This is a genomic window from Chromobacterium sphagni (genome assembly GCF_001855575.1).
In the GTDB taxonomy this organism is placed as follows: Bacteria; Pseudomonadota; Gammaproteobacteria; order Burkholderiales; family Chromobacteriaceae; genus Chromobacterium; species Chromobacterium sphagni.
Window position 1 is genome coordinate 1,390,843 of record NZ_MKCS01000001.1, and the last position, 110,895, is coordinate 1,501,737.

Consider the following 110,895-nt stretch of genomic DNA (forward strand, 5'->3'; position numbering starts at 1 on the left):
GGCGGGTGGCCAGGCCTATCGCCAGATAGGCGTCGTCGTCCAGCAGCGGCACGTAGCGCACCGCGGGAAGCTGCACGCACTCCAGCGGCGAGGGCAGGATGGCGATGCCGACGCCGGCCGCGGCCAGGCCGATCTGGGTGATGGCCTCTCCCGCCTCCTGCACCACGTTCAATTCCAGCCCGTTTTGCCGCGCCAGTTGGCGGATCACGTCGCGCAGCCCGGCGCCGGAGTCTCGCGGATAGCCGATCAGATTCTCGCCGGCCAGGCGGTTCAGATAGATGCCCGCGGCAGCTGCCAGCGGGTGCCGGTGCGGCACCACCGCCAGCAGCCGGTCGCGGTGCAGCTCGGCGACCCGGATCAGGGTGCCGGGCGCGGGGCCGTTGAAGCGGACGAAGCCCAGATCCAGCTGGCGGTTTTCCAGCGCGTCGAATTGGGCGGCGGTGAACAGCTCGCGCAGCGTCAGCTTGACGTCGGGAAAGGACTGGCGGTATTGCTGCAGGCTGTGATGCAGGATGGGCGTGAGCGGCAGCGAGGAGGTGAAGCCTATTCGCAGCTCGCCGATTTCGCCTTCCGCCGCGCGGCGGACGGCGTTGACGGCACTGGCGCTGTCGGCCAGGATCTGCCGCGCGCGCGGCAACAGCTGCTGGCCGGCGGCGGTCAGCTCGACCTTGCGCTGGTGGCGGCGGAACAGCGCTACGCCCAGTTCGGCCTCCAGCGCCTGGATCTGCTGGCTCAGCGGCGGCTGGCCGATGTGCAGTCGCCTGGCGGCGCGGGTGAAGTGCAGCTCTTCGGCGACGGCGACGAAATAACGCAGATGGCGCAGTTCCATATTGATATTTATAAAGTATGAATTGATACTGAAATATATATTGGACTGCGGGTATGGCCAAGCCTAAGCTGATGGTGTTGTCCTGACCGAGATTGTTGCCGTGCCCGTCCATGCCCCTTCCGCCGCCATTCCCCTCCAAGCCGCTGCCGCCCCGCCCGCAGGCAAGCTGCATGCCGGCACCCCGGCGTTCCGCTCCACCGCGCTGGCGATGTTCGCCGGCGGCTTCTGCACTTTCGCCATGCTGTACTGCACCCAGCCGCTGATGCCGCTGTTCGCCCATGACTTCGGCCTGACTCCGGCGGCGGCCAGCGGCGTGGTGTCGGTGTCCACCGGCACGCTGGCGCTGGCGCTGATTCCCGCCAGCCTGCTGGCCGACCGCTTCGGCCGCCGCGGCCTGATGAACAGCGCGCTGGCCTTGGCGGCCTTGCTGATGCTGCTCTCGGCGTTTGCCGACAGCTTCAGCCGCTTCCTGCTGCTGCGCGCCCTGTTCGGCGTGGCGCTGGCCGGCCTGCCGGCGGTGGCGATGGCTTATCTGAGCGAGGAGGTGGACGGCAGGTCGCTGGGACAGTCGATGGGCCTTTATGTCGCCGGCAATGCGCTGGGCGGCATGTGCGGCCGTTTTCTGGCCTCGGTGTTGGCCGACCACGTCGGCTGGCGCGGCGCGGTGCTGGCGCTGGCGGCGTTGGGAGGGTTGGGCGCCTGGCTGTTCTGGCGCACTTTGCCGCCGTCGCGCCATTTTCAGCCGCGCCGGCATGATTTCGGCCGCATGGGCAGCGAGTTGCGCGGTTTGTTGCGCGACGCCGGCCTGCCCTGGCTGTTCCTGTCGGCCTTTTTGCTGATGGGGTGTTTTGTCAGCCTGTACAACTACCTGGGTTTTCGTCTGCTGGCTGCGCCGTTCAACCTTAGCCAGAGCATGCTGGCGCTGGTGTTTTCGCTGTATATGGTGGGCATCTGGTCGTCGGCCTGGGTTGGCCAACTGGCGGACAAGCTGGGGCGGCGCAATGTGCTGTGGCTGATGGTGCTGCTGATGCTGGCGGGCCTGGCGCTGACGCTCAGCGATTCGCTGTGGCTGCTGGCGCCGGGCATCGCTTTGTTCACCTTCGGCTTTTTCGCCGGCCATTCGGTGGCCAGCAGCTGGGTGGGCTTGCGCGCGCGGCAGGGCAGGGCGCTGGCTTCGGCCTTGTATCTCACCGCCTATTATCTGGGGTCCAGCCTGTTCGGCTCGCTGTCCGGCCTGATGTGGGGGCGCGGCGGCTGGCATGGGGTGGCGACGGTGCTGGCGGCAGGGTTGGCGCTGATGATGGCCATCAGCCTGGGCTTGCGCCGGCTGCGGCCCTTGCCGCAAGCCTAGCGTCCGCAAACGAAAATGCCCCGCGTTGCGGGGCATTTTTCCATGGTGTTGCCGGCGTCAGCGGATGATGCCGCCGCCCAGGCAGATGTCGCCGTGGTACAGCACGGCGGACTGGCCGGGTGTGACCGCCCATTGCTTCTCGCCGAAGGTGAGGGTGGCCTGTCCGTCGACGATGGGAGACAGGCTGCAGGCGGCATCGGCCATCCGGTAGCGGTTCTTGGCGCTATAGGCGCCGGCTTGCGGCGCGTCGGGCAGCGTCCAGCTCAGGTCCGCCATCGCCAGCGTGGGCTTGAGCAGCAGCGGGTGGTCGTGGCCCTGCACCACGATCAGCTGGTTGGCCGGGATGTCCTTGCCGGCGACGAACCACGGCTCGCCGTTGCCGTCCTTGCTGCCGCCTATGGTCAGGCCCTTGCGCTGGCCCAGCGTGTAGTACATCAGGCCGATGTGTTCGCCGACCACCTTGCCGTCCGGCGTCACCATCTTGCCGGGGGAGGTGGGCAGATAGCGCTGCAGGAATTCGCGGAACGGCCGCTCGCCGATGAAGCAGATGCCGGTGGAGTCCTTCTTGGCAGCGGTGGGCAGGCCGGCCTCTTCCGCCAGCTTGCGCACCTCGGTCTTGCGGATGTCGCCCAGCGGGAAGATGGCTTTCGCCAATTGATGCTGACGCAGCCGGTACAGGAAGTAGCTCTGGTCCTTGGTGTGGTCCACCGCCTTCATCAGGTAGTGGACGCCGTCCTGCTCCATCTTGCGCGCGTAGTGGCCGGTGGCGATGCAGTCGGCGCCCAGCTCCAGCGCGTAGTCGAGGAAGGCCTTGAACTTGATCTCGGCGTTGCACAGCACGTCCGGGTTGGGCGTGCGGCCGGCCGAGTATTCCTTCAGGAAGTACGAGAACACGCGGTCCTTGTACTCCTTGGCGAAATTGACCACTTCCATGTCGATGCCGACGATGTCGGCCACGCTCATCGCGTCCAGCGCGTCCTGCTTGATCGAACAGTATTCGCTGTCGTTGTCGTCTTCCCAGTTCTGCATGAACACGCCTATCACTTCATGCCCCTGCTGCTTGAGCAGCCAGGCGGTGACCGACGAATCCACGCCGCCGGACATGCCGACGACAATACGTTTCTTACCCGTCACGGGGAGTTTCCTTCCTTGCTTTGCTGGGCGGCCGCGGCCAGCCCGGATACGGCCGGCGGCTCATATCCCTTCATCCAAACTGAAAGGGGAACCACCACGGGCGGTTCCCCGAAATCCTTGAACCAGGTGTCCACCGCCCAGTCCTGGCCGGCGGCGATATCGTGCAGCACCCCGGTGTAGTGCAGATCCAGGATCCACGGCGCCCGCCATGCAGGTGGCGCCGCATGGTGGAATTTCAACCAGCCTTGCTTATCCAGATAGGAGAGAAAGGCGCTGACGTTGCTGCTGTGGTCTACGCAGTCCATCCGTCCTTCGGCCGGGCCGTCATGGATGTTGCCGCCCTTGTCCTGCCAGATGGGAGTTTCGCGCGCGGCGATGCGGTACAGCGCGGTGACCGCGTCGCTGACGGCGTCGCGCTCGCTGGCGGCGGAGTCGGCCCGCGTCAGGCGGGCGGCCAGCCAGTCGCGGGCTTCATCGGAAATTTCGAAATAGGTCTGCCTGGAACAACGGTAATGATAACAGATGTTTAGCCCGTCGGCGTGGCCGGAGCCGGGGAGCAGGCACAGCAGGATCAACAGCAGCGGCGTCAGGCGTGGCGGCATAGGCGGGCATCCGGTGGGTGGATCAGCGCAGGTCGCGTATCAGTTCTAGCGGATATATTATGCCACTGAGATGATCGGCCAGGCATTGCAGCGCCACCGGGCTGCGCAGCCTGTGGCGCTGCGCCGAAATGTCCTCGAAGCTGAGCCAGTGCACCGCGACGATGCCGGCGTCCAGGCGGGCGGGCTGGGGAGGCGCCGCGGCGCTGCCGTGGAAGGCGAAGCGCAGGTAGGTGATGTCGCTGTCCGGGCGGTCGGCCAGGTAGATGCCGGTCAGCCCCTGGGGAGTGAAATGCCAGCCGCTTTCCTCGCGGGTCTCGCGCACCACCGCCTGCAGCAGGGTTTCGCCGTGTTCCAGATGGCCGGCCGGCTGGTTCAGCCGCAGGCCGTCCGCCGTATCCTCCTCCACCATCAGGAAACGGCCATTTTGCTCGATGATGGCGGCGACCGTGGTGTTGGGCCTCCATTCTCTCTGCAAGTTATTGACAATCATTCTTGTTTGTCTCTATGATGATGATAACTATTCTTGATTGTAAGCCGGAGGGGGCTAACATGTACGTTTGCCTGTGCAATGCCGTGACCGACAGCCAGATCCGCCAGGCCGTCCATGCCGGCGCCAGCCGCATGTGCGACTTGCGCCGCGAACTGGGAGTCGCTTCTGATTGCGGCAAGTGCGCGTGCATGGCCAACCAGGTTCGCAAGGACGCGCAAGCCGAATTGATGGTCTGCTCGGTGGCGCGAACCGCCGCCTGACCGCTGTTTCCTCCTCTGACCAGGCTGGCCTCTGCGCCAGCTAATCCCATTGCCGTCTTGAGCCTTTCCCCCGCTGTGCCATAATGTCTGGATAAATTCATGGGAGGATATGGCATGCAAGGCGACAAGAAGGTCATCAAATACCTGAACCAGATTCTCAAGAACGAGCTGACCGCGATCAACCAGTACTTCCTGCATGCGCGCATGTACAAGAACTGGGGACTGAAGAAGCTCAATGAGCACGAATACGAAGAGTCCATCGATGAAATGAAGCACGCCGACAAGCTGATCGAGCGCGTGCTGTTCCTGGAGGGGCTGCCCAATCTGCAGGACCTGGGCAAGCTGCACATCGGCGAAAATCCGCACGAGATGCTGCAGTGCGACCTGAAGCTGGAGCTGGAGGCGCTGCCGTTGCTGCGCGAGGCCATCGCCTACTGTGAAACCGCCAAGGATTACGTGACGCGCGATCTGCTGGAGGACATCCTGGAAAGCGAAGAGGAGCATGTGGACTGGCTGGAGACCCAGCTTGACCTGATCGAACGTGTCGGCATCCAGAACTATCTGCAAAGCCAGATAGAAGACGCTTCCTGATCCCGCTTGAATTGGATGCGCAATGAAAAAGGGCTGTCTCGCGACAGCCCTTTTTGCGTCCGGGCACTGCCCGGATTACTTTTTCGCCGCCGGCTTGGCGGCCGGTGCGGCAAGCGGGGCGGAGGCGCCGGCCGGGGCCGGTTCTTCGCTTTCCTCCCACGGCAACGCCACTTTTTTCTTGTGGATGGTCAGGCCCTTGGCGTTGTAGTTCAGCTCGGTGGATATCTGACCGTTGTCCTCGACGATGTAGTCTTCGGACTTCCACTGCGCCAGCTGGCTGTCCAGGAGACTCTTGGCCAGGTCGTCCACCTCCTGCATATTGGGCTGGTCCTCCGCGGTGTGGTCCACGGTGAACAGGTTGCGCGCCTGGGTCAGCACCAAGCCTTCCAGCGTCTGGCGCGGCAGGCTGAGCTTGGCCTCGGCCTCGATGCGCTTGGCCAGCAGGGTGATGTCGCCCAGGTCGGCCGGCGTGAAGCCGTTGATGCCCAGACTGCCTTGCAGCGTGGCTTCGCCGCTGGGCATTTTCAGGTAGAACTCGTTGATCAGCAGCTTGGGGTTGTTCTCCAAGAGCGGAATCGCGTTCTTCTTGATGGTGTCGACGTACTGTTTGCGCAATACCGCCGGATCCACCCCCTCGAACGGGATCTGGCTGATCGCCCGGTCCAGCTTGACCAGCGTCGGGCCGTGCAGGTGATTGGCCGACACGTCCAGCCGCATCGGGCCGTAGCGGTTTTCGTTGAAGCTCAGTTCGGCGAAGTTCACCTTGCCGCGGGTGTTGACGAAGTCGTCCTGCTCGCTGGTGACGATCTGGTAGCTGAAGTTCTTCAACACCACCGACGACGGTTTGAACTCGCCGGACGGATTGACGAACTCGCCCACCCGCACCCGGGTCATCAGGTAGATCAGCTCGTTCAGCTTGATGCTGTACGGCACGCTTTCACGCGAGCTGAGCTGGATATTGCCTATGGTCAGTTCGCTGGTGCCCAGTTTGATGTCAGTGTTGCCGGGGCGCATGTCGGAGACGTAACGCACGCCCTCGAACGACACATTGCCCTTGCTGGCGGCTTCCAGCAGGAAACCCGGCGACAGCGCTTCGGTCTTGTATTCGCGGTAGCCGTGGGCGTAGTCGACCTTCAGGTCGAAGCCCTTCCATTTCATCTTGACGCCGGACAGCGCCTCTTCGTAGTCGAAGGACGGGATGTTGACGTCCAGCAGGCCGCCGCCGCCGAAACCGATGTGGTTGACGATGGTGATCGGGTCCTTGTCGCCGAAGAAGGTCTTCAGCGTCTTGCGGGTGGCGTCGCTCATCGCGAACTCGGTCTTCACCAGCGCGCGCCCCGGACGGAAGCTGAAGCCGGAGAGCCCGGGCAGCGGACCATGCTGGATGTGGTTGGTGAACTTGATGGTGGCGTTCAGCAACGGCTTCATATTGTCTGGCAGCATGTTTTCATACGGGCCGGACAGATGGCGGTTGAACACCAGCTCGGTGGTCTCGGTGGAGGAGAACCAGCCGCGTTCGTAACTGTGTGATTTGACCTTGAACAGGGGCAGGCTGGCCAGCATCCGGTGCTGTTCCTGCAGGGTGTCCTCGGCTTTGACCCCGGCCCAGTAGCTGGAGGCCGCATACAGGACGAACAGGCCACCGACGGTGGCGCCGGCAATGATCAGTCGACGTTTTGGCAACACTAGTATTTTTTCTGCACTAGGGTGAAATGATGCTCTATGGTACACCAATGCATGGCGGCATGGGCTGTCAAAGCGCCGCGCCGCCGAATTTGGCGCTGAGCGGGCCTTGCTATAGAATAGAGTTTTACATCTAAGTTACCGGACGCAGATAGATACATGAACTGGCTCAACGGTCTTCTCGATCTCCCTTGGTGGGGCAATATCGTCGCCGCCTTGCTGCTGACCCACGTCACCATCGCGTCGGTCACCATTTTCCTGCACCGCCATCAGGCTCACCGCGCGCTGGACCTGCACGCGGCTCCCAGCCATTTCTTCCGCTTCTGGCTGTGGCTGACCACCGGCATGGTCACCAAGCAGTGGGCTGCCATCCACCGCAAGCACCATGCCCGCTGCGAGACGGAGGAAGATCCGCACAGTCCGCAGGTGCTGGGCATCAAAAAGGTATTGTGGGAGGGCGCGGAGCTGTACCGCGGCGCCTGCAAGGACCAGTCGATCATGGACAAATTCGGCCATGGCACGCCTGACGACTGGCTGGAGCGCAATCTTTACAGCCGCCACAACGCCAAGGGCATCGTGCTGATGCTGATCATCGATCTGGCGCTGTTCGGACCGATAGGCCTGTCGATCTGGGCGGTGCAGATGGTGTGGATTCCGTTCTGGGCGGCCGGCGTGATCAACGGCATCGGCCACTTCTGGGGCTACCGCAATTTCGAGAACGAAGACGCCTCCACCAATATCGTCCCATGGGGCATCCTGGTGGGAGGCGAAGAGCTGCACAACAACCATCATACCTTCGGCACCTCGGCCAAGCTGTCGTATAAATGGTACGAATTCGACATAGGCTGGATGTACATCCGCATCCTGGAAATGCTGGGCCTGGCGACGGTGCGCAAAGTCGCGCCGCAACTGGCTAGGGATCCGTCCCGCCCGCAGCTGGACCTGGAACACCTGCAGGCGATCGTCGCCAACCGCTACGCGATCGCCGCGCGTTACGCCCGCGAGCTGCGGGAAGAGTATTACGCCGAGCTGGGCAAGCTCAGCCTGCCGGAGCTGCCCAGCACCATGCTGGGACGCAAGATGAAAGTGTGGCTGAAGCAGGATGCCAAAGACACGCCCGAGGTCGAGCGCATGCAACTGGCGCAGTTGCTCGAGCAAAGCCAGGTGCTGGCCACCATCTACAATATGCGCCAGGAGCTGACCTGTCTTTGGGAGCGCTCCAATCTTAGCCGCGAGCAATTGTTGAAGGAATTGCAGGACTGGTGCGCCCGCGCCGAGGCCTCCGGCATCGCCGCGCTGCAGCGCTTCTCTTTGAGCCTGCGCCAGACCGCGCTGGCCTGAGCGGTTTTTTCCGCCGCGTCAAACCCGCATCGAACGATGCGGGTTTTTTCATGGCCGCACGGGTATTAGAGCTTTTTTCTATATTCAAATTTCAAATAAAATTTGATTTTAAAATAGCTGTAAGAAATATAATGAGCACCTGATGCTTACCGTAGCGAGGTGGTCGATGAGTGCATTGCAACTGGCGGAAACACAGGCCGATTTGCCCTATATCCATGGTTTCTCGGCTGCCGAACAGGCGCGGCTGGTGCGCCAGGCGCGCTTTTCCGAGGCGATGGTGTACCGGGATGTCGATTTTTCCGGCGTGGAGAGGCTGCTGGAGGTGGGGTGTGGCGTCGGCGCGCAGACCGAAATCCTGCTGCGCCGTTATCCGGAGCTGAACATCACCGGGATAGATTTCAGCCAGCATCAACTGGCGGTGGCGGGCCAGCGCCTGCAGGGCAGTCCTTATCATGATCGGGTCCGTCTGCAGCATATGGACGCCGAGGACCTGGATTTCGCGCCGGCCAGCTTCGACGCCGCTTTCCTATGCTGGATACTGGAGCATGTGCACGCGCCGGAGCGGGTGCTGGCCGAGGTGCGGCGGGTGCTCAAGCCCGGCGCGCGGCTGTATGCCACCGAGGCGATGAACGCCTCTTTCTTCCTGGCGCCGTATTCGCCCAATCTGCAGCAGTACTGGATGGCCTTCAATGACCACCAGCTATCGGTGGGTGGCGACCCCTTTGTCGGCGCCAAGCTGGGCAACATCCTGCAAAGGCTGGGTTTCCGCCAAGTGGAGACGCAGGTGAAGATCTGGCATCTGGACAGTCGAGAGCCGCATCGCCGCCAACTGGTGCTGGATTACTGGACCGAACTGCTGCTGTCGGCGGCGGACCAGTTGATCGAGGCGGGCAGTGTGGACAGCCAGCTGGTGGAGACGATGACGCGCGAATTGCGCCAGTTGCGCAGCGATCCGGAGCTGGTGTTCTTCTACAGCTTCATGCAGGCCAGTGCTGTGGTATGAGGCGATAGCGGCAGATGGCCCGCTGGCGCGCGGGAGGTCTGCCTGGTTTCAAGCTAGAAATTTTTTTGCTTTTTATATAACAAAAAATTACTTATAGTAATTTTATAATATCCAGGAGTTTTGACATGAAAGACGATTCCGTCCTGTCGCTGATAGGCAATACGCCATTGGTCCGCGTCACCCATCTGGATACCGGGCCGTGCGAGTTGTACCTGAAGCTGGAAAGCCATAATCCGGGTGGCTCGATCAAGGACCGCATCGCGCTGGCGATGATCGAAGCTGCCGAGCGCGATGGCAAGCTGGGACCCGGCGGCGCCATCATCGAGGCCACCGCCGGCAATACCGGTCTGGGCCTGGCGCTGGTGGCCGCGCAGAAGGGCTATCCGCTGATCCTGGTGGTGCCGGACAAGATGAGCCGCGAGAAGATCCTGCACCTGCAGGCGCTGGGCGCCCAGGTGGTGCTGACCCGCTCCGATGTGGGCAAGGGCCACCCTGAGTATTACCAGGACCTGGCGGCGCGCATTGCCGGCGAAACCCCGGGCGCCTATTACATTGACCAGTTCAACAACCCGGCCAATCCGCTGGCGCATGAAACCACCACCGGGCCGGAAATCTGGCGGCAGATGAACCAGGAGGTGGATGCCGTAGTGGTGGGCGTCGGCTCTAGCGGCACGCTGACCGGGCTGACCCGCTATTTCCGCCGGCATTCGCCGCATACCGAATTCGTGCTGGCCGATCCGGTGGGCTCGGTGCTGGCCGACTATGTCGAAACCGGCAGCTTCGGCCAGGCCGGCAGCTGGCTGATAGAGGGCATAGGCGAGGACTTCATCCCGCCGTTGACCGACCTGTCGCTGGTGAAGCGGGCCTACCGCATCAGCGACCAGGAAAGCTTCGATACCGCGCAGGAGCTGTTGCGGCGCGAAGGCATCCTGGCCGGGTCCTCGTCTGGCGCGCTGTTGGCCGCCGCATTGCGCTACTGCCGCGCCCAGACCGAGCCCAAGCGGGTGGTGACGCTGGTGTGTGACAGCGGCAACAAGTATCTGTCCAAGATGTACAACCGCGACTGGCTGGTGGACCAGGGGATGCTGCGCCTGCCCCAGGTCGGCGGCCTGACCGACCTGATCGTGCGCCGCCATCAGGACGGCAGCACGGTGTCTTGCCATCCCGACGAAGCGCTATCGGTTGCCTATCAGCGGATGCGGCTGCATGACGTGTCGCAGCTGCCGGTGCTGAAGGACGACAAGGTGGTCGGTATTCTGGACGAGTGGGACTTGCTGCTGTCGGTGCACGGCGAGCCGGAAAACTTTCGGCAGAACGTGGAAAGCGCGATGAGCAGCCAGGTGCGGACGCTGACGCCGCAAGCCTCGCTGCAGGATCTGCTGCAAGTGTTCAATGATGGCCACATCGCGTTGCTGGTTGACCAGGGCCGCTACCTGGGCCTGATCACCCAGGCTGATCTATTGGCCTTCTGGCGCCGCCAGCCGCGCGCCGCCTAACTTCCCGGGCCCGGCGTATCCGGCTGCCGGGCCGCACCCTTTGATTCGATAGGACTGAACATGACCGATTTCCACACCCTTGCCGTGACCGCTGGCGCCCATGAAGATGCGTTCGGCGCGGTGATGCCGCCGATCTACGCCACCTCCACCTACCGCCAGCACGCGCCGGGCGAGCATACAGGCTACGAATACTCGCGTTCGCAAAATCCGACGCGCGAAGCGCTGGAGCGGGCGGTGGCCGAGCTGGAGGGCGGCGCGCGCGGCTACGCCTTCGGCTCCGGACTGGCGGCCATCTCCACCGTGCTGGAGCTGCTGCCGGCCGGCAGCCACCTGATCGCGGTCAACGACCTGTACGGCGGCACTTACCGGCTGTTCGAGAAGGTGCGCAAAATCAGCGCCAATCTGGAAGTGACTTATGTCGCATCCGACGACAGCGCGGCGCTGCAGGCCGCCATCCGCCCCAATACCCGGATGGTCTGGGTGGAGACGCCGTCCAATCCGCTCAACCAATTGGTGGATTTGCGGCTGGTGGCCGATATCGCCCGCCAGCATCGCCTGATCAGCGTGGTCGACAATACCTTCGCCTCGCCGGTCAACCAGCGGCCGCTGGATTTCGGCTTCGACATCGTGGTCCATTCCGCCACCAAATACCTGAACGGCCATTCCGACGTGGTGGCCGGCGTGGCGGTGGTCAGCCGCGACAAACCCGAGCTGGCCGAACAACTGGCCTTCCTGCACAACGCCGTCGGCGCCATTCTGGACGCCTTCGCCAGCTTCCTGGTGCTGCGCGGCTTGCGCACGCTGGCGTTGCGCATCGACCAGCACAACCGCAACGGCCTGGCGATCGCGCGCTGGCTGGAGCGGCAACCCCAGGTGGAGAAAGTGCTGTATCCGGGGCTGGAGAGCCATCCGCAGCACCAACTGGCGCGCCGGCAAATGCAAGGCTTCGGCGGGGTGGTGTCGTTCTACCTGAAAGGCGATGCGGCCAATACCCGCGCTTTCCTGGCCAAGCTCAAACTGTTCACGCTGGCCGAAAGCCTGGGAGGGGTGGAGAGCCTGGTGTGCCTGCCGTCGGCGATGACCCATGCGTCGATTCCGGCCGAGCGCCGCGCCGCATTGGGCATCCATGACAACCTGATCCGCCTGTCGGTGGGAGTGGAGGGCGAGGCGGCGCTGATCGCCGACCTGGCACAGGCCTGGTAGGACAGGCGCGGCGCTTTGCAGTTAGAATCGTCCATCATGCCCAACCTCGACAGGAGAACGATATGAGCATTTACCGTCACAAGCAGGGCGCCCGTCTGGCCGAAGCCGTGGTCAGCAATGGCCTGATCTTCCTCGCCGGCCAGGTGCCTGAAAACACCGACGCCGATGCCCGCGGCCAGACGGAAAACGTGCTGGGGCAGATCGACGCGCTGCTGAAGGAGCTGGATTCGGACAAGAGCAAGATAGTCGACGTTACCATCTTCCTGTCCAGCCTGGCGGATTACGATGCGATGAACGCCGCTTGGGACGCCTGGGTGCCGGCCGGCCATGTGCCCGCCCGCGCCACAGTGGAGGCCAAGCTGGCCAATCCGGCCTGGAAGGTGGAGATCAAGCTGGTGGCCGCGCGCTGATTCGCCTGTTGGTCCGCAAAGGCCCGTTGCCGCAAGGCAGCGGGCTTTTTTCATGGCGGCGGCAGACGGTATTGCCGGTCTTTATGCTGTCGTCGAGCTGGAGGCCTCCTTGGGTGGTTGCCGACGCTGCCTGGCATTGGGGTTGATCTTCAACCATAGGCGGGACGGCGCGGCGCGGACAAGCGGGCACTGGTCTTCAGGGCAGAAACGGTTTGATTTTTGGCTTTGATTTATGCAGGAGAATATATTTAATTCATTGATTTTAAAGATAAAAATTAAATGGATAGACCTGGTTGGCATTGTTGCTTTGCTGAATAGCCGCCGCTATGACTAGCAATGCATGCTCTGGACATAATCCGGCGGCATGCCGTCATGCACTGCAACCGCATCTCAACCCAGGAGAGTCGAAACATGCAGTCAAATTCCGTAATCATCGCAGTGTTGCTTAGTCTGGCCACGCTGGCTGGAGGCCCGGCGACGGCCCAAGCCGTTCCATCCGCGGCGGCGCAACAAGTCGCCGCCCAAGAGCGCGATGCCGCCGCTGCCGCCAGCCGGGGGCTGGCACAATTCGCGCGGCAGACTCTGCAGGACTTCGGCGGCCGGCTGCCGGAAGGCTTCCCGCTGGACGTGGCGAGAGCGGGCGATCTGGCCGCTGCGCGCGTTGGTCCCGGTTTTCCGCTATACAGCGTCGATCCGCAAAAGCTGCTGACCGGCGGCGACATCAGCCAGTTGATGGCGCCTACCGGCAGCTGGCGTTTTGTCATCTACCTGCAGCAGCGGCCGCTTGGCTTGGTGACCGTTGAGCGGGTGGCCGGACGTTGGGAGGCGGTGGCTTATGGCGCGGCCGGATTGGCCAAGAGTCTGGAATCGCTGCAGGCCGCGTACGGTAACGCCGCGCGCAGCAATACCCGCTTTGTCAGGGTGTACCAGGCGCAGGCCGACTTCCTGGAAGTGACGCCGGCCGGCGGCGGCAAGCCCCGCTTCGCCGCGCTGAATCCGGCTTATCAACCGCTGCAGCGCCAGGCCGCCGGCGCAGGCGCCAATGGTCTGCTGGATAGCGCCGATTTCATCGAATCCCTGCGCGCCACGGTGCGCAGCAACCTTTCCAATGTCCGCTGAACCGGGAGAAAGCCATGATGAACAAGGCAATCGGCAAGATCGCGCTGGCGGCGGCGCTGCTGGCGGGCAGCGCTGTGGCGCTGGCGGACAGCAAAGTGCTGAATGTGCCGCTGACGGTGCAGGAGCATAGCCAATGGTGCTGGGCGGGCTCCAGCAAGGGGGTGCTGGGCCTGTATAAACAGACGCCCAGCCAATGCGCGATCGCCAATTGGGCATTCGGCATCAACTACGCCTGCGGCAACAGCAACTTCAACTGGAACAGCGACGCCAACAGCCCCAACAATATGTATGGCGGCGGCGGCAGCCTGCAGGACATTCTCACCCATTGGGGGGTGTCGAACTTCTCCGTCAACGACTACCTGACCTGGGCGCATGTGGTGCAGGACATCCAGGCCAACCGGCCATTCGTGATGCGCTATGGCTGGACCAGCGGCGGCGGGCATTTCATCGTCGGACGCGGCTATCAGACGGGCAGCGGCGGCAATTACATCTATATGATGAATCCGTGGCCGGGCGAGGGCATGACCTATGCCAGCTACAGCAGCGTGGTGTCGGCCAGCGACCATGACTGGACCGACACCCTGCGGATGAATGTAAGCCCTTGAAGCATCGGGAACTGAATAAAGTAAAACGGCAGGCCGCAAGCCTGTCGTTTTACTTTAACGCCGCCGGTATTGTCAGAATTTGCCGGCGAAGCGCAGCGCTTCGGCTGGCGGCTTGCCTGTCAGGAAGTCTTCCACCGCCCGCACCAGTTGCCCGGCTAGTCCGTCTTGCTGGGCATTCACCGGAATCACGTCCAGGCTGCGGGTCCAGGTCAGCTGGCGTTTGGCCAGCTGACGGGTGGCTGCGGTGCCGCGTTCGATGAATTCCTGGCGGTCGTACAGGCCGTCCTGATGCTCCCAGGCCTGGCGGTAGCCGACGCAGCGCATCGATGGCAGGTCCAGCGTCAACTCGGGGTAGGCGGCGCGCAAATGGCTGACCTCATCCAGGAAGCCCTGCTCCAGCATGATTTCGAAGCGTTGGCCGATGCGCTGGTGCAGCCAGCCGCGTTCTTGCGGCACCAATGCCAGCGACAAGCGGCGGAAGCTGGCGCCGGCCTCCTTGCCCTGAGCGAGCAGCTCGGACATCGGCCGTCCGCTCAGCAGGCACACTTCCAGCGCGCGGTGGATGCGCTGGGCGTCGTTGGGGTTGAGTCGCGCGGCGGTGGTCGGGTCCAGTCGGGCCAGACGGGCATGCAGCGCCGGCCAGCCAAGCCTAGCGGCGTCTGCGTCCAACTCCGCCCGCAACGCGGGATCGGCTTGCGGCAGATCCGACAGGCCTTCCAGCAGCGCCTTGTAGTACAGCATGGTGCCGCCCACCAGCAGCGGGATGTTGCCGCGGGTGGTGATTTCGGCTATCAGGCGATTGGCGTCGGCGTGGAACTGGGCCGCCGAATAGCTCTGCAGCGGGCTGATGATGTCTATCAGATGGTGCGGGCAGGCCGCCATCTCGGCGGCGCTGGGTTTGGCGCTGCCGATGTCCATGCCGCGGTAGACCAGCGCCGAGTCGACGCTGACGATCTCCAGCGGGAAGTGGCGGGCCATCTCCAGTGCCAGGCCGGTCTTGCCGGAGGCGGTGGGGCCCATCAACAGGATGGCTTGTGGGGTGTCGCTCATGGAAATACTCGCTGCAATCAGGGGGTGATTGTCGCATAGCCGGCGCGGGCATGCGCAAAAGGCTTGACCTCGCCGCCCAGCTGTTTACGATGGGAGTATCCATCCGGAGAGCATCCAATGAAAATCGAAGCCGCCAGCGAGAGTCATCTGCCAGCATATCGCCGTTATTTCCAGGCCTGCCGCGCAGAGGGACTGGAATACTATCGGGAGCTGGACGGCGATGCCGGGGAATGGCTGCGGCAGTTGCTGCGGCACGCGGAGCGCGAGTCGCTGCCGGAAGGGTGGGTGCCGTATCAGACCTGGTTCCTGGTGACCGGCGAAGGCGAGATCGCCGGCGCGGCCCGTTTGCGGCAGGGCGAGACGGATGTGATACAGGACGAAATCGGCCATATCGGCTTTGAAGTGTTGCCGCCGTGGCGCGGCAATGGCTATGGCCGGGTGCTGCTGCAATATGTGCAGGCATTGGGCCTTTGTCCGGCTTGCGGTACCTGGGTGGTGGTGTGCGACGCCGCCAGCCCGGCGTCCATTCGCACCATAGAGTCCTGCGGCGGCCAGCGGCTGGAGGACATGCCGCAGAAGGATGGCAGGGTGCTCAGGCGTTTCAGTCTGACTTCGCTGGCCGGAATGCTGGATTAGTTTCCCGCGCGGCGAAAAACGTGTAGAATCCGAGGCTTCCCGCGCTAAGCCCCCGTAATTCTCCGGCATCCCGGTTTAATGTCCACCATTACCGATTTAAAATATCTGAAGATCGTGCTGGAAACAGCCTTGTTGACGGCCCAGGAACCCTTGTCGGTTTTCCAGTTGAAAAAGCTGTTCACCGAGGACGTCAAGGCGGCGCTGATCAATGATATTCTGGACGATATCCAGGGTGATTGGCGCGGACGCGGGATAGAGCTGGTCAAGCTGGCTTCCGGCTGGCGCTTTCGCGCACGGGCCGAGTTCACGCCTTATCTCAACCGGCTCAATCCGGAAAAGCCGCCGCGTTATTCGCGGGCGGTAATGGAAACCCTGGCTATCATCGCCTACAAACAACCTGTGACCCGTGGCGACATCGAGGCGATACGCGGCGTATCTGTCTCCACCAACGTGATGCAGGCCCTGCTGGAGCGGGGCTGGATCGAAGTCATCGGTCACAAGGATGTACCGGGCCGTCCCGGCCTGTACGCCACTACGCGCAAGTTTTTGGACGATCTGAGCTTTGTCTCGCTCAACGACCTGCCGCCATTGGCGGAACTGGGCAGCCTGGTGATGCCGGACACCCAATTGCAAGACGACCGCCCCGATGCGGGCGCAGACGATCTCCCCCTCGACGATGAGGCGGACAATTTAGAGCCTGTCGCAGAATAAGTTTTTCTGCCAGTTGCTCCCACGGAAAGAGCAAACACATGTCTACAAAAGGACAACGTACCCACGCGCGCCAGCCGGCTGCTCGTGCCAAAGGTGGTGAAACCGCACAACCGCGTCAGAACGCCGGCCGCAGCCAGGCTCAGGGCCAGCAGCGCCAGGGCAAGCCCGGCGCCGGCTCCCAGCCCCGCTTCCCGCAGCAGGCCGGCAGCGGTCAGCAGCAGAACCGCCGCAACGGCCCGCCCCGCCAGCAGCGCGATGCTAATGGTAATCCGGTGGTGCCGTCGCAGAACGGCGTGCCGCTGTTCAAGCTGAGCCGCCGCGAACAGGAGCAGCAGGCGCTGGCCGCCGCCCGCACCAAGCCGGTGTACACCCGCGACAGCAATGGCGATGTCAATGGCAATGTGGCGTTTGATCACGAACGCCGTTTCGGCAACAAGAACGCCGCCACGCCTGTCGACGGCAATGCCCCCAAGGCGCGCGGCCCCAGGCCGGAAGGCGAGGGCCGCGGTCGTCCGCAGCCGGTGCAGAAGGCCAAGAAGCTGCGTCTGCGCAGCCCTAGCCAGGACATCAAGAGCAAGTCGCAGAAGCTGAAGGAAGTGCGCGTCGATCTGAACGAGATCGAGCCGATTCGCTTGCAGAAGGCGCTGTCCTCGTCCGGCGTCGGTTCGCGTCGCGAAATGGAAGAATGGATCGAGGCCGGCCTGGTTACCGTCAACGGCAAGAAGGCCAGCCTGGGCGACAAGGTCGGCCCGCACGACCGCGTGATGGTCAAGGGCGATGCGATCAAACTGAAATGGCCTGACCGCCTGCCGCGCGTGATCATGTACCACAAGGAAGAGGGCGAGATCGTCACCCGCGACGATCCGGAAGGCCGCGTCACGGTATTCGACCGCCTGCCACAAGCCAAGTCCAGCCGCTGGGTGGCCATCGGCCGCCTGGACGTCAACACCTCCGGCCTGCTGTTGATCACCACCAGCGGCGAGCTGGCCAACCGCATGATGCACCCCAGCTTCGAAGTGGAGCGCGAGTACTCGGTGCGGGTGATGGGCGAATTGACCCCGGAAATCTCGAAGGAGATGGTCAAGGGCGTGGAGCTGGAAGACGGCCCGGCGCGCTTCGACCGCATTTTCCAGACCGGCGGCCAGGAAGAGTCGGCCAACCAGTGGTACAACGTGGTGATCAAGGAAGGCCGCAATCGCGAAGTGCGCCGCATGTTCGAGCATTTCGGTCTGACCGTCAGCCGGCTGATGCGCGTGCGTTTCGGCAATATCGGCCTGCCGCCGCGGCTGAAGCGCGGCCAGTTCTACGAGCTGAATCCGGCCGAAGTGGCCGCGGTGATGAAATGGTCCAATCTGACCGTCACCGGCGGCAAGAAGGCTCCGACCCAGCGCAAGGCCTCGGCGCGCAAGCCGCGGACGCCGCGTCCGGAGTAAGGCCGGCCGTCCTCGAGGATGGCTTGTCCGCTGAAGCATGGGTGATCGCCGGTTGGCGGTTGCCCGTTTTGTTTTTGGGTGGAGACGCGTGGAAGAATTCGATCAGAACGAAACCGGCCTGCCGTTGCCGCTGGAGCCGCGCAGGCTGCGCGCCGCTATCGTCATCATCGAGGGCGGACGGCTGCTGCTGATGCACAGGATCAAGCAGGGCAAGGATTATTACGTGCTGCCCGGCGGCAACATCAAGAAGAACGAAACCCCGGCGATAGCCTGCGTGCGCGAAACGCGCGAGGAGACTGGGCTAAATGTCTGGCTGGGCGACAAGCTGTGCGTGCTGGAAAGCCATAACCGCACCGAGCATGTGTTTGTGGCGCGGGAGCACCGCGGCATGCTGCGCCTGGGCGGGCCGGAGTTGGCGAAGCTGTCGCCGGACAATCATTACGAACTGGCCTGGCTGGATGCCGACGCGCTGAGGAGGGTCAAGCTGCGGCCCAAGTCGCTGCTGCCGTATTGCCTGGCGTTGCTGGAAGGCGGCGACGGCTCCACGCCTCAGGCATAATGAAGCGGGCGCCGGGCGCGGCGACAGTCAATCAGCAGGACGGGAAGAATCATGAGCAAGGCGTTCACCAAGGAAGAAGACCAGGCGGAAGACGAGCTGCCATCCGAGCAGCGGCTGCCGGCATCGAGCAAGAACTACATCACGCCCGGCGGCTGGCAGCGCCTGAAGGACGAGCTGTACCATCTGGTCAACCGCGAGCGACCGGAGATGGTGCAGGTGGTCAACTGGGCGGCCAGCAACGGCGACCGCTCGGAAAACGGCGATTACCTGTACGGCAAGCGCCGGCTGCGGGAGATAGACCGCCGCATCCGCTTCCTGACCAAGCGGCTGGAGATCGCCGAGGTGGTGGACCCGGAAACCCGCGAGGAGACCGACCAGATCTTCTTCTCCGCCACGGTGCTGATCCGGCGCGGCGACGGCAATGAACAGCGGTTGGCGATCGTCGGCGTCGACGAGATCGATCTGCCGCGCGGCCATATCAGCTGGATCTCGCCGATCGCGCGCGCCTTGCTGAAAGCGCGCGAGGGCGACAGCGTGCTGTTCCGCGGTCCGGATGGCGACGAGGATATCGAAGTGCTGGAGGTGAGCTACCGCAAGGTGGAGTGAGCGTCTGGCGCGCCGGTGGCGCGGATGGCAAGAGAAACGGCCCTGTCGTCATCGACCGGGCCGTTTGCTTTACATCGGCATCTGCCGTTCAGGGCAGAATGTGCTCGGACAGCTTGCCGTTGATCAGAAACCAGTCGCGGGTGGCCTTGTCGCCGCAGTCGCCGAAGGCGGTCTGCAACAGGCGCTGTTGCTCGCGGTGCAGGCTTTCCTCCAGCTGCAGGCCTTCCTCGCTCAGGCTGAGCTGCTTGACGCGCTTGTCGTGCGGGGCGGCCTGGCTGCATATCAGCTCCATTTCCAGCAGCTGGCGCAGCGGGATGTTGATCGCCTGCTTGGTCACGCCGAGAAAGGCCAGCAAGTCCTTGACCGACAGCTTGGGATAGCGGGCGACGAAGAACAGGATGCGATGATGGACCCGCGCCAGGCCGCGCTTGGCCAGCATCTCGTCCGGCTTGTTGGTCAGCGCCTTGTAGGCGTAGAAAAAAATTTCCACCGCGGCCCTGGTGTCCAGGCTGGTTTCGGCCTCCTTCATCACTGCGGTCGTGCTCATGATGTTCCCTGTTGGTTGATCTGCTCTGCCTAGCATAAGCGTAATTCTGCCGGCGCGCGGATTTGTCTGGCTACGGAGAATGGCGGATATTCATCGGTATCCGTTTGCTTCTTGTCGGCAAGTTGTTCATGCTCAATCCACGCGGTGGATCGTTGGTCTTGATCTTGTCGGCATGGTGGCGCCGCGCTCAGTCCAGTATCCTGGCAGTAGGGGAATATTTCAATGACATTCTCATGCCCCCGCCGGCCGGCGGGGGCGCAGTGTTGCGGCCGGGGCGCGGCCTATCCGGCCAGGCCGCGTTTTTGCAGCATCGGACCCGCGCTGGGGGCGTGGCCGCAGAAGGCCTGAAAGGTCAGTTGAGGATCGCGCGCGTTGCCGACGCTGAAGATGTGGCGATGCAGGCCGTCGGCCAATCCAGCGTCAAAGGCGTCGCCCTTGGCCTCGAAGACCGCGAACGCCTCGGCCTCCAGCACCTCGGCCCACATGTAGACGTAATAACCCGCCGCGTAGCCGCCGTTGAACAAGTGATTGAAGTGCGGCAGGCGGTGGGCCAGCCCGGCTTCCGGCGGCAGGCCGTAGCGGCGGCAGATTCCGTCTTCGAAGGCGGCGACGTCGTCCACGCCTTCGCCGGCCTGATGCAGCGCCAGGTCCAGCAGCGCGGAGATGGTGTAGCGCACGGTGGCGTAGCCTTGCTGGAAATTCTGCGCCGCCAGGATCTTGGCCACCAGCGCCGCTGGGATCGCCTCGCCGCTTTCGATGTGGCGAGCATGTCGCGCCAGCACCTCGGGCACCAGCGCCCAGTTCTCCAGCAGCTGCGACGGCAGCTCGACGAAATCGCGCAGCACCTGGGTGCCGGACAGGCGCTGGTAGCGCACATTGGACAGCAGGTGGTGCAGGCCGTGGCCGAACTCGTGGAACAGGGTGCGCACGTCGTCGAAGCTAAGCAGCGTCGGGCTGGCCTTGGCGAAGTTGGTGTTGTTGACGGCGATGGGCAGCGAGACGCCGCCATTGCGGCCCTGGGCGCGGTAGACGCTGGCCCAGGCGCCGCCCGACTTGCCGGGGCGGGCGAAGTTGTCGCTGAGGAAAACGCCGACCAGCTCGCCATGCCGGTACACCTCCCAGCCCTTCACGTCGGGGTGGTAGCGCGGCAGGTCGTCGCGGGCGACGAAGCTGAGGCCGAACAGCCGGCCGGCGACGTCGAACATCGCAGCCTGCATGTTTTCCAGGCTGAAATAGGGCTTCACTTCGGCGTCGTCCAGCGCGTAATGCTCCAGCCGCACCTTCTCCGCCAGATGGCGCCAGTCCCAGGGCTGGATGTCTTCGTTCAGCCCCAGCTTGCGCGCCACCGCCTGCAATTGCAGTTTTTCCCGCGCCAGCAGGGCCTTGGCCGGCTCCCACGCTTGTTCCAGCAGGCGGTGGACGGCTTCGGGCGTGCCGGCCATGCGGTCGGTCAGCGCGTAATCAGCGTAGTTGGCGTAGCCCAGCAGCCGGGCTTGTTGCTGGCGCAAAGCCATGATGCGGGTGATCAGCGGGCGATTGTCGCGCTGCGCCTGTTCGCCGCGTCCCACCCAGGCGCGCCAGGCGGATTCGCGCAGGTCGGCGCGGCTGGAGTGGGCGAGGAAGGTGGTGACGGACGAACGCGCCAGCGTGACCGCGTGGCCGTCCAGGCCGCGCTCGCGCGCGGTTTGCGCCGCGGCGGCGCGCAGGGAGGCCGGCAGACCGGCGAGATCGTCCTCGTTGTGCAAACGCAGTACGAATTCGGACTCGTCGGCCAGCACGTTCTGGCCGAATTGCGCGGACAGTCGGGCCAGTTCCGCGCTGGTGTCGGCGAACTCGCGGCGCGCCTCGCCCTGAAGACAGGAGCCGGCCATCACGAAGTCGCGGTGCAGCCGCTGCAGCAGCCGGCGCTGCTCTTCGTTCAATTCCAGCTGCGGCGCTTGCCGCAGCACCGCGTCCAGCCGGGCGAACAGTTTCTCATCCAGATAGATGGCGCCGTGGTGGGCGGCCAGCTGCGGCGCCAGTTCGCGCTCGGCGGCTTGCAGTTCGGCGTCGGAGTGCGAGCTGCGCAGATTGTGGAATACCAGCGATACGCGCTTGAGCGGCAGCGCGGCGGCGTCCAGCGCCTCCACGGTGTTGGCAAAGCTGGCGGGCTCCGCTTGATTGGCGATGGCGGCGACGGCGGCGCGATGTTCGGCCATCAACTGCCGCAAAGACGGAGCGAAGTGTTCGGCGCGGATGGCATCGAACGGCGGCAGTTGGTGCGGGGTGTCCCAGTTTTGCAGCAGCGGATTGCTCATGATGGTTGCTCTGTGGTGAGAGGTGATGGTTGCGCGGAGGGGGCCGCCGCCGGCGGCCTATCGCTTCGTCAAGGCATGGGCGGCGGAAAACATCGCAATTACTGGGACTGGCTGGCGTTCCAGGGCTGGTACTGGATGTCGCCGGGCGTCACCTTGAATTGCTTGCTGATGTGGGCGACGATCGGGTCCCATTGCGCGCGCTGGCTGGTTGGGTAACGGATGCCGAAGGTCATGAACTGGTCGTCCACCAGATAGGTCTTTTGGTAGAAAATCTTGTCGCCCTCGGTGCCGGAAATCACGAACCAGTCTTTCTTGATGGTTTTGAAGGCGATTTTGCGGGGCTGGCCGGATTCGGATGATTGCTTCAAGTCGTCGTGGAATTCGCTTTGTAGCGTGTCTTCGGTGACGTTGTTGATGCCGGATGCGGTCATGACGGTTTGTCCATCCGGCGAAGTGAAGGTCATGCCGTCGCCGTTATCGGATCCTTCGCCCGCGATCAACAAACCCTTGGGAAAGGGCAGGGAGAAGGGAAAACGGCCGTTTTCATAGGTTTCGTAGCGGACCGGGGCAGCCTGTTTGGCTGCGACATGGTCTTGAGGCGCGGCCTGGTGCGTGGGGTGCTGCGATTTCCAGAATAGCGCGCCGATGGCGACGAGGGCAATGGTCGGGAGTAGCCACTTGATGGCATCGCCGATTTTTATTGTCATGCTTGCAGGGTCACGATTAGTTTAATGGAATGGCAATTTTATCCGTTCCGGGGCGCGGCAGGTATGGACCATTCGGGCGCGGTTGATTGCCGCGCGTGGGAAAAGCAAGCGGGCGGGGGAAGATCCGCCCGGCTGGCAGCGGTCTTACACCAGGCCGCGTTTCTTCAGCATCGCCGCGGCTTGGGGATCGCGGCCGCGGAAGGCGCGGAAGGCGGCGCGCTGCTCGCGGGCGTCGCCGGCGCCGTAGATGTAGCGGTGCAGCTTTTCCGCCAATTCCGGATCGAACGGATCGTCCGCCTCTTCAAAGGCGGCGAACGCTTCCGCCTCCAACACTTCCGCCCACATGTAGACGTAGTAGCCGGCGGCGTAGGCGTCGTCGGAGAAGATGTGGCCGAAATGCGGCGGGCGATGGTTCATGCCGGCTTCCATCGGGATGCCCAGCCGTTCGCGCTCGGCGGCTTCGAAGGCGGCGATGTCTATGCCATCCTGGTCGGCCCGCTGGTGCAGCGCCAAGTCTATCAGCGTGGACGCGGCGTAGCGCACGGTTTCGAAACCCTGGTTGAAGTGGCGGGCCGCCTTGATTTTGGCGACCAGCTCGGCCGCGATAGGCGCGCCGGTTTCGGCGTGGCGGGCATGCTTTTCCAGGACTTCAGGCACCAGCGCCCAGTTTTCCATCAACTGCGATGGTAGCTCGACGTAGTCCCATGGGCTGTTGGGGCCGGACAGCAGCCGGTAGTGGACGTTGGACAGCAGGCCGTGCAGGCCGTGGCCGAATTCGTGGAACAGCGTGCGCACGTCGTCGGCGCTGAGCAGGGTGGCGCCCTGGCTCGCCTTGGCGAAGTTGTTGTTGTTGCTGATGATGGGCAGTACTTTGCCGCCGTTGTCGGACTGCGGACGGTAAACGCTCATCCAGGCGCCGCTGCGCTTGCTCGGCCGCGCGTAGTTGTCGCCGATGAACAGGCCGATCAATTCGCCGTTCCGGCTGACTTCCCACAACCGGGCGTCCGGATGGTAGAGCTTGGCGTCATGCTTTTCCTGGAAGCTCAGGCCGAACAGGCGGCCGGCGACGTCGAACATCGCGGCGGTCATATTGTCTAGGCTGAAGTAGGGTTTGATCTCGGCGTCATTCAGCGCATAGCGGGCGATGCGCACTTTCTCCGCCAGGTAGAACCAGTCCCAGGGTTGGAGGTCGGCCGGCTCGCCCAGGCGGACCGCCTCTTCCCGCAGCATGGTTTTTTCCGACTGGAAACGCGCTTTGGCCGGTTCCCACACCTGGGACAGCAGATCGTGGACCGCTTGCGGCGTACCGGCCATGCGGTTGGCGATGGCGTAGTCGGCGAAGTTGGCGTAGCCCAGCAACTGGGCCTGCTCCACGCGCAGCGCCAGTATCTGTTTCGCCAATGGGCGGTTGTCGCGTTCGGCATGTTCGCCGCGGCTGGTCCAGGCGCGCCAGGCCTGTTCGCGCAGATCGCGGCGGGCGGAGTAGGTGAGGAAGGGTACGATGGACGAGCGCGACAGCGTGATGGCGTAGCCCGCCAGTTGGCGCGCCTTGGCGGCACCGCGGGCGGCATCGAGCAGGAAGGGCGGCAGGCCGGCAAGATCGTCCTCAGCCAGTTGCAGCGCGTATTCGGCTTCGTCGGCCAGCGTGTTCTGGCTGAAGGCGGTGGTCAGCTCCGCCAGTCGCGATACCACTTGGGCGTAACGCTGGCGCGCTTCGCCTTGCAGCTTGGCGCCGGCGCGCACGAAGGTGCGATGGATCAGGTCCAGCAGCCGGCTTTGCTCTTCGCTGAGGTCCAGCTGGCCGCGCTGCTGATGCACGGCGTCCAGCCGGGCGAAGAAGCCCTCGTGCATGTAGATGGCGCTATCGTGTTCCGCCAGGCGCGGCGCCATGTTGCGCTCCACCTCCTGCAGTTCCGGCGAGGTGTGCGAGCTGGTCAGATTGTCCAGCAGCAGCCTGGCGCGTTCCAGCCGCTCGCCGCAGCGGTCGAATGCCGCCGCGGTGTTGGCGAAGCTGGGCGCGCCGGCCAAGGCGGCCAGCGCGTCGATTTCGGCCAGGTGTCCGGCGAACAGGACTTCAAAAGCCGGCTCGAAGTGCTCGGCGCGGATCAGGTCGAACGGAGGCAGCTGGTGCGGGGTGGACCAGTCGTGCAGCAAGGGATTGGCGTTCATGGCGCTTGTCTTTGTCGTGGGTGGTGACGGTGATACAGCCCATGACTTTAGCATTGCTTGCGATGCGGACAAACAAAAAAATCCAGTCAGGATGGCGCCTGGATCAGATGTTCTGTCCGATGAGCCACAGCACGCCTGATGGATCCGACAGCTTGAAGTCGCGGGCGGGGACGAAGGCTTTCTGCTTCACGCTGCTCAGTGGGTTCATTTCATTTCCTTGCCATGTGCCGGGTTGAAAAAATCCCGCAGCAGCGGAGCTGGTGCGGGACGGTCTGTCGCGGCTGGCGGGCCTTTTATTGCAGCTTGGGCTCGTCTTCCAGCATGACGACGCCCGGCAGGCCGGAACGGAACACCGCCTGTTGCAGGGTGTCGATCGCCTTCTTGCGGAAGAACTGCTTGCGGGTCACCAGCAGCACCCGCCGCTGCGGCGTCGGCTGGCTGAACGGCACCACCGACAGCAGCGCCTCGTCGCCGGGGCCGACCGAAGTGGCCGGCATCACGGTGACGCCCATGCCGCTGGCCACCATATGGCGTATGGTGTTGAGCGAACTGCCCTGCAAGGTGTTGGCCAGGCTGTTGCCGAAGTGCTGGCGGCCGGACAGCTCGCTGCAGGCCTGCAGCACCTGGTCGCGGAAGCAGTTGCCCTGGGTGAGCAGCAGCACGCTTTCCTCCGCCAACTGGCAGGCATTGACCTGCGGCTGCTTTTCCCAGGGGTGGCCCTTGGGCGTGGCGACGACGAAGGGCTCGTCGTACAAGGGCCAGGCCTCAATGCCGGTTTCCTCGAAAGGATCGGCGACGATGATAGCGTCGACCTCGCCGCGCTTGAGCATTTCCGCCAGCCGCGAGGTGTAGTTCTCCTCCAGGATCAGCGGCATGTCGGGCGCCAGGATGCGCAACGCCGGAATCAGCTTGGGCAGCAGATAGGGGCTGATGGTGAAGATCACCCCCAGCTTCAGCGGCCCGGCCAGTTCGTTCTGGTGTTCGCCGGCCAGCCGCTTGACCGCTTCGGCCTCTTCCAGCACCCGTTGCGACTGCTCGATGATGCGTTCGCCGATTTCGGTGACCGCCACTTCCTGGCCGCCGCGTTCAAACAGCGTGATGCCCAGCTCGTCTTCCAGCTTCTTGATGGCGATCGACAGCGTCGGCTGGCTGACGAAGCAACTCTGGGCGGCGCGGCCGAAGTGGCGCTCGCGCGCCACCGCCACGATATAGCGCAGTTCGGTCAGCGTCATGGTTTAGCGTTGGTGTTCTGGCAGCACGATGTTGACTTCCAGGACTTCGTAGTCGTCCTGGCGCTCAACCTGCACCTTGATGTCTTCCAGGTTGACGGACACGTACTTGGAGATCACTTCCATCAGTTCGCGCTGCAGCGCCGGCAGATAGTCGGGGGCGTGGCGGCCGTTGCGTTCGTGGGCCAGGATGATCTGCAGGCGTTCCCTGGCGATGGCTGCGGATTTCTGGCGCTTGCCAAAAATCATATCGATCAATGACATGACTTAACCTCCAAACAGGCGCTTGAGGATGCCCACCTTGGGGGCGTCCAGGAAGCGCATCGGGCGTTGCTCGCCCAGGAAACGTGCCACTACGTCGGAATAGGCCTCGGCGACATCGGAACCTTTCAGGTGGATGGCCGGAGTACCCGAGTTGGAGGCTTGCAGCACGCTTTGCGATTCGGGAATCACGCCTAGAAGGGGCACCCGCAGGATTTCCTTGACGTCGTCCACCGACAGCATCTCGCCCTTGTCAACGCGGCCCGGCGCGTAGCGGGTGATCAGCAGATGTTCTTTCACCGCCTCGCGGCCTTCCTCGGCGCGCTTGGACTTGGACGACAGGATGCCCAGAATGCGGTCGGAGTCGCGCACCGACGACACTTCCGGGTTGGTGACGATCAATGCCTCGTCGGCGAAGTATAGCGCCATCAGCGCGCCCTTCTCGATGCCGGCCGGGGAGTCGCAGACGATGTATTCGAAGCCGCTGTCGGCCAGTTCCTTCAGCACCTGCTCCACGCCGTCCAGCGTCAGCGCTTCCTTGTCGCGGGTTTGCGAGGCCGGAATGATGTAGAGGTTGTCGCAGTTCTTGTCCTTGATCAGCGCCTGGTTCAGGTTGGCCTCGCCATTGACGACGTTGATCAGGTCGTACACCACGCGGCGTTCGCAGCCCATGATCAGGTCGAGGTTGCGCAGGCCGACGTCGAAGTCGATCACGGCAGTCTTGTGCCCGCGCAGTGCCAGGCCGGAAGCGAAGCTTGCGCTGGTGGTGGTTTTGCCTACGCCACCCTTGCCGGATGTCACAACGATGATTTTTGCCACGGGGCTTTCCTTTGGAAAAATGTGTTACTCGCCGAGCGCGGTCATCACCAGGCGCTCGTTCTCAAGATAGATCTGGGTGGGTTTGCCCAAAATGCTGTCCGGCAGCGCCTGCTCTATGGTGCGGTACACCCCGGCGATGGAAACCAGTTCGGCCTCCATGCTGCGGGTGAAGATGCGGGCGGCCGCATTGCCGCGCGCGCCCGCCAGCGCCCGCCCGCGCAGAGGCGCATAGACGTGGATGTTGCCGTCGGCGATGACTTCGGCGCCGGCGCTCACTACCGCCAGCACGATCAGATCGCAGCCCTTGGCGTAGATCTGCTGGCCGGCGCGCACCGGCCGGTCGATGATCATCGCGCCGGCGGGAACCGCCGCCGCAGGGGTTTCGACGGCGGACTTGGCCTGGGGTTCCTGCGGCGCTTGCGCCGAGCGGGGCAGAGCGGCGCTGCTGGCGAAAGCCAGGCCGAAGCGGCTGGCCATCGCCGCCAGCGAATTGTCCGGATGGCGCAGCGCCACGGCGCGGATGCCGCGGCGGCTCAGCAGCGGCAGCAGCCGGCCCAGATCCAGTTCGGCCGGTTTGGGCAGGGCTTCCACGTCGAGCACGAAGGCTTCCGCCGGCGCGTCGTTGCTGTTGCCGAAGCGCGCGTCCAGCGCCTGGCTCAGTTCGTCCAGGTTGTCAGTGCGCAGCAGGATCGCCAACAGGTCCAGGTTGGCGGATTTGATATCAAAGGCGTTTGCCACTGGGCTCATGGGTAGCTTTTATATGTAGATAGATTTCTTCTATGGCGCGAGTGTACTGGCTTGCCGGCATGCTTTCAATGGCGATGAGTCGGCGGCGGGCGCGGATTGGCGCGGGAGCGGTAGGCGGGGGAGCCGGAGTGCGTCGCCCAAGCAACAGAATCTGTTGCGCTGCAGAAGTGACTGTCCCGATGGTCGGGTGGCGGCTGGGGTGGCTTGTGTAATGATAATGGAATTTTGCCCTGATAAAACCTGATGTAAAATAGCCGCTTAGTTTATTGTGCGGCGCAGCATTTCCTTGACCGAAGTGTTCTCGCTGCGTTACAGTGTGGTTGTTGCGTTGCAGCATGCGCGGAACAACAGTTTTGTTGCTGTATCACTGAGTCGTTGTCTACCCGACATTTTAGGAGCTGATTACATGTTTACCACCACCCAGGAACTCTCCGCCCTCGGTCAGTCACAGTTCGACAAGGCTGTCCGCCTGTCCTCCATCGTGCTGGCCGGCGCCGAACGCTTTGCCAGCCTGCAGCTTGATCTGTCGCGCAAACTGCTGTCCGACAACGCCGAAGCCTTCAAGGCGCTGAGCGAAGTCAAGGACGCCAAGTCGCTGACCGACCTGCAAAGCGGTCTGGCGCAGCCGGCGCTGGATCAGGCATTTTCCGCCGCCCGCCACGTTTACGACGCCGCCTTGGCTACCCAGAACGAGCTGTCCAGCTTTGTCGAAGAGCAGATCGCCGAAAACAGCAAGGCGCTGCAAACCAGTCTGGATCGCTTGTCCAAGAACGCTCCGGCCGGTTCCGACATCGCCGTCGCCGCGTTGAAGACCTTGCTGAACACCTCGACCGTCGCTTTTGAAAGCGTGTCCAAGACCGCCAAGAAGGTCGGCGCCGAAATCGCCGAGGCTGGCGTCGAAGCCGCCACCAACTCGGCCAAGGCCGCCAGCGCCGCAGTTGGTCGCAAGAAAACCGCCAGCAACGCCGCCTGAGCGATACCACTCTGGCTCGAGTGAGGAAACCCGCCGGTGGCGCGCCACCGGCGGGTTTTCATTTTTGCGGCGGCGGATGGGCGGCGAGAATGGCCCCAAGCTGCTCCAGCAGGGCCGGCCAGTTCTGCTGGTCGGGCAAGGCGAGCATGATGGAGCGGGCCAGGTTGGCGGCAAAGTGCTGGGCTGCCGGCGGCAGCGGCGCAGGATAAGGCGGGGTCTGGCCCAGATGTTTCAGCAGATAGGCTTGGGCCAGCTGGCGCAGCCTGTCCGCCAGCTGCCATTGACTGGCCAGCATTTGCTCCCACTGCAGCGCGCGCGGCTGGCCATCCGGCAGTGGCAGCGCGGCGTGGCCGGCATGGAGCAGGGCGGCAAACACCCGCTGGCAGAAGCGCGCGCTATGCGCCGGGCCGCAGTGCAGCCAGCAGCCGGCCTGCGGCGCCAGCGCATCCAACAGCAGCTGCGCGTCTCCCGCCGGCGGGGCGGCGCAGCCCGCCAGCAGCATGAAGCCGTGTTCCGCGGCAAGCGTTTGCCAGTCTCCGGACAGTTCGATGAACGCCAGCCCTTCCGCCTGGCATCGCGCCTGCCTTTGGGCCAGCGGCTGATCGCCGTCCCGGGCCAGATCCAGCCAGCAGTCCGCCAGCGCGATGCCTGTCCAGTCTGACGGCAGGCGCGCAGGAAGGTCGCTCTCGGACGCAGGCGTCAGCCCTCGCGCCTCTAGCCGGCGCAAGAACCAGGGGAGATGGGGAGCGTGTCCCCTGATGCGGTACGAAACAGCCATGTTGATGCCGGTGCGGGCCGCGAGGCGCGGCATGGTTCCTGTTAGAAGCGTGGCAGATGCGGCGGGGTACGGCAAACCATTATCCCGTGGAATGCTGATATTGTGCAATGCAGCATTCGCTGGGCGCAAAAAAACCGGCCATTGGGCCGGTTTGCCGTTTGGGCTGCCGCTTATTTGCCGAAGCGGGCAATGCCTTCCACCAGTTCGGTCTTGGCGTCTTCCTGCGTGCCCCAGCCTTGGATCTTGACCCATTTGCCCTTTTCCAGATCCTTGTAGTGCTCGAAGAAGTGCACCATTTGCAGACGCAGCAGTTCCGGCAGGTCTTCCAGTTTCTGAATCGCCTTGTACATCGGGCACAGTTTTTCCACCGGTACGGCGATGAGCTTGGCATCAACGCCGGATTCATCTTCCATACGAATCATGCCCAGCGCGCGGCAACGCACCACCACGCCCGGCGGCAGCGGGAACGGAGTCACCACCAGCACGTCAACCGGGTCGCCGTCTTCGGACAGGGTTTGCGGCACGAAGCCGTAGTTGGCCGGGTACATCATGGAGGTGCCCATGAAGCGGTCCACTACCAGCGTGTTCCATTCCTTGTCGAATTCGTATTTGATCGGAGCGGCGTTGGCGGAGATTTCGATGACGACGTTGAAGTCGCCCGGCATGTCTTTGCCCGGGCCGATGCTAGCGAGATTCATGGAGCGGAATCCTTGAGTGTTGTTGAACATTATTGAGTGACCGGGCGATTATATCAGCAGCTGCCGAGGATGTGCCGCGAAGGTATAATCGCGGCTTCGATAGGATGGACGCGCGAGGGATGGTGCCGATGCTGGACAAGTTGATCGTGGAGCTGGACAAGGGGTTGCGCACGCTGTGCGCGCCGGCGCAGAGCGCGCGCGCGCATCCGGACCAGGACATTGCCGAGGCCGATCTGAGCGCGGAGGACAGGAAGCACGCGCTGGGGCTGATGCGGGTCAACCATTGCGGCGAAGTGTGCGCGCAGGCCTTGTACCAGGGCCAGGCGCTGACCGCCCGCGACGCTTCGGCACGCCAGGCGCTGCGTCAGGCGGCGCAGGAGGAAGTGGAGCACCTGGCCTGGACCGAGCGCCGCATCCGCGAGCTGGGCGGCCGTCCCAGCTTGCTCAACCCGTTGTGGTATACCGGCTCGCTGGCGCTGGGAGTGGCGGCCGGCGTGCTGGGCGACAAGTGGAATCTGGGCTTCCTGCAGGAAACCGAGCAGCAGGTAGGCGCCCATCTGGATAGCCATCTGAGAAGCCTGCCGGCAGACGACGCTCGAAGCCGCGCCATCGTCGAGCGCATGCGCGACGACGAGTTGCAACATGCCGAAATGGCGCAGCAACTGGGGGCGGCCGTTCTGCCGGCGCCGATGAAGGCGGCGATGAAGTTATCTGCCCGGCTGATGACCGGCAGCAGCTACCGCATCTGAGTCCGCGGCGCCCGCATGTTCCCGACCCGCGCTCCGCCGGCGCGGGTTTTCTTTTGCCTGCGGTTTGACCGCGATCATGGTTTGCTGGCGCGGCGATGCGCTGTTTGCCGCCTGCTTGATCAAGGTCTACCGCCGGTTCGGCGCCATGTCCTACCGTGCGGTCAGATATTTCTGATTGCCAGCAGGAGGATATGTGAACGCATACCAAGCAGACGTAGTGATAGTCGGCGCCGGCGGGGCGGGCTTGCGCGCCGCCATCGCCGCCGCGCAGTCCGATCCAGGGTTGAGGATCGCGCTGATCTCCAAGGTGTATCCGATGCGCAGCCACACCGTAGCGGCGGAGGGCGGGGCGGCGGCAGTCAAGCAGAGCCATGACAGTTTCGACGCCCATTTCCACGATACCGTCTCCGGCGGCGACTGGCTGTGCGAGCAGGACGTGGTGGAATACTTCGTCGCGCAGTGCCCGGAGGAGATGGTGCAACTGGAACACTGGGGCTGTCCGTGGAGCCGCAAGGAAGACGGCAGCGTCAATGTGCGCGCCTTCGGCGGCATGAAGATAGAGCGGACCTGGTTCGCCGCCGACAAGACCGGCTTCCATATGCTGCACACCTTGTTTCAGACGTCCATCCCGTTTTCGAATATCCAGCGCTTTGACGAGTATTTCTGCGCCGATCTGATCGTGGAGGATGGCCAGGCGCGCGGCGTGCTGGCGATCGAGATCGCCAGCGGCGACAGCGTGCTGATCGAGGCCGGCGCGGTGGTGATGGCTACCGGCGGCGCCGGGCGGGTGTTCCGCGAGAACACCAACGGCGGAATCGTCACCGGCGACGGCATGGCGCTGGTCTACCGCCATGGCGTGCCGCTGCGCGATATGGAGTTCGTCCAGTACCACCCCACCTGCATGCCGCGCACCGGCTTGCTGTTTACCGAAGCCTGCCGCGGCGAGGGCGGTCTGCTGGTCAACAAGGATGGCTACCGCTACCTGCAGGACTATGGCCTGGGGCCTGCCGGGGACCTGCCACGCAACAAGTTCATGGAGCTGGGTCCGCGCGACCGGCTGAGCCAGGCTTTCTGGTATGAGCAGCAGAAGGGCCGCACGGTTGAAGGGCCGCTTGGCTCGGTGGTGTATCTGGACCTGCGCCATTTGGGGCGAGCCAGGCTGCGCGAGCGGCTGCCGCAAATCTGCGAGCTGGCCGAGGAGTTTCTGGGCATCGACCCGGCGCAAGCGCCCATCCCGGTACGGCCGGCGGTGCACTACACCATGGGCGGCATTCTGGTGGACGGCTGCTGCGCGTCGACTATGCCCGGCCTGTTTGCCGCCGGCGAGTGTTCCAGCGTGGGCATACACGGCGCCAACCGGCTGGGGTCGAACTCTTTGGCCGAGCTGTCGGTATTCGGCAAAGTGGCCGGCATCGAGGCCGCGCGCTTCGCCCGCGGGCAAAGGCCGGCCAGCCGCGAAGCGCTGCAGCAGCAAGCCGAAGCCGCTGAGGCCAGGCTGCACGCGTTGCGGGCAAGGCAGGGCTCGGAGCGCATCGCCGACATCCGCCGTGAAATGGCGCAGACCATGGAAGAGGGCTGCGGCATTTATCGGCGGGAAGCCAGCATGCAGGCCACCTGCGACAAGCTGGCGGAACTGAAGCAACGCTTCAATTACGTGAACGTCGAGGACAAGTCCAGCGTGTGGAACAGCGACTGGCTGCTGGCCATCGAGCTGGGCTACCAACTGGATGTGGCCGAGGCGATGGCGCATTCCGCGCTGCAGCGCAGGGAGTCGCGCGGCGCGCACCAGCGTCTGGATGGTTACGAGGCGCGCGACGACGTCAACTTCCTCAAGCACAGCCACGCCATTTACCAGGCGGACGCCGCGCCGCGCATCGAATACGGCGCGGTGAAGATCACCAAGTCCCAGCCTGTGGTGCGCGCCTATGGCGCTGCGGGGCTGGCGGCGGAGCGGGAGACGCAGCATGGCTGAAGCCACTTTCATCATTGAAATCATGCGTTACCGACCGGAGCAGGATCAGCAGCCGTGGCTGCAGAGTTTTGCGGTGCCGTATATCGACGATATGTCGGTGCTGCAGGGTCTGCAATACATCCGCGACTACCTGGACGGCACGCTGGCCTTCCGTTGGTCCTGCCGCCAGGCGATCTGCGGCAGCTGCGGCATGATGGTGGATGGCGCGCCCAGGCTGGCCTGCAAGACCTTTCTGCGCGACTACCCCGGCAAGGCGCGCATCGAAGCGCTCCACCACTTCCCGATCGAGCGCGATCTGGTGGTGGTGCTGGACGACTTCATGGCCAAGCTGGACAGCATCCAGCCCTACATCATCCCCAGGCACGACAAGCCCTTGGCTGAGGGCGAGCACCTGCAGACGCCGGCGCAGATGGAGCGGTACTCGCAGTTCAGCGACTGCATCAACTGCCTGCTGTGCTATGCCGCCTGTCCGCAGTACGGCATCGATTCCCAGTTCCTGGGGCCGGGCGCGATCGCCTTGCTGCATCGATACAATATGGACAGCCGCGATGGCGGCTCGGCATCGCGGATGGAGTTGCTGGCGGCGCAAGAGGGGGTGTTCAACTGCACCGCCGTCGGCTATTGCTCGGAAGTCTGCCCCAAGGCGGTGGACCCGGCCAATGCGGTGAATCTCAACAAGACCCAGGTGGCCAAGGACTACTTCCTGCGTTTTGCCAGACCCAAGGGAGCCTGCAAATGAACAAGCGTCGTCCTTACGTCCGGACTATGGCCGGCTGGTGGAAGAAAAATCCCTACTTTATCGAATATATGGCGCATGAGGGGACGGCGTTGTTCGTCGCCGCCTATGCCTTCTTGCTGCTGTTCGGCCTGTGGCGGCTGAGCCGGGGCCAGGCGGCGTGGAACGGCTTCCTGGCGGCGCTGCATAGTCCGCTGTCCACCTGGCTCCATCTGATCCTGTTGGCGATGATCGGCTACCATAGCTACACCTGGTTCAAGATTATGCCGCGCACGCTGCCGCCGCTGCGGCTGGGCGGCAAGCGCGTTTCGGCGGCGGCGATCACCGGCGGCGGTTTTGCCGCCGTGGCGCTGGCCAGTGCTGCGTTGTTTGCGCTGGTGTGGGGGATTTCGGCATGAAGCGCCAACTGAAACGATCACATGCGCCCATCTTCTGGGTACTGTTCGGCGCCGGCGGTATGCTGGCGGCGCTGCTCGGGCCGGCGCTGGTGTTCATCACCGGCCTGGCGCTTCCGCTGGGCTTGCTGCCGCAGCGGGTTTTGGGCTTCGCCGCCATGCGGGCGCTGGCGCAGAGCCTGATGGGCAAGGGCGCGCTCTGGCTGCTGATCAGCCTCTTGCTGTGGCACGCGGCGCACCGCGTCTACCATAGCCTGCACGACCTTGGCATCCGCGGCGGCGCGCTTGCCAAGGCGCTGACCTACGGTCTGGCCATGCTGGCCACGCTGCTGTCAGCCGCGCTGCTGCTGGGTATCGGCCGTTAGGCCGGCGGAGGGGGCCGGCGAGGCCGGCCTCCATCTGTGGTTTCCACTTAACAGCCAGTCGAAACAGTGTTGCCGGCAGTCTTTAATCGCCGATATGCGCTGTTTTCCAGCCGCGCTGAAAATTTTCCTGCCTATAGTGGATAGTCTGTCATGCCGTTTCCATGCATGGCGCACCATTTTGCATTTGTGCTGGTCTTTGCCATTGTTTTGCCGTTTGACATGGTGTGCGGTTTTCGCCGGAAGGGGAATCGCATCGTCGGCTGCAACCAGTAACGGGTTCCGCAACCTGTGCAAGGAGAAGTGCGATGTCGCTTGGGTCGGTGACTGGCAGCTATTCCATTTCCCAGCAATACACCCCTATCACGGCTCCCGGCGTGCTGGCGCCTGTCGGCAGCGACGGGACGCAAGGCCCGGGGGGGGCGCAGCGCAAGCAGGACAACGGGCCCGACGGTGGCTTCGGCCAGGAGGTGGTGCTGGCCCTGCAGCAGTCGGGCCTGAATCTTTCCGTCGCCGCCGATAACGGCAACACCGGCGTCGGCAACGGCGACGCCAGCCCGCAAAACATCGCCATCGGCGCGCTGTCCGGCAGCACCGGCAGCAATCTGCAGCAGGCCTTGCATACCTTTGTGCATGCGGTGTACCAGGCGGTGCAGGCCGAGGGCTTGTCCAGCAGCACCTCCGGTTCCGGCCAGGGGCCGGCCGCCGGCGGTTACGGCGACTTCCAGAGCAATCTGCAGAAGCTGCTGCAGGATGTGAGCAACGGCACCCAGAACAACGCCACCGCCAGTCTGAGCTCGGCTTTCAAGGATTTGCAGCAGTCACTGGGCAGCGGCTCGGGAACCGGCGCGTCGCAGCAGGCGTCGCTGCATACCTTCTTGCAAAACCTGATCGCGCTGCAGAACAGCCAGACGCTGTCGTCCGGCGGCGTCGGCTCGCTGCTCAGTACCAGCGCTTGAGGGGACCAAGTGCGGTGCGGCTGTGGATGGCGCAGCGCGTCCGCCAGGACGGCCTATACTGAAGCCGGCAGCCTTCGAAAGGGTTGGATTGTGGCTTTTTGGATGGCTTGGTTGAGATTTTTCCCTTAATTAACATAAATTTACAGCTTGTCCCTTTGTCGCCGCCGCTGCATGCCGATATACCGATATCAGCGCAGGCTGAGGCGGGTCGATCAGTTCTTTAAGGAGAGCATCATGTCAGTCGGGTCTCTGGGTAACAGCTCAATCTCTTTGCAGTACACGCAGGTGGATATTCAGGAAAGCTTCTCTTCCGATCAGGGACAGTCTTCCGGAGGCGGAGCGGTCCAGGGCAGCGGCGGTGGCGGGCATCACCACCATGGTGGTGGCGGCGAACTGACGCAGAGCGTGCTGCAGGCCTTGCAGCAGTCCGGACTGTTGCAGTCGGCTTCCGGCGGCTCATCGACGGGGTCCACGGATGGAAGCTCCGACACCTCCAACTCCACTGGCGCGGTGGGTGCGGCGGGAGGCAATCAGCAACAGACGGTGCATGCGTTCATCCACTCGCTGTTTCAGGCGCTGCAGCAGGAGGGAGCATCCTCCGCCTCGGGCGCATCTTCCGCTTCGGGCGTTTCCGGAGGCAGTGGTCAAGATGGCGATGGCGATGTCGACTCAGGAGGCCAGGATCAGGATGCCGGCGCCGGGGGGGTGAGCGGTGCCGGCTATGGCAATCTGCAGAACAATCTGCAGCAGTTGCTGCAGGACATCGCCAATGGCACCCAGAACAGCGCGACTTCAACGCTGGGCTCCGCCTTTCAGAACCTGCAGCAGGCTTTGGGTATTAGCGGCAGCGGCCAGTCGTCGCAATCGTCGCTGCAGTCGTTTCTGCAAAACCTGACCAATAATCTGCAGCAGAATCAACTCGGCAGCAGCGCCGGCGTGGGCGCGCTGTTGAGCACCTCGGCCTGAAGCCAGGCCATTGGCCGCAGGGGAAAAGGCAAGGCCGGGTTTCCCCGGTCTTGCCTTTTGCGCCGGCGCTCAGCGTTTGCCGCGCGACGGCAGGCTGGTGAGGATGCCCAGCGCGATGATGGCGACGCTGATCAGGCCGGTAGCCACCTCTCCCAGCTCGACATGCAGCACGGCGGCGAACATGATGGCTACCAGCGCGGCAATCGCCCAGAACGCCGACGCCTCCAGATACTTGAACTGGCCCATCACGTCGCGCTCCACCAGGTAGAGGGTCAGCGAGCGCACGAACATCGCGCCTATGCCCAGGCCGGCGGCGATCAGCCAGAAGTCGTTGGTGATGGCGAAGGCGGCGATCACGCCGTCCATCGAGAAGCTGGCATCCAGCACTTCAAGGTAGACGAAGCCGATCAGGCCGTTCCTGGCCGCCGCGGTTTTGATGTCCATGCCGCCGAACAGCTGCTTGAACATGTGCAGCGCCATGAACACCACATAGCCCCAGAAGCAGCTGCTGATGAATGCCATCCGCTGCGCGGCGGGAAGCAGCGCGGCAATCGCGGCCACCACCAGAACGGTGACCAGCGACTGCGCGTTCTCCACGCTGCCCAAGCGCGCGAGTAGCGGCTCGATGCCCGGAATCCAGTGCTCGTCCTTCTCATGGGTGATGAAATACTCGATCACCACCATCAGCAGGAAGGTGGCGCCGAAGCCCATGATCATCAGATGGCTGTGATGCATGATTTCCTGGTAGCGCTGCGGCTGCTCGGTGGCGACGATGAAGGCCTCGCCCAGCGAGACGCCGCCGGCGGCGACGACGATCAGCAGCGGAAACAGTATCCGCATGCCGAACACCGCCACCGCGATGCCCACGGTCATGAAGATTCGCCGCCAGCGCGGGCTCATCGCCTTGAGCACGCTGGCGTTTACCACCGCGTTGTCGAAGGAGACGCTGGTCTCCAGCACCGCCAGCACCAGCGCGGTGATCAGAAAGGCCAGCGCGTGCTCGGCGCCGCCAAGCCGGTAGCCGTACCAGCCGACGGCGGCGAGCACGGCCAGGCTGAACAGCAGCGAGCCGCGAAAATAGGAAAAAGTGGAGCGCATGTGCAAATACCTGATTATTTTGCGGTTATTCCGCTGTTTTTTGAATGAGCGAACGGCCGGGGAGGCCGGCCGTTGCGAGCGGAATTATAAGGCTGAATCAGTCGTTTGGCATCATGAAGCGGAGGCGGCGGGCCATTGCGCCAGGCAGCGGCGATAACGGCTGTCCACCCGTTTGGCGAACCACTCGGTGGTCAGCTTGCGGCTGATCTTGGGGCTCTTCAGGTCGATCTGCGGCATCGTCGCGCGCGGCAAGGCCCGGCCCGCCTGCTTTTCCGCCAGCGCAAACACCCGGCGGTACAGTTCGCTTTGGCCGAAGGCGGCGCTCTTCTCCTGTTTCAGGTCGCTCAGCACCGCGTTGGCGCTTAGATCCAGCCGGCCGGCGATGGCCAGCGCGGCCTGCTGGCTGCCGGAAGGCTGGCCGCCCTGATAGTTGAGCAGATCGCCGTCGAGCGCCAGCTTGCAGCCGCCGATCCGCGAGAGCGCGGCCTGGAAGGCGGCGTTGCGGCTGCTGTAGCGGCCGGCGTTGAAGTCGGCGAAGCGGTACCGCATGTCCTGATAGGGGGCGGGGTATTGCAGCAGGATGGCGGCGCCGAAGTAGACGCCGCCTTTGCGGCTGAATACCTGATGGCGGATGCTGTCGCGGTGCGGATAGGGATAGGGCCAGATCCGGGCGTGGGCTTCGGCAAATTCCACGCTGACCTGCATCGGCCCGCCGGTACGGATCGGATTCTTCATGTCGGGCAAGCCCATCTTGCCGGCTTCGCGCGACATGTCCTCGAACAGCAGGTTCATTTCGCGCTCGGTGCGCAGCGCGTCGATGCGCGCCTTGTAGCTCTGGCCATTGGGCGATGTCTTCAACAAGGCGCCCTTTACCACGGTCAGCGGCACCAGGTAGCGGTGCGCCTTTTCTTCAATCTTGCCCCAGACGATCTGGGAGAGGCCCGGCACGGCCGGGTCGGCCTGCCAGCTGGATTCTTGCTCTATCACCGCTGCCAGCGCGCAGGCGTTGTCGACCGTGGCCGGAATCCGCAGATGGCGGAAGGCGTTGTCGATGTCGGCGATCCAGCCCTGGCGGTCGCGCGTCCCGCTGGGGACGGAGCGGGCGATGAAGTCAGGCGAAACCAGCGGCGGTTTGGGCACGATGGCTGTCGGGGCGATTAAGGCCAGCGCCGGAGCTGCGCTGGCGGGAGCCGGGGACGGTTCGTCGGCTGGGACCGGAGCGGCGGACGGCGGCATGATTGCCTCCGCCTCCGGCGCGGGGAGAGGCCGCGAGCTGGCGCAGGCCGCCAGCAGCGCGGTGATCAGCAATAGCGAGGTGCGTTTCATTATGGTATGGGGTTGGGCAAAGGCGTCACCGGCGAGGGTAGGGCAAGCCGGCGAGGCTGGCAAGGCGCGATCAGCGCGGCGGCAGGTAGGGGACGGGGTCCACCGCCTGGCCGCGCAGCCGCAGCTCGAAATGCAGTTTCACCCGGTTGGCGCCGGAGTCGCCCATGGTGGCGATGGCCTGGCCGGCCCCGACCTGGTCGCCCTCGTTCACCAGCAGCTGTTGGTTGTGGGCGTAGGCGGTCAGCGTGTCCTCGTTGTGCTTGATGATCAGCAGGTTGCCGTAGGCGCGTATGCCCTTGCCGGCGTATACCACCTTGCCGGCGGCGGCGGCATGAATCTCGTCGCCAGCGCTGCCGGCGATGTCGACGCCCTTGTTGCGGTTGCCGTCGAAGCTGGCGAGCAAGGCGCCGGCAACCGGCCATTGCAGCTTGATGTCCAGCTTCGCCGGCGGCGGCGCCGGTTTTTCCACCGCTTTGGGCGGCGGCGGGCGGTTGGCCTTGCCGGCGGTCTTGCCGGCAGAAGGCGGCTGGATGCGCAGCAACTGGCCGGTCTGGATGCTGGAACTGTCGTACAGTTGGTTCCAGCGCGCCAGGCTGCCTACGGTCTGTTTGTACTTGCGGGCGATGCGGTACAGGGTATCGCCGGACTGCACCCGGTAATATCCTGCCGGCGCAGGAAGCTCGGCCGGACGCGGTGTGGCGCAGGCCGCCAGCCATAAGCTGCTACAAAGAATAAAGGTTCGCAAAGACATGGCTGGGATTCTATCACTGTCTTTCCGCCGGCAAGCCTGCGGCGGACAAAAGCGGATGGGAGAGGCAATGATGAAATGGGTTTGGCTGGGGGTGGCCTGCTTGGGCTCCGGATGGGTGTGGGCCGCGCCGCCTGTGATCAATCTGTACACGCTGGACTATCCTCCCTTTGTGATCCGCGACAGTCCGCAAAGCCCGCAGCGCGGCATCGCGGTGGAACTGGTGCAGCAGGCTTTGTCGCATGCGGGTCTGCGCGGACAGTTTGTCGATCTGCCGTGGAAGCGGGCGCAGCTGCAGGTGATGAGCGAGGAGGACGGCTGCCTGATGCCGCTGACCCGTTCGCCCAGGCGCGATGGGCAGTACCGCTGGGTGGGGTTGATTGACGACAGCAGCCACTCTCTGTTCGTTTCCGCAGGCAGCACGCTGCAGCTGCATTCGCTGGCCGATCTCAAGGGGCTGCGGGTGGTGGCCCTGCTGGGATCGTCGATGGCTGAGTGGCTAAGGTTGCACCAGGTGACATTTTCCGAACTCGCCACCACCGAGGACGCCTATCGCGAGCTGAGCCTGGGCGTGGCGAATGTCTGGGCGGTGCACAGCGCGGTGGCGCGCTATCTGGTGAAGAAGCAAGGGACCAGCGCGGTGCCGATCCGCGAGGCGATGCGCTTGCAGGATACCGGCATTTATCTGGCCTGCGGCAAGCGCATGCCGGACGAGGTCGCGCAAAGGCTGGGAACCGCGCTCAAGCAACTGCGCGACGAGGGCGCGGTCGCCAGGCTGATGGCCAAGTACCTGGATTGAGCGTCCAGCAAAAAGCCCCCGCGGGCGGGGGCTAGGCTGGGTAGGGCTTAGCGCGTGATCGGCTTGTAGCGGATGCGCTTGGGCTTGGCGCCTTCCTCACCCAGGCGCTTCTTCTTGTCGGCTTCGTATTCCTGATAGTTGCCGTCGAAGAAGGTCCACTGCGATTCCCCTTCCGCCGCCAGAATGTGGGTGGCGATGCGGTCGAGGAACCAGCGGTCGTGGGAAATCACGAACACGGTGCCGGCGTATTCCAGCAGCGCGTCTTCCAGCGCGCGCAGGGTTTCGACGTCGAGGTCGTTGGACGGTTCGTCCAGCAGCAGCACGTTGCCGCCCTTGAGCAGGGTCTTGGCCAGGTGCAGGCGGCCGCGCTCGCCGCCGGACAGCATGCCCACCTTCTTCTGCTGATCGGCGCCCTTGAAGTTGAAGCGGCCAAGGTAGGCCCGGCTGGACATCTCGAACTTGCCGACGGTGAGGATGTCGGCACCGGCGGCCACGTCCTCGAACACGGTCTTGTCGCCGTCCAGGCCTTCGCGGCTCTGTTCGACGAAGGCCATCTGCACGGTCTGGCCGATTTTCACCGCGCCGGAATCCGGCTGCTCTTTGCCGGCTATCATCTTGAACAGCGTCGACTTGCCGGCGCCGTTGGGGCCGATGATGCCGACGATGGCGCCGGCCGGCGCCTTGAAACTCAGGTTGTCGATCAACAGGCGGTCGCCGAAGCCCTTGGACACGCCGTCGAACTCGATCACTTCGCTGCCTAGGCGCTCGGCCACCGGGATGAAGATTTCCTGGGTCTCGTTGCGCTTCTGGGTTTCATAGCTGGACAGCTCCTCGAAGCGGGCGATACGCGCCTTGGACTTGGCCTGGCGGCCCTTGGGGTTCTGGCGCACCCATTCCAGCTCTTGCTTCATCGCCTTCATGCGGGCGCCTTCCTGCTTGCTTTCCAGCTCCAGGCGCGCTTCTTTCTGTTCCAGCCAGGACGAGTAGTTGCCCTTCCACGGGATGCCTTCGCCGCGGTCCAGCTCCAGAATCCATTCGGCGGCGTTGTCGAGGAAGTAGCGGTCGTGGGTGACGGCCACCACGGTGCCTGGGAAACGCACCAGGAACTGTTCCAGCCATTCGACGGATTCGGCATCCAGGTGGTTGGTGGGCTCGTCCAGCAGCAGCATGTCGGGCTTGGACAGCAACAGCTTGCACAGCGCCACGCGGCGCTTCTCGCCGCCGGACAGCGGGCCGATCTTGGCGTCCCACGGCGGTAGGCGCAGCGCGTCGGCGGCCAGTTCCAGCTGCAGCGCCACATTGTCGCCGGCGCCGGCGGAGATGATGGCCTCCAGCTTGGCCTGCTCTTCGGCTAGCGCGTCGAAGTCGGCATCCGGTTCGGCGTAGGCGGCGTAGACTTCCTCCAGGCGCTTTTGCGCGCCCATCACGTCGCCCATGCCGCTTTCCACTTCCTCGCGCACGGTCTTGTCGTTGTCCAGCTTCGGCTCCTGCTCCAGGTAGCCGATCTTGACGCCGGCCAGGTGTTGCACCTCGCCGTCGTATTCCTTGTCCACATTGGCCATGATGCGCAGCACGGTGGATTTGCCGGCGCCGTTCAGACCCAGCAGGCCGATCTTGGCGCCGGGGAAGAAGGACAAGGAGATGTCCTTGATGATCTGACGTTTCGGGGGGACGATCTTGCTCACGCGGAGCATCGACATCACGTATTGGGCCATGGGTGCGTTCACATTGGTTGGAGTGGGACTAGGCGCCGATTATAACGAAATCCGCGCCCGGGACGAGAGTGGTGCTGCAGCCCCGACTGCCATGCGGTAGCGGGAGCGGCGATCGATGCTTTGGTCAGCGGCAGTTTTCGCGGAAGGTCAGCAGCATGTTCATCGCCAGCGCCGGCCGGCCGGCTAGGCGTTTGGGCTGGAAGTCGGGGCCGTAGATGTCGGTGAAGCCCGGGTGGTTGCGGATGGCGGCGGCATCCAGCCGGGTGAAGCCCATGCGCCAGTTGGCGAAGCTGCGCTGCTCGATATCCTCGCGGATGATTTCTATCAGATTGTGGTGGCGCGGGTCGTCCAGAATGCGCTGGTAGGTTTCGCCGACGGCGGCGGCTTCTCCTTCCAGCACCTGGATGAAGCAGCCGGGACCATACAGCAGGACGCCGCTGATGTCGTTTTGCAGGTTGTAGCGCACGCAGGATTCGAGCAGCGTCTCCAGTTCGGCGTTGCTTAGTTCTTTGCGGGCGGTGCTGACATAAATCAGATGCTGCAGGGCCATGATGGGTTTCCTCGTGGCAAGGGGTATCCCTGTTGATTGCGGCAGCATAGCAAAATCATGGGGCGAAGTGGCTGTCCGGCCAGGACAGCCATCCGCATGGCCAGGGCGCAGGGTTTACAGCGCCAGCGCCAGCGCCGCGGTGGCCAGCATGGCGAAGGCGCAGGCCACCTTGGCCACCGCGCCGACGATGAAGCCGATGAAGGTGCCGATGCCGACCTTGCCCGCCTGGAAGGCGTCCTTGCGGACGATGAACTCGCCTATCACCGCGCCGAGCAGCGGCCCCAGAATCACGCCGGCCACGCCGAAGAACATGCCGACCAAGCTGCCGACGAAGGCGCCCCACAGCGCCTGGCGGCTGGCGCCGCTGGCCTTGGCGCCCATCAGGCCGGCGACGAAGTCTATCAGCAGGCCCAGCGCCGCCAGCACTGCGAGTATGGTCAGGCTGATCGGGCCCAGATGCTGGAAATTGTCCAGCCAGGACGCCAGCAGCATGCCGCCGAACAGCAGCGGCAGGCCGGGAATGGCCGGCAGCACGGTGCCGGCCAGGCCGGCCAGCATCAGAGCGACGGCCAGCAGGTAGCCCAGCATGATCATCATTTGTCTTCCGGCGGCTGGGCGGTGTACGACTCCAGCAGCTGGCGTTGCGCGCAGTGCGGTTTGCCGCGGCTGCTGCGGCGTTTGTAGCTGCCGTCCGACTGCATGTCCCAGCTGTTGACGTTGTCTTCCAGATACATCCGCAGCGCCTCCTTGATGATGCGGCGCTTGAGCTTGCCATCGATGATGGGCACGCAGGTTTCGATGCGGCGGAAGAAATTGCGGCTCATCCAGTCGGCGCTGGACATCAGCAGGTCTTCCTTGTGGTCGTTGTAGAAGTAGAACACGCGCGGGTGTTCGAGGAAGCGGCCGACGATGGAGCGCACGCTGATGTTGTCGGACAGCCCCGGCACGCCCGGGCGCAGCGCGCAGACGCCGCGCACGATCAGCTGGACCTTCACCCCGGCCTGGCTGGCGCGATACAGCGCGTGGATCACCTGCGGCTCCAAGAGCGAGTTCATCTTGGCGATGATCTGCGCCGGCTTGCCGGCCTGGGCATGCTCGGTTTCGCGCTCGATCGACTGCATGATCATGCTGTGCAGCGTGAACGGGCTCTGGAACAGCTGCTTGAGACTGCTGGCGCGGCCCAGGCCAGTGAGCTGGACGAAGATGTCGTTGACGTCGCTGGCGATCTCCTCGTTGCAGGTCAGCAGGCCGAAGTCGGTGTACATCCGCGCGGTGCGCGGGTGGTAGTTGCCGGTGCCCAGGTGCACGTAGCGGTGCAGTCCGTGTTCCTCGCGCCGCACCACCATCAGCATCTTGGCGTGCACCTTGTAGCCGATCACGCCGTAAATCACGTGGGCGCCGGCGTCTTCCAGCCGGCTGGCCCAGCTGATGTTGGCTTCCTCGTCGAAGCGGGCCATCAGTTCCACCACCACCGTCACCTGCTTGCCGGCGCGGGCGGCGGCGATCAGCGATTCCATCAGCACCGAGTCGGTGCCGGTGCGGTACACCGTCATCTTGATCGCCACCACGTGCGGGTCGGTGGCGGCCTCGGTGAGGAAGTCGATCACCGGCTGGAAGCTCTGGTAAGGGTGGTGCAGCAGGATGTCGCCTTTGCGGATGGCCTCGAACAAGTGGGCCCTTTTTTGCAGCGGCGGCGGCAGGCTGGGGCTGAACGGCGTGAATTTCAGGTCGGCGCGGTCCACCAGATCGGGCACCTGCATCAGCCGCACCAGGTTCACCGGGCCGTTGACGCGGTAGACGTCGCGCGGCTGCAGATTGAACTGGGTGAGCAGGAAGGATTCCATGTGCTGCGGGCAGGTGTCGGCGATTTCCAGCCGCACCGCGTCGCCGAACTGGCGCTGGCGCAACTCGCCCTGCAGCGCGGTGCGCAGGTTCTTGAAGTCGTCGTCGTCCACCGACAGTTCGCTGTCGCGGGTGACGCGGAACTGGTAGCAGCCCTTCACCGTCATGCCGGGGAATAGCTCGTGCACGTGGGAGTGCAGGATGGAGGACAGGAACACGAAGCAGTGCGGGCGGCCGTCGCAGACGTCGGCCGGCAATTTGATCACCCGCGGCAGGATGCGCGGCGCCTGCACGATGGCGGTGCCGGAGGCGCGGCCGAAGGCGTCGCGGCCCTCCAGCTCCACGGTGAAGTTCAGCGACTTGTTCAGCACCTTGGGGAAGGGATGGGACGGGTCCAGGCCGATGGGCGTCAGGATGGGCATCAGTTCGCGGAAGAAGAAGGCCTCCACCCAGTCCTTCTGCTGCTGGGTCCATTCGCCGCGGCGCAGGAACACGATGCCTTGCTCGCGCAGCGCCGGAAACAGCACCTCGCTCATCACCGCGTACTGGTCGCGCACCAGCTGGTGGCTGGCGCGCGCCACCTTGGCCAGCGCCTGCTCCGGCGTGCAGCCGTCCGCCAGTACGCGCTCAGGCGTGGCGTGGGCGGCGTCTTGCAGCCAGGCGACGCGCACCTCGAAGAATTCGTCCAGATTGGAGGAGACGATGCAGAGGAACTTCAGGCGCTCCAAGAGCGGCAGGTCCGGGTCTTCCGCCTGGGCCAGCACCCGGCGGTTGAATTCTATCAGTCCCAGTTCGCGGTTCAGCAGCAAGTCTTGCGGTTGTGACATACGATGTGCGAGCCAATATTACGGTGATTGGAAACAATAAAGCCCTCGCTTGGAGGGCTTGGCAAGTCGTTTAGTTCTGCGGCGGGGTGTAGCCGGCCGGCGCGTCGGCGCCCTGGCCGAAGAAGTACGCGTCCAGCTGCGCGGCCAGGTACTGGCGGGCGCGGGCGTCTGCCAGGCTGAGGCGGTTTTCGTTGATCAGCATGGTCTGGTAGCGCAGCCAGCCCTGCCAGGCTTCCTTGGAGACGCTTTCGTACACGCGCTTGCCCAGTTCGCCCGGCAGCGGCGGAAAGTCGAGGCCTTCGGCTTCGCGGCCCAGCTTGACGCAATTGACGGTTCTGCTCATGGCTCTATCCTTGCTCTTGAATTCTGAATTGGCGTTAACGGGCTATTCTGTCACATAGCCCGCGTCCTTCCAACCGTGGCGGCATCATGGCCGCCGCCGGTTACAGCTTCTTTACAAATACCTTGGAGCGGCGCTGGTAATTGTAGAACTGCTGTCGCGACAGCGGCAGCGAGTTCTTGTCGGCCTCGGCGAAGCCGCGCTCGACAAACCAGTGCGAGGTCTGGGTGGTAAGCACGAACAGCGACTGCAGTCCCTGAGTGCGCGCCTGGTATTCGACGTGGCGCAGCAGCATCTCGCCGAAGCCGCCGTCGCGTTTGGCCGGCGATACCGCCAGACAGGCCAGTTCGGCGGTGTCGGCTTCGGGGAAGGGGTGCATCGCCACGCAGCCGTAGATCTTGCCGTCATGCTCCAGCACCGCATATTCGCCTATCTCCACTTCCAGCCGCTCGCGGCTGCGCCGCACCAGCACGCCTTGCTCTTCCAGCGGGCGGATCAGCGCCAGGATGTCGCCGACGTCGTCGATGCTGGCGTTGCGTACCCGCACCAAGGGATCGCGCGCGATCATGGTGCCGTTGCCGCCGCGGGTGAAGTGCTCCAGCAGCAGCGCGCCGTCTTCGTGGCGGCTGATCAGGTGGGCGCGGGGTATGCCTTCGCGGGTGGCGCGTATGGTGTATGGCAGGTAGGCCGCCACGTCTTCCGGCAGGCTGCCGGCTTCCAGCAATTGCTCCGCCTGCAAGGCGGTGAGCGAACTGATCAGTTGGCCGTCCTGCTCCACCGCGCCGCGGCCTTCCACCACGAAGATCAGTTTTTCCGCCTTCAGCGCGATGGCGGCGTGGGTGGCCAGCTCTTCCATGGTCAGGTTGAAGCTTTCGCCGGTCAGCGAGTAGCCTACCGGAGTCAGCAGCACCAGTTCGCCCTGGTCCAGCCGCTGGCGGATGGCGGCGGCGTCCACCCGCCGCACTTGGCCGGTGTATTGCATGTCGACGCCGTCCAGCACGCCCAGCGGCTGGGCGGTGACGAAATTGCCGCCGGCCACCCGCAGGTGGGCGCCGTACATCGGCGAATGAGGCATGCCCATCGACAGCCGGGCTTCCACGTCGTGGCGGGTAGCGCCCGCCGCCTGCTTGACGATGTCCATGGTGGCGGCGTCGGTGACGCGGCGGTCGCGGTGGAACAGGCGGGCGATGCCGTGGCGCTTGAGCAACGCCTCGATCTGCGGGCGGATGCCGTGTACCAGCACGATGCGCACCCCGAGGCTGACCAGCAGGTTGATGTCCTGCGCCATGCTGGAGAAGTCGCCGTCCAGCAGGCTTTCGCCGCCCAGGGCCAGCACGAAGGTCTTGCCGCGGTAGGTGTTGATGTAGGGCGCGGCTTCGCGGAAGGTGAGAACGAACTCGCGGGTGAGCATAAGGGCAGACTCCGGCCACTCGATAGGGAATAACCAATAAGAATATCAGGATTGGGCCTGCCGCGGGCGCGCGGCTGGCGCGGCATGCAAAAATGCCGCCAGGCGGGGCCTGGCGGCATCGTGTATGTGAAGCCGACGCTCAGTTGGCGCGTTTTTGCAGGATTTGCTGCACTTTCAGCACATTGAGAGCCTGCGACAGCTGGTAGTCGTTCTTCGGGCTGGGGTCGCGCGGGCCAAACTGGCTGCCGTCGTCCGGGGCCGGCGCGTCCTTGCCCTTTTCCTGCGGGGACGGAGGCGGAACCAGCTTGGGCGCCGGTTTGGCGGCCTTGGCCGGCTTGTCGTCGCCGTTGGGATTGGCCAGGTGGTTTTCCAGATCGGCCTCGCGCACGCGCAGCGCCTGGTCGGCGGCGGTGAGGGTGGCGTCTTCCACCACCACGTCCGGCACGATGCCCTTGGCCTGGATCGAGCGGCCGCTAGGCGTGAAGTAGCGGGCGGTGGTCAGCTTGATGCCGCCTTGGCTGCCCAGCGGCAGGATGGATTGCACCGAGCCCTTGCCGAAGGTCTGGGTGCCCACCAGCACCGCGCGCTTCTGGTCTTGCAAAGCGCCGGCGACGATTTCCGACGCCGAGGCGGAGCCGCCGTTGACCAGCACCACCATCGGCACGTTGCGGGCATCGGCCGGCAGCTTGGCCAGCGGATCGCTGCCGCCGGCGCCGGCGTAGTTCTGCAGCGTGGCGGTCAGGCGCATCTTGGCGTCCGGCGTGCGGCCCTCGGTGTAGACCACCAGCTTGTCCTTGGGCAGGAAGGCAGCGGCCACGCCGACGGCGCCGTTGAGCAAGCCGCCCGGGTCGTCGCGCAGGTCCAGCACCAGGCCCTTCAGCGGCTGCTTGTTGTCCTTGTACAGTTTCTGCAGGCCGGCGGCCAGGTCTTCCGCGGTGTGCTCCTGGAACTGGGCGATGCGGACATAGCCGTAGTCCGGTTCCAGCATCTTGTACTTGACGCTCTTGGTCTTGATGACGGCGCGCGCCAGCGTGAACACCAGCGGCTTAGCTTCATTCTTGCGGGCGATGGTCAGCGTGACCTTGCTGCCCGGCTTGCCGCGCATCTTCTTCACCGCGTCGTTCAGCGACAGGCCGCGCACCGGCGTGTCGTCGATCTTGATGATCAGGTCGCCGCTCTTGATGCCCGCCTTCTGCGCCGGGGTGTCCTCGATCGGGGACACCACCTTGACCAGGCCGTCCTCTGCGCCGATCTCGATGCCCAGCCCGCCGAATTCGCCCTGGGTGCCTTCGCGCAGCTCCTTGAATTCTTCGGGGTCCATGTAGTCGGAGTGCGGGTCCAGACCGGTGAGCATGCCCTTGATGGCTTCGTCGATCAGCTTCTTGTCCGTCACCGGCTCGACATAGCTTTGCTTGATCAGGCTGAACACCTCGGCGAAGGTGCGCAGTTCACCCAGCGGCAGCGGCGAGGCCTCCTTGTCGGCCAGCGCCTGCATGCTCAGGGTCAGTACGCCACCGGCCATGGCTCCTGCCACCAACCAGGCGATTTTCTTCATTCTTTGGCTGCTCATGCTGTGCAAATTCTCCGTACCCGGCACCTTAGCGTGTCCAGGCCTGCGGGTTGAGGGGGCGTCCGAGGTGCCGGATTTCAAAGTACAGTCCGGCATCCCCATTGTCCAGTGTTCCTGTGTTGCCGAGTGTTTCACCGGCCTTTACGCTGCCGCCCGACGATTTGGCGATGGCCGACAGGCCGGTGTACACCGTCATGTAGTTGCCGCCGTGGTCGATGATCACCGCCTTGCCGAAGCCGCGCAGCTCATCCGCATATACTACCGTGCCATCGGCCACGCTGTGTACTGGCTGGCCGCTGGCGGTGCGAATAAAAACGCCTTTCCAGGCGGTGCCTTCGCGGCGCATCTTGCCGAAGGCGCCGGCGATCTGGCCGGCCACCGGCATTTTCATCTTGCCTTGCAGGCTGGCGAAGGCGCGGCCGGCGGCGCTGTCGTCGGCCACGTCGTCGATCTTTTCTTCCTTCTCCGCCTTCACCACCACCGGTTTCTTCGCTTCTTCCGGCACTGGCTTGCCCTGTTTCTTGGCGTTTTCCGCCAGTTTGCGGCGGCGCTCGTTTTCCTTGCGCGCGGCCTCGCGGGCGGCTGCCAGCTTGGCCTTGCGCGCCTCGGCCGCTTTGCGCGCGGCTTCCGCGCGGCGGCGCTGGATTTCGCGGTTGATCTGGGCGATCAGGTTGGACAGATGCTTTTCGTCCTCCTGCAGCTGGGTGAGCTTGCTCTGTCCTTGCTTGATTTCGCCGGATACCTTGCTCAATTGCTGCTGCTGCTGGCTTTTGTCTTGCTCCAGCTCGGTTTTTTCCTGGGCCTTGCGGCTGGACAGGTTGTTCAGCCGCGCCAGCTCCTGCTCCAGCTGGGCCGACAGCGCTTGCAGTTGCTTTTGCTGCGCGACCAGTTGCTGCGCCAGCTGCTGGTCGGCGCGGGCGATATGCTGGTAGTAGGCGAGGTCTCGCGAACTTTGATTGGGGTCGCTGTCGTTGAACATCAGCTTCATCGCGTCGTGCTGGCCGTTCTTGTATTGGCGAACCAGCATCTGGCCGACGCGTTGGCGTACTTCGGTCAGGCTGCGGCGGCTTTTCTCGATCTGCGCGTTCAGGTCGGCCAGCTGCTGCGCCGAGCGGTTCTGCTGCTGCTCCAGCGTGGCCAGCGTCTGCCTGGTCTGGCTGATCGCCTGTTCCGATTCTTTAATGGCGGATTGCGCTTCCTTCTGCACCGATTGTTTCTGCGCCAGGTCCTTTTTCAGGCTGTCGATCTCCTTGCGCACGTTTTTCAGATCCTGCTGGTGCGGCGCGGCGGACAGGGCTGAGGACGAGGAACTGGTGTCGGCTGCTTGAGCGGTTCCGGCCAGCAGGGCTATCAGGAGGTAGCGTTTCATTCCCTGGTTTTCTTTCGCTTGGGGAAGCGGCGGCGGCCATGCCAGGCATGGCCGCCGCCTGTCGGGGCGATTATTGGAAGTCGATCAGCGATTGACCGGTCATCTCGACCGGTTGTTCCACGCCCATCATCGCCAGCAAGGACGGCGAGATGTCGCGCAGCGAACCGCCGTCGCGGATCTTCGCCGGGCGGCCGATATACAGGAAGGGCACCTTGTTGGTGGTGTGCTGGGTGTGCGGCTGGTGGTGCTCGCCGTCGTACATCTGCTCGCAGTTGCCGTGGTCGGCGGTGATCAGCACTTCGCCCCCGGCCGCCAGCATGGCTTCGACGCAGCGCTCTATGCAGCCGTCCAGCGCCTCCACCGCCTTCACCGCGGCGTCGAAGATGCCGCTGTGGCCCACCATGTCGCCGTTGGCGTAGTTGCAGAAAATGGCCTGGTACTGGCCGGACTGGATCGCCGCGACGATCTGGTCGGTGACTTCGCCGGCGCTCATTTCCGGCTGCAGGTCGTAGGTGGCCACCTTGGGCGAGGGCACCAGGATGCGGTCTTCGCCCGGGTAGACTTGTTCCTCGCCGCCGTTGAAGAAGTAGGTGACGTGCGGATATTTCTCGGTTTCGGCGATGCGCAGCTGCTTCATGCCCTGGGCCGACAGGTATTCGCCCATGCCGTTGTGGATCTTCTGCGGCGCGTAGGCGGTCGGCAGCGCGCTGTAGGCCTCGCCGTAGCTGGTGAGAGTGGCGAAATAGCCGAAGCCGGGTTGGCGCGCCTGGAAACCGTCGAAGGCCGGGTCGGTCAGCGCGGTGGTCAATTGGCGGGCGCGGTCGGCGCGGAAGTTCATGAACAGCACCGCGTCGCCGTCTTGGATCTTCACCGGCGCGCCGATGCCGGTGGCCTTGACGAATTCGTCGTTCTCGTCACGGGCGTAGGCGGCCTTGAGCGCTTCCAGCCCGGTTTCGGCGTGGAACAGGCCTTCGCCTTCCACCAGCAGCCGGTAGGCCGGCTCCACCCGTTCCCAGCGCTTGTCGCGGTCCATCGCCCAGTAGCGGCCGGTCACGGATACCAGCCGCGCGTTCGGGCATTCGGCCAGTACCGCGTCCAGGCGCTTGAGGTAGGTTTCGGCGCTGCGCGGCGGCGTGTCGCGGCCGTCGAGAAAGGCGTGGACGTGGATGTTGGGCACGCCGGCGGCCTGGGCGGCGCGGATCAGCGCGTGGATGTGGTTTTCATGGCTGTGCACACCCCCGTCGGATAACAGGCCGAGCACGTGCAGAGCCGAGCATTGAGCTTTGCTCATGGCTTGTTGCAGTGTGTCATTGTTTGCGAAACGCCCGTCCTCGATGTCGCAATCGATGCGGCTGATGTCCTGCTGCACGATGCGGCCGGCGCCGATGTTGAGGTGCCCCACTTCGGAGTTGCCGAACTGGCCGGAAGGCAGTCCGACAAAGTTTTCCGAGGCGTTGATGGTGCCGTAGGCGTAGCGCTGGCGCAGTCGGTTCCAGTTGGGCATGTCGGCGTGCAGGATGGCGTTGTCGTCGCCTTCCATGCGGTGGCCGAAGCCGTCGAGGATTAATAGCAACACCGGTGTGATTGATTTCATGGCATTCGCATTCAGAATATTAGAAAACCTTGATAGTATCGGATTTTGCCGATACTATAGTCCCGCAGTCAAATCAATAAAATGACGCTACATTAGGAGAAAAGCTTTGCTGTTCAACGACGACCAGATCGAACAGACATCCCGGGCGATGAAGGCCATGTCGCACCCGCTGCGTCTGAAGATCATATCGGTGCTGGAAGACCGGGAAGTGAGCGTGCAAGACATTGTCGAGCAGGTTGGCACCTCCCAGAGCAATATTTCCCAGCATCTCGCCATTATGCGGGACAAGGGGGTTTTGCGCACGCGCAAGGATGCCAACCGCGTCTACTACCGGGTGGGAGACATCCGCACGCTGGAAGTCTTGCGGATGATGCGCGAAGTCTTCTGCGGCTTCGGGGAGTAAGTGCCCAGAATCCATGTAGAAAAAGCCGCGTTTCGCGGCTTTTTCTACATGGGCTTTGCTCAGCGGCGTTCCGGCTTGCGCTTGATGTACAGCGTCTTGTGCACGGTGGCCACCAGCTCGTCGCCGCTATCGCGTATCTCCACCTTCATTTCAGGCAGATACTTGTCGCCCCCGGCGGTCTGCGCGCGGATGTCGCGCAGCATTGCGTCGCTCAGGTTGAAATGCGCGCGCACCAGGCCGCGGCCGGGTTTAACGTATTCGATGCGGCCTTCCTTGTCCCAGACATAGTAGTCGCTGCCCAGCTGGCGCAGCAGCATCAGCATGTAGAATGGGTCGGTCATCGCGTACAGGCTGCCGCCGAAGTGGGTGCCGACGTAGTTGCGGTTGCCGAATCCCAGTTTCAGCCTGACTTCGGCCTGGCGGAAGTCAGGCGACAGGCGGTGGACGCGGATCCCGGCGCCGAGGAAGGGCGGCCACAGGTTGAGCAGCAGCTTGATCAGCCAGATGGGCAGGTTCATGATAGCGATTCAAACGATTGTTTGGATGATGCTATCGTCGACAAAGGCTTGATCGATGTCAATGCCGGCTTGCAGGAGTCCGCCTGGGAACCTGAAAATTTATCCACAAGAATCGCGGAATAACCTTGTGGATAAGTTGAGGCATTCGCCGGTGGCAGCGGCTTTCGCTGGTTCTTGCCCAAAAAAGCGGCAGCCGGCGCTAATTTTTGCCGGCCAGAGGTTGCCTCACCGCGATTGAGGTAATAAAGTCTGACGTTTGTATCGACTACGGAGACAGCTTCCTGTGTGGGCTATCGTTGAAGCGGCCGGCTGGCCGATCTGGACTATTCTCGCGGCTTCAGTCGTGTCTTTGGCGATCATCCTAGAGCGCCTGTTCAGCCTGCGCCGCGGCGTCGTGGTGCCCGAAGGCCTGTTGGCGCAGACCTTGCAGGAATACCGCCGGGTGGATTTGCGCGATGAGCTGATGCGGCGCTTGCAGCAGCACTCTCCGTTGGGACGCCTGTTCGCCGCCGGGCTGCGCAATGTCAGCGGCAGCCGCGAGGTGATGAAGGAGTCGATTGAGGATGAGGGCCGCCAGGTGGCTTACCAGTTGGAGCGTCTGCTGACCACGCTGGGCACCATCGCCGCCATGTCCCCGCTGCTGGGCCTTTTGGGCACCGTGATCGGCATGATTGAGATCTTCGGTTCGCAGAACGGCAGCGGCGCTAATCCGCAGCAACTGGCGCACGGCATCTCCGTCGCCTTGTACAACACCGCCTTTGGCCTGATCGTAGCGATCCCCAGCATGATGTTCTATCGCTTCTTCCGTTCCCGCGTGGACGGCTTGCTGGTGGAGATGGAGGCGCAGGCTATCAAGCTGGTGGAAGTGGTGCACGGCGAGCGCCGGAACGGGAACTGAGCATGAACTTTCGTCGCGGCCGCGGCCGGGAAGAGCCGGAGATCAACTTCATCCCGCTGATAGACGTGCTGTTGGTGATCCTGATCTTCCTGATGGTCACCACCACCTATTCCCGCTTCTCCGAGCTCAAGATCAATCTGCCCAGCGCCCAGGGCGAGCAGTTGAAGAACAAAACCATCGAGATCCGAGTCGCGGTCGCCGCCGACGGCGCGATGGCGGTGGACGACGCCCGGCTGGCAAGAGGCGACAAGGCCGGCCTGCTGGCCAGGCTGAAGGCCGCTGCCGCGGGCAAGAGCGACGTGGTGGTGGTGGTCAATGCCGACGCCAACTCCACCCATCAGTCGGTGATCACGGTGATGGAGGCGGCGCGCGAGGCCGGGCTATCGCAGCTGACTTTCGCCACCCAGAATCTCAAGCCCTGAGCGGGCGGACCCCATGAACGCATGAATCTGATCGAGCAACACTGGTACCGGCCGCGAGGCTGGTTGACAGCCCTTCTGGCGCCGCTGGAAGGGCTTTTTGCGCTGCTGGCCGCCGGCCGGCGGCAGGCGTTCCGCCGAGGCTGGAAAAAGCGCGAGACGCTGCCGGTTCCGGTGGTGGTCATCGGCAACATCAATGTCGGCGGCGTCGGCAAGACGCCGCTGACGCTGGCGCTGCTGGCGGACTTCGCCGCGCGCGGCGTGAAGGCGGGCGTGATCAGCCGCGGTTACGGCGGCAGCGCCGGCCAGCCCACCGAGGCGCTGCCGGACAGCGACCCGGAGCTGGTGGGGGACGAGCCTCTGCTGCTGGCGGCTGCCGGCGCGCCGGTGGTGGTGGGGCGCGACCGCGTCGCCGCCGGCCGCCGTCTGCTGGCCCTGCATCCCGACATCCAGCTGATTCTTAGCGACGACGGTTTGCAGCACTACAGGCTGGCGCGCGATCTGGAAATCGTGGTGCTGGACGGCCGGCGCGGCGTCGGCAACGGCCATCTGCTGCCCAACGGCCCCTTGCGCGAGCCGCTGTCGCGCTTGCGGACGGTGGACGCGGTGGTGGTCAACGGCGCGGGCGCCAGTCTGGCGCTGCCGGCTGGCCTGCCGCGTTTCGACATGACGCTGCGCGCCGGCGCTTTCCATGGTCTGGGCGACGCTTCCCGGACACGGACCGCGGCGGACTTTGCCGGCTTGCGGGTGGCGGCGCTGGCCGGCATCGGCCATCCGCAACGGTTTTTCCATACGCTGGCAGGGCAGGGCATTGCGGTGGCCAGCGAACTGTCCTTTCCCGATCACCATGCTTTTTCCGCCGCCGACATTCCGGCCGCCGCCGACGCGGTGATCGTCACCAGCAAGGACGCGGTCAAGCTCGCGCGCGTGCTTCATGACGCGGCGCAGCGTGCTAGACTATGGGTTTTGCCGGTTCAGGCCACCTTGGCGCCTGAGCTGGGCGACTGGATACTCACCCGCTTGAAGATGGAACATGGACGCTAAATTTCTGGAAATCCTGGTGTGCCCGCTGTGCAAGGGACCGTTGGTGTTCGACAAGAACAAGGACGAACTGATCTGCAAGGGCGACCGTTTGGCCTTCCCGATCAAGGATGGCATCCCGATGATGCTGGAAGCGGAAGCGCGCGAGCTGCCGCCGGAAGAAGAAGTCAAATGACAGGCTTCATCGTGGTGATCCCGGCGCGGATGGCTTCCAGCCGCCTGCCGGGCAAACCGCTGGCCGACATCGCCGGCAAGCCGATGGTGGTGCGGGTCGCCGAACAGGCGGCGAAAAGCCGCGCCGGGCGCGTGATCGTGGCCGCCGACCACTCCGACATCCTGGCCGCCTGCGCCGCGCACGGCGTGGAGGCGGTGCCGACGCGCGAAGACCACGCCAGCGGCACCGACCGCCTGGCCGAGGCGGCCGCCAAGCTCGGCCTGGCTGACGACGCCGTCGTGGTGAATGTGCAGGGCGACGAACCGTTGATCGAGCCGGCGCTGATCGACCGTCTGGCCGATTTGCTGGACACGGCGGGCGACGCGCCGATGGCGACGCTGGCGCATGAGATCCACGATGCCGCCGACCACTTCAACCCCAATGTGGTGAAAGTGGCGCTGGACAAGCACGGCCGCGCGCTGTATTTCAGCCGCGCGCCCATCCCTTACGCCCGCGACGCCTACGCCGCCGATCGCAGCGTATTGCCCGCCGGTCTGCCGGCGTACCGCCACATCGGCATGTATGGCTACCGCGCCGGATTCCTGCGCGCCTATGCCAGGCTGGAGGCCGCGCCGTTGGAACAGTACGAGGCGCTGGAACAATTGCGCGTGCTCTGGCATGGTTATGCCATCATGGTGGCAGTGGCGAGCGAGGCGCCGGCCGCCGGAGTCGACACGCCGGAAGACCTGGAACGGGTGCGCCGGCTGTTGGGCGCCTGAGGGCTAAAAGAATTCATAAATCAAACAAACTGGAGTCATGTACATGCGATTGATCCTGTTGGGCGCTCCGGGCGCCGGCAAAGGCACCCAGGCCAACTACATCCGCGAAAAATTCGGCATTCCGCAAATCTCCACCGGCGATATGCTGCGCGCCGCGGTCAAGGCCGGCACGCCGTTGGGCCTGGAGGCCAAGGCGATCATGGATGCCGGCGGCCTGGTGCGCGACGACATCATCATCGGCCTGGTCAAGCAACGCATCGCCGAGGCAGACTGCGCTAACGGCTTCCTGTTTGACGGTTTCCCGCGCACCATCCCGCAGGCCGAGGCGATGATCGCCGCTGGCGTGGACATCGACTACGTGGTGGAGATCGACGTGCCGGACGCCGCCATCGTCGAGCGCATGGCCGGCCGCCGCGTGCATTTGTCTTCGGGCCGCACCTATCACATCGTCTTTAATCCGCCGAAAGCGGCCGGCAAGGACGATGCGACCGGTGAAGACCTGGTTCAGCGCGACGACGACCGCGAGGAAACCGTGAAGAAGCGCCTGGCGGTGTACCACGAACAGACCGCCGTGCTGGTGGGCTTCTATGGCAAGCTGGCCGCCGCCGGCGATGCCAAGGCGCCCAAGTATGTGAAGATCGACGGCACTCGCGCGGTGGAAGCCGTGCGCGACGAGGTGCTGGCGGCGCTGGGCGCCTGATTCCGGCGCTCACGATTTCGGTCAAAGCGGGCGCGGCCCGCTTTTTCGCTTGCGCAAAGCGCTGGCGGCGGAGCGGCAACAGGCGGACAATTGAACCCTGGAGGCCGCGGGGGGCTCCAAACCGCTTTATGATGTCAGGCCGGAAAGACGGACCGGCTCAAGGATAAATCATGTATCACGGGGAACGTTTCAACGGCTATTCCCACTTGGCCGGCACTTTGCTGGCGGTAGCCGGACTGGTGGTGCTGGTGGCCGAGGCCGCGATGCAGGGCGATCCATGGAAGATCGTCAGCTTCAGCCTGTACGGCGGCACGCTGGTGGCGCTGTACCTGATCTCGACGCTGTACCACAGCCTCACTGGACGGGCCAAGGCCATCCTGCAGAAGTGCGACCACTCGGCGATCTATCTGCTGATCGCCGGTAGCTACACTCCGTTTGCGCTGGTGACTCTGCGCGGGGCCTGGGGCTGGACGCTGTTCGGCCTGAGCTGGGGCCTGGCTTTGTTCGGCATCGCGCAGGAGCTGACCCTTGGGCGCCGTACCCGGCTGCTGTCCATGATCCTGTACGTGGTGATGGGTTGGCTGGTGCTGATAGCGATCAAGCCGCTGATCGATGCGCTGGCGCCGGGCGGCCTGTTCTGGTTGGGGCTGGGCGGCCTCTTGTACAGCGTGGGCATCTACTGGTTTCTCAACGACGAGAAGATCCGCCACGGCCACGGCATCTGGCACCTGTTCGTGTTGGGCGGCAGCATCTGCCAGTATGTCTGCGTGCTCAGGTACGTGGCCTGACGCGCAAGGCGGCGCAAGCAAGAACGGCAGCCGGATGGCTGCCGTTTTGCATGGGGCGCTCGGGACTACTCTTGCTGCGGCACCGGCAGACGCTTCTCGTTGACCAGCCGCGTCAGCGCTTCCACTACATGTGGATCGAACTGGCTGCCGGCGCGGCTGCCTATGTATTTCATCGTCTCCTCCATGCTCCAGGGCTCCTTGTACGGGCGCTTGTTGAGCAGGGCGTCGAACACGTCCACCACCGCGACGATGCGCGCGGACAGCGGAATATCCTGGCCGGCGAGCTGGCGCGGATAGCCTTTGCCGTCGAAGTGCTCGTGGTGGCCGCCGGCGATTTCCGAACCCAGCGACAGATAACTGGTGCCTTCCACCATGCGTGCGGATTTGTCCAGTATCTGCGCGCCTATCGGGGCGTGCTGCTCCATCACCGTGCGCTCTTCAGGATCGAGCTTGCCGGGCTTGAGCAGGATGCTGTCGGGAATGGCCACCTTGCCGATGTCGTGCAGAATGCTGGCCATGCCCACCATGTCCATGAACTCGCGCGTCATCAGTTCCGGATAGTGGTTGCTGTCCCGCATTTCCTGCGCGATGGCGTCGGTCAGCTTCTGCACCCTGAGCACGTGGTCGCCGGTGTCGGTGTCGCGGAATTCCGCCAGGTCGGCCAGCGCCACCACCGTGGCCTCCTGCGCGCTGCGCAGCTGGTTGTACAGGTAGAGATTGTCGTAGGCGGCGGAGATGCGCTGACAGAATACGTCCAGCAAGTCGCACTCCACGCTTTCCAGCGGCCATTGCGGCATGAAGTGCACCGCGAATTCGCGCCGGTTGCGCGAGGCGATGTATAACACGTCGTAAGGGTGCTGGAAGATGCTGCGCTTTTCGCTGAACACGCGCTGGATGATTTCTGCCAGCTTGGGTTCGCTGGAGAGATCGCCGGCTTCGGCCAGGTATTCGTAGGAGCCGGACACCGCCAGGATTTCCAGTTCCGGCCGGCCGCTGTGGTTTTCATTGCGCACGCACAGGATGCCGTCGGTGCCGATGTCGAGCAAAGCGCTGATCTGGCGCAGCACGCCGGAGGCGAACTCGCGCAGCGAGTGCAACTGGTAGAGGTCGGACGCGCTCTCCAGAATCTTGGCCAGGCCCTGGCGGTTCTTTTCCAGCGACACCATGTTCTCGTAGGCGCGCAGCGAGGCGATGGTGGTGGTGAACAACTTCTGGGTGGTGAGTTCGGTCTTGGTCTTGTAGTCGTTGATGTCGTAGTTGAGGATGACTTCCTGCTCCGGCGCCTGGCCGGGTTGGCCGGTGCGCAGCACGATGCGCACCACGCCGTTGGAGAGCTCCTGGCGGATGCGGTGCACCAGCCTGAGGCCGGCATCCTCGCTTTCCATCACCACGTCCAGCATGATCAGCGCGATGTCGGGATGTAGCTGCAATTGCTGAAAGGCTTCGCCGCCGCTGTAGGCGCTGATCAATTCCAGCGGCCTTTCCTTGTAGCTGATGCCGCGCAGCGCGATGCGGGTGGCGGTGTGCACGTCCTTTTCATCGTCGACGATCAGCACTTTCCAGGGCTTGCGCTGTTCCGAAGGGCGAGCGCTGGCTTCATTGTCGCTTTCGCTGTCGTCCAGCAACCAGTTGTCTTCATCCGGAGGCAATGTATCGCTGCTCATGCCACATTCTCCTTGTGCTGGACGGTGGGGGCGATGCAAGGCATTTCCAGCGTGAAGCGGGTGCCTTGCTCCTGCTCGCTGTGTACCTCGATATTGCCGCCCAACCGTTGCCGTACGATGTTGTAGACGATGTTGAGGCCAAGTCCGCTGCCGCCGCTGCCGCGCCGGGTGGTGAAGAACGGTTCGAAGATCCTGCCCAGGTTTTCCGGTGCGATGCCCTTGCCGTTGTCGCTGATGTTCAGCGACACGTGCTGGGCATCGTTGCGATGAGCCTCGATGACGATATTGCCAGCAATTTCGCCGCCTTCATAGCCGTGAACCAGCGCGTTGACCACCAGGTTGGTCAGCACCTGGGCCAGGGCGCCCGGATAGCTGTCCAGCAGGATGTCCTCTTCGCACTGGATATCGATCCCCACCTTCGTGTGCTTGAAGCGCGGCTTGAGGCTGGTGATCACTTCGTTCAGGTAGTCGTGCAGGTGGAAGCTGCGCCTGGCTTCGCTGGTCTGATCCACCGCCACCTGCTTGAAGCTGTGGATCAGGTTGGCGGCGCGTTCCGAATTGGCCAGTATCAGTTCACAGCATTCCTGCGCGGTTTCCAGATAGCTCTGGAAATCGCTCTTCTTGACGTTGCCGCTGTCTAGCTTGCCGGTGATGTGCGAGGTGGCGGTGCCCAGGTGCGAGGCGGCGGTGAGCGTGATGCCCACCGGTGTGTTGATCTCGTGGGCCACGCCGGCCACCAGGCTGCCCAGCGATGCCATCTTCTCCGCTTCCACCAGCGTTTCCTGCGTCGCCATCAACTGGCTGTAGGCCAGTTGCGCCTTTTCCTTTTCCTCCCGGGCCACGGTCTCCGCGGCGGTGCGCTTGACCAGGTCGGCGGCGGTGCGGGCGACGATGCGGTTGAAGCCGTTGACGATGGCGCCGATTTCGTCGTCCGCCAGGTGGGTGATCTGGGCGCCGGTGGCGTCGGGCGCGCGGATGGCGGTGTTGAGCGCCTGTTGCAGGCGCGACAGCGGCTGGAAGATGAAGCGTTGCAGGTTGAACGACATGATGAAGAAGATCATGCCGTCCAGCAGCACGATCTGGGCGACGATGGTGATCAGGTGCTGGTCTTCGCGGGCGCGCAGCGCGTCATGCGACAGATAGACCGTGGCGGTGCCCAGATGCTCTTTTCCCTGATAGATGATGGGGATGCTGAGCATGTCGTCAACCTTGGGCCGTTCGTTGGGCAGCATGTCGCGCAGATTGCCGCCGCTGTCGCGGGTGCGGCCCAGGTTGAGCCCGCTTTCCCCCTTGACGTTGATGGCGATCACCGAAGGCCAGCTTAATTCGCTGTCTAGCGCCAGGCGCACATTTTCGTCGTCCAGCTGCCAGATGCCGTGCGGCAGCGACAAGGACAGGCGGGATTGCACTGCGGCGCGCTGAGTCTGGAAGTCGCTCTGGTCTATGCTGTAGTCATGAAGATAGAAATACAGCCCCGTGCTGCCCAGAATGGTGGTGATCCACGCCATCAGCCATAGCATTAACCTTGTCTTGATGCTTTTCATGGTGCCTGTTTGTTCGTGCCCTCTCAGTGAATCGTAGGCAGAGCGGGACGGAATTGCCATGATGGATCCAATACAGTTTCTTGCGAGTCGTTAACGCCGCTGCTGCCGGCCTCTGGGCGGATCAGTTGGAACCTTCCGCGACCGGGCGCGGCAGCGCGCGCCGCAGCGGCAGCTTCTGCACCGCCAGGCCGCCCAGAATCAGCGCCAGGCCCAGCAGGGTTGAGGTCAGGATGGCTTCGCCGATGATCAGGTGGATCAGCAGCAGCGACAGCAGCGGCGACAGAAAGATCAGATTGGCGATGCTGGCGGTGCTGCGGGTGAGCTTCATCGCCGACAGCCATAGCACGAAGGTGAATCCCATCTCCAGCGCGCCGACGTAGGCGGCGCCGGCCAGCCCCTGCCAGGAGGGGATTACGAGCTGGCCGTGCCAGGCGCACCAGACCAGGCTGAGGGGCAGGCTGAAGGCGAAGTTCAGCGTCAGGCCCAGCACCGGTTCGCGGCGGTCGCGAGTGTTGAAGATCCAGTAGCCGGCCCACAGCAGGGTGGAGGCCAGCGCCAGCAGCACGCCCTGCCGGCTGGAGAAGTGCAGTTCCAGCAATTGGCCGCGGGTGCCGATCACCAGCACGCCGAGATAGCAGATCAGCGCGGCGGCGGCGTCGAGTGGGTGCAGCTTCTGCCGGAGCAGCGGCACCGCCAGCAGGGTCATGGTCAGCGCCCAAGTGTAGTTGATGGCCTGGGCTTCCTGCGCCGGCAGCAGCGCATAGGCCTGGAACAGCACCAGATAGTAGGCGAAGGGGTTGACCGCGCCGAACAGCAGCGAGCTTTTCCAGTGACGGCGCAGCGCGGCGGGGAGCTCCGGCAGGCGGCCCTGCCAGGCCAGGATGGCCAGCAGGGAGAGCAGCGAGGCGATGCTGGCGTACAGCACCAGTTGCATCGGGCTAAGGTGCTGCAGGCTGAGTTTGAAGGCGCTGGCGACGGTGGACCAGGCCAGGACGGCGCCGAGGCCGAAGGCGTAGGCTTTTTTTTGTGATGACAAGTCGGGTCTCCGCGAGGTGGGGCTGCCCGATCCATCTTAAACATAAACCGCCGCCGCCGGCAAAGCGGCGGCGTTGGGCTTCAGCGTCCGGCCAGCAGGCGGTTGAGCACCCGGCTGATGCGGATGGCGGTGGCTGAGGCGGTCAGGCCGATCGGGCCGCCGCTTTCCTGCTGGTAGTCGTCGCCGGCCAGACCGTGCAGATGGACCGCCAGCGCGGTGGCGTCAAAGGCCGGCAGGCCCTGTGCCAGCAGGGCGGCGATCAGTCCGGTCAGCACGTCGCCCTGGCCGGCGGCGGCCAGTTCCGGCCCGCCGCTGGTGTTGAGCAGATAATAGCCGTCGGGGCGGACGATCAGGCTGCCGGCGCCCTTTAGCACCACCACGCAGCGGTATCGCGCGGCCAGTTGCCTGGCGTGGGCGATGCGGTCGCGCTGCACGGCGGCGGTGTCGATTTGCAGTAGGCGGGCGGCTTCGGCCGGATGCGGGGTCAGCACGGTGACGGACGACCGCTGGGCGATCCGGCCGGCAGCGTCGCGGTCGCCGGCCAGCATGTTGAGCGCGTCGGCGTCCAGCACCAGCGGCAGGGGGAGGGCGACGATTTGCGGCAGCAGCCGGGCGGCCAGCTCCTGTTGGCCCAAGCCTGGGCCGAAGGCGATCACGTCGGCGGCGGGCAGCTCGGCCATCTCGTCCAGCGGCCGTATCATCAACTCCGGCGCGATCGCATCCACCGGCAGCCTGTCGTCCAGAGGACACAGATAGACCTTGCCGGCGCCTCCCTGCAGCGCGCTGCGCCCAGCCAGCAGCGCCGCGCCCAGCATGCCTGGCGCGCCGCCTATGACGGCAACGGTGCCAAAGCTGCCTTTGTGGCTGTCGCGGGGTCGGGCCAGCGCCGCGGCGCACGGCGCGTTCAGCGCGCCTTCGCCGGGAGGAAAGAAATGCGGCGGGCAATCCAGCGTCGCCAGCTCCACCTGGCCGGCGAGGTCGGCTCCCTGGCTACAGAACAGGCCGGGTTTGTAGCACAGGAAGGTGAGCGTGTGGTCGGCATGGATGGCGGCGCCCAGGCTTTGGCCGGAGTAGGCGTCCAGGCCGCTGGGGCAGTCCAGCGCCAGGATGGGGCAGTCCAGTGCGTTGAGCTGGTTTATCCTTTGTTTCCAGGTTTCGTCCAGCGGCCGGCTGAGGCCAATGCCGAACAGGCCGTCTATCAGCAGGGCCGGCGGCGGATAATGGGCGGGCAGCGCGTCGAATATGGCCAGTTCCGACGCCTGGGCCTGCTGCAGCGCTTGGCGGCAGGCCAGGCTGGATGGTGGGCAGGGCAGCAGCACATCCACCAGATATTCCCGCTGCTGCAGTTCCAGCGCCGCGTACAGCGCGTCGCCGCCGTTGTTGCCGGGGCCGGCGCAAACCAGCAGCCGCGAGCCCGGCGCGAGATGGCGGCCGACCCAGTCTGCGGAGGCCTGCGCCGCCCGCTGCATCAGCATCAGGCCGGCGGCGTCGGCTGTGCGCTCCAGTTGGCGCAATGCTTCCAGGCTGAGAATGGGGGAGGGTTTCATGGCGATGTTTCTCCCCAGCGCGGAGTCAGGCTCTGCTCTACGCCCAACTGGTCCAGAATCCGCGCGACGACAAAGTCCACCATGTCGTCCACGGTCTTGGGATGAGTATAGAAGCCCGGTGCCGGCGGCAGGATCACCACGCCCAGCCGGGCCAGCTCCAGCATGTTTTCCAGGTGGATCACCGACAGCGGCGTCTCGCGCGGCACCAGCACCAGCTTGCGCTGCTCCTTGATGCATACGTCGGCCGCGCGTTCTATCAGGTTGTCGCTCATGCCGTGGCGGATGGCGGCCAGCGTGCCCATCGAGCACGGGCACACCACCATCGCGTCCGGCGGATTGGAGCCGGACGCGGCTGGAGCGAACCATTCCTCCCGGCCGAACACTTCCAGCAGCTCGGCGTGGGCGGGATGGCGCTGCAACAGCCAGGTTTTCATCTCGGCCGGGCGCGAGGGCAGGGTGAGCTGCATTTCCTGTTTGGCCACCACCTGGGCGGCCTGGGAGTACAGCACCCAGGTGCGGATGCCGGCGGCCAGCAGGGTTTCGATCAGGCGCAGGCCGTAGGGCAGGCCGGAGGCGCCGGTGAGGGCGACGGTGACGGTTTTGCGGCGGGACATCGGAAGCGTTCTCCAGCGGGCGTGCGCGTTAGGCCCGCCCGGGGCGTGGGGCAGGGCGCCGCCCGTCCGTATCAGGTTTCGCGGTACAACTGGCGGTGGCGTACCAGCACCTGCTTGTCGGCGAAGGCGCGCGCCAGGTTTTCTATGATGTAGACCGAGCGGTGCTGGCCGCCGGTGCAGCCCACGGCTACGGTCAGATAGCTGCGGTTTTCCTTGCTGTAGCAGGGCAGCCACTTGGCGATCAGCGTTTGTATGTCGGCGATCATTTCCGCCATCTCCGCATGCTGCGCGAAGAAGTCGATGATGGGCTGGTCGCGGCCGTTGAAGGGGCGCAGTTGCGGGTCGTAGTAGGGATTGGGCAGGCAGCGCACGTCGAACACGAAGTCGGCGTCCTGCGGCAGGCCGTGCTTGAAGCCGAACGATTCGAAGATCAGCGTCAGCCGGCTGCTGTCGGCGTCCACCAGCTCGCGTATCCAGCTCCTGAGCGCGTTGGCCGACAGCTCGCTGGTGTCGATGCGGGTGCCCAGTTCCTGCACGTCGGCCAGCATTTCCTGTTCCAGCCGTATGCTTTCCTCCACCGTGATGCCGGCGTCGGACAGCGGGTGGCGGCGGCGGGTTTCGGAGAAGCGCTTGACCAGGGTCTCGGTGCGGGCTTCCAGGAACAGCAGGCGCACGTCTATGTTCTGCGCGCGCAATTGCTCCACCACCTGCGGCAGCGCGCCCAGGGACGGGCCGGAGCGGGTGTCGACGCTGATGGCGATCTGTTCGTAGCCGAAATCGGCGTACAGCGACATCGCCTCCGGCAGCATGGTGGCTGGCAGATTGTCCACGCAGTAGAAGCCGGAGTCTTCCAGCGCGCGCAGCGCCACCGACTTGCCGGAGCCGGACAGGCCGCTAATCAATATCAGGCGCATTTTCCTGGTCCCGTAGGAAGTTGGTGTGGCGTTCGATGAATTCGCGGGTGCTGTCTATGCCGCGCAGCTGCAGGATGTAGTTGCGCACCGCGGCTTCCACCAGCACCGCCAGGTTGCGGCCGGCGGCCACCGGCAGCACCACCTTGCGCACTGTGACGCCTATGATGTCCTGGGTTTCCGACTGGATGTTGAGCCGGTCCAGCGCCTGCATCGCCTGGTCGTTGGCTTTCACCAGATGAATGATCAGTTTCAGCACCTTCTTGGGGCGGACCGCGGTCTCGCCGAAGATGGTGCGGATGTTGAGGATGCCGAGGCCGCGCACTTCCAGAAAGTCGCGCAGCAGCGGCGGGCAACGGCCTTCCAGCGTGTCCGGGCCGATGCGGTACAGTTCCACCGCGTCGTCGGCCACCATGCCGTGGCCGCGCGAGATCAGCTCCAGCGCCAGTTCGCTCTTGCCCATCGCCGAGTCGCCCATGATCAGCACGCCGATCTCGAACACGTCGAGGAACACGCCGTGCAGCACGGTGGACACCGCTAGCGCGCGCGCGAGGTAAATGCGCAGCACGTCCATCAGGTAGGGGCTTTCCAGCGTGCTGCACATCAAGGGCACGTTGTGGCTGTGGCAGTAGTCGCGCAGCAGCCGCGGCACCGGCTGGCCGTTGGTCACCATCACCACCGACATGCTCTTGTGGAACAGCTGGTCCAGAGCGGTCTTGGCCGCCGACTGCTCCAGCCGGTTCAGGTAGTCCACTTCGGCCAGGCCCAGCACCTGCACCCGGTTGGGGTGGATGAAGTTGAGGTGGCCCACCAGCGCCAGCGTCGGACGTTGCTCGTCGTTGCCGATCACGTTGTCGGCGCCGCCGGTGCCGGCCACCCAGGTCAGATTGAGTTTCTGCTGGTTTTCCTGGTACAGCCTGCGGACGGTGATGCTAGGCATTGGGAGTCCACTCGCTGAGGAGCTGGTAAAGTTCATCGCGCATCCTGATACTCAGCATCTGCTCGCGCATCTGGCGGCTGGAAAACAGCTGCGCCAGTTCGGAAAGCACCTGCAGGTGCAGATCGGTGGCGTGCTCCGGGACCAGCAGCACGAACAGGCATTGCACCGGCTTGCCGTCCGGCGCGTCAAAGGGAATGGGCGCCTTCAGCCGGATGAATACGCCGGTGGCTTCCTTCAGGCCGCGCGCGCGGCCATGCGGGATGGCCACGCCTTGCCCCAGCCCGGTGGAACCCAGTTTTTCACGGCTGAACAGGCTGTCGAAGATTTCACTGCGAGCGATGCCGCGGGTGTTCTCCACCAGCAGGCCCACCTGTTCGAACACCCGTTTCTTGCTGGAGACGTCCAGATCCAGCAACACATGGTCCGGAGTCAGGATCTTGCCGATGAGATTCATATTGGATTATGCATGCGGCTCTTGGATAAACCTGGAATTCTACGTTGCCTTGATAGTACTGAAAACCGGCAAGCGCAAAGAAAAACGGGAACCGTATGGTTCCCGTGGCTTTCCTCAGGGGGTCACAGCGAGGCTTGGGAGACTTCGCCCGAGCTCTGCGCCCGGTGTTCGGTTAGCTTTTCCTTGTATTTCAATACTTGGCGGTCCAGCTTGTCCATCAGGAGGTCGATGGCGGCGTAAAGATCGGCTTCGGAGGCTTCGATGTGGATATCCTTGCCCGACAGGTGGACGTTGACTTCAGCCTTCTGAACCAGCTTGTCCACCGAGAGGGTGACGGAGATGTCGATCACGTGGTCGACGTGGCGGGTGATGCGCTCCAGTTTGCTTTCGATGTATTCACGCAGCGACGGGGTTACTTCCAGGTGCAGACCAGTTACTTTGAGGTTCATACCCTAGCTCCTTCTGGTGTTGGCCGCCCGGTCGGGTTGGCGGGCGGCATGTATTCCCCAAGGCTTGCTACAGCGCCTTGCGCAGATTCACCGCCGGAATCTGCATGGCTTCACGATACTTGGCTACGGTGCGTCTGGCAACCTGTATTCCCAGCTTGCCCAGCGCGTCGGCGATGGCGCTGTCCGACAGCGGCTTGCCGCGGTCCTCGCCGTCAATCATGCCGCGTATGTGAGCCTTGATGGCCGTCGCGGAGCATTCGCCCCCGCTGTCGGTTTCCAGCGAACTGCCGAAGAAATACTTGAGCTCGAACAGGCCGCGCGGGCAGAGCAGGTATTTCTGGCTGGTGGAGCGGGAAACCGTGGACTCGTGCAGGCCCAGCTCTTCCGCGATGTCCCGCAGGATCAGCGGCCGCATCGCCACCTCGCCGTGTTCAAAGAACAATTGTTGCCGTTCGACAACAGCTTCCGCCACTTTCAGGATGGTGTCAAATCGCTGCTGGATGTTTTTCACCAGCCAGCGCGCCTCCTGCAAGCGGCCGGACATTTCGCCGGCCTGGCCGCGCGAGTCGGCCAGCATGCGCTCGTACAGCCGGTTGACGCGCAGCCTGGGCATGGCGGCGCGGTTGAGCTCGGCCACCCAGCGGCCGCGCAGCTTCCTGACGCTGATGTCGGGAATCACGTAGTGGACGTCGCCGTGGGCGAAGCCGGTGGCAGGATGGGGGTTGAGACGGGCGATCAGGGCCTGGGCGGCGCGCAGTTCGGCGTCGTTGCAAGCCAGCAGTTTCTTCAGTCTGGCGTAGTCGCGGCTTCCCAGCAGCGCCAGGTGTTCGCGCGCGATGGCCTGCGCCAGCTGGTGGCCGGGCTCGCCGGCGGCCAAGCGCTGCAGTTGCAGCCCAAGCGACTCCGCCAGCGAGCGCGCGCCGACGCCGGCGGGGTCGAACTGCTGCAGCAGCTTGAGCCCAACCGCCAATTCGTCGCTTTCCAGCTCTAGCTCCAGCGGCAGGTGACTGGCCAGTTCGTCCAGGCTCAAGGGCAGGTAGCCGTCGTCATCCAGTTCCTCGATCAGCAGCCTGACGATGGCCTGGTCGCGGCCGGCCAGGGCGATTTCGCCCAGTTGCGCCAGCAGGTGTTCGCGCAGGCTGATCTGACAGGGAACATTGAGCATGGGGTCGTAATCGTCGTCGCCGCCTTGGCGGCTGCCGGCGCCCCAGTCCAGCAACTCGCCGCTGCCCGCGCCGTCGTCCTGATCGGCGACGCCCGCATCGTCCTTGACGGCTTCGGCGGTCTCGGCATCGCGCGGCTCGTCGCCGCGCTCCAGCAGAGGATTGTCCAGCAGGAAGCGTTCCACTTCGGTCTGCAGGTCCAGGGTGGACAGCTGCAGCAGCTTGATCGACTGCTGCAGCTGCGGCGTAAGCGTCAGCTGTTGCGATACCTTGAGCTGAAGGGCCTGTTTCATCGCTTACAGGTGGAAATGTTCGCCGAGGTAGACCTCGCGTACCTTGTCGTTGTTGACCAGCTCTTCCGGCTCGCCGGAGGCCAGCACCGAACCGTCGCTGATGATGTAGGCGCGGTCGCAGATGCGCAGCGTCTCGCGCACGTTGTGGTCGGTGATCAGCACGCCGATGCCGCGTTCCTTCAGGAAGGAGATGATCTTCTGGATGTCTATCACCGCGATCGGGTCCACGCCGGCAAACGGTTCGTCCAGCAGGATGAAGCGCGGGCGGGTGGCCAGCACGCGGGCGATCTCCACCCGGCGCCGTTCGCCGCCGGACAGCGACAGCGCGTTGCTGTCGCGCAGGTGGGCGATGTTGAGGTCGTCCAGCAGCAGGTCCAGTTCCTTTTCCAGCTCCTTGCCCTTGCGGCCGGAGATTTCCAGGATGGCGGCGATGTTTTCCTCAACCGTCATGCGGCGGAAGATGGACGCCTCCTGCGGCAGGTAGCCCAGGCCCAGCTGCGCGCGCTGGTGGATCGGGTAGCGGGTGATGGACGCGTCGTCCAGCGTGATGTCGCCGTCGTCGGCGCCGATTAGGCCGACGATCATGTAGAAGCTGGTGGTCTTGCCGGCGCCATTGGGGCCGAGCAGGCCCACCACTTCGCCGCTTTCGATCTGCAGGGATACGTCCTTGACCACGGTGCGCTTCTTGAAGCGCTTTTTCAGGCGGGAGACGGTGAGGACGCTGTGCTTCATGTTCATGGTTTGGCGGCTCCGGCGGCGGGCTTGGCGGCCGCGGGCTGCGAGGCGGTGTTCTTGGGTTGCAGGATGACCGTGGTGCGTCCCTTGCCGGCGCTGTTGGCGCCGCCGCCCTGCACCTGATAGGTCTCGGTCTGGGTGTCGTAGCTGATCACATTGCCTATCGCCAGGTCGCCGTTGCGCTTGACGCGGGCGTTGCCGGTGAGGATGGCGGTGTGGGCGGCGCTGCTGTAGTCCAGCTTGCTGGACTGGCCTTCCACCCAGCCGCCGTTGTTGTCCATTTTCTGGCGGAAGGTGACGATGCGGCCGGTGGCCTGCAGCGTCTGGTTGCCCTGTTTGTCCTGGGTGGCCACCACCTTGTCGGCGTTCAGGCGCAGCGTGCCCTGAATCACCACCACATTGCCTTCGCAAGTGGAGACGCCTTTGATCTGGTCCATGGTGCAACCGTTGTCGCTGGTGATTTCCATGGGCTTGGTGCTGTCGGCCTGCTCGGCGTGGGTCAGGGCGGAGGCAGCCAGCAGCAGGCTGGCCAGCAGGATGCGGGTCTTATTTGGCATAGATGATCTTGGTAGTGGACAACAGGTTGAGCAGGCCCAGCTGTTGCTGGTAGACAAAGCCGATGGAGTGGGCGACCGAGTTGCCCTGGTGGATTACCGCGGGCGCCTTGGTGCTGGCGACATGCTTGGCCGAATCCACCAGCATCACGCTGCTTTCCAGCCGGGTTTCCGGCTGCTTGCTGTCTGCGGGTTTGATCAGGGTGACTTTCTTGTCGAAGAAAGCCTGCTGGTTTTTATTGTTGTAGCGGCCGGATTCGCCGAAGACATGGTATTGCAGCACCCCTTGCTGGTATTGGTACAGGTCGGGGTTCTCGAAATAGGCGTCCGGCTTGCTGGGGTATTGCCACATGCGGGTGGCGATCAGACGGTCCGCCATCTTGCCGTGCAGGTCGAAATGGGTGGCCACCAGGTTTTCCGCCACGTATTCGGGCTTGTCAGGGTCCAGCTCGCGATGGCGGGTGTCCCAGCGCGAAATCTGGTCCAGCCACAGGGTGAGCATCGCGGTGAGCCCGATCAGCAGCACCGGAAACAGCCGGTGGGAGCGCAAGAGCCGAATCATGCCAGATACCTGGCGACGATGGCGTCAAAAGTGCCCTGCGCCTGCATGATCAGCTCGGCCAGCTCGCGCACCGCGCCGTGGCCGCCGGCGTTGCCGGTGACGTAATGACAGTGTTGGCGCACCTGCGGCGGCGCTTCCGGCACGGCGACGGCCAGGCCGACGCGGGTGAGGATGGGCAGGTCGATCAGGTCGTCGCCGATGAACGCGCACTCGTCGGCGCCGAGGCCGGTTTTTTCCAGCAGTTCGGCCAGCGCCACGCTCTTGTCGTGCACGCCGCCGTAGTAGTGGTCTATCCGCAGCGCGCGGGCGCGGTGTTCCACGCAGCGGTCGGCGCGGCCGGAGATGATGGCCAGCTGCACGCCGGTGGACTGCAGCAGGCGCAGCCCCAAGCCGTCCTGCACATAGAACGATTTGCTCTCTTCGCCCTGGGCGTTGTAGTAGATGCGGCCGTCGGTCATCACGCCGTCCACATCCATGATCAGCAGCTTCACCTTGCGGGCCTGCTCGGAAATCATGCGCATTGCTTGGTCCTTGCTGCCGCCAGCCCCGAGGGGCTGCGCGGCGAAATCAAAATACGCCGGCCTGCAGCAGGTCGTGCATGTGCAGCACCCCGCTCAGCTTGCCATCGGCGTCCACCGCCACCAGGCTGGTGATCTGGTTCTGCTTCATCACGAAACCGGCCTCGGCCGCCAACTTGCCGGCCAGTATGGTGCGCGGCGCGCGGCCCATCACTTCGTCTATCTTCAGGCTGTAGACATCGGCCGAGCGCTCCAGCGTGCGGCGCAGGTCGCCGTCGGTGTAGATGCCGTGCAGCGTGCCGTCGGCGTCGCAGACAGTGACCATGCCCAGCCGCTTGTGCGACATCTCCAGCAACGCGTCCTTCAGCAGCGTGCCCGGCGCCACGCGGGGCAGGGCGTCGCCGCTGTGCATCAGGTCGCTCACATGCACCAAGAGCCGCCGGCCCAGATTGCCGCCGGGATGCGACAGCGCGAAGTCGCCCTGGCCGAAGCCGCGGGCGTCCATCAGCGTCACCGCCAGCGCGTCGCCCAGCGCCATCTGCGCGGTGGTGCTGGTGGTGGGCGCCAGGCCCAGCGGGCAGGCCTCCTTCTCCACATGGGTGTGCAGCAGCACGTCGGCTTCCTTCGCCAGCGTGGAGTCGGCGCGGCCGGTCATCGCGATCAGGCGGATGCCCTTTAGCTTCAGCGCCGGCAGCAGCGCGGTGATCTCGTTCACTTCGCCGGAGTTGGACAGCGCGATCACGATGTCCTCCCCGGTGATCATGCCGAGGTCGCCGTGGGCGGCCTCCGCCGGGTGGACGAAGAAGGCCGGCGTGCCGGTGCTGGCCAGCGTGGCGGCGATCTTGCGGCCCACATGGCCGGACTTGCCCATGCCGGTGACGATGACGCGGCCCTTGCAGGCGAGGATGGCGTCGATCGCGGCAAGGAAGTCGCCGTTCAGGCGTTCGGCCAGGGTGACCAGCGCGGCGGCTTCGATTTGCAGAACCTCGCGCGCCATCTCCAGGCGGCTGGTGGCGTGTGTTTTTTCCATAAGGCAAAAGTATATCAAAGGTTATAATCGATTGACGCGCGAGCTGGTGCAACTTTTGCTTGGTCGTCGCATTTTCTCCGCTTTTCGTCCACCAGATATCCGTTTTTTCCCGGGAGATTCTACCGCCGATGCATTCCATGGCCCCCATCGTTCTCGTCCTGTTGGCTGCCGTGTTGGCGGTAACCTTGTGTCGCAGCCTGAAAGTCCCGCCGATGCTGGGTTATCTGGTGGTGGGCTTTCTGGCGGGGCCGGGCGTGGCCAGCCTGATTCCGCAAGGTGAGGAAACCGCCTTCCTGGGCGAGATCGGCATCGTGTTCATGATGTTCACCATCGGCCTGGAGTTTTCGCTGCCCAGGCTGAAGGCGATGCGGCAGCTGGTGTTCGGCGTCGGTTTTGCCCAGGTGGCGGTCACCATGCTGCTGGTGGCGCTGGCCATGGGCTATCTGACCGGCAGCCCGCTGACAGGTTTCGCCATCGGCGGCGCGCTGGCGATGTCGTCCACCGCCATCGTCAGCAAATTGCTGACCGAGCGGCTGGAGTTGAGCCAGCCGCACGGCCAGCTGGCGATCGGGGTGCTTTTGTTCCAGGACATCGCCGTGGTGCCGCTGTTGATCCTGCTGCCGGCTTTCGCCGGCCATAGCGACACCTTGTGGCTGGACCTGGGCAAGGCGGCGCTGAAGGTGGCGCTGGTGCTGGCGCTGCTGCTGTTCTTCGGCCAGCGGCTGGTGCGGCCCTGGTTTCACCTGGTGGCGCGCCAGCGTTCCGGCGAGTTGTTCATGATCAATGTGCTGCTGGTGACGCTGGGCGTGGCCTGGCTGACCGAGCTGTCCGGTCTCAGCCTGGCGCTGGGCGCCTTTGTCGCCGGCATGCTGATCTCGGAAACCGAATACCGCTTCCAGGTGGAAGAGGACATCAAGCCGTTCCGCGACATCCTGCTGGGTTTCTTCTTCATCACCGTCGGCATGCGGCTGCAGCTGTCGGTATTGTTCAGCCGCTTTGGCGAAGTGCTGCTGCTGCTGGCCTTGCTGCTGCCGCTGAAACTGGCGGTGGTGTTCGGCGTGGGCCGTGTGCTGGGTCACCGCGCCAACGATGCCATGCGTTCGGCGCTGGCGCTGGCGCAGGGCGGCGAATTCGGTTTCGTGCTGCTGGCGCTGGCGATGACGCTGGGCCTGGTGGCGCCGGGCACCGGGCAGGCCGCCATCGCCGCGATCCTGATTTCCATGCTGATCGCGCCCTTTCTCATCATGCACGGCGAGCGCATCACCCGCCGCCTGGTCAAGCAGGACTGGATGCTGCAGTCGCTGGATTTGCACCAGATGCTGGTGGCCGGCATGAGCAAGAGCGAGCATGTGCTGATCTGCGGCTATGGCCGCAGCGGCCAGGCGCTGGCGCGCCTGCTGGAGGCTGAAAATATCAATATGTTCGCGCTGGACATGGATCCGGAGCGGGTGCGCGAGGCGGGCGAGGCCGGTGATCAGGTGGTGTTCGGCGACGCCGGCAAGAAGGAGGTGCTGATCGCCGCCGGCCTGATGCGGGCCAAGGTGGTGGTGGTGACTTTCGCCGATACCCACGCCGCGCTGCGCATTCTACACGCGGTGCGCGAGGTGAGGCCGGATCTGCCGGTGATCGTCCGCACCATAGACGATAGCGAGATGGATATCCTGCGCCAGGCCGGAGCCGACGAGGTGGTGGCCGAGGTGATGGAGGGCAGCCTGATGCTGGCCTCGCAGGCACTGATGGAGGCGGGCGTGCCGCCCAGCCGGGTATTGCGCCGCATCCGCGCGGTGCGCGAGGAGCGCTACGATCTGTTCCGCGGCTTTTTCCGCGGCAGCAGCGACGAGGTGGAAAGCCTGGACGACGCGCTGGTGCCGCGCCTGCTCAGCGTGCAGGTGTGCGGCGGCGCCGCCGCCATCGGCCAGCCGCTGGGCGCGTTGAGGCTGGAGGGTCTGGGCGTGGAGGTCAAGGCCATCCGCCGCCAGCGGGTGCGCCGCACCGACTTCGACGGCAGCTTCGAGATCGGCGCCGACGATGTGCTGGTGCTGCTGGGAACGCCGGAACAGCTGGCGTTGGCGGAGTCGAGGATTTTGCAGGGAGATTGACAAAAGGCCCCGGGAAGCGGGGCCTTTTCTTTGCCGGGTCAGGGCAGGATGGTGGTGATCTGCTTCTGCAACTGTTGCTTCAGCGCCTGCTTCTTCTCTCCCTCGGTCTTCTTGCCCTTCACCATCGCATTGAAGTCCAGCGCGTACACCGGCGCGTTGATCGGGCCGGTGATCTTCAGCGGCACGTTCATGCCCTTCAGCTTGGCGAACTCCTGCGGATTGGCCTGCACATCCATCGTGTAGTCGACGATGCTCTGCTTCAGGTCTATCTTGCCGCCGCCGTTCACGTTCACCAGTTGCGAGGCCAGCTTCAGGTCCTGGTTGCGGGCGATGCCCTTGTCCAGCTTGAAGCTGGTGGACAGCGTGGAGAAGGTGGTCTTCTGGTCGTTCTGCGCGGTGCTGTTCCACTCCTTCAGCTCCGCCGGCAGATTCTTCAACGCGGCCACCAGGTCTATGCCGGTGAGCGCGCCGTTGTTCAGGCTGAAGGCGGCGTCGCCGTTGAGGGTGTTGCGCAGCTCGGCGAACGACTTGCCGTCGGCGCTGATGTCTATCTTGCCGTTGCCCTTGCCATCCAGCCGGCCGAAGTTGAACAGGTCCACCAGTAGCGGGCGGATCTTCATGCCCTGCAGCGTCTGCTTCACCGCCAGGTGCGGCACGTCGCGCCGGCTCAGGGTGGCGTCGCCCTGCAGGCGGCCGTCGTAGATGTCGGCTGACATCTGGTCCAGCTCCAGCGCGCGTGGGTTGATCCGCACATTGCTGCTGATGTGGTTGATGCGGAAGCGGCCCATCGCCAGCTCGCCTATCGCCACCTTGCCGTTGAGGTCGAAGAAGTCCAGCCAGTCCAGCGGAATCTCATTGGTGTTCTGGAAGATGGCCACCGGATCGCCCTGGGTTTCCGGCAGGTAGCGGTTCAGGTCCAGCTTGCCTATGTTCAGCGTGGCTTCGTGGCGCGGCTTGATCAGGCCGTACTGGCTGAGGGTGGCGGAGACGTCGGAGCCATCGAGCTTGCCGGCCACGCGCAGATTGAAGCGCGGCTCGTCGATGTCGCCGTCCAGCGAGCCTTCCATGCTGGTGACCAGCTTGCCGCGCGGCAGCGCCGGCGTGGCGATGGTGCTGGTGAGCTTCAGCGGCTGCATCAGCAACTGGTTCATGCCGGCCAGCGAGAATGGCGCGTTGAGTTTGACATTGACCTTGGTGCTGCCGGCCAGCCAGTTGAACTCGCCGTCCAGCTTGTCGGCGTACAGTCCGCCTTCGCTCAGCTTGAGGTTGTCCAGCTGGGCTTGCAGCTGGTACTGGCTGCGGGCATAGATCAGCTTGGCGCTCAGGCTGCCGGAGGGCATGGTCAGTTCGTGCAGGCTGGCGTTGATCTGCGGCAGCGCCAACTTCACTTCGCTGCTGGGGCGGTCGCTGGTGAAGTCGACGGTGACGTCGTTGCCGGTAGCCTGCAGCGAGGCGAAGTTGAGCTTGTACTGGCCGGTGATGGTGAGTTTGGTTTCGCCCAGCCCCTGGATGTTGCTGATGGCCACCGCTTCCAGTTGCGGCAGGCTGACCTGATCGTCCTGGATCGCCAGCGGGGTGTTCAGCGCCAGCCGCACCGGCCGCTTGTCGTCGTCCAGGATGGCGCCGGCGCTGACGCTGGCGGTGCTGCGCAGGTCGTCGGCGTCCAGGCTGATGCTGGAGAAGCGCTTGTCGGTATGGGTGGGCTGGTCGGAGAGCAGCAGCGTGCCTTCGCGAATGCGCAGCTGATCCAGCTTGATGCGGTAGTTGTCCTGGCTGTGGCGCTGGAACAAATCGGCGATGTTCAGCCGGCCGTCCAGGCCGCGGGAAATGCTGGCGTTGGCGCCGTACAGCTCGACGCCTTTGATTTCGCGGTTGCCCAGCAACAGCGGCATCCAGGCCAGCGATACGCGCAGCAATTCCACCCGGGCGAAAACGTCTGGTTTGCCCGGCTCGCTGACGCTGACTTTTTCTATGTCTATGCCGGGATAGGGGAAGAAGGCGGGAGTGATGCGGCCATCGATATGTATGGTGCGGCCGGTATCATTCAGCGCATGGGTCAGGGTGCTGCGCACGGCAGCTTCGTCGAATTGCCAGTAGATCAACGCGCGGATCAATACCAGCAGCAAAACCACGGCCAAGGTGCCGTAAGTCGCGATTCTTAGCCACAGCCGGCCTGAGTTCAATTTCATCGGAGATCGCTCGGAGAGGCTATGCATGAAGTATTGGAGACGGGTAGTGGGAAGCCTGTGGAGCGGGTGAAGGGAATCGAACCCTCGTCGTAAGCTTGGGAAGCTTCTGCTCTACCATTGAGCTACACCCGCGCGCTTCGCTAGAGCCGACGAATTTAGCGGGTTTCTCAGGGGTTGGCAAGGTTTTGCGGCGCAACAAAAGCATCAGCTGACGCCGCTTTTTGCGGTGGTTGCGGATTTGTGTCTGCTAAGTGGCTGATGTGAAAAGAATCATGCCGATTGCGATGGCGAAATCGGTCTGCCAGCCGTTTTGACCTGGGGCCAGCGTGCCGACCCGCTTGGCCGGCAGTCCGCGGCTACGGCTGTTTCCCCGGCGGTTTCAATCGATGGCTAGCGCGTTCCTCAGGGGCTGCCGCCGCCTCTGGAGTCTCTGCGCGGTGGCGTGGTTTTGACGGCTTGATACTGTCATGAGCCTGTCATCGGGTTTTGGAACAATATGCTCAGTAATTATTAAAAATAATACTGTTTAAACTCTAACAAAATCACCGCTGGGCGGCTCATGAATATACGCAACCGGATTCTCTTGCTGGTGTCGGTCAGCTTTCTGTCCATCCTCGCCATTGGCGCTTACGCGGTATGGAAGTCGGACGCCAATGCCGCGGCGGTGAAGTCCGTTACGGAAGGCGAAGTGCCGAGCGCGCTGGCCTCGGCCGATCTGATCGCGGCGTTGAAGGATGTGCAGCTGGCGACGATGAGCGCGCTGCAGACTGGCGATGCCGGCTTGCAGGCGCAAGCCAGGGAGCAACTGGCCGCCCGCGAGAGGGCGCTGCGCGCGCAGCTGGCGCTGCAGAAGAAAATGGCCAGCAACACGGTGCAGAGCGGCTTGGTCAGCCAGGCGCAGGATGTGTTCGACAGCTATCTCGGTTCCATCGACGACGCCATCCAGTTCAAGCAGAGCGGCCAGAACGACCTGGCCGATGCCACCTATGCCGGCGGCGTGCTGCAGTACCACGACAATCTGCAGCAGATCGTCACCACCTTGCGCGTGGAGAAAAACCGCAGCAAGGACGACGCCATCCTCACCCTGAACCGCAGCCTGTCCGGCGCCGCCGCCACCCTGGCGTCGGTGACCGTGGCGGCCTTGCTGCTGCTGGGAGGCCTGGGCTGGCTGCTGTACCGCCAGATTGTCGGCCCGATCCGCAGCATGCAGGCCACCATGAGCGATATCGCCGACAGGCAGGACTTCTCGCGCCGCGTGCCGGTGGAGCGCGAAGATGAGGTCGGCAAGTCCATCGTCGCCTTCAACCGCATGGTGGCGCGCATCGAGGAGAGCAGCGCGCTGTTGCGGCAGAAGTCGGGCGACATTCAGGCCATGCTGCAGAACATCCCGCAGGGCATCCTCACCATCGTCGACGGCCTGGCGGTGCACCAGGAGTACTCGGCGCATCTGGAGACCATCCTGGAGACGCGCGACATCGCCGGCCGCAATCTGATTGAGCTGTTGTTCGCCGACTGCCGCTTGGGCGCGGACCAGCTGTCGCAGCTGGAGGCCGCCATCGCCTCCTGCCTGGGCGAAGACAGCATGAATTTCGAATTCAACCAGCACCTGCTGGCGGGAGAGCTGGAAAAGCGCTGCGCCGACGGCCGGGTCAAGATACTGGATTTGAACTGGTCCATCATCGCCGACGAGCATGGCCGGGTGGAGCGGCTGATGCTGTGCGTGCGCGATGTGACCGAACTGAAGGCGCTGGCCGCCGAGGCCAACGAGCAGAAGCGCGAACTGGCGGTCATCGGCGAAATCCTGGCGGTGAGCCAGGACAAGTTCCACGACTTCATCACCAGCTCCATCCGCTTCGTCGGCGACAACGAGCAGTTGATCCGCCAGCATCCGCGCGGCGACGCCGAGGCGATCAACCAGCTGTTCCGCAATATGCACACCATCAAGGGCAATGCCCGCACCTACGGGCTGTCCCAGCTCACCAACATCGTGCACCTGGCCGAGCAGAGCTACCAACAGCTGCGCCAGCCGCAGCCGGCCATCGCCTGGGACCAGACCCAGTTGCTGGAGGAGTTGGAAAGCGTGCGCGACGGCGTCGAGCATTACGCCCGCGTCAACGAGGTGAGCCTGGGCCGCAAGGGTCCGGGTCGGGCCGGCGGCGGCGATTACCTGCTGGTGGACCGCGAGCAGATACGCGAAACCCTGCAGCGGCTGGAAACCGTCAACACCGGCAATCTGCACGAGCTGATCGCCGTGCACAATAGCGTGCGCGGCGTGCTCAACCGGATGGGCACCGAGCCGGTGGGCGAAATCCTGTCGGGCGTGCTGGAGTCCTTGCCTTCGCTGGCGCGCGAACTGGGCAAGGCCGAGCCGCAGGTGCGGATCCGCGACCACGGCTACGTGCTGCGCAACCAGATATCCGCCACGCTGAAGAACGCGTTCATGCATCTGATGCGCAACTCGCTGGACCACGGCCTGGAGGCGGTTGACGAGCGCCAGGCGCTGGGCAAGCCGGCGCGCGGCAGCATCGCGCTGGACTTGACGGTGGCGGACGGCCGGCTGGAGCTGAGCCTGACGGACGACGGCCGCGGCCTGGCGCTGGGGCGCATCCGCGAGCGGGCCGAGCGCCAGGGCTGGATAACCGACAGCGCCGGCCTCAGCGATGAGGAAGTGGCGCAGTTGATCTTCCGTCCCGGCTTCTCCACCGCCGCCCAGATCACCGAGGTGTCCGGCCGCGGCGTGGGCATGGACGCGGTGCAGTCCTTTATCAAGCGCGAGCACGGCCGGATAGAGCTGCGCTTCCTGGATGAGGAGCGGGGCATGGACTTCCGCCGCTTCGCGACGGTGGTGATTCTGCCTGACAGCTGCGCGGTGCCGATGGAGCCGCGCGCCGTTGCGCCGCTTGGCGTCGTCGACGCCAGCCTGGTTTGAGCGGGCGGACAATGGACGCCGCCACGCAGGCCTGCCTGCGCACCAAGGTGCTGGTGCTGGACGACAGCGCCGTTTATTCCGGCAGCCTCAAGCATTTTTGCCATGAGCATGAGCTGATCTGCATCCGCCCGCAGCGCGCTGGCGCCGACAGCGTGATGTCCATCCTGCGCTCCAATGTCGACCTGGGCGGCATCATGTTGTTCGAACACTACGGCGGCAAGCTGCAGGGGCTGGAGCTGGCGCGGCGCATCCAGGCCGTCAGGCCGGAGCTGCCCATCTTTTACCGCCGCGAGCAATCATCCAGTCTGGCCGGGCTGTCCGAGCGCGACGCGCTGATGTTCTGCTGCGGCTACGCGCTGAGCGATTTGCAGATGCTGCGCGCCGCGCTGGTCTCGTCGATCTTCAGCCGCATCTACCCCAATGAACTGGTGCGCGGCATCGCCGAAATGAGCAAGAGCGCGCTGGAAATGCTGTTTCTGCGCTGCGAAGTGGCGGTGCAGTCGCCTTTCCTGGCAGTGAAAGACCGCATCGTCTATGGCGAGATGTTCACGCTGATCGCCATCGAGAGCAGCTGGTGCCGCGGCTACATGATGCTGCAGGCCGAAGAGGCGCCGCTGATGGGGCTGCTGGTGCCGGAAGCAGGGCAGGGCATGGATTTCCGCCAGCTCAACAGCGCGCTGGGCGAGGCCACCAACCTGATCTGGGGCTCGTTCAAGAACCGCTACGCCGGCGGCGCCAACCAGCAGTCGGCGTCGCTGCTGACCCAGGTGCCCATCATCGTCAACCACCAGCGGCGCTATATCTCCTTCGGCTCCGACGACCCGCAGCTGTGCATCAAGTACCAGTTGCGCGACCGCGAGCGCGCGGATGCGCCGGGTGTCACGCTGGTGCAGCGTTTCGTGTTTAACCTGTGCTGGGCGCCGGACGAATTCCAGGAAAACCCAAGTGTCGAGTCGCTGGTCGAATCCGGCGAGCTTGAACTCTTTTGAACTTGCAGTGCAATCAGGACGAGGATGGGAAATGGCTCAGGTATTGATGGTTGACGACTCCAGCACAGTGCGCAAAGAAGTGTGCGACTTTCTCAAGGCCAACGGCATTTCGGTGGTGGCCGCGGTGGACGGCAGGGACGGGCTGGACAAGCTGCGCGCCGATCCCGCCATCAAGCTGGTGGTCAGCGACGTCAACATGCCGAATATGGACGGCCTGACCATGGCCGAGAAAATCCGCAACGAGCTGAAGAACGCCGCGGTCAACGTGATCATGCTCACCACCGAGAACAGCCCGGCGATGAAGGAGCGCGGCAAGGCCGCCGGCGTCAAGGGCTGGATTGTCAAGCCGTTCAACGGCGCGGCGGTGTTGCCCACCTTCAAGAAGCTGGTTAGCGCTTGAGGCTTGCAGCCGCGGCCATCGCGGCGGATGCGTGAGAGAAGAATCCAGATGGATGCAGTAAATGTGAGTTTCGTCTGCGCCGGCCTTGGGCTGGCGCTGTCTTGCTTGTTTGGCTGCGGATTTTGGCGCGAATGCCGCCGTTGCCGCCTGAAGCTGGCGGAGCGCGATGCCCGCATTGCTTTGCTGGAGCGGCGCGAACCGCAGGAGACGGCGGAGGCGCGCAGCCTGTTGCGGCTGAAGGAGGCCGAGGCGCGCCATCAATCGGCGCTGCTGGCGCTGCAGCAGCAATTGCAGCGGATGCCGGAGGAGGCGGAGCGGCTGGCCGAGCAGGCGCGCCGCGAAGCGCTGACGCAATCGCGCCAGGAATCGCTGCAGGCGCTCGAGCAGGTGCGCGCGGCGCTGCGCAGCGAGCAGGCGGTGCTGGCCGGCGATGTCGAGCTATTGCTGGGCCTGGTGAAAACCATAGAGCGCTGGCACGAGGAAATGCAGGCCATCCTGGTGAACAACCGCCGCTTGAAGGAGCAGAACGAAAGCTTCGCCACCATCGTCAAGAGCGTGGTGATGCTGGCGCTCAACGCCTCCATCGAGGCGGCCCGCGCCGGCGAGCACGGCCGCGGCTTCTCGGTGGTGGCCGACGGCGTGCGGCAGCTTGCCGGCAACGCCGCCGAGTTGTCCGGCGAGTACAAGAAAAACCTGGAGCGCAACGACCTGGTCACCACCGCCACCTTCCAGGACTTGCAGGCCTGCGGCAACATGATACGCACCGCGGTGTTCGGCCTGAAGGCGTCCAGCGAACGGATCCTGGCAAGGCTGGACAGCGAGGGGGCGGCATGATCTCGGCCGCCGCCGCCGAGTCGCTGGACCTGATCTGCCGCCAGGCCTTGCTCGACAGCTGCGGGGCTTGCATGGTGCATGCGTTGGGCCAGGCCATGCCCAAGGGGGATCCGGCGGCCAATGAGCTGATCCTGCTGAATATCTCGTCCTACCACTTCCGCTTCGCCATGTTGTTCCATTTCGACGACAGCCCGGCGCTGCGCGCGCAATTGGCCAGTTGGACGCGCAGCCATGCGCCGCTGGACCGGCATGCGTTGCGCGATGCCCATGGCGAGATGGCCAATCTGATCAGCGGTGCGGTCAACCGCTCCTTGTGCGTGCCCTTCCGCCATGTCGGCATGTCCACCCCGCTGGGCTTGGGCGGCGGCTGTCTGCGGCACATCGACATGCTGGGCGCCGCGCTGCGTCGCGGCTATGAGGTGGAGATGGCGGAGGGGGCCCGCTTCTGGATGACCACCTGCCTTTATCTGTCCACCGGCGCCAGCCTGGATTTCCGCTATCGCCCGCCGATGCTTGTGGAGGAGAGCGCCGGCGAGTTGGAGCTGTTCTGAGCCTTTAGCGCTCCGGCTGCCGGCGCGGAAAATCGCCGTCGGCATTCCATCCCTATCCTGAGCGACCGGCGCCGCAGTGGCCGGACCGGATGCTGAGCGGCGCGCAATCCTCGTCAAGGCCATTGTCTATCTCAGCGTGGTAATGGTCCGCTCAGACCCATGCATGCACGATGCGGCCGCTGCCGCCCAGGATGATGGGCAGCCGGGTCGATTTCGTCCGGCGCATACCGGCGAGAGGACTGAGGCGGGTGGATTTCATGTCAATTGTCATGCCTAATATTTTTACCAATGCATTGGGGATGACATTGTGTTTTCTCGGGCTTATCCTAGCGCATCCGTCAGGCGGCATCGACCGGTCATGGCGGCGTGAAAACAAGAAAATTGCCATTTTGAGGACACCGGGTGATCAAAGCCGCCGCGGCGATGGCGCCGCAGCGGCCAGGAGGGGAGACGGGTTTCAGGAAACAGACTAAATGGTTTCAAATAATTTGCAGGTAAGGCGGAAGATGCTCAAGTTGTCGCAGGCCGCGCTGTCGGGAATGGCGCTGGCGATTTTGTCGCTCGGCGCGGCCCAGGCTGCCGAGGCCGTGCAGCCGTACCGGGGGGCGCTGAAATGCCAGGCGCGGGGAATGGACGATGTCTGGCTGGATCAGCGCCTAGCCTGCATATCGCCGGGGCAGAAGTTCATCGTCAATGCCGCCGGGGCCAGCGGGCTACCGCGCGATGTGGCCTATGTGGTGAACGAGGCCATCTACGACAAGAATTTTTATCTGATCAATGACCGCAAGGTGCGCTACTACCAGTCCTTCCTGTGCGTGCGCAATGCGCCGCAGGGTATCCGGCCGCTATTTTTGTCCGGCGACCTCGCCAATGCGCTCAAGCTCAGCAATCTGGATCAGAAGCCGGACGGCGTGGGGCCGACTTCGGTGAACATCGCCGGTGGCGACCGCGATGGCTGGGAAGCGATGCCATGCGATCCGGCCCGGCACCCGCTGATCGTCGATTACGGCACCGGGATGGTGGTGTCGGTCAATCCGATGGCTTTGCCCGGTCTGAAGATTTACCAGCTGCCGTATCACTGAGCTGGCGCGGCCGACATCCCCTCGGGCCGCAGCCAGACCGATTTGAAATCGAACCAGCCCAGGCTGTTGAGGCGGAAGTCCTCCATTTGCCCGGGGCCGTTCAGCCGCAGCCAGTTGTGGAACAGCGGCAGCAGCCAGTGTTGCTGCACCACGGCGGCGGACAGTTCGTGCGCATCCTGCTTGCCCTGTCGCCAGTTGTGCAGCCAGTCGTCAAGCGGCAAGCCGGATGCCAGGCAGCGGCGCAGCAACGGGGTGCCCAGCAGCCAGGCGGGGATGGCGTAGTCGGTGGAGCGGGTGAAGTTGACCGAGCCCAGCCACAGGTCGGCCTCGCCGCAGCCCTGCTCCCAGTCGCTGTAGCTGTGCTGCCGGCACTCCAGCTCCACCCGGTATGGCTGCAGGCAGCGCGCGATGGCGTCGGCTATCTGCTGGTATTCCGGATGTTGTTCGTAAAACGCCAGCCGCAGCCGCGTTAGTGGCGCCGCGGCGGCGATCGGCAGCGGCTTGGCATGGTGCCAGCGCGGCAGCAGGCCGGAGGCGGCCACCCAGTACTGGCGCACCGCCGGCGCGGTTTGCTGCATGATGGCCAGCGGCGATAGCACCTGGGCCAGCCATTGCCGCGTGTCCTGTTGCCGCATTGCCGGCGCGCGGCCGTCACACAGCAGGAAGTACACGCCGGCTTCCAGCGACATCTCGGTCTGCGGGTGGACCGGCCGCGGGTTGATTTCCACCGTCAGGTCGCAGATGCCGGGCGCGCCCAGTTCCAGTTCGTCGCCCAGTTTGGGCATCATCCAGATATCCACCTGGTCCAGCAGCGCGCGGTAGCCGAAGTAGTCGTCGAAGGCCTGCAGCGACAGCCGGTGCGCGCCGTTGGCCGCTACGCGGTAGGGGCCGGTGCCCACTGGCTGCGAGGCGAAGCCGGGGCGTTCGGCGTGGTCGGCAGGCAGCATCAGCGCCGCGCTGTCGGCCAGCAGCCACGGCAGCCAGCGGTCGGGTTCGCTCAACTCCAGCGCCAGGCTGTGCGGCGCCAGGCGGCGGATGCCGCGCAGGTGCGAGAACAACGGCAGCGCGCGCAGCCGGCGCAAGGTGGCGGCGATGTCGTCCTGGGTCAGCTCCCGGCCATCGTGCCAGCGCACGGCGGGGCGCAGGTGGAAGTGCCATTCGGCGTCGCCATGCTGCTGCCAGTGATGCGCCAGATCGCCTTCCACTTCCCCTTTTTCCTCGTTTATCCGCGTCAGACCGTTGAAGATCTGGCTCACCAGGTGGCGCTCGGAGCGTCGCAGCGGCGTGCCGGGATAAAGATTGGGCATCGGGCGGTAGTAGGGAACGCCCAGCAGCTGCCGGTCCTGGCTCCAGCGCCGGCCCAGCCTGGCCAGCAGGATGGCGGCCAACTGCTGCGGGTCGTCGCCCAGCAGCGCCGCCGCCTGTTCCACCCGCCCCAGCTCCAGCAGCTGCGCCGCTTGCTGCCGCTGCAATTGCGCCATGCTTTGGGCGAAGCGCAATAGCGAGCGCTGGCCGCGGCCGGCGCGCGATTGCCAGTCCAGCCAGCCCCGCTGCTGCATTTGTGCCAGCAGGCTGCGCATGTGGCGGCGGGTGCAGTGCAGGATGTCCGCCAGTTGCTGCAGCGAGGTGGCGGCGTCCTGGCCGGCGAAGTGCTGGTACAGGCGGCTGTACTGTTGCAGAAGTCGTTGAGTCGGCATAAATGAGGAAATTTATCTTATCAATTTCAGCAATTTTTTCTTCCTGTTATTAGCGTGACAATAACGGCTCCATGGCAAGGAGTCCAGCATGAAAACCGATGATTTCGCCCGTTACTACCAAGACTATCTTTCCCGCCAGTCGTCGCGCTTCGGGATCTCTCCGCGGAGCGCCCTGATTCAGCTGGGCGACGTGATGCAGTGGCCATTGACGGCTGATGGCGAGGATGAAAAAAAAGCGGCCGGTGAGACCCGGCCGCAACGAGAGGACGCGGAGAAACTTGCTGGCCCGCGGCTGCGGCGGGCCGGTTGAGGCTTACTTCAGGTAGGGCAGATAGGGCGCCTCGTCGCGGATGGCGTACACCTTGCCGTTGAGGGTGACGGTGTAGTGGCTGGGGCCGGAAATCGGCAGGTAGTACACCACGTCCAGGCTGACACTCTGTCCGGCGCCCAGGCTCTGCCAGCTGGGCAGCTTCACCGATACCCGGTTGAAGTCGCCTTTCAGGCCGCCGACATTGCTGCCGCTGTGGCCGGTGCTGATCACCTTGAGCCCGAAGCCCGACTGGTCGGCGATATTGGCCGGCGCCGAGGTCGGCACGTCGAACTGGAACTCGGTGCCGCCAGGCAGGGTGGTGCCGGAGCGGTTGGTAATGGTGAGCTTGGGATTGATCGGATAGTTGTTGTCGCCCAGCGCGAAGCCACCCAGGCTGAAGCCGACATCGATGGCCGCCGCCGGGGCCGGCGCGGCGTCGGCGCGGCGGGCGCTGACCTTGGCCGGCTGGCTGAAGGTGTTGTACAGCAGGTTGGTCAGGGTATTGCCGATGTAGTACTCGCCCTGGCCGTTGTTGCGCTGTGCGTTCCAGTCGTAGTCGCCGGCCAGCTCCCAGAACATCACGCCGCCGATGTTGTTGGAATCGATCCAGGCCGCCTTCTGAGCGATCGACTGCTCATCCTCGGTGGACAGGAACACGTTCTTGCCGGCGTTCCACAGCCACGGCGCCGCCAGGGTGGCGTTGTAATTGCGCTGGTAAGTGCCGGTTAGCTGGTTGATCTGCTGGCTGGTGTCGATGCCGTAGGACGCGAGATAGCTGCCGGCGATGCCTTTTTCCAGGTTCTTGGCGTGCCACATCGGGTTGGAGCCGCCGGGGATCTCCTTGCCGTTGTCGTCCAGATCGTGCCAGATATTGTCTATCCCCACCGCGCCGTCGCCGCATTCGGTGAGCCCCGTCGGGCAGTTGCTGCCCACCGCGCTGCCCCACAGGCCATTGCTGCCGCCGATGACGTTCTTCCAGCCGCGGGTGTAGTAGGGCACGCCCATGTTGACGCGGGAGGACGGCAGGCCGCCGCGGTAGTAGTGGTAGGCCCAGTCGGTGTTGAGATAGCCGATATTGCCGTACTGCGCGGTGCCGTAGACGTTCCAGAAGGTCAGTTCGGCGTCCTTGCCGTCGTCGTACAGCGCGGCGTTGGGGCCGACGAAGCGGTTCCACGCGCCGTGCAGGTCATACGACATCACATTGACGAAGTCCAGGTACTTCAGGCCCTGGAAGGTTTCCATGCCGCGCAGCAGGTAGCCGGAGGCCGGCACCGCGGCGGTGATCTGGTAGTAGTGGCCGTCCTGGGCTGCGGCGCGGTCCAGCCGGTCGCGCAGCGTCTGCAGCAGCGCGACATAGCCCTTGGTCAGCGAGCCCAGGCGCGCGTTGGAGAAGGTCCAGTCCAACGGGTTGCCGGCGTTGTTCATCGAGGTCGGGTATTCGAAGTCGATGTCCACGCCGTCAAAGCCGTACTTGCGCAGGAAAGCCACCGCGGAGTCGGAGAAGGCGTTGATGCCGGCCTGATTGACGCTGCCGTCGGCGTTGACGGTCATGCTGTAGAAGCCGCCGCTGGCCACGCGCTTGCCGGAGGCGTCGAAGTAGCCGCCGGTTTCGGCCCAGCCGCCCACCGAGATCAGCGTTTTCACGCCGGGGAATTTGCGCTTGTATTGGGTCAGCAGGTTGAAATGGCCCTTGTATGGCAGGCTGGTGTCCATCTCGGCGCCGGCCACGCCGGGCCAGGTCATGTCGGTGGCCGGGTTGCCGGCTGCGCTGTCGTTGACCGACAGCTGGTTGTTGCCGTCCACATGGGCGAAGGCGTAGTTGATGTGGGTGAGCTTGCCCCACGGGATGTTGTTCACCAGATAGGCCGGGCTGCCGTCCTTGCCGGTGCGCCAGCTGGTGAAGTAGCCGATGATGCGCTTGCGGCTGCCGTTGGCCAGCTGTTCATTGCCGCCTTGCTTGTAGACCGCGCAGTAGGGCACGTCGACGCCGCTGGTCTGCGCCAACGCTTCCGGCCGACACAGCGCGTTGCCGGCGGGAGCGGGCACTTGCACCAGAGGCGGATCGGGCGGGGGATTGGGGTTGCCGCCGCCGCACTGGCCTATCAGTTGCCAGGGGCTGGCGTCGCCGGCCGTAGGGGTATTGCCCTGGGTCCACCATTTTGCCTGCCAGGTCTGGTTCTGGTAGCTGACGCGCTGGCCGCCGGTATAGACGGTGGCCGCGCTCCAGGCCGGATCGGTGCATGTGGCGTCGGCGGTCTTGACCAGCCAGGCGGCCTGCAGCGGCTGGAAGGGGCTGCCGGTGACGGCGCCGGTGCTGGCCAGCAGCGCGGCCCCGCCCAAGGCTCCGGCTGCCAGCCCGCCTTTCAAAAGCATCAGGGTTTTGCTCACTCTGTCCTCCTGTGTTAGTGATGGTAGTGATGGTGCGGCGGTGAAAGATGCGGCCACTTGTATTTAAGTGGTATTAACAAATGGAATGTAGTGGTTAGGATTAAAAATGCCCCTGTTCTTTTTGTCAGGTGTGCTTGAAATCATCGCAATTGAAGGAGTGGCCCGAGGCGTCGCCTTGGACTGACAGGCTGGACTAGAAAGGGCGTGTGCGGTTTTGTTGCGCGGCATCGACCCGTTTGGCCGGCGGCGGACGCGGCGAGGGAGTGGAAGGGAAATCGCCAGGCTGGGACGGAAAAGTGTAGCGCGCCTACGTCACATTGCCGGGAGGGCCGGCAAATGGAGGCAGGATGGCGTGGGCGACAGTAGGTAAATTACATACCAGATACAGACCATCCGGCAGGGGCTGTCAGGAGGTTTTCCAGCGGGCGGAGCCCGCCGGGAGGGGCTCAGTGGTGCGGCGACATCGGGTGGTGATTGGGCGCGGGCAGGAAGCCCTGGCTCAGCAGATGCCAGGCCAGCCAGGCCAGCGCCAGCGCGCCGATGACGGTCGCCGCCATCACCAGCGCCTTGAGCGGCGGACTGAGGCTGGCGTCGCCGGCTTCTTCGCTGTCCGGCGCCGCGGGCTGATTGGGCGCTGTGAGCGCTGCGGGCTCCGGTTCGGTGGCCGGGGCTTCGATTTGAGGCGTGGCCTGGCGGACGGCGACGGACTCCAGGGGCTCGGCGGCGCCGGCAGGGGCGGAGGGGGGGGCGCCCGCGATGCCGGCCTCGCCCAGCATGGCCAGGCGGCGGGTGAGCGGGGAGAGCAGTTGCAGCGGCGGCATGGCGGGCAGGGAGCGGCGCTGTTCGCGGATGATGCGGCTTTCGACGATCACGAACACGGCGGCGAGCAGCGGCACCGCGATCTGCAGCGCCGGGGCCTGCGCGGCCACCCAGTCGCTCCACAGCGGATCGGACACTGCCAGGCTGCCAGCGAGCCAGCCCAGCACCGCCGCGCCGGCGGGGATCAGCAGCGGGTAGCCGTCCATCAGCCTGGCCAGCAACAGGCTGCCGTACATCAGCAAGGGCACGCTGAGCAGCAGGCCGAAAAGCAGGAACAGCAGGCTGCCCTGGGCGGCGGCGGCCAGCGCCACCACATTGTCCAGGCTTAGCGCCAGGTCGGCGCTCACCACCAGCATCACCGCGTTCCACAGCTGCCGGCTGTGCCCGGCCTGTTGCGCCAGCTGCGCGCCGTCGTCGCCCGCGCCGTCTTCCCCCAGCAATAGCTGTATGGCGATCACCAGCAGGACGGCGGCGCCTATCAGCTTGAGCATCGGCACCATCAGCAGCACGCCGGTGAGGGCGGTGAGCAGGAGGCGCAGCGCGATGGCGAAGCCGGTGCCCCACAGCACCGCGCGGCGGCGCAGCTCGTCCGGCAGCGCGCGGCAGGCCAGCGCGATCACCAGCGCGTTGTCGCCACTGAGGATCAGGTCGAGAAACGAGACCTGGAAAGTCAGGCCGAAGGCGTGGGCTAGGCTGTCGGGTTCCATGGATTCATCCAGTATGAGGCGTTAGCCCAGGCTGCCGACCAGGCCGGAATACAGGCTGAAGCCGGCGACCAGGACAAACAGCGCCGCCAGCAGCAGGCGGTAGCCGCGCCCGGGCTTCAGCGGCGGGGGGAGCTCGCGGCTGGCCAGCCAGTACAGTCCGGCCAGCATGACCGGCAGCAGCAAGGCATTGGCGACCGAGGTGGCGATGGACAGCTTGACCAGATTGACGCCCGACGACACCAGCGCGCCGGTCACCATCAGCATCGCCGCGAAGCTGCCGTAGAACCACGGGGCTTCCAGCGGATGTTTTTCCAGCGATTCGCGCTTGCCGGCCAACTCGCCCAGCGTCCAGGCGCTGGACAGGCACACCACGATGGTGGCGACCAGCGCGCCGCCGGACAGCGCCAGCGCGAACAGCAGCTTGCCGCCGGTGGGGCCCAACAAGAGGGTGAAGCCGCCGGCGATTTGCGGGATGGTGTCCAGGCTCTCGCCGCCAGCGCCGTTGCCGAAGGCTGCCGCGGCGGCGATCAGGATCCCGGCGGTGATCACCTGGCACAAGATGGCGCCGATCAGCGTGTCCAGCCGCGCCGGTTTCAGGTCGGCCAGCGTCAGTCCCTTGTCCAGCATCGCCGACTGCTGGTAGCACAGCGTCCACGGCATGATGCAGGTGCCAATGTTGGCGGCGGCGAGCAGCAGGAAGTCGTGGTTGCCCAGCGGCAGTTGGGTGAGCTGGGCCAGCATCTGGCCGGGATCGGGCCTGGCCAGCCAGGCTTCGGCCAGGAAGGCCAGCTCGAACACGCCCAGGCCAATGGCGATGCGTTCTACCGAACGGTAACTGCCGGTGCAGACCATAATGAAAATCAGCGCACACAATAGCCCTATGGTGTGCCACACCGGGATGCCGAACAACTGGCCGACGCCGGCCAGGCCGCTGAGCTGGGTGGCCAGCGCCCCCAGGCAACTGGTCAGCAGCAGGGCTGCCGAAGCCAGTTCGGCGCGACGTCCCCAGCGCTGGCGCACCAACTCGCCATAGCTTTTCCCGGTGCCCAGCGCCAGCCGTATCGTCAGCTCCTGCGCCATGTAGAGTAGCGGAATCAAGAGCAGCAGCAGCGGCAGCATGCGGTAGCCCCAGTGCGCGCCGCTCTGCGCCGCGGCGATCACGCTGCCAGTTTCGGTATCGGCCAGCATCACCACCAGGCCGGGGCCGATGGCTGCCAGCAGATGGCGCAGTCGGCGCAGCGTGGCGGCTTGCAGCAGCATGCCGGCTTCGCTCATGGCTTGGCCCCGGCGGGGCCGTTCTTCAGATCATGCAGCAGCGCCGAATCCGGCGACAGCACCAGCACCGGCGAGGAGTCGGCGAGCGACTGGCGGTAGGTCTGCAGCGAGCGGTAGAACTTGTAGAACTTGGGGTCGCGGCTGAAGGCCTGGGCCAAGGTGCGACCGGCCTCGGCGTCGGCCTCGCCATGGGTGATGGCGCTTTGGCGCTGCGCCTCGGACAGGATCACGGTGCGGTCGCGGTCGGCCTTGGCCTGGATCTGCTGCGCCCATTCCGCGCCCTGGGCGCGCAATTCCTTGGCTTCCTGCTGGCGCGCCGATTTCATCCGGTCGTAGATGGCCTGGCTGGTTTCCAGCGGCAGGTCGGCGCGGTGCAGCTGCACCTCGGTCACCTCCAGGCCCAGCGGGCGGGCGCGTTCGGTCACCTCCTGCTGGATGCGCGCGACGATGGCGAGGCGGCGCGGCGACAGCAGGTCGGAGAGCGGCGCCTTGCCCAGCTCGCGCCTGAGCGAGGTGCTCACCAGCTGGGTCAGCTGCGCGCGCGCCTGCTCCTCGGTGCGCAGCGCCTGGTAGAAGCGCAGGGTGTCGGCGATGCGGTAGCGGGTGTAGGTTTCCACCTCCAGCCGCTTCTCGTCGCCCAGGATCACCTGTTCCGGCGGCGGCGCCAGCATCTGCAGTCGGGTGTCGTAATACTGCACGCTGTCTATCAGCGGCCACTTGAACTTGAGGCCGGGTTCGCTGTTGACGTCCACCGGCGCGCCCAGCCGCACCACCAGCGCCTTTTGCCCCTCGTTCAGCGTGTATTGCGCCGACAACGCCAGCCACAGGCCGGCGATGCCCGCCGCCCAGCCGATTCCGCGCCATTGCCTGTTCATCAGCGGTTCTCCTTGCCGGCGGCCTTGGGTTTGTCCTGCAGCTGCAGCAGCGGCAGCACGCCGCTGCCGTTCTTGCCGGAGCCGTCTATCACCACCTTGCTGGCCTTTTTCAGCATGTCGTCCATGCTTTCCAGATACAGGCGCCAGGCGGTGACGTCCTTGGCCTGGGCATAGGTCTGGTAGACCGAGCCGAAGCGCTTGGCCTCGCCCTGGGCCAGGTTGATCACCTGGCTGCGGTAGGCTTCCGACTCCTGGCGGATGCGTTCGGCCTCGCCGCGCGCCTTGGGCAGGATGTCATTGCTGTAGGCCTGCGCCTCGTTGCGGGCGCGCTCCTGGTCGGCGCGGGCGCGCTGCACGTCGTTGAAGGCGTCTATCACCGCCGCCGGCGGGTCCACCCGCTGCAGCTGGACCTGTGTGATCAGGACGCCGGCCTGCTGCGCGTCCAGCCGCTGCTGGATCAGGGCGCGGGTTTCCTCGGCCACCTGTTGGCGGCGGTTGGACATCGCCGCCTGGATCGGGGTGCGCGAGATCACCTCGCGCAGCGCACCTTCGGCGGTGATGCGCAGCGCCAGTTCGGGCTCCTTGGCGCGGAACAGGAACTGGCCGGCGTCCTTGATGCGCCAGAACACCGCGCAGTCAGCCTCGACGATGTTCTCGTCGCCGGTCAGCATTTGCTTTTCGCGCGGATCGGCGGCGTCCGGTGGCGAGCCTTCGTAGATATTGGCCAGCTTCAGCTGCTTGATCTGGGTGACCTTGGGCAGCTGGATGGTCTCCACCGGCCACGGCAGATGATAGTGCAGGCCAGCCGAGGTGGTGTCGCTCCAACTGCCGAAGCGCTGCACCACGCCCTGTTCGTCCGGCTCCACCCGGTAGATGCCGGAGGCGAGCCAGCCGACGGCGATCAGCCCGCCCAGCAGCGCCAGGCCCTTGCCCCGCATGCCGAGCAGCTCCAGCGTATGGTCGGCGCGCCGGCTCAGGGAGGCGAGCGGCGAGTCCGGAGCGGGCGGAAGAGGAGGGGTAGGGCTCTGCATGCGGGGCGTATCCTGATTTTAACCATGCTATTAGTTGGGTTTAACGCGGCGGATGCCGACAGGATGACATCCGTTGCCAATTTAACCTATTGCGGCAAGCTTTGGCGGACGGCAAGCGCGCGCCGATTTTACCTTTATTGCATATCGTGGCGCGGCGGACGTATGCTGGCTTATCGGGCAGATGGCCGGTGAACGGCGCCGGCAGCTTCGTTGCCCGTCTGAAGGGGTCTGTGGATGCAACCGTTGACGCGATTCTTATTGAAGGTAGCTGGAGGCGTGCTGGCGCTGATCATCCTGGCGAATGTGCTGGACAAGACCGTGTTGAGCTGGACCGTGATCAACCCCGGCTATACCGGCATCAAGATCAACCGGCTGGTGGACCGCGGCATCAGCAAGGAAAACGTGGTTACCGGCTTTGTGTTCTTCAATCCGATCCAGAGCGTGGTGGTGGTGTATCCCACCTTCGTCCAGCGCGAGGTGTGGACCCGCTCCGCCAACGAAGGCGGGGCCTCCAACGAGGAATTGAGTTTCAACACCAAGGATTCAGTGCCGGTGTCGATAGACGTGGCGGTGTCCTATCTGCTGAGCGCCGACAAGGTGCCGGCGTTCTACACCCGCTTTCGCGCCGACGACATCAGCAACTGGACCCACGGCTATCTGCGCGACACCGCGCGCAACATCGTGGTGGCCATCGGTTCGGAATACAGCTTCGACGACGTCAACGGCGTGAAGAAGGAGGAGTTTCTCAGTCGGGTGGCGGCGGAGCTTAACCGGCGTACCATGCCGATAGGCGTTTCCATCCAGCAGTTCGGCCTGGTTGGCGCGCTGCGGCCGCCGCCGGAACTGGCGAATGCGGTGAATGCCAAGACCAAGGCGATCCAGGACTCGATCCGCACCGAGAACGAAGTGCGCGCAGCCACCGCCGAGGCGAAGAAGAAGGTGGCCATCGCCGAAGGCGAGGCGGCCGCCAACCGCGCGCTGGCCTCTTCCTTGGACGACAGGCTGCTGGCCTGGGAGAGGCTGAAGCTGCAGCGCGCCTATATCGACAAATGGAACGGCCAGATGCCCAGCGTGGTCAGCGGCGGAGACGGCGGCGGCATGCTGCTCAACCTGCCGGCGCCGGCGCAGAAATGACTGCGTCAGATCAAGCCGCAGGGCTGGATTTGACGTTAGCATGACTCATGGCCGGCTACGGTCGGCCATCCCTACCCACCCAGGAGCTTGCCCATGTTTCCCGAATACCGCGATCTGATTTCCCGCCTGAAAACCGAAGATCCGCATTTTGGCCGCCTGTTCGACCTGCACAACCAGCTGGATCAGCAGATCAAGAACATGGAAGCGCGCATTGTCCAGGCCTCGGCGCTGGAGATTGAAAACCTGAAGAAGGAAAAACTGAAGCTGAAGGATGAACTGTACGTCCTGTTGAAAGCGCACACGTCCTGAGTTCGCTGCCGCCGTTTTCTCCATCCGCCGGAGCCATGCGCTCCGGTTTTGCATTTCCGGTCAGCGCATTGAGAAAGTTGCGACTAAAACTAAAAAACAATTCCAGACCACGGGGAAGGCCTCCATGCATTTCGATGAAATCCACAGCAGCCATTTTGTCACCCTCAGCCGCACCCCGTTGCCGCACACCCTGATCGAGCAGGCGCTGGTCAATATCGGCGGCGGCGGCAACGAGGGCATGAATTTCCGCAAGCAGGCGCTGGCCGCCGCCGGCTGGCACTACGATGGCTTGGTGCCGTTCGCCAAGCATCCGGACAAGGCCGCCCAGGCTTTCAACCGCCTGCGCGCGGCACTGGCGTCTTTTACCACCGCCGAGCAGTTGATGGCGGAGCTGGAGGCCGAGTAGGCGTGATTGCCAGCGCCGGGCGCGCTGGTGGACAATAGCGCCGCGCCGGTCCTTTCGGCGCCGGCGCGGCCCAGACTGCGGCGCTGAATGGATAGCCAGGAGGCGCAATGGGCAAGCGGGTGTTCGGCAGCATCGATTCTTTTGTGGAAAGCCCGGAAGCCGATCTCAAGCTGGGGCGGCTGGTTGCCAACTTCGGTTTTCTGCAGGCCTTGCTGCGTTATGCGGATTTCGACGAATTCCATCTGTTCTGCCCCACGCTGGACAACCTGAAGCTGGTGCAGCAGCGGCTGGAGGCCTGCGTCGACGACGCGCTGCTGTCCAAGGTGGTGTTGTCCCATCATTTCAATGTGCCGGACGCGCTGTCGCGCACCGACTTTTCCGCTTTCCACCTGGGCGACTGGTACTGGTATCTGTCCAAGATGGCGCGCCTGCGCGCGCGCCATGCCAGCCATCCGCTGCCCCTGACCGCACCGATCCACAGCCTGAACGGCGGCGACATGTTCGACAAAGTGGCGGCGCTGGCCGCCGCGCCGCTGCTGCCGGGGGACGCGCTGTTCTGCACCTCCACGCTGGGCATGGGGGTGGTGGAGCGCCATCTCGATCACGCGATGGCGGGCGGCACCGGCAGCCGGCCAGCCTGCCGGTTGCTGCCATTGGGCGTGGACGAGGAGTATTTCACCCGGCGCGACCGCGCCGCCAGCCGCAAGCAGCTGGGCCTGGCGGATGGCGGCTTCTATCTGCTCTATGTCGGCAGGCTGTCGGCCGCCACCAAGGCCGACCTGGTGCCGATGCTGTATCTGCTGGCCCGCTTGCGGCTGGAGGGGCCGGGCACCGACTGGCGGCTGCTGCTGGCCGGCGGTGCTTCGGCCAGCGATCTGGACAATCTCAGGCAGGTGGTGGCGGAGTTGAGGTTGGAAGGCGCGGTAGCCGTGCTCGGGCCGGTCAGCGACGCCGACAAGCACGCGCTGCTGAGCGCGGCCGAGGTGTTCGTGTCGCCGGTGGACAATTTCCAGGAAACCTTCGGCATCTCCATCATCGAGGCGATGGCTGCCGGTTTGCCGGTGGTGGCGTCCGATTTCGACGGCTACCGCGACCTGGTGCGCGATGGCGATACCGGCTTCCGCATTCCCACCCTGGCCACCCGGCCGCCGCAAGTGGTGGGCGATATGCTGGAGGTGCTGGAGCCCAACCTGTCCTCGCTGATCTATGCCCAAGGCGTGGCGCTGGACATGGATGCGTTTGGCCGGCGGTTGATGGCGCTGGCCGACAATCCCGCTTTGCGTCGGCAGATGGGCGAGCGCGGACGGGCCGTGGCGCAGGCGGAATATTCCTGGCGCGCGGTGATCCAGGGCTACGACGCGGCCTGGCGCCAGCTCAAGCGCGAGGCCGACGCGGCCGGATTGCCGCCGGCGGCGGCGCAGGGCAGGCCGGCCATGTCGGCCATCTTCCACGACTACCCGACGCGCCATCTGGCGGATGAGTTGATGTTGGAGTTGACCGCGTTGGCGCATGCCATCCTGCGCGCCGAGCTGCCGATGCCGGCCACCTATGCCGAAGTGGCGCTGCTGGGCAGCGGCGAGCTGCTCAGCCACACGGTGCAGGCGCTGCTGGCCGGGCCGCAGACGGCGGCATCGATCCGGCGCATGGTGCAGGGCCAATTGCCGGTGGCCGCCGACCATATCGACTACCAACTGGGCTGGCTGCTCAAATACGGCCTGTTGCGGCTGGCGGGGTGATACCGGCGCCTCCTGGCTAGGATAGGCAGCGCCGGATTCGCTCATGCCGGCTGCGGCTGGTCCAGCAGCCGGTGGCCGTAGGAGTTGTCTATGGTGCAGCGCCAGTCGCCATTGGCGTCCAGGCCGAACACATAGGTGGCGTCGCGGCAGGTTTCACCCAGCTGATCCGACCTGATGCGGGTTTTGGCCAGCACCAGCGCGGTATTGCCGTTTTGCAGGATGTGCAGCGCGTCCTGGGTCACCTGCAGGCTGTGGTTGAAGTAGGCGGCGATGGCGACGAAAGCCTGGCGGATCTGCGCCTTGCCGCTGGCGTTCTGCCCGGGACGGATCACCAGCACGGCGTCGTCGGCGTAGAAATCCAGCAGCCGGTCAAAGTCTTCCGCGTTGATGGCCGCGTCGGCGGCGGCGACCAGCCGGGCGATGGGATGGTTGTGCATCTGGGGTCCTGGATGGGTTCAATACCGGATTCACGGTAAATGCGTTTGACATTTTCGGCAAGGGGCCGCGCCGCGTCAGTCGCTGCGGTAGTGGCGGCGGATGGCTTGGAGACGGCCATCGGCGCGGATGCGGTTGAGCGCGTCCTGCAGCCGCCTGATCCGCTCCGGCGGCGTTTTCCGGTTCAGCGCGAACCAGTATTCCCGCTTGCCGTCCAGCAGCAGCGCGGGGGTGACCGATTTTTCCGGCTCCCTTTGCAGGCGCAGCTGCCAGGCCATCGCCCAATCCAGCATGGCCACCAGATCCAGGCGTCCCAGTTGCAGTTTTTTCAGGTTGGTGGCGTCGCTGCGGCCGATATCCAGCGCGCTGCCCGACTGCAAGCCCTGCGCGGCGAGCTGATTGGCCGCGGCCGAGCCGGCCAGCGCGCCATTGTGGTAGCGCTGCAGATCGTTCTGCGAAGCGATGCGGATGTCGTCGCGCGCCGCCAGCCGGTACAGGTAGATGCGGCGCGGGCCGATGGGGCCGACCCAGAGGAATTGCTGCTCGCGCTCCGGCGTGCGCACGATGGTGTATAGCAGCGTGTCCGGTGTTTCCTCGACTTTGGCGTAGGCCCGCAGCCAGGGCAGGGCATCGATGTCGAGGCTCAGGCCGGCCTCCTTGGCCACCAGTCGCAGCACTTCGGTCGAGTATCCTTTTATGCTGCCGCCATCAAGATAGTTGAGCGGCGGCACATCCTCGGTATAGGCGTGAATGTCTGTTGCCGCGGCGGTGCCGCTGCAGCAGCATGCCGCCGCTATCAGCATCGCGATATTTCTGGCCACTGTGTTTCCCCCTATCCCGCCCATTGCCCTTGCTGTTATGACTGACAGCATAGGAAAGCAAGATTACCATTTTGGCGGCGGCGGCGAGATGGCTTCAGCGGCGGCGGAAACTCAGAAGCAGCACGTCGCGGGTACCTTCGCGGCCGGGGTCCAGTTGCGCCACCGGGGTGACGCCGTGCAGCACGCGTTCGTCGTTGACCAGGGCGATATCCAGCGGATCGCTGAGCGTGAATTCGGCCATAGGCTGGTGCTCCAGGTCGTAGAGTTCGGTGGCGCCGTTCACCAGATTGCTCCGCCGCACCATCATCATCAGCAGGAAGTGCACGCCGTCGCGGTGTATGCCTTCGGGGGTGGGCTTGCCATGCTGGCGGTTGCGGGCTTCGATGCGGAACTGGTGGGCCTCGATATGCCAGTGGGTATAGGGGGCCAGCTTGCCGAACACTGCGCAGCCCAGGCCCAGCACCGACTGCATGGTGGCCCCCAGCAGGATCTCGTTGCGTATCGGCTCGAAGTGGCGGGCAACGCCGCCGTTGAGCGGGTTGTACTGCCGGCTTTGATAATGGGGCTGGTGAGCTTCGGCCCGGGCGCGCCGCGCCGACGGTTCGGCGCTGAGGGTAGCGTGCAGCCGCTGGCGGTAGCTGCCGCCGTCGGCCATGAATTTGTCCTGCTGCAGATGGTTCCAGCTGTCTTGGAATGCGGTCCAGTCGGCCAGCCCGTCCGGATCGTGCTGGAGCAGCAGGCTGCGCGACAGCTGGGCCGGCAGCAGGCAGAAATCCTGGCGCGCCATGCGCTGGCACAGAGTTTCCAGTTGAATGTCCTGATTTTGCAGCGTGTGCAGCTGGGCGGCGCTGAGTGCTGTTGTCATCTTTGTCTCCCCGGTTCTTGTCATTTGTTTACTGATTCTGCGACAAATGCATGAAAAAACAAACAATTTTATTTAAATTGAATTGCACGTTTCCATGCAAAACAGTTGTGACATGAATAAATACCTGAAGAGCCCGCCATGGCTTGGCTGAAGTTGCGCAATGCTGCAAGATGGCCGTGCCGCAAGCGTTGCCGGCATTATGGTTCCATCAGATTACAAGGAGTGAAACAGCCTTATGAGCCTCTGGTTTCCTGTCGTCCGCCGTTTCATCGTCATCCGCATGCTGCTGGCCAGGCCCAGGCTGGTGTGGTCGGCGCTGTTCGGCCTGTTGGTGGTGTTGTGCCTGCCCTATCTCGTCGCGATGCACGACGTCACCCGCTACATCGTCGGCTGGAACGCCGGCGCCTGGCTGTATCTGGCCTTGGTGGCCTGGATGATGTTCGGTCCGCGTCAGCAGCAGATCCGCCATTGGGCGCGGCTGGAGGACGAGGGCCAGTGGCTGGTGATGCTGCTGGTGGTGCTGGCGGCGATCGCCAGCCTGGCGGCCATCGTGATGGAGCTGGCGGTGGTCAAGGACATGCATGGCTGGCTGCGCGGCGCGCACATTCTGCTGGCGGTGATGACGTTGCTGTCGTCGTGGGCGTTCACCCATGTGATGTTCGCGCTGCATTACGCGCGCAATTTTTATGCCGAGCATGCGCGCGGCGGATCGGGCGGGCTGGAGTTTCCCGGCACCCGGTTGCCGGATTACGCCGACTTCCTCTATTTCGCCTTCATCATAGGCACCTCCGGCCAGACCGCCGACGTCAGCTTCACCGATAGCCGCCAGCGCCGCACCGGCACCGCGCATTGCGTGTTGTCCTTCTTCTTCAACGCCACCGTGCTGGCGCTGATGATCAATATCGCCGCCGGATTGATCTGAGCCGGCCGGCGCAAGGCAAAACGCCACCGGCAAGCGGTGGCGTTTTCTATCGTCGGCCTGCGGCTCAGGCGTCGGGCGGCTCGGTGTCGATGAAGGACTGGCGGGTGGACAGCCTTTGCAGCAGCGCGTCCAGGTTGGGATGGCTGGCGCGCCAGTCCAGTTCCGGCGCGCGGAAGTCCAGATAGCCCAGGCAGCAGCCCACCGCGATGTCGGCCAGGCTGTAGCCGTTGCTGGTGCACCATGGTTTCTCCCCCAGATCCTGCGACAGGGTTTGCAAGCCGCGGACGATCTTGCCGCGCTGGCGTTCCACCACTTCCTCCATCTGCTTTTCCGGCGGGCGGCGGCGCTCCAGCACGATGGCGACCATCGCGTCTATGATGCCGTCGGCCAGCGCTTCCCAGCGCCGGGTGCCTATCAGCTGGCGATTGTCCTGCGGCAGCAGCCGCGAAACCGGCGAGCTGTTGTCCAGGTATTCGACGATGACGCGCGAGTCGTACAGCGTGGAACCGTCGTCCAGTTCCAGCGCCGGCACCTTGCCCAGGGGGTTGAATTCCGGGACGCGGCTGTCCTCGCTCCAGGGCGTGTCCTCCTCAAGCGGGCAGTCGATTTTCTTTTCAGCCAGCACGATGCGGACCTTGCGGGCGTAAGGGCTGGTCAAAGAAGCGATCAGTTTCATGTTCGAGGCGATGGCGAGAAGTCGGAGGGAGGCGTCGGCCCTAGGGCCGACCAGAGCTTACTTTAGCGCAAGCCGGCCGGGGCTGAAAGCCTTACTTGAGTTCGACCTTGCCGCTGACCTGCAGTTGCAGCTGGGTTTGCCCCGGCTGCAGATCAGGTTGGCTGACATTGGCCTCGCCGGATGCCATCGCGGATTTCATCATCATCACCGGAGGCCGGAAGCCATGGTTCTGCTGGCCGATGTCAAGCTGCTGGATGCTGACGGCGTTCTTGCCCAGCGCGCGCGCGGCCACTTCCGCCTGGTTTTTCAGGCTGGCGATGGCTTCGGGGATCATGCCCTGTTCGGCGTTGCGGCGGGCCTCGTCGGAGACGCCGAACTGCACGCCCTCCAGCAGCATTGTCTGTTGCAATTTGGCGATCAGCTCTGCGGCCTGGGTGAAGTCCTTGCTCTTGAGCTGGATTTCGGAGCGGCCCTGCCAGCCGGTGATCTTGCCGTTCTTGTCATAGCTGGGCCAGGTGCTGTAGCTGCCGCTTGACAGCTGCACATGGCCGTAGGCGCGGCCCTGGGCCAGGCCGTTGGCGGTGGCCTTGTTCAGCCTGTCGGCCAGCACCGCGGCCTGGCTGTTGCTTTGTTGCACATACAGGGTGGCGCTGATCTGGTCGTTGGCGATGTCGCGCTGGGCGCTGGCCGACAAGTTGAGCTGGATACCTTCTGCGGCGGCCAGCGGCGCGGCGGTGGTCAGCAGGCAGCACAAAAGCATGGGCTTCAGGCGGGATTTTTTCATTTTGGCTCCTTGGCGAAGTGTGGCTGGAAGTAGACTCCGCTTCGATCCGCTTGGCAAGGGCTGGTTCCGCGCCGGCAGTGTGAAAATGGCCGAGCGGAAATGCCGAACGGCCGATAAAGGGCCGTTCGGACAGGGTGTGGCGCGGCTGCCTCAGTCTATGTATTCGTAGCCTGGCAGGGTGAGGAACTCGACGAAGTCGTCGGAGGTGGTCAAAAGGTCGAACATCTTCGCCGCGTCTTCATACTGCTTGCTCCAGCGGGCGCCGTATTCGCCCTTCAGCTTGGCCACCTCGCGGGCCTGCAGCTCGCGGAACAGCTCCAGCGTCACCTTGCGGCCATCGTCCAGCACGCCCTTGGGGCTGCGCAGCCATTGCCAGATCTGCGAGCGCGAGATTTCGGCGGTGGCGGCGTCTTCCATCAGATTGTGGATAGGCACGCAGCCGTTGCCCGATATCCACGATCCCAGGTACTGGATGCCGACGTTGATGTTCATCGCCAGGCCGGCCTCGGTGATCGGCGTTTCCGGCTGGAAGTTGAGCAGGTCGGCCGCGCTGACGCTGACGTCCGGACGCTGCTTGCAGATCTGGTTGGGTTCCTTGCCCAGCACGCTGGTGAAGGCCTCGTTGGCGATGGGCACCAGGCCCGGGTGGGCCACCCAGCCGCCGTCGTAGCCGTCGGTGGCGTCGCGGTCCTTGTCGGCCTTGACGCCGGCCAGCGCCTTCTCATTGGCGGCGGCGTCGTTCTTGATCGGGATCAGCGCCGCCATGCCGCCTATCGCCGGCGCGTTGCGCTGGTGGCAGGTCTTCAGCAGCAATAGCGCGTAGGAACGCATGAAGGGCACCGTCATGGTGATCTGGGCGCGGTTGGCCAGGCAGAAGTCGCGGTTCTGCCGGAATTTCTTGATGCAGCTGAAGATGTAGTCCCAGCGGCCGGCGTTGAGGCCGGCGGAGTGCTCGCGCAGTTCGTACAGGATTTCGTCCATCTCGAAAGCTGCGAGGATGGTCTCGATCAGCACGGTGGCCTTGATGCTGCCTTGCGGGATGGCCAACTGGTCCTGGGCGAACACGAACACCTCGTTCCACAGCCGCGCCTCCAGATGGCTTTCCATCTTGGGCAGGTAGTAATAGGTGGCGCTGCCCTGCTCGCGCAGGAATTCGATGTTGTGGAAGAAGGACAGGCCGAAGTCGAACAGCGCGCCGGAAACGATTTCGCCGTCCACCTTGACGTGCTTTTCCATCAGGTGCCAGCCGCGCGGACGCAGCAGCAGGGTGGCGACGCTGTCGTTAAGCCGGTACGGCTTGCCTTCCGGGCTGAGGTAGGAAATGGTTTTGCGGTAGGCGTCGCGGACGTTGATCTGACCGGCGATCTGATTGTCCCAGCTGGGGCAGTTGGAGTCCTCAAAGTCGGCCATGAAGCTCTTGGCGCCGGAGTTGAGCGCGTTGATCATCATCTTGCGCTCCACCGGGCCGGTGATTTCGACGCGGCGGTCCAGCAGGTCGGCCGGCAGCGGGGCGATTTTCCAGTCGCCGGCGCGCACGGCGGCGGTTTCCGGCAGAAAGTCCGGCAGCTTGCCGGCGTCGAGCTCGGCCTGGCGCGCCGCGCGCGCGGCCAGCAGCCCGCGGCGGGTCTGCTCGAAGCGGCGGTGCAGTTTGGCGACGAATTCCAGCGCCTGCGGGGTGAGGATTTCGCTGTAGGCCGGGGTGATGGGGGCGAGGACTTCCACGCCCTGCGGAAGGGTGACTGCCATGCGCGTGCTCCTGAGTGGAAAGATGGAATGACCATGTGCTGCAATGCAATGTTTGACAGTCTATTCGCCAGCCTAGTAAAAAGAAATGACATTAAACGCATAACATTTTTTACTTTAAGGTAAGTAATGGGCGAGCTGAAACAGCTGGAGACCTTTGTCGCGGTGGTGGCGCTGGGCAGCTTGTCCGCCGCCGCCAGGCAGCAGGGCGTGGTGCCGGCCATGGTGGGGCGGCGGCTGGACGCGCTGGAGGGGAGGCTGGGCGTGCGCCTGTTGGCGCGCACCACTCGCCGGGTGACGCTGACCCAGGAAGGCGAAACCTTCTATGAGGATTGCCAGCGCATCCTGGCCGATTTGTCAGAGGCTGAGGCGGCGGTGGCGTCCGGCAGCGGCAAGGCGCGCGGCCACCTGCGGCTATCGGCGCCGGCCGGCTTCGGCCGCCGCCACGTGGCGCCGCATGTCGCCGCCTTTCAGCGCCTGCATCCAGAGGTGAAGGTGACGCTGGACCTGTCCGACCGGCTGGTGGACCTGTCGCGCGACCGCATCGATTGCGCGATCCGCATTTCCGATCTGGCCGACTCCGCGCTGGTGGCGATGCGGCTGGCGGAAAACCGCCGCGTGGTGGTGGCGGCCCCGGCCTATCTGGCCTCGCGCGGCGTGCCGCGCGCGCTGGAGGATCTGGCCCGGCACAACTGCCTGTCGCTGGGTGAAAGCCAGAGCCGCGGCTGGAGTTTTGTCCGCGATGGCCAGGCAGTAAACCTGAAAGTGTCTGGCAGCCTGGAGTGCAACGACGGCGCGGTGCTGCACGACTGGGCGCTGCAGGGACTGGGTCTGGCCTGGCGTTCCTTGTGGGAGGTGAAGGACGACTTGTCCGAAGGCCGGCTGGCGACGGTGCTGGACGACTTTTCGTCGCCGGACTACCCGGTGTACGCGGTGGTGCCGCAACGGCGGCTGCTGCCGGCGCGGGTGCGCCACTTCGTCGAGCACCTGCGTGCCGCCTACGCCGCGCCGGGTTATTGGGATTGAGTCCGCCGCCGCCTCTTGCTAAGGTACGGGGCTGCCAGGGGCCGGGCGAATGAAAACAATGAACAAATACCATCAGATCTATTCCGACATCGTCGCAGACATCGACAACCAGCGCTTCGTCCAGGATGACAAGATTCCGTCCGAGTCCGAGCTGATGCTCAGCTACGAGGCCAGCCGCGGCACCGTGCGCAAGGCGGTGGACATGCTGCAGGAGCGCGGCTATGTGCAGAAGATACACGGCAAGGGCGTGTTCGTGCTCAAGCCGGGCAATATCGAATTCCAGCTCAGCGGCATCGTCAGCTTCCAGGAGATGAACGAGCGCATGGGGCGCAAAGTGGAATCGCAAGTGGTGGAACTGGCGGAAGTGGCGGCCGACGCCGCGCTGAGCAAGGCCATGCGGCTGGCCGAAGGCGCACCGCTGGTCAAGATCAAGCGGGTGCGCAACATCGACGGCGAAAACGTGATTCTGGACATCAACTATTTTGTCGCCGAGCTGATTCCCGGTCTGACCGGAGACATCGCCGCTGGCTCCATCTACCACTATATCGAGCAGGATCTGGGGCTGACCATCAGCTACGCGCAGCGCATCATCGAGGCCCAGCCCTGCAACGACGACGACCGCCGCTATCTGGACCTGAACGGCATGGACCACGTGATCGTGGTCAAAAACCTGACCCACCTCTACGACGGCCGGCTGTTCGAATACACAGAGTCGCGCCATAGGCTGGACAAGTTCTACTTCACCGATATCGCGCGGCGGTGAGGGCGGGCCTTTCCTTGCGACCGCATTCTCCTTTCGGCTTTTATCGATATTGAGTCCGCCGCGCGGACGATGATTTTGCTGGCGGTTCCGCCCGCCGGACGGGTAAGGGAACTGGCGGGACAGTTCCCTTGCAACCCTAGACGGCCCCCGTGGCCCGAGAAACTCCGACAAAACAGCCGAAGGGGGATGGGCGGCTGACGGCCAACGATTCGAATGTGGGAGTATTGCGCCCTTGTCTACCCTTTCTACTCGCCTAACGGCCCGGCGCAGAGCCATCTGCCCGGGCTGCTCCTTTTTGTACTGTTGCGAAATACCGGCAGTCGACTTGATATTTGGCTAACTCGTATGTACGAGTATTGACCAACTGGTATGTACGAGTTAATTTCCCGACAGTTGCCACCAAAACAGCCGCCGCACCCAGGCGGGTTTGCGGCATGGTGTCGGCAAGGCCGGCCCGCGCCGCGCAGGAACAGGGAGAGACGATGAGCCACGACTATCGGCGGATTGCCGCGCAAATACTGGAAAACATCGGCGGGGCGGACAATATCCGCCAGGCCGCCCATTGCATCACCCGGCTGCGCATCTCGTTGAAGGACGAAAGCCTGGTGCGGCAGCAGGATTTGCGCCAGGTGGCGCTGGTGAAGGGGCAGTTCAGCAACGCCGGGGTGTTCCAGATCGTCATCGGCTCCGGCGACGTCGACCGCGTCTACGCCGAGCTGGTGAGCCAGGCCGGCATCGCCCGCGCCACCATCGCCGACGTCAAGGCCAGCGGCGATCAGCGGCAGAACCGGCTGCAGCAGCTGGTGAAGGTGTTTTCCGACGTGTTCATGCCGATACTGCCGGCCATCATCGTCGCGGGCCTGCTGATGGGGGTGAACAATCTGCTGGGCGCCAAGGGCATGTTCCTGGCGAACCAGAGCCTGCTGGACGCCTATCCGGGCCTGTCCGGGCTGTGGGGGCTGATCAATATGATGGCCAACACTTCCTTCGTGTTCCTGCCGGCGCTGGTGGGCTGGTCGGCCGCCAAGCGCTTCGGCGGCAGCGAAATCCTGGGCATCGTGCTGGGGCTGCTGCTGGTGCATCCGGATTTGCTCAACGCTTGGAACTACGGCAAGGCGGCGGCCGGGCTGGACGGCGCCGCGCTGCCTTACTTCGACATCTTCGGCTTGAAGATAGAGAAGGTGGGCTACCAGGGCCAGATCCTGCCCATCCTGGCCGCCACCTGGGTGATGTGCCGGGTGGAGCAATGGCTGCGGCCGCGGGTGCCCAACGCGGCGCAACTCTTGATGGTGCCCATCGCCACCATCGTGGTCAGCGGCGTGCTGGCGCTGGCGGTGATAGGCCCGCTGGCGCGCCACCTGGGCATCGCCGTCACCGACGCGCTGGTGTATGTGTTCAATCTGGCGCCGTGGCTGGGCGCGCTGCTGTTCGGCGCGCTGTACGCGCCGCTGGTGCTGACCGGCATGCACCACATGTTCATCGCGGTGGACCTGCAACTGATCGCCAACCAGGGCGGCACCTTCATCTGGCCGATGATAGCCTTGTCCAATATCGCCCAGGGCAGCGCGGCGCTGGCGATGTTCTGGCTGGCCAACAGCGCCAACGAGAAGAGCATGGCTTCCACCTCGGCCGTCTCTGCCTTCTTCGGCATCACCGAGCCGGCGATGTTCGGCGTCAATCTGCGCTACAAGCTGCCCTTCTACGCCGCGCTGGCCGGGTCGGCCTGCGCCGCGATGCTGATCACCGCCGGCCAGGTGAAGGCGTCCGCCATCGGCGTGGGAGGGTTGCCGGCCTTCATTTCCATCATTCCGCAGCATATCCCGCTGTTCCTGGCCGGCACTCTGGTGGCGCTGGTCGTCCCATTCGGCCTGACCTGGCTGCTGGCGCGCCGCCAGCTGGCCGCCGCCGGGCAGGAGGCGGCCCGTCATGCGTAAGGACATGAAGCAGGCGGTGGTGTACCAGATCTATCCCAAGAGCTTCAGCAGCCACCGCAATGGCCCCACCGGCGACCTCTTGGGCGTGGCGGACCGGCTGGACTACCTGGCCTGGCTGGGCGTGGACTATCTGTGGCTGACGCCGTTCTACCGCTCGCCGCAGCACGACAACGGCTACGACGTCAGCGACTACTACAGCATCGATCCGGCCTACGGCAGCATGGCGGACTTCGAGCTGCTGCTGGCCGAGGCGCGGCGGCTGGGCATGGGCATCATGCTGGACATCGTGGTCAACCACACGTCCACCGAGCATGAATGGTTCCGCCAGGCGCGGCAGGGGCGCGACAATCCCTACCGCGACTTCTACATCTGGCGCGACGCGCCCAACAACTGGCAATCCAAGTTCGGCGGCAGCGCCTGGGAGTACGATGCGCATAGCGGCCAGTACTATCTGCACCTGTTCGACAAGACCCAGGCCGACCTCAACTGGGACAACCCGCGCGTGCGCCAGGCGGTGTTCGAAATGATGCGTTTCTGGCGCGACAAGGGCGTGGCCGGCTTCCGGCTGGACGTGATCAACCTGATTTCCAAGGACCCGGCCTTTTCCGAGGACGACAGCGACGGCCGCCACTTCTATACCGACGGCCCGCGCGTGCACGAATACCTGCAGGAAATGCACCGCGAAGTGTTTGCCGGGCATGAGCTGTTGACGGTGGGGGAGATGTCGTCCACCTCGCTGGCGCATTGCGTCGATTACTCGCGGCCGGACCGGCGCGAGCTGGCGATGACCTTCAACTTCCACCATCTGAAAGCGGACTACCCGGACGGCCGGAAGTGGCGGCTGGGCGAGCTGGACTTCATCGCCTTCAAGCGCATCCTGTCCGACTGGCAGCAGGGCATGCACGCGGGCGGCGGCTGGAACGCGCTGTTCTGGTGCAACCACGACCAGCCGCGCGCGCTGTCCCGTTTCGGCGACGATGGCCGCTGGCGCACTGAGTCCGCCAAGATGCTGGCCACCGCGCTGCATGGACTGCAGGGCACGCCCTATATCTACCAGGGCGAGGAGATAGGCATGGCCAATCCCGGCTTCGCCGACATCGGCCAATTGCGCGACGTGGAAAGCCTGAACGCCTATCGCCAGCTGCTGGCGGAGGGCTATGCCGACGCCGAGGCGATGGAAGTGATACGCCGGCGCTCGCGCGACAACGCCCGCACGCCCATGCAGTGGGACGACAGCGCCAACGCCGGCTTCAGCGCGGCCGAGCCGTGGATAGGCGTGGCGCCGGACGCGGGCATGGTCAATGTGGCCGCCGCCATCGGCGACAGGGATTCGGTGCTGCACCACTACCGCGCGCTGATTGCGCTGCGCAAACAGTACCCGGCATTCGCCGACGGCGACTACCGCTGCCTGACGCCGGAGCATCCCAGCCTGTGGGTGTACGCCCGCGCCGCCCGCGACGAGATGCTGATCGTGGTCAGCCACTTCGGCGACGACAGCGTGCGCTACCGCCTGCAGGAGGGAACGGTTCCGTCCGGCTGGCGGCTTGAGCTGTTGCTGTCCAACTATCCGCCGTCCAGTGACGGCCAGTTGCGGCCCTGGCATTCCTTGCTGTACCGCGCGGCGCCGCCGGCCCGCTGACTCCATCCTTGAGCCCGACCCGCCATGCCAGCCCGAGCGCCGGCAGGGCGGAGCCTTGCCCGCGCCCAGGCAAGGCAAGACAACACCAAGAACCAGGAGACGAAGATGAGGACGAAACGATGGATCCGGCTGGCTTGCGCGTTGCGCTCGGCATTGGCCTTGCCGGCATGGGCGGACGACGCGCCGGCGCCTGGCGCCGAGCCATTGAGCGCGGCGATGGCCAAGGCCTTGCAGGATATGGGATGGCAGTTTGATGGCTACCTGCGCAGCGGCTTCTATTCCAGCTCCGATGGCCAGCCCAAGGGCCAGTACCAGCTGGGCGGCGACCTGCAGCATTTCCGCCTGGGCAACGAGGGCGACACTTATATTGAGTTCGGCGTAGGCAGGAAATGGACGCTAAGCAATGGCGTGAGCTGGGGCGCCTACGTGATGCCCACCATCTACAACGGCAAGGCCGGCGCCTCGCAGATCTACGGCTACATCAGCGCTCTGGAGTTCGCGCCCAGCCTGACGCTATGGGCCGGCCAGCGCTACCACCGCATTCAGGACATCCATATCCTGGACAATTGGCTGATGCAGGACGGCGACAACTACGGCGCCGGCGTGGACGGCGTCGCCGTCGGCAAGGCGAAGCTCAATCTGGCGGTGTACTCGTCGGGCAGCTACGCCAACAACAACGCCGTGCCCAACAACGCGCGCCGCGCAAACTTCCAGCTGACCGGCATAGCGACCAATCCCGGCGGCAAGCTGACGCTGACCGGCGCCGCGGTGAGCGGCGACTTCGCCATCGGCAAGCCTGGGGCGGCGCTGGGCTTGTTGCACAACCAGAAAGATTTTCTGGCCCAGGGCGTCAACCATTCCTTGTTCCTGCAAACGTCCAGCGGCCACGCCTCGCTGTCCGGCGAGTTCTACAATCTGGACAGCGAGGGCGCGGCGCAGGCCGGCGCGCGGCAAAACCGCATCGCCGAGGCGCTGGACTGGCAGCGCGGCCGCTTCGGAGGCCAGGCGGTGCTGGGCTGGCAGACCACGGCGCCGGACAACGCGGCCCGCTACCGCGACGCGACATTCGGCGGGCGCTTGTCCTACGGCCTGGCCGCCAACGTCAAGCTGCTGACCGAAGTGGGCCTGACCAGCCGCGACATCGACAATCAGCCGCTGCAGCGCTTGAACAAGGCCACGCTGGCGCTGGCCTTCTCGCCGAATGCCGATTTCTGGTCGCGGCCGGAGCTTCGCCTGTACGCCAGCCGCTACGACTGGAACAGCGCCGCCGCCCAAGCCAATCTCACCACCTTCGCGGTGGGCGGCAAGACCCGCGCCAACACTTTCGGCGTGCAGATCGAGGCCTGGTGGTAGGCTGCGCCGCCCGCTGGATGTTCTCCGGGGCGGCACTTTGGCGCCGGTGGCTGGTCTGTAATGGATGGGCTGTTTACCGGAGTCGGCAATGAGAAAGCACTTATTGGTTTGCGGGGCGGTGCTGCTGGGGCTGAGCGGCGGGATGCGGGCTGAACCCGTCGTGGCGGCGCCGACGTTGTTCGGCGTCAAGCTGGAGTGCCTGCCGGCGGCGGACGCCGCCGACAGTTGGCATGACTGGCTGGCGACGCGCTTGTCCTTGCGCGGGCTGGAGGAGGGCGCGGCGCCGGCTTGGCGGCTATGTTTCACTGAGGAGACGGATCAGCAATGGGTGGCGCAGCCGATGGACTGGCGCTACGACGGCTATTGGGGACAGCCGCCGTACCGGCTGGAAAGCTGGCCGGCGCTGGCCTTGACGGTGAAGACGGCTGATGGCGCGGTGTTCTGGCAGGGGCGGGAGCGGCTGGGGGAGGGCGACAACCGGCGGCAACGGCTGGAGCAGGCGGCGCGCCGCTTGCTGGACAGGATGCCACTTCCGTAAGAAGTCTTGGTTATGACTAATGATTTTTAGGTTGTAAGCCATTGCGGATTTCCCGTATTGTCGCCATGGCGTCCTGCTGTACTATCGGAAACCTTCGCTGACATGACCTGCAAACGACGGGGCAGCGGCGGAGGGACAAATCAGATCACAACAGCCGAATCCGTGCATGAGGCGCCCGCCTGGACAGCGGGCGTCTCGTCGTTTCCGCCCTATGCAGCCACGCGTTGCCGCGAGCGGGCCGGTATCGGCGACATACGGGATAGTAGACAATGAGTTTGATGCGCAAGAAGAGCGTCCAGGGCATGCTGGAAACCGCTCAGACTTCGCGCGGGCTGCGAAAAGAGCTCTCCGCGTTTGACCTTACCATGTTGGGCATCGGCGCCATCATCGGCACCGGCATCTTCGTGCTCACCGGCACCGGCGCGACCATCGCCGGCCCCGGCCTGGTGCTGTCGTTTGTGATCAGCGCCTTCGCCTGCGGCTTCGCCGCCATGTGCTACGCCGAATTCGCCTCGATGCTGCCGATTTCCGGCTCCACCTACACCTATGCCTACGCCACGCTGGGCGAGCTGATCGCCTGGATCATAGGCTGGGACCTGCTGCTGGAATACCTGCTGGCCTCTTCGGCGGTGTCGGTCGGCTGGTCCGGCTACTTCCAAAGCCTGTTGTCCGGCTTCGGCGTCAAGCTGCCGCAGGCGCTGACCGCCGCCGCCGGCTCGGTGCCGGGCAAGGATACCCTGTTCAACCTGCCAGCCTTCTGCATCGCGATGATCATCACCGCGCTGTTGGCCTTCGGCATCAAGGAATCCAAGCGCGTCAACAATATCGTGGTGCTGATCAAGGTGGCGGTGGTGCTGCTGTTCATCGCCATCGGCGTGTGGCACGTCAAGCCGGTCAACTGGCAGCCGGCGCTGCCGTTCGGCTTCTCCGGCGTGTTCCACGGCGCCGCCATCGTGTTCTTCAGCTTCATCGGCTTCGACGCCGTCACCTGCGCGGCGGAAGAAGTGAAGAACCCGGCCAAGGACATCCCGCGCGGGGTGATCTGGTCGCTGGCGGTATGTTCCATCCTGTACGTGGTGGTGGCCGCCATCATGACCGGCATCGTGCCCTATATGCAGTTCGCCGGGGTCGACCATCCAGTATCGCTTGCGCTGCAGGTCGCCAAGCTGGACTGGTTCGCCGGCTTCGTCGACCTGGGCGCCATCCTGGGCATGATGACGGTGATCCTGGTGATGACCTATGGCCAGACCCGCATCCTGCTGGCGATGTCGCGCGACGGCCTGCTGCCCAAGATCTTCTCCGAGGTAAATCCCAAGTATGGCACGCCGTACAAGGCTACCTGGCTGATCGGCTCCATCATCGCGCTGTTGGCCGGTTTCGTGCCGCTGCACACGCTGGCTGAGCTGGTCAACATCGGGACGCTGGCCGCCTTCTCGCTGATCGCGCTGTCGGTGATCGTGCTGAGGAAACGCGAACCGAACCTGCCGCGCAAGTTCGTCTGCCCGGCGGTGCCGACCATCCCGGCGCTGGCGATCTTGTGCTGCGGGTTTCTGATGACCCAGCTGTCGCTGCTCACCTGGACCTGCTTCGCCGCCTGGCTGGTGATCGGTCTGGTGGTGTACTTCGGCTACTCGCGGCGCAATTCGCTGCTGCATAATCCGGCGTGATCTCTTTCTCCGGCCATCGGCCGGCAGATGTGAAAAAGGCGAGACCGATGGCGGTTTCGCTTTTTTCATCTGCAGCGCGGGGGCGGCGCGGTTCAGGCCTTGGCCAGCGAGCGCGCCCAGCGCAGCAGGCCGACGGCGTAGGAGACGTAGTAGCCGGCCAAGGTGGCGAAGATCAGCAAGGTGACCGGGTGGGCGATGAAGCCCGAGGGCGGCGAGGAGAGCGAGCCGCCGGACAGGTAGAGCCCGGCCAGGCGGTAGACGATGCGGCCGATGAACAGCAGCGACAGCGCAATGCCCAGGTGTGCGCTGGGCGTGTAAAAGCGGCCTTGCTCCGAGGCCTCGAACTTCGTCAACCGTATTCCGTAGCGGCCCAACCGCGTGCCGATGACCGCGCCTGCCAGCAGCATCAGCAATTTTTCCGGCTGTCCCAGCGATGCCTGCGCCAGATAAACGAGCAAGATGGGAAAGACGGCCACGGTCAGCCACGGACGGACGGGCGACAGCCGTTGCCGCCCCACCATGCGGCGTATGCGCGAGTACAGTCGCCAGACAACCAGCGCGGCGATGCCCAGCGAGGGGAGCAGGGACGG

The 110,895-nt window shown here is 64.5% G+C and carries 111 protein-coding genes and 1 tRNA gene (2 of these 112 cut by a window edge); 53 read left to right on the forward strand and 59 right to left on the reverse strand.

The features are described from left to right. Positions 1-829: the 5' portion of a LysR substrate-binding domain-containing protein gene (locus BI347_RS06680; RefSeq protein ID WP_071115551.1), read on the reverse strand. 53 nt of this gene lie to the left of the window's left edge; only the first 829 of its 882 coding nucleotides appear in the window; the start codon lies at positions 827-829; the stop codon falls past the left edge of the window. A 100-nt stretch (positions 830-929) separates the two neighbouring features. Here BI347_RS06680 and BI347_RS06685 point away from each other — a divergent pair, with 100 nt between their 5' ends. Next, complete coding sequence (locus BI347_RS06685) at positions 930-2,180, forward strand: MFS transporter (protein WP_083338733.1); 1,251 nt, start codon at positions 930-932, stop codon at positions 2,178-2,180. Positions 2,181-2,237: 57 nt separating this feature from the next. Here BI347_RS06685 and mnmA read toward each other — a convergent pair whose 3' ends face one another. Genes mnmA through BI347_RS06700 form a run of 3 tightly spaced genes read right to left on the reverse strand, consistent with a single transcriptional unit; the run spans position 2,238 to position 4,406 of the window. After that, entirely contained in the window at positions 2,238-3,314 is a 1,077-nt protein-coding gene (gene mnmA / locus BI347_RS06690; RefSeq protein ID WP_071115552.1) for a tRNA 2-thiouridine(34) synthase MnmA, read from the reverse strand. After that, positions 3,311-3,916, reverse strand: coding sequence for a hypothetical protein (locus BI347_RS06695; protein ID WP_071115553.1), 606 nt, complete (start codon positions 3,914-3,916; stop codon positions 3,311-3,313). Before BI347_RS06695 ends, mnmA begins: the two co-directional genes overlap by 4 nt. Positions 3,917-3,938: 22 nt before the next feature. Next, positions 3,939-4,406 carry an NUDIX hydrolase gene (locus BI347_RS06700; protein WP_071115554.1) on the reverse strand — a complete coding sequence of 156 codons (468 nt, stop codon included), beginning with the start codon at positions 4,404-4,406 and terminating at the stop codon, positions 3,939-3,941. A 59-nt stretch (positions 4,407-4,465) separates the two neighbouring features. Here BI347_RS06700 and BI347_RS06705 point away from each other — a divergent pair, with 59 nt between their 5' ends. Then, entirely contained in the window at positions 4,466-4,666 is a 201-nt protein-coding gene (locus BI347_RS06705; protein WP_071114694.1) for a (2Fe-2S)-binding protein, read from the forward strand. 114 nt (positions 4,667-4,780) lie between these two features. Next, the gene (gene bfr, locus BI347_RS06710) at positions 4,781-5,257 is read left to right on the forward strand and encodes a bacterioferritin (protein ID WP_071115555.1); all 477 of its coding nucleotides are present in this window, start codon (positions 4,781-4,783) and stop codon (positions 5,255-5,257) included. Positions 5,258-5,332: 75 nt separating this feature from the next. Here bfr and BI347_RS06715 read toward each other — a convergent pair whose 3' ends face one another. After that, complete coding sequence (locus tag BI347_RS06715; RefSeq protein WP_239690836.1) at positions 5,333-6,943, reverse strand: YdgA family protein; 1,611 nt, start codon at positions 6,941-6,943, stop codon at positions 5,333-5,335. Positions 6,944-7,099: 156 nt separating this feature from the next. On the opposite strand from BI347_RS06715, the gene BI347_RS06720 reads away from it, so the two are divergent. The 7 genes from BI347_RS06720 (at position 7,100) to BI347_RS06750 (ending at position 14,117) form a co-directional block, all read left to right on the forward strand. Beyond that, positions 7,100-8,281 (forward strand): DesA family fatty acid desaturase, encoded by a 1,182-nt coding sequence (locus tag BI347_RS06720; RefSeq protein ID WP_071115556.1) that lies wholly within the window; start codon positions 7,100-7,102, stop codon positions 8,279-8,281. Positions 8,282-8,447: 166 nt separating this feature from the next. Further along, on the forward strand, positions 8,448-9,284 hold the full coding sequence (locus tag BI347_RS06725) for a class I SAM-dependent methyltransferase (protein ID WP_071115557.1): 837 nt from the start codon (positions 8,448-8,450) through the stop codon (positions 9,282-9,284). A gap of 125 nt (positions 9,285-9,409) precedes the next feature. Continuing rightward, a complete protein-coding gene (locus BI347_RS06730) occupies positions 9,410-10,780 on the forward strand; it encodes a pyridoxal-phosphate dependent enzyme (protein WP_071115558.1) in 1,371 nt (456 codons plus the stop codon). A gap of 60 nt (positions 10,781-10,840) precedes the next feature. Continuing rightward, positions 10,841-11,983, forward strand: coding sequence for a trans-sulfuration enzyme family protein (locus BI347_RS06735; RefSeq protein ID WP_071115559.1), 1,143 nt, complete (start codon positions 10,841-10,843; stop codon positions 11,981-11,983). A gap of 62 nt (positions 11,984-12,045) precedes the next feature. Next, the gene (locus tag BI347_RS06740; RefSeq protein ID WP_071114539.1) at positions 12,046-12,393 is read left to right on the forward strand and encodes a RidA family protein; all 348 of its coding nucleotides are present in this window, start codon (positions 12,046-12,048) and stop codon (positions 12,391-12,393) included. 411 nt (positions 12,394-12,804) lie between these two features. After that, positions 12,805-13,512, forward strand: coding sequence for a hypothetical protein (locus BI347_RS06745; protein ID WP_071115560.1), 708 nt, complete (start codon positions 12,805-12,807; stop codon positions 13,510-13,512). A gap of 14 nt (positions 13,513-13,526) precedes the next feature. Next, positions 13,527-14,117 (forward strand): C39 family peptidase, encoded by a 591-nt coding sequence (locus BI347_RS06750; protein ID WP_239690837.1) that lies wholly within the window; start codon positions 13,527-13,529, stop codon positions 14,115-14,117. A gap of 72 nt (positions 14,118-14,189) precedes the next feature. On the opposite strand, the gene miaA is transcribed toward BI347_RS06750, so the two are convergent. After that, positions 14,190-15,167 carry a tRNA (adenosine(37)-N6)-dimethylallyltransferase MiaA gene (gene miaA, locus BI347_RS06755; RefSeq protein ID WP_071114541.1) on the reverse strand — a complete coding sequence of 326 codons (978 nt, stop codon included), beginning with the start codon at positions 15,165-15,167 and terminating at the stop codon, positions 14,190-14,192. A gap of 117 nt (positions 15,168-15,284) precedes the next feature. Between miaA and BI347_RS06760 the strand changes: the two genes are divergently transcribed. The 5 genes from BI347_RS06760 (at position 15,285) to greB (ending at position 19,112) form a co-directional block, all read left to right on the forward strand. Then, a complete protein-coding gene (locus BI347_RS06760) occupies positions 15,285-15,803 on the forward strand; it encodes a GNAT family N-acetyltransferase (protein WP_071115561.1) in 519 nt (172 codons plus the stop codon). 78 nt (positions 15,804-15,881) lie between these two features. Continuing rightward, positions 15,882-16,514, forward strand: coding sequence for an SMC-Scp complex subunit ScpB (scpB, locus tag BI347_RS06765; protein WP_071114543.1), 633 nt, complete (start codon positions 15,882-15,884; stop codon positions 16,512-16,514). A 401-nt stretch (positions 16,515-16,915) separates the two neighbouring features. Next, positions 16,916-17,947: a 23S rRNA pseudouridine(2605) synthase RluB gene (gene rluB, locus BI347_RS06770; RefSeq protein WP_420837175.1), complete on the forward strand. Its 1,032-nt coding sequence runs from the start codon at positions 16,916-16,918 to the stop codon at positions 17,945-17,947. An 88-nt stretch (positions 17,948-18,035) separates the two neighbouring features. After that, positions 18,036-18,506: an NUDIX domain-containing protein gene (locus BI347_RS06775; RefSeq protein WP_158020748.1), complete on the forward strand. Its 471-nt coding sequence runs from the start codon at positions 18,036-18,038 to the stop codon at positions 18,504-18,506. Positions 18,507-18,557: 51 nt separating this feature from the next. After that, complete coding sequence (gene greB, locus BI347_RS06780) at positions 18,558-19,112, forward strand: transcription elongation factor GreB (RefSeq protein WP_071115562.1); 555 nt, start codon at positions 18,558-18,560, stop codon at positions 19,110-19,112. A gap of 88 nt (positions 19,113-19,200) precedes the next feature. Here the strand turns inward: greB and BI347_RS06785 are convergent, their stop codons facing one another. From BI347_RS06785 to minC, 8 genes are all read right to left on the reverse strand, one after another. Continuing rightward, complete coding sequence (locus tag BI347_RS06785; protein WP_239690838.1) at positions 19,201-19,659, reverse strand: MarR family winged helix-turn-helix transcriptional regulator; 459 nt, start codon at positions 19,657-19,659, stop codon at positions 19,201-19,203. 281 nt (positions 19,660-19,940) lie between these two features. Further along, positions 19,941-21,956: a M3 family metallopeptidase gene (locus tag BI347_RS06790; protein WP_071115563.1), complete on the reverse strand. Its 2,016-nt coding sequence runs from the start codon at positions 21,954-21,956 to the stop codon at positions 19,941-19,943. A gap of 98 nt (positions 21,957-22,054) precedes the next feature. Beyond that, on the reverse strand, positions 22,055-22,663 hold the full coding sequence (locus BI347_RS06795) for a hypothetical protein (RefSeq protein ID WP_071114547.1): 609 nt from the start codon (positions 22,661-22,663) through the stop codon (positions 22,055-22,057). 144 nt (positions 22,664-22,807) lie between these two features. Further along, positions 22,808-24,832: a M3 family metallopeptidase gene (locus BI347_RS06800; protein WP_071115564.1), complete on the reverse strand. Its 2,025-nt coding sequence runs from the start codon at positions 24,830-24,832 to the stop codon at positions 22,808-22,810. Positions 24,833-25,125: 293 nt separating this feature from the next. Next, positions 25,126-26,064: a LysR substrate-binding domain-containing protein gene (locus BI347_RS06805; protein ID WP_071114549.1), complete on the reverse strand. Its 939-nt coding sequence runs from the start codon at positions 26,062-26,064 to the stop codon at positions 25,126-25,128. A gap of 3 nt (positions 26,065-26,067) precedes the next feature. Then, complete coding sequence (minE, locus tag BI347_RS06810) at positions 26,068-26,325, reverse strand: cell division topological specificity factor MinE (RefSeq protein WP_011136924.1); 258 nt, start codon at positions 26,323-26,325, stop codon at positions 26,068-26,070. Positions 26,326-26,328: 3 nt separating this feature from the next. Beyond that, positions 26,329-27,141 carry a septum site-determining protein MinD gene (gene minD, locus BI347_RS06815; RefSeq protein ID WP_071114550.1) on the reverse strand — a complete coding sequence of 271 codons (813 nt, stop codon included), beginning with the start codon at positions 27,139-27,141 and terminating at the stop codon, positions 26,329-26,331. 24 nt (positions 27,142-27,165) lie between these two features. Next, positions 27,166-27,888 carry a septum site-determining protein MinC gene (gene minC, locus BI347_RS06820; protein WP_071114551.1) on the reverse strand — a complete coding sequence of 241 codons (723 nt, stop codon included), beginning with the start codon at positions 27,886-27,888 and terminating at the stop codon, positions 27,166-27,168. 406 nt (positions 27,889-28,294) lie between these two features. Between minC and BI347_RS06825 the strand changes: the two genes are divergently transcribed. After that, positions 28,295-28,861 carry a phasin family protein gene (locus BI347_RS06825; protein ID WP_071114552.1) on the forward strand — a complete coding sequence of 189 codons (567 nt, stop codon included), beginning with the start codon at positions 28,295-28,297 and terminating at the stop codon, positions 28,859-28,861. A 58-nt stretch (positions 28,862-28,919) separates the two neighbouring features. On the opposite strand, the gene BI347_RS06830 is transcribed toward BI347_RS06825, so the two are convergent. Beyond that, entirely contained in the window at positions 28,920-29,672 is a 753-nt protein-coding gene (locus BI347_RS06830) for a hypothetical protein (RefSeq protein ID WP_071115565.1), read from the reverse strand. A gap of 137 nt (positions 29,673-29,809) precedes the next feature. Continuing rightward, positions 29,810-30,337, reverse strand: a complete 528-nt coding sequence (gene ppa / locus BI347_RS06835; RefSeq protein WP_071114554.1) for an inorganic diphosphatase — start codon at positions 30,335-30,337, stop codon at positions 29,810-29,812. Positions 30,338-30,465: 128 nt separating this feature from the next. On the opposite strand from ppa, the gene coq7 reads away from it, so the two are divergent. The 7 genes from coq7 to BI347_RS06870 all read left to right on the forward strand — a co-directional run bounded on the left by coq7 (position 30,466) and on the right by BI347_RS06870 (position 36,476). Continuing rightward, a complete protein-coding gene (gene coq7, locus BI347_RS06840; RefSeq protein ID WP_071116358.1) occupies positions 30,466-31,086 on the forward strand; it encodes a 2-polyprenyl-3-methyl-6-methoxy-1,4-benzoquinone monooxygenase in 621 nt (206 codons plus the stop codon). Between the two features lie 193 nt (positions 31,087-31,279). Then, the gene (gene frdA / locus BI347_RS06845; protein ID WP_071115566.1) at positions 31,280-33,058 is read left to right on the forward strand and encodes a fumarate reductase (quinol) flavoprotein subunit; all 1,779 of its coding nucleotides are present in this window, start codon (positions 31,280-31,282) and stop codon (positions 33,056-33,058) included. Next, positions 33,051-33,797 carry a succinate dehydrogenase/fumarate reductase iron-sulfur subunit gene (locus BI347_RS06850; protein WP_071115567.1) on the forward strand — a complete coding sequence of 249 codons (747 nt, stop codon included), beginning with the start codon at positions 33,051-33,053 and terminating at the stop codon, positions 33,795-33,797. The genes frdA and BI347_RS06850 overlap by 8 nt, the downstream gene beginning before the upstream one ends. After that, positions 33,794-34,192, forward strand: a complete 399-nt coding sequence (locus tag BI347_RS06855; protein ID WP_071114557.1) for a fumarate reductase subunit C — start codon at positions 33,794-33,796, stop codon at positions 34,190-34,192. Before BI347_RS06850 ends, BI347_RS06855 begins: the two co-directional genes overlap by 4 nt. Continuing rightward, positions 34,189-34,554: a fumarate reductase subunit FrdD gene (frdD, locus tag BI347_RS06860; protein WP_071114558.1), complete on the forward strand. Its 366-nt coding sequence runs from the start codon at positions 34,189-34,191 to the stop codon at positions 34,552-34,554. Before BI347_RS06855 ends, frdD begins: the two co-directional genes overlap by 4 nt. A 305-nt stretch (positions 34,555-34,859) precedes the next feature. Further along, positions 34,860-35,510, forward strand: a complete 651-nt coding sequence (locus BI347_RS06865) for a hypothetical protein (protein WP_071114559.1) — start codon at positions 34,860-34,862, stop codon at positions 35,508-35,510. Between the two features lie 234 nt (positions 35,511-35,744). Further along, a complete protein-coding gene (locus tag BI347_RS06870) occupies positions 35,745-36,476 on the forward strand; it encodes a hypothetical protein (RefSeq protein ID WP_139167185.1) in 732 nt (243 codons plus the stop codon). Between the two features lie 69 nt (positions 36,477-36,545). Here the strand turns inward: BI347_RS06870 and BI347_RS06875 are convergent, their stop codons facing one another. From BI347_RS06875 to BI347_RS06885, 3 genes are all read right to left on the reverse strand, one after another. Then, the gene (locus BI347_RS06875; RefSeq protein ID WP_071115569.1) at positions 36,546-37,574 is read right to left on the reverse strand and encodes a DUF475 domain-containing protein; all 1,029 of its coding nucleotides are present in this window, start codon (positions 37,572-37,574) and stop codon (positions 36,546-36,548) included. A 111-nt stretch (positions 37,575-37,685) separates the two neighbouring features. After that, a complete protein-coding gene (locus BI347_RS06880; protein ID WP_071115570.1) occupies positions 37,686-38,900 on the reverse strand; it encodes a DUF1615 domain-containing protein in 1,215 nt (404 codons plus the stop codon). 70 nt (positions 38,901-38,970) lie between these two features. Then, positions 38,971-39,651, reverse strand: a complete 681-nt coding sequence (locus BI347_RS06885; RefSeq protein ID WP_071115571.1) for a peptidoglycan DD-metalloendopeptidase family protein — start codon at positions 39,649-39,651, stop codon at positions 38,971-38,973. A gap of 67 nt (positions 39,652-39,718) precedes the next feature. On the opposite strand from BI347_RS06885, the gene BI347_RS06890 reads away from it, so the two are divergent. Then, entirely contained in the window at positions 39,719-40,447 is a 729-nt protein-coding gene (locus BI347_RS06890; RefSeq protein WP_071114564.1) for a substrate-binding periplasmic protein, read from the forward strand. Between the two features lie 47 nt (positions 40,448-40,494). Here the strand turns inward: BI347_RS06890 and ettA are convergent, their stop codons facing one another. The 9 genes from ettA to gpmI all read right to left on the reverse strand — a co-directional run bounded on the left by ettA (position 40,495) and on the right by gpmI (position 51,665). Continuing rightward, a complete protein-coding gene (gene ettA / locus BI347_RS06895) occupies positions 40,495-42,162 on the reverse strand; it encodes an energy-dependent translational throttle protein EttA (protein WP_071114565.1) in 1,668 nt (555 codons plus the stop codon). A gap of 124 nt (positions 42,163-42,286) precedes the next feature. Continuing rightward, on the reverse strand, positions 42,287-42,712 hold the full coding sequence (locus BI347_RS06900) for a BLUF domain-containing protein (RefSeq protein WP_071115572.1): 426 nt from the start codon (positions 42,710-42,712) through the stop codon (positions 42,287-42,289). A 114-nt stretch (positions 42,713-42,826) separates the two neighbouring features. Then, complete coding sequence (locus BI347_RS06905; protein ID WP_071116359.1) at positions 42,827-43,306, reverse strand: DUF456 domain-containing protein; 480 nt, start codon at positions 43,304-43,306, stop codon at positions 42,827-42,829. Further along, positions 43,306-45,381 carry a polyphosphate kinase 1 gene (gene ppk1, locus BI347_RS06910; protein ID WP_071115573.1) on the reverse strand — a complete coding sequence of 692 codons (2,076 nt, stop codon included), beginning with the start codon at positions 45,379-45,381 and terminating at the stop codon, positions 43,306-43,308. Before ppk1 ends, BI347_RS06905 begins: the two co-directional genes overlap by 1 nt. 70 nt (positions 45,382-45,451) lie before the next feature. Then, on the reverse strand, positions 45,452-45,724 hold the full coding sequence (locus tag BI347_RS06915; RefSeq protein ID WP_043574441.1) for an oxidative damage protection protein: 273 nt from the start codon (positions 45,722-45,724) through the stop codon (positions 45,452-45,454). Positions 45,725-45,824: 100 nt separating this feature from the next. After that, positions 45,825-47,132: an amino-acid N-acetyltransferase gene (gene argA / locus BI347_RS06920; protein WP_071114568.1), complete on the reverse strand. Its 1,308-nt coding sequence runs from the start codon at positions 47,130-47,132 to the stop codon at positions 45,825-45,827. Positions 47,133-47,271: 139 nt separating this feature from the next. Then, positions 47,272-48,687, reverse strand: coding sequence for a S41 family peptidase (locus BI347_RS06925; RefSeq protein WP_071114569.1), 1,416 nt, complete (start codon positions 48,685-48,687; stop codon positions 47,272-47,274). Positions 48,688-48,730: 43 nt separating this feature from the next. Then, a complete protein-coding gene (locus BI347_RS06930; protein ID WP_071115574.1) occupies positions 48,731-50,071 on the reverse strand; it encodes a murein hydrolase activator EnvC family protein in 1,341 nt (446 codons plus the stop codon). Between the two features lie 70 nt (positions 50,072-50,141). Next, entirely contained in the window at positions 50,142-51,665 is a 1,524-nt protein-coding gene (gene gpmI, locus BI347_RS06935) for a 2,3-bisphosphoglycerate-independent phosphoglycerate mutase (protein ID WP_071115575.1), read from the reverse strand. 106 nt (positions 51,666-51,771) lie between these two features. Here gpmI and BI347_RS06940 point away from each other — a divergent pair, with 106 nt between their 5' ends. Then, complete coding sequence (locus BI347_RS06940; protein ID WP_043574449.1) at positions 51,772-52,068, forward strand: ArsR/SmtB family transcription factor; 297 nt, start codon at positions 51,772-51,774, stop codon at positions 52,066-52,068. Positions 52,069-52,127: 59 nt separating this feature from the next. On the opposite strand, the gene BI347_RS06945 is transcribed toward BI347_RS06940, so the two are convergent. Then, complete coding sequence (locus tag BI347_RS06945; protein ID WP_071114572.1) at positions 52,128-52,586, reverse strand: DUF4442 domain-containing protein; 459 nt, start codon at positions 52,584-52,586, stop codon at positions 52,128-52,130. A 343-nt stretch (positions 52,587-52,929) separates the two neighbouring features. Between BI347_RS06945 and BI347_RS06950 the strand changes: the two genes are divergently transcribed. The 7 genes from BI347_RS06950 (at position 52,930) to trhA (ending at position 57,365) form a co-directional block, all read left to right on the forward strand. Further along, complete coding sequence (locus BI347_RS06950) at positions 52,930-53,484, forward strand: MotA/TolQ/ExbB proton channel family protein (protein ID WP_338032373.1); 555 nt, start codon at positions 52,930-52,932, stop codon at positions 53,482-53,484. Positions 53,485-53,486: 2 nt separating this feature from the next. Beyond that, positions 53,487-53,906, forward strand: coding sequence for an ExbD/TolR family protein (locus BI347_RS06955; protein WP_071114574.1), 420 nt, complete (start codon positions 53,487-53,489; stop codon positions 53,904-53,906). Positions 53,907-53,927: 21 nt separating this feature from the next. After that, entirely contained in the window at positions 53,928-54,947 is a 1,020-nt protein-coding gene (gene lpxK / locus BI347_RS06960; RefSeq protein ID WP_071114575.1) for a tetraacyldisaccharide 4'-kinase, read from the forward strand. Further along, positions 54,937-55,119: a Trm112 family protein gene (locus BI347_RS06965; protein ID WP_071114576.1), complete on the forward strand. Its 183-nt coding sequence runs from the start codon at positions 54,937-54,939 to the stop codon at positions 55,117-55,119. Before lpxK ends, BI347_RS06965 begins: the two co-directional genes overlap by 11 nt. Further along, positions 55,116-55,877, forward strand: coding sequence for a 3-deoxy-manno-octulosonate cytidylyltransferase (kdsB, locus tag BI347_RS06970; protein ID WP_071114577.1), 762 nt, complete (start codon positions 55,116-55,118; stop codon positions 55,875-55,877). Before BI347_RS06965 ends, kdsB begins: the two co-directional genes overlap by 4 nt. 43 nt (positions 55,878-55,920) lie before the next feature. Then, entirely contained in the window at positions 55,921-56,577 is a 657-nt protein-coding gene (gene adk, locus BI347_RS06975) for an adenylate kinase (RefSeq protein WP_071114658.1), read from the forward strand. Between the two features lie 170 nt (positions 56,578-56,747). Further along, positions 56,748-57,365 (forward strand): PAQR family membrane homeostasis protein TrhA, encoded by a 618-nt coding sequence (trhA, locus tag BI347_RS06980; protein ID WP_071114578.1) that lies wholly within the window; start codon positions 56,748-56,750, stop codon positions 57,363-57,365. A 65-nt stretch (positions 57,366-57,430) separates the two neighbouring features. On the opposite strand, the gene BI347_RS06985 is transcribed toward trhA, so the two are convergent. The 15 genes from BI347_RS06985 to BI347_RS07055 all read right to left on the reverse strand — a co-directional run bounded on the left by BI347_RS06985 (position 57,431) and on the right by BI347_RS07055 (position 71,379). Next, entirely contained in the window at positions 57,431-59,029 is a 1,599-nt protein-coding gene (locus BI347_RS06985) for a DUF3369 domain-containing protein (RefSeq protein ID WP_071114579.1), read from the reverse strand. After that, positions 59,026-60,549: a sensor histidine kinase gene (locus tag BI347_RS06990; protein ID WP_095210852.1), complete on the reverse strand. Its 1,524-nt coding sequence runs from the start codon at positions 60,547-60,549 to the stop codon at positions 59,026-59,028. Before BI347_RS06990 ends, BI347_RS06985 begins: the two co-directional genes overlap by 4 nt. A gap of 145 nt (positions 60,550-60,694) precedes the next feature. Next, complete coding sequence (locus BI347_RS06995) at positions 60,695-61,609, reverse strand: DMT family transporter (protein ID WP_071115576.1); 915 nt, start codon at positions 61,607-61,609, stop codon at positions 60,695-60,697. Positions 61,610-61,689: 80 nt separating this feature from the next. Next, a complete protein-coding gene (locus tag BI347_RS07000; protein ID WP_071115577.1) occupies positions 61,690-63,156 on the reverse strand; it encodes a bifunctional ADP-dependent NAD(P)H-hydrate dehydratase/NAD(P)H-hydrate epimerase in 1,467 nt (488 codons plus the stop codon). Further along, positions 63,153-63,770 (reverse strand): flavin prenyltransferase UbiX, encoded by a 618-nt coding sequence (locus BI347_RS07005; RefSeq protein ID WP_071114583.1) that lies wholly within the window; start codon positions 63,768-63,770, stop codon positions 63,153-63,155. The genes BI347_RS07000 and BI347_RS07005 overlap by 4 nt, the downstream gene beginning before the upstream one ends. A 71-nt stretch (positions 63,771-63,841) precedes the next feature. Continuing rightward, positions 63,842-64,684, reverse strand: a complete 843-nt coding sequence (gene rapZ, locus BI347_RS07010; RefSeq protein ID WP_071114584.1) for an RNase adapter RapZ — start codon at positions 64,682-64,684, stop codon at positions 63,842-63,844. Further along, positions 64,665-65,621, reverse strand: coding sequence for an HPr(Ser) kinase/phosphatase (gene hprK / locus BI347_RS07015; RefSeq protein WP_071114585.1), 957 nt, complete (start codon positions 65,619-65,621; stop codon positions 64,665-64,667). The genes rapZ and hprK overlap by 20 nt, the downstream gene beginning before the upstream one ends. After that, the gene (gene ptsN / locus BI347_RS07020; RefSeq protein ID WP_071114586.1) at positions 65,614-66,075 is read right to left on the reverse strand and encodes a PTS IIA-like nitrogen regulatory protein PtsN; all 462 of its coding nucleotides are present in this window, start codon (positions 66,073-66,075) and stop codon (positions 65,614-65,616) included. The genes hprK and ptsN overlap by 8 nt, the downstream gene beginning before the upstream one ends. A gap of 122 nt (positions 66,076-66,197) precedes the next feature. Next, positions 66,198-66,524 (reverse strand): ribosome hibernation-promoting factor, HPF/YfiA family, encoded by a 327-nt coding sequence (gene hpf, locus BI347_RS07025; RefSeq protein WP_071114587.1) that lies wholly within the window; start codon positions 66,522-66,524, stop codon positions 66,198-66,200. Positions 66,525-66,591: 67 nt separating this feature from the next. After that, on the reverse strand, positions 66,592-67,980 hold the full coding sequence (locus tag BI347_RS07030; RefSeq protein WP_071115578.1) for an RNA polymerase factor sigma-54: 1,389 nt from the start codon (positions 67,978-67,980) through the stop codon (positions 66,592-66,594). A 3-nt stretch (positions 67,981-67,983) separates the two neighbouring features. Continuing rightward, positions 67,984-68,712, reverse strand: coding sequence for an LPS export ABC transporter ATP-binding protein (lptB, locus tag BI347_RS07035; protein WP_083338738.1), 729 nt, complete (start codon positions 68,710-68,712; stop codon positions 67,984-67,986). 2 nt (positions 68,713-68,714) lie between these two features. Further along, complete coding sequence (gene lptA, locus BI347_RS07040) at positions 68,715-69,272, reverse strand: lipopolysaccharide transport periplasmic protein LptA (protein ID WP_071114590.1); 558 nt, start codon at positions 69,270-69,272, stop codon at positions 68,715-68,717. Beyond that, positions 69,262-69,831 (reverse strand): LPS export ABC transporter periplasmic protein LptC, encoded by a 570-nt coding sequence (lptC, locus tag BI347_RS07045; protein ID WP_071115579.1) that lies wholly within the window; start codon positions 69,829-69,831, stop codon positions 69,262-69,264. Before lptC ends, lptA begins: the two co-directional genes overlap by 11 nt. Continuing rightward, positions 69,828-70,352 (reverse strand): KdsC family phosphatase, encoded by a 525-nt coding sequence (locus tag BI347_RS07050; protein WP_071115580.1) that lies wholly within the window; start codon positions 70,350-70,352, stop codon positions 69,828-69,830. The genes lptC and BI347_RS07050 overlap by 4 nt, the downstream gene beginning before the upstream one ends. Before the next feature lie 46 nt (positions 70,353-70,398). Beyond that, a complete protein-coding gene (locus tag BI347_RS07055; RefSeq protein ID WP_071114593.1) occupies positions 70,399-71,379 on the reverse strand; it encodes a KpsF/GutQ family sugar-phosphate isomerase in 981 nt (326 codons plus the stop codon). Between the two features lie 128 nt (positions 71,380-71,507). Here BI347_RS07055 and BI347_RS07060 point away from each other — a divergent pair, with 128 nt between their 5' ends. Beyond that, positions 71,508-73,478: a monovalent cation:proton antiporter family protein gene (locus BI347_RS07060; protein ID WP_071114594.1), complete on the forward strand. Its 1,971-nt coding sequence runs from the start codon at positions 71,508-71,510 to the stop codon at positions 73,476-73,478. A 38-nt stretch (positions 73,479-73,516) separates the two neighbouring features. Here BI347_RS07060 and BI347_RS07065 read toward each other — a convergent pair whose 3' ends face one another. Both BI347_RS07065 and BI347_RS07070 read right to left on the reverse strand, forming a co-directional pair. After that, entirely contained in the window at positions 73,517-75,667 is a 2,151-nt protein-coding gene (locus BI347_RS07065) for an AsmA family protein (RefSeq protein ID WP_071114595.1), read from the reverse strand. Positions 75,668-75,725: 58 nt separating this feature from the next. After that, positions 75,726-75,799: transfer RNA gene (locus BI347_RS07070), tRNA-Gly, on the reverse strand. Between the two features lie 427 nt (positions 75,800-76,226). On the opposite strand from BI347_RS07070, the gene BI347_RS07075 reads away from it, so the two are divergent. From BI347_RS07075 to BI347_RS07105, 7 genes are all read left to right on the forward strand, one after another. Further along, positions 76,227-78,596, forward strand: coding sequence for a HAMP domain-containing protein (locus tag BI347_RS07075; protein WP_071114596.1), 2,370 nt, complete (start codon positions 76,227-76,229; stop codon positions 78,594-78,596). Positions 78,597-78,607: 11 nt separating this feature from the next. Beyond that, positions 78,608-79,585 (forward strand): chemotaxis protein CheX, encoded by a 978-nt coding sequence (locus BI347_RS07080; protein ID WP_071115581.1) that lies wholly within the window; start codon positions 78,608-78,610, stop codon positions 79,583-79,585. A 31-nt stretch (positions 79,586-79,616) separates the two neighbouring features. Then, positions 79,617-79,985: a response regulator gene (locus BI347_RS07085; RefSeq protein WP_071115582.1), complete on the forward strand. Its 369-nt coding sequence runs from the start codon at positions 79,617-79,619 to the stop codon at positions 79,983-79,985. Positions 79,986-80,033: 48 nt separating this feature from the next. Next, positions 80,034-80,819: a methyl-accepting chemotaxis protein gene (locus BI347_RS24535; protein ID WP_083338739.1), complete on the forward strand. Its 786-nt coding sequence runs from the start codon at positions 80,034-80,036 to the stop codon at positions 80,817-80,819. Continuing rightward, complete coding sequence (locus BI347_RS23245; protein WP_071115583.1) at positions 80,816-81,370, forward strand: hypothetical protein; 555 nt, start codon at positions 80,816-80,818, stop codon at positions 81,368-81,370. The genes BI347_RS24535 and BI347_RS23245 overlap by 4 nt, the downstream gene beginning before the upstream one ends. Positions 81,371-81,627: 257 nt before the next feature. Then, positions 81,628-81,843, forward strand: coding sequence for a hypothetical protein (locus BI347_RS07100; RefSeq protein WP_139167186.1), 216 nt, complete (start codon positions 81,628-81,630; stop codon positions 81,841-81,843). Positions 81,844-81,876: 33 nt separating this feature from the next. Next, positions 81,877-82,452 carry a hypothetical protein gene (locus BI347_RS07105; RefSeq protein ID WP_071115585.1) on the forward strand — a complete coding sequence of 192 codons (576 nt, stop codon included), beginning with the start codon at positions 81,877-81,879 and terminating at the stop codon, positions 82,450-82,452. Here BI347_RS07105 and sgrR read toward each other — a convergent pair. Beyond that, positions 82,446-84,149, reverse strand: a complete 1,704-nt coding sequence (gene sgrR / locus BI347_RS07110; RefSeq protein WP_071114601.1) for an HTH-type transcriptional regulator SgrR — start codon at positions 84,147-84,149, stop codon at positions 82,446-82,448. The genes BI347_RS07105 and sgrR overlap by 7 nt on opposite strands. Positions 84,150-84,237: 88 nt before the next feature. Here sgrR and BI347_RS07115 point away from each other — a divergent pair, with 88 nt between their 5' ends. Beyond that, the gene (locus BI347_RS07115) at positions 84,238-84,459 is read left to right on the forward strand and encodes a hypothetical protein (protein ID WP_071114602.1); all 222 of its coding nucleotides are present in this window, start codon (positions 84,238-84,240) and stop codon (positions 84,457-84,459) included. A gap of 3 nt (positions 84,460-84,462) precedes the next feature. On the opposite strand, the gene BI347_RS07120 is transcribed toward BI347_RS07115, so the two are convergent. The 5 genes from BI347_RS07120 to hflK all read right to left on the reverse strand — a co-directional run bounded on the left by BI347_RS07120 (position 84,463) and on the right by hflK (position 91,554). After that, positions 84,463-86,847: a chitinase C-terminal domain-containing protein gene (locus BI347_RS07120; protein WP_071115586.1), complete on the reverse strand. Its 2,385-nt coding sequence runs from the start codon at positions 86,845-86,847 to the stop codon at positions 84,463-84,465. A 446-nt stretch (positions 86,848-87,293) separates the two neighbouring features. After that, on the reverse strand, positions 87,294-88,373 hold the full coding sequence (locus tag BI347_RS07125) for a YjbE family putative metal transport protein (protein ID WP_071115587.1): 1,080 nt from the start codon (positions 88,371-88,373) through the stop codon (positions 87,294-87,296). 21 nt (positions 88,374-88,394) lie between these two features. After that, a complete protein-coding gene (locus tag BI347_RS07130; RefSeq protein ID WP_071114605.1) occupies positions 88,395-89,648 on the reverse strand; it encodes an NRAMP family divalent metal transporter in 1,254 nt (417 codons plus the stop codon). Then, the gene (gene hflC, locus BI347_RS07135; RefSeq protein WP_071114606.1) at positions 89,645-90,523 is read right to left on the reverse strand and encodes a protease modulator HflC; all 879 of its coding nucleotides are present in this window, start codon (positions 90,521-90,523) and stop codon (positions 89,645-89,647) included. Before hflC ends, BI347_RS07130 begins: the two co-directional genes overlap by 4 nt. Further along, positions 90,523-91,554 carry an FtsH protease activity modulator HflK gene (gene hflK, locus BI347_RS07140; protein WP_071114607.1) on the reverse strand — a complete coding sequence of 344 codons (1,032 nt, stop codon included), beginning with the start codon at positions 91,552-91,554 and terminating at the stop codon, positions 90,523-90,525. The genes hflC and hflK overlap by 1 nt, the downstream gene beginning before the upstream one ends. A gap of 243 nt (positions 91,555-91,797) precedes the next feature. Between hflK and BI347_RS07145 the strand changes: the two genes are divergently transcribed. The 4 genes from BI347_RS07145 (at position 91,798) to BI347_RS07160 (ending at position 95,139) form a co-directional block, all read left to right on the forward strand. After that, positions 91,798-92,688, forward strand: coding sequence for an SPFH domain-containing protein (locus tag BI347_RS07145; protein ID WP_204378011.1), 891 nt, complete (start codon positions 91,798-91,800; stop codon positions 92,686-92,688). 93 nt (positions 92,689-92,781) lie between these two features. Beyond that, positions 92,782-92,997 (forward strand): HP1242/YdcH family protein, encoded by a 216-nt coding sequence (locus BI347_RS07150; RefSeq protein WP_071114609.1) that lies wholly within the window; start codon positions 92,782-92,784, stop codon positions 92,995-92,997. A 124-nt stretch (positions 92,998-93,121) separates the two neighbouring features. Then, on the forward strand, positions 93,122-93,403 hold the full coding sequence (locus BI347_RS07155) for a hypothetical protein (protein ID WP_071114610.1): 282 nt from the start codon (positions 93,122-93,124) through the stop codon (positions 93,401-93,403). Between the two features lie 107 nt (positions 93,404-93,510). Then, positions 93,511-95,139, forward strand: coding sequence for a glycosyltransferase family 4 protein (locus tag BI347_RS07160; RefSeq protein WP_071115588.1), 1,629 nt, complete (start codon positions 93,511-93,513; stop codon positions 95,137-95,139). Between the two features lie 41 nt (positions 95,140-95,180). Here the strand turns inward: BI347_RS07160 and BI347_RS07165 are convergent, their stop codons facing one another. The 3 genes from BI347_RS07165 to BI347_RS07175 all read right to left on the reverse strand — a co-directional run bounded on the left by BI347_RS07165 (position 95,181) and on the right by BI347_RS07175 (position 97,260). Next, a complete protein-coding gene (locus BI347_RS07165) occupies positions 95,181-95,576 on the reverse strand; it encodes a YybH family protein (protein ID WP_071115589.1) in 396 nt (131 codons plus the stop codon). Positions 95,577-95,651: 75 nt separating this feature from the next. Further along, entirely contained in the window at positions 95,652-96,395 is a 744-nt protein-coding gene (locus BI347_RS07170; protein WP_239690839.1) for a substrate-binding periplasmic protein, read from the reverse strand. 94 nt (positions 96,396-96,489) lie between these two features. Then, positions 96,490-97,260, reverse strand: a complete 771-nt coding sequence (locus tag BI347_RS07175) for a 2OG-Fe dioxygenase family protein (RefSeq protein WP_204378012.1) — start codon at positions 97,258-97,260, stop codon at positions 96,490-96,492. Positions 97,261-97,495: 235 nt separating this feature from the next. Between BI347_RS07175 and BI347_RS07180 the strand changes: the two genes are divergently transcribed. Further along, positions 97,496-98,182 (forward strand): DUF1345 domain-containing protein, encoded by a 687-nt coding sequence (locus BI347_RS07180; protein ID WP_071114614.1) that lies wholly within the window; start codon positions 97,496-97,498, stop codon positions 98,180-98,182. A 64-nt stretch (positions 98,183-98,246) separates the two neighbouring features. Here BI347_RS07180 and BI347_RS07185 read toward each other — a convergent pair whose 3' ends face one another. The 3 genes from BI347_RS07185 to aceB form a co-directional block, all read right to left on the reverse strand. Further along, entirely contained in the window at positions 98,247-98,858 is a 612-nt protein-coding gene (locus BI347_RS07185) for a glutathione S-transferase (RefSeq protein ID WP_071114615.1), read from the reverse strand. 91 nt (positions 98,859-98,949) lie between these two features. Continuing rightward, a complete protein-coding gene (locus BI347_RS07190) occupies positions 98,950-99,642 on the reverse strand; it encodes an SIMPL domain-containing protein (protein ID WP_071114616.1) in 693 nt (230 codons plus the stop codon). 150 nt (positions 99,643-99,792) lie between these two features. Continuing rightward, the gene (gene aceB / locus BI347_RS07195) at positions 99,793-101,388 is read right to left on the reverse strand and encodes a malate synthase A (RefSeq protein ID WP_071115591.1); all 1,596 of its coding nucleotides are present in this window, start codon (positions 101,386-101,388) and stop codon (positions 99,793-99,795) included. 126 nt (positions 101,389-101,514) lie between these two features. Between aceB and BI347_RS07200 the strand changes: the two genes are divergently transcribed. The 7 genes from BI347_RS07200 to BI347_RS07230 all read left to right on the forward strand — a co-directional run bounded on the left by BI347_RS07200 (position 101,515) and on the right by BI347_RS07230 (position 110,305). Further along, positions 101,515-102,411 carry a LysR family transcriptional regulator gene (locus BI347_RS07200; RefSeq protein WP_071115592.1) on the forward strand — a complete coding sequence of 299 codons (897 nt, stop codon included), beginning with the start codon at positions 101,515-101,517 and terminating at the stop codon, positions 102,409-102,411. Between the two features lie 58 nt (positions 102,412-102,469). Beyond that, positions 102,470-103,174, forward strand: coding sequence for a trehalose operon repressor (gene treR / locus BI347_RS07205; protein ID WP_071115593.1), 705 nt, complete (start codon positions 102,470-102,472; stop codon positions 103,172-103,174). Between the two features lie 482 nt (positions 103,175-103,656). Continuing rightward, entirely contained in the window at positions 103,657-105,108 is a 1,452-nt protein-coding gene (gene treP / locus BI347_RS07210; protein WP_071115594.1) for a PTS system trehalose-specific EIIBC component, read from the forward strand. Then, positions 105,101-106,747: an alpha,alpha-phosphotrehalase gene (gene treC, locus BI347_RS07215; RefSeq protein WP_071115595.1), complete on the forward strand. Its 1,647-nt coding sequence runs from the start codon at positions 105,101-105,103 to the stop codon at positions 106,745-106,747. Before treP ends, treC begins: the two co-directional genes overlap by 8 nt. 105 nt (positions 106,748-106,852) lie before the next feature. Further along, entirely contained in the window at positions 106,853-108,100 is a 1,248-nt protein-coding gene (locus tag BI347_RS07220; protein WP_083338741.1) for a carbohydrate porin, read from the forward strand. Between the two features lie 88 nt (positions 108,101-108,188). Beyond that, complete coding sequence (locus BI347_RS07225) at positions 108,189-108,638, forward strand: hypothetical protein (RefSeq protein WP_139167187.1); 450 nt, start codon at positions 108,189-108,191, stop codon at positions 108,636-108,638. 269 nt (positions 108,639-108,907) lie between these two features. Continuing rightward, positions 108,908-110,305: a branched-chain amino acid transporter BcaP gene (locus BI347_RS07230; RefSeq protein ID WP_071114623.1), complete on the forward strand. Its 1,398-nt coding sequence runs from the start codon at positions 108,908-108,910 to the stop codon at positions 110,303-110,305. Between the two features lie 92 nt (positions 110,306-110,397). Here the strand turns inward: BI347_RS07230 and BI347_RS07235 are convergent, their stop codons facing one another. Continuing rightward, on the reverse strand, positions 110,398-110,895 hold the 3' portion of the coding sequence (locus BI347_RS07235) for a CcdC protein domain-containing protein (protein ID WP_071115597.1). It continues 21 nt past the right edge of the window; only the last 498 of its 519 coding nucleotides appear in the window; its start codon lies off the right edge, out of view; it ends in the stop codon at positions 110,398-110,400.

Excerpts from the sequence above, each read along its gene's own strand:
- BI347_RS06695 (WP_071115553.1), bottom strand. The coding sequence starts at position 3,916 with ATGCCGCCACGCCTGACGCCGCTGCTGTTGATCCTGCTGTGCCTGCTC.
- BI347_RS06700 (WP_071115554.1), bottom strand. The coding sequence starts at position 4,406 with ATGATTGTCAATAACTTGCAGAGAGAATGGAGGCCCAACACCACGGTC.
- BI347_RS06705 (WP_071114694.1), top strand. The coding sequence starts at position 4,466 with ATGTACGTTTGCCTGTGCAATGCCGTGACCGACAGCCAGATCCGCCAG.
- bfr (WP_071115555.1), top strand. The coding sequence starts at position 4,781 with ATGCAAGGCGACAAGAAGGTCATCAAATACCTGAACCAGATTCTCAAG.
- BI347_RS06720 (WP_071115556.1), top strand. The coding sequence starts at position 7,100 with ATGAACTGGCTCAACGGTCTTCTCGATCTCCCTTGGTGGGGCAATATC.
- BI347_RS06725 (WP_071115557.1), top strand. The coding sequence starts at position 8,448 with ATGAGTGCATTGCAACTGGCGGAAACACAGGCCGATTTGCCCTATATC.
- BI347_RS06730 (WP_071115558.1), top strand. The coding sequence starts at position 9,410 with ATGAAAGACGATTCCGTCCTGTCGCTGATAGGCAATACGCCATTGGTC.
- BI347_RS06735 (WP_071115559.1), top strand. The coding sequence starts at position 10,841 with ATGACCGATTTCCACACCCTTGCCGTGACCGCTGGCGCCCATGAAGAT.
- BI347_RS06740 (WP_071114539.1), top strand. The coding sequence starts at position 12,046 with ATGAGCATTTACCGTCACAAGCAGGGCGCCCGTCTGGCCGAAGCCGTG.
- BI347_RS06745 (WP_071115560.1), top strand. The coding sequence starts at position 12,805 with ATGCAGTCAAATTCCGTAATCATCGCAGTGTTGCTTAGTCTGGCCACG.
- BI347_RS06750 (WP_239690837.1), top strand. The coding sequence starts at position 13,527 with ATGATGAACAAGGCAATCGGCAAGATCGCGCTGGCGGCGGCGCTGCTG.
- miaA (WP_071114541.1), bottom strand. The coding sequence starts at position 15,167 with ATGAGCGACACCCCACAAGCCATCCTGTTGATGGGCCCCACCGCCTCC.
- BI347_RS06760 (WP_071115561.1), top strand. The coding sequence starts at position 15,285 with ATGAAAATCGAAGCCGCCAGCGAGAGTCATCTGCCAGCATATCGCCGT.
- scpB (WP_071114543.1), top strand. The coding sequence starts at position 15,882 with ATGTCCACCATTACCGATTTAAAATATCTGAAGATCGTGCTGGAAACA.
- greB (WP_071115562.1), top strand. The coding sequence starts at position 18,558 with ATGAGCAAGGCGTTCACCAAGGAAGAAGACCAGGCGGAAGACGAGCTG.
- BI347_RS06785 (WP_239690838.1), bottom strand. The coding sequence starts at position 19,659 with ATGAGCACGACCGCAGTGATGAAGGAGGCCGAAACCAGCCTGGACACC.
- BI347_RS06790 (WP_071115563.1), bottom strand. The coding sequence starts at position 21,956 with ATGAGCAATCCGCTGCTGCAAAACTGGGACACCCCGCACCAACTGCCG.
- BI347_RS06795 (WP_071114547.1), bottom strand. The coding sequence starts at position 22,663 with ATGACAATAAAAATCGGCGATGCCATCAAGTGGCTACTCCCGACCATT.
- BI347_RS06800 (WP_071115564.1), bottom strand. The coding sequence starts at position 24,832 with ATGAACGCCAATCCCTTGCTGCACGACTGGTCCACCCCGCACCAGCTG.
- BI347_RS06805 (WP_071114549.1), bottom strand. The coding sequence starts at position 26,064 with ATGACGCTGACCGAACTGCGCTATATCGTGGCGGTGGCGCGCGAGCGC.
- minE (WP_011136924.1), bottom strand. The coding sequence starts at position 26,325 with ATGTCATTGATCGATATGATTTTTGGCAAGCGCCAGAAATCCGCAGCC.
- minC (WP_071114551.1), bottom strand. The coding sequence starts at position 27,888 with ATGAGCCCAGTGGCAAACGCCTTTGATATCAAATCCGCCAACCTGGAC.
- BI347_RS06825 (WP_071114552.1), top strand. The coding sequence starts at position 28,295 with ATGTTTACCACCACCCAGGAACTCTCCGCCCTCGGTCAGTCACAGTTC.
- BI347_RS06830 (WP_071115565.1), bottom strand. The coding sequence starts at position 29,672 with ATGCCGCGCCTCGCGGCCCGCACCGGCATCAACATGGCTGTTTCGTAC.
- ppa (WP_071114554.1), bottom strand. The coding sequence starts at position 30,337 with ATGAATCTCGCTAGCATCGGCCCGGGCAAAGACATGCCGGGCGACTTC.
- coq7 (WP_071116358.1), top strand. The coding sequence starts at position 30,466 with ATGCTGGACAAGTTGATCGTGGAGCTGGACAAGGGGTTGCGCACGCTG.
- BI347_RS06850 (WP_071115567.1), top strand. The coding sequence starts at position 33,051 with ATGGCTGAAGCCACTTTCATCATTGAAATCATGCGTTACCGACCGGAG.
- BI347_RS06855 (WP_071114557.1), top strand. The coding sequence starts at position 33,794 with ATGAACAAGCGTCGTCCTTACGTCCGGACTATGGCCGGCTGGTGGAAG.
- frdD (WP_071114558.1), top strand. The coding sequence starts at position 34,189 with ATGAAGCGCCAACTGAAACGATCACATGCGCCCATCTTCTGGGTACTG.
- BI347_RS06865 (WP_071114559.1), top strand. The coding sequence starts at position 34,860 with ATGTCGCTTGGGTCGGTGACTGGCAGCTATTCCATTTCCCAGCAATAC.
- BI347_RS06870 (WP_139167185.1), top strand. The coding sequence starts at position 35,745 with ATGTCAGTCGGGTCTCTGGGTAACAGCTCAATCTCTTTGCAGTACACG.
- BI347_RS06875 (WP_071115569.1), bottom strand. The coding sequence starts at position 37,574 with ATGCGCTCCACTTTTTCCTATTTTCGCGGCTCGCTGCTGTTCAGCCTG.
- BI347_RS06880 (WP_071115570.1), bottom strand. The coding sequence starts at position 38,900 with ATGAAACGCACCTCGCTATTGCTGATCACCGCGCTGCTGGCGGCCTGC.
- BI347_RS06885 (WP_071115571.1), bottom strand. The coding sequence starts at position 39,651 with ATGTCTTTGCGAACCTTTATTCTTTGTAGCAGCTTATGGCTGGCGGCC.
- BI347_RS06890 (WP_071114564.1), top strand. The coding sequence starts at position 39,719 with ATGATGAAATGGGTTTGGCTGGGGGTGGCCTGCTTGGGCTCCGGATGG.
- ettA (WP_071114565.1), bottom strand. The coding sequence starts at position 42,162 with ATGGCCCAATACGTGATGTCGATGCTCCGCGTGAGCAAGATCGTCCCC.
- BI347_RS06900 (WP_071115572.1), bottom strand. The coding sequence starts at position 42,712 with ATGGCCCTGCAGCATCTGATTTATGTCAGCACCGCCCGCAAAGAACTA.
- BI347_RS06905 (WP_071116359.1), bottom strand. The coding sequence starts at position 43,306 with ATGATCATGCTGGGCTACCTGCTGGCCGTCGCTCTGATGCTGGCCGGC.
- ppk1 (WP_071115573.1), bottom strand. The coding sequence starts at position 45,381 with ATGTCACAACCGCAAGACTTGCTGCTGAACCGCGAACTGGGACTGATA.
- BI347_RS06915 (WP_043574441.1), bottom strand. The coding sequence starts at position 45,724 with ATGAGCAGAACCGTCAATTGCGTCAAGCTGGGCCGCGAAGCCGAAGGC.
- argA (WP_071114568.1), bottom strand. The coding sequence starts at position 47,132 with ATGCTCACCCGCGAGTTCGTTCTCACCTTCCGCGAAGCCGCGCCCTAC.
- BI347_RS06925 (WP_071114569.1), bottom strand. The coding sequence starts at position 48,687 with ATGAAGAAAATCGCCTGGTTGGTGGCAGGAGCCATGGCCGGTGGCGTA.
- BI347_RS06930 (WP_071115574.1), bottom strand. The coding sequence starts at position 50,071 with ATGAAACGCTACCTCCTGATAGCCCTGCTGGCCGGAACCGCTCAAGCA.
- gpmI (WP_071115575.1), bottom strand. The coding sequence starts at position 51,665 with ATGAAATCAATCACACCGGTGTTGCTATTAATCCTCGACGGCTTCGGC.
- BI347_RS06945 (WP_071114572.1), bottom strand. The coding sequence starts at position 52,586 with ATGAACCTGCCCATCTGGCTGATCAAGCTGCTGCTCAACCTGTGGCCG.
- BI347_RS06955 (WP_071114574.1), top strand. The coding sequence starts at position 53,487 with ATGAACTTTCGTCGCGGCCGCGGCCGGGAAGAGCCGGAGATCAACTTC.
- lpxK (WP_071114575.1), top strand. The coding sequence starts at position 53,928 with ATGAATCTGATCGAGCAACACTGGTACCGGCCGCGAGGCTGGTTGACA.
- BI347_RS06965 (WP_071114576.1), top strand. The coding sequence starts at position 54,937 with ATGGACGCTAAATTTCTGGAAATCCTGGTGTGCCCGCTGTGCAAGGGA.
- kdsB (WP_071114577.1), top strand. The coding sequence starts at position 55,116 with ATGACAGGCTTCATCGTGGTGATCCCGGCGCGGATGGCTTCCAGCCGC.
- adk (WP_071114658.1), top strand. The coding sequence starts at position 55,921 with ATGCGATTGATCCTGTTGGGCGCTCCGGGCGCCGGCAAAGGCACCCAG.
- trhA (WP_071114578.1), top strand. The coding sequence starts at position 56,748 with ATGTATCACGGGGAACGTTTCAACGGCTATTCCCACTTGGCCGGCACT.
- BI347_RS06985 (WP_071114579.1), bottom strand. The coding sequence starts at position 59,029 with ATGAGCAGCGATACATTGCCTCCGGATGAAGACAACTGGTTGCTGGAC.
- BI347_RS06990 (WP_095210852.1), bottom strand. The coding sequence starts at position 60,549 with ATGCTATGGCTGATGGCGTGGATCACCACCATTCTGGGCAGCACGGGG.
- BI347_RS07000 (WP_071115577.1), bottom strand. The coding sequence starts at position 63,156 with ATGAAACCCTCCCCCATTCTCAGCCTGGAAGCATTGCGCCAACTGGAG.
- BI347_RS07005 (WP_071114583.1), bottom strand. The coding sequence starts at position 63,770 with ATGTCCCGCCGCAAAACCGTCACCGTCGCCCTCACCGGCGCCTCCGGC.
- rapZ (WP_071114584.1), bottom strand. The coding sequence starts at position 64,684 with ATGCGCCTGATATTGATTAGCGGCCTGTCCGGCTCCGGCAAGTCGGTG.
- hprK (WP_071114585.1), bottom strand. The coding sequence starts at position 65,621 with ATGCCTAGCATCACCGTCCGCAGGCTGTACCAGGAAAACCAGCAGAAA.
- ptsN (WP_071114586.1), bottom strand. The coding sequence starts at position 66,075 with ATGAATCTCATCGGCAAGATCCTGACTCCGGACCATGTGTTGCTGGAT.
- hpf (WP_071114587.1), bottom strand. The coding sequence starts at position 66,524 with ATGAACCTCAAAGTAACTGGTCTGCACCTGGAAGTAACCCCGTCGCTG.
- BI347_RS07030 (WP_071115578.1), bottom strand. The coding sequence starts at position 67,980 with ATGAAACAGGCCCTTCAGCTCAAGGTATCGCAACAGCTGACGCTTACG.
- lptB (WP_083338738.1), bottom strand. The coding sequence starts at position 68,712 with ATGAAGCACAGCGTCCTCACCGTCTCCCGCCTGAAAAAGCGCTTCAAG.
- lptA (WP_071114590.1), bottom strand. The coding sequence starts at position 69,272 with ATGCCAAATAAGACCCGCATCCTGCTGGCCAGCCTGCTGCTGGCTGCC.
- lptC (WP_071115579.1), bottom strand. The coding sequence starts at position 69,831 with ATGATTCGGCTCTTGCGCTCCCACCGGCTGTTTCCGGTGCTGCTGATC.
- BI347_RS07050 (WP_071115580.1), bottom strand. The coding sequence starts at position 70,352 with ATGCGCATGATTTCCGAGCAGGCCCGCAAGGTGAAGCTGCTGATCATG.
- BI347_RS07055 (WP_071114593.1), bottom strand. The coding sequence starts at position 71,379 with ATGGAAAAAACACACGCCACCAGCCGCCTGGAGATGGCGCGCGAGGTT.
- BI347_RS07060 (WP_071114594.1), top strand. The coding sequence starts at position 71,508 with ATGCATTCCATGGCCCCCATCGTTCTCGTCCTGTTGGCTGCCGTGTTG.
- BI347_RS07065 (WP_071114595.1), bottom strand. The coding sequence starts at position 75,667 with ATGAAATTGAACTCAGGCCGGCTGTGGCTAAGAATCGCGACTTACGGC.
- BI347_RS07075 (WP_071114596.1), top strand. The coding sequence starts at position 76,227 with ATGAATATACGCAACCGGATTCTCTTGCTGGTGTCGGTCAGCTTTCTG.
- BI347_RS07080 (WP_071115581.1), top strand. The coding sequence starts at position 78,608 with ATGGACGCCGCCACGCAGGCCTGCCTGCGCACCAAGGTGCTGGTGCTG.
- BI347_RS07085 (WP_071115582.1), top strand. The coding sequence starts at position 79,617 with ATGGCTCAGGTATTGATGGTTGACGACTCCAGCACAGTGCGCAAAGAA.
- BI347_RS24535 (WP_083338739.1), top strand. The coding sequence starts at position 80,034 with ATGGATGCAGTAAATGTGAGTTTCGTCTGCGCCGGCCTTGGGCTGGCG.
- BI347_RS23245 (WP_071115583.1), top strand. The coding sequence starts at position 80,816 with ATGATCTCGGCCGCCGCCGCCGAGTCGCTGGACCTGATCTGCCGCCAG.
- BI347_RS07100 (WP_139167186.1), top strand. The coding sequence starts at position 81,628 with ATGTCAATTGTCATGCCTAATATTTTTACCAATGCATTGGGGATGACA.
- BI347_RS07105 (WP_071115585.1), top strand. The coding sequence starts at position 81,877 with ATGCTCAAGTTGTCGCAGGCCGCGCTGTCGGGAATGGCGCTGGCGATT.
- sgrR (WP_071114601.1), bottom strand. The coding sequence starts at position 84,149 with ATGCCGACTCAACGACTTCTGCAACAGTACAGCCGCCTGTACCAGCAC.
- BI347_RS07115 (WP_071114602.1), top strand. The coding sequence starts at position 84,238 with ATGAAAACCGATGATTTCGCCCGTTACTACCAAGACTATCTTTCCCGC.
- BI347_RS07125 (WP_071115587.1), bottom strand. The coding sequence starts at position 88,373 with ATGGAACCCGACAGCCTAGCCCACGCCTTCGGCCTGACTTTCCAGGTC.
- BI347_RS07130 (WP_071114605.1), bottom strand. The coding sequence starts at position 89,648 with ATGAGCGAAGCCGGCATGCTGCTGCAAGCCGCCACGCTGCGCCGACTG.
- hflC (WP_071114606.1), bottom strand. The coding sequence starts at position 90,523 with ATGAACAGGCAATGGCGCGGAATCGGCTGGGCGGCGGGCATCGCCGGC.
- hflK (WP_071114607.1), bottom strand. The coding sequence starts at position 91,554 with ATGCAGAGCCCTACCCCTCCTCTTCCGCCCGCTCCGGACTCGCCGCTC.
- BI347_RS07150 (WP_071114609.1), top strand. The coding sequence starts at position 92,782 with ATGTTTCCCGAATACCGCGATCTGATTTCCCGCCTGAAAACCGAAGAT.
- BI347_RS07155 (WP_071114610.1), top strand. The coding sequence starts at position 93,122 with ATGCATTTCGATGAAATCCACAGCAGCCATTTTGTCACCCTCAGCCGC.
- BI347_RS07160 (WP_071115588.1), top strand. The coding sequence starts at position 93,511 with ATGGGCAAGCGGGTGTTCGGCAGCATCGATTCTTTTGTGGAAAGCCCG.
- BI347_RS07165 (WP_071115589.1), bottom strand. The coding sequence starts at position 95,576 with ATGCACAACCATCCCATCGCCCGGCTGGTCGCCGCCGCCGACGCGGCC.
- BI347_RS07175 (WP_204378012.1), bottom strand. The coding sequence starts at position 97,260 with ATGACAACAGCACTCAGCGCCGCCCAGCTGCACACGCTGCAAAATCAG.
- BI347_RS07180 (WP_071114614.1), top strand. The coding sequence starts at position 97,496 with ATGAGCCTCTGGTTTCCTGTCGTCCGCCGTTTCATCGTCATCCGCATG.
- BI347_RS07185 (WP_071114615.1), bottom strand. The coding sequence starts at position 98,858 with ATGAAACTGATCGCTTCTTTGACCAGCCCTTACGCCCGCAAGGTCCGC.
- BI347_RS07190 (WP_071114616.1), bottom strand. The coding sequence starts at position 99,642 with ATGAAAAAATCCCGCCTGAAGCCCATGCTTTTGTGCTGCCTGCTGACC.
- aceB (WP_071115591.1), bottom strand. The coding sequence starts at position 101,388 with ATGGCAGTCACCCTTCCGCAGGGCGTGGAAGTCCTCGCCCCCATCACC.
- BI347_RS07200 (WP_071115592.1), top strand. The coding sequence starts at position 101,515 with ATGGGCGAGCTGAAACAGCTGGAGACCTTTGTCGCGGTGGTGGCGCTG.
- treR (WP_071115593.1), top strand. The coding sequence starts at position 102,470 with ATGAACAAATACCATCAGATCTATTCCGACATCGTCGCAGACATCGAC.
- treP (WP_071115594.1), top strand. The coding sequence starts at position 103,657 with ATGAGCCACGACTATCGGCGGATTGCCGCGCAAATACTGGAAAACATC.
- treC (WP_071115595.1), top strand. The coding sequence starts at position 105,101 with ATGCGTAAGGACATGAAGCAGGCGGTGGTGTACCAGATCTATCCCAAG.
- BI347_RS07220 (WP_083338741.1), top strand. The coding sequence starts at position 106,853 with ATGAGGACGAAACGATGGATCCGGCTGGCTTGCGCGTTGCGCTCGGCA.
- BI347_RS07225 (WP_139167187.1), top strand. The coding sequence starts at position 108,189 with ATGAGAAAGCACTTATTGGTTTGCGGGGCGGTGCTGCTGGGGCTGAGC.
- BI347_RS07230 (WP_071114623.1), top strand. The coding sequence starts at position 108,908 with ATGAGTTTGATGCGCAAGAAGAGCGTCCAGGGCATGCTGGAAACCGCT.